Origin of the sequence: Geobacillus sp. LYN3 (genome assembly GCF_003064505.1) — a bacterium.
Taxonomy (GTDB): Bacteria; Bacillota; Bacilli; order Bacillales; family Anoxybacillaceae; genus Parageobacillus_B; species Parageobacillus_B toebii.
Genome location: NZ_QCWL01000001.1, coordinates 2,652,199 through 2,733,947 on the forward strand (window position 1 = coordinate 2,652,199; position 81,749 = coordinate 2,733,947).

At 43.6% G+C, this 81,749-nt stretch carries 75 protein-coding genes, 1 tRNA gene, 1 pseudogene, 1 riboswitch and 3 other annotated features; of the genes and pseudogenes, 6 read left to right on the forward strand and 71 right to left on the reverse strand.

Going from position 1 to position 81,749, the window contains the following annotated elements; genetic code table 11:
• Positions 1 to 206, forward strand: a 206-nt coding sequence (locus tag DCC82_RS18280) for a hypothetical protein (protein WP_049626808.1), incomplete at its 5' end; no start/stop codon positions are given.
• A 93-nt stretch (positions 207 to 299) separates the two neighbouring features.
• Here DCC82_RS18280 and DCC82_RS13930 read toward each other — a convergent pair.
• A complete protein-coding gene (locus DCC82_RS13930) occupies positions 300 to 2,942 on the reverse strand; it encodes a valine--tRNA ligase (protein ID WP_097354816.1) in 2,643 nt (880 codons plus the stop codon).
• A gap of 44 nt (positions 2,943 to 2,986) precedes the next feature.
• Positions 2,987 to 3,225: a binding site (T-box leader), on the reverse strand.
• A gap of 155 nt (positions 3,226 to 3,380) precedes the next feature.
• Here DCC82_RS13930 and DCC82_RS13935 point away from each other — a divergent pair.
• Positions 3,381 to 3,569 (forward strand): hypothetical protein, encoded by a 189-nt coding sequence (locus tag DCC82_RS13935; RefSeq protein WP_015864680.1) that lies wholly within the window; start codon positions 3,381 to 3,383, stop codon positions 3,567 to 3,569.
• On the opposite strand, the gene ysxE is transcribed toward DCC82_RS13935, so the two are convergent.
• From ysxE to hemA, 8 genes are all read right to left on the reverse strand, one after another.
• Complete coding sequence (gene ysxE, locus DCC82_RS13940; RefSeq protein WP_097354965.1) at positions 3,535 to 4,545, reverse strand: spore coat protein YsxE; 1,011 nt, start codon at positions 4,543 to 4,545, stop codon at positions 3,535 to 3,537. The genes DCC82_RS13935 and ysxE overlap by 35 nt on opposite strands.
• 69 nt (positions 4,546 to 4,614) lie before the next feature.
• Positions 4,615 to 5,832, reverse strand: coding sequence for a stage VI sporulation protein D (gene spoVID / locus DCC82_RS13945; protein ID WP_097354817.1), 1,218 nt, complete (start codon positions 5,830 to 5,832; stop codon positions 4,615 to 4,617).
• A 126-nt stretch (positions 5,833 to 5,958) separates the two neighbouring features.
• Positions 5,959 to 7,254: a glutamate-1-semialdehyde 2,1-aminomutase gene (hemL, locus tag DCC82_RS13950; protein WP_081188845.1), complete on the reverse strand. Its 1,296-nt coding sequence runs from the start codon at positions 7,252 to 7,254 to the stop codon at positions 5,959 to 5,961.
• A gap of 18 nt (positions 7,255 to 7,272) precedes the next feature.
• Entirely contained in the window at positions 7,273 to 8,250 is a 978-nt protein-coding gene (gene hemB / locus DCC82_RS13955) for a porphobilinogen synthase (RefSeq protein ID WP_097354818.1), read from the reverse strand.
• Positions 8,231 to 9,031 (reverse strand): uroporphyrinogen-III synthase, encoded by an 801-nt coding sequence (locus tag DCC82_RS13960; RefSeq protein ID WP_097354819.1) that lies wholly within the window; start codon positions 9,029 to 9,031, stop codon positions 8,231 to 8,233. The genes hemB and DCC82_RS13960 overlap by 20 nt, the downstream gene beginning before the upstream one ends.
• Positions 9,028 to 9,963, reverse strand: a complete 936-nt coding sequence (hemC, locus tag DCC82_RS13965; RefSeq protein ID WP_097354820.1) for a hydroxymethylbilane synthase — start codon at positions 9,961 to 9,963, stop codon at positions 9,028 to 9,030. Before hemC ends, DCC82_RS13960 begins: the two co-directional genes overlap by 4 nt.
• Positions 9,964 to 9,977: 14 nt before the next feature.
• Entirely contained in the window at positions 9,978 to 10,811 is an 834-nt protein-coding gene (gene ccsA, locus DCC82_RS13970) for a cytochrome c biogenesis protein (RefSeq protein ID WP_097354821.1), read from the reverse strand.
• Between the two features lie 16 nt (positions 10,812 to 10,827).
• Entirely contained in the window at positions 10,828 to 12,159 is a 1,332-nt protein-coding gene (hemA, locus tag DCC82_RS13975) for a glutamyl-tRNA reductase (protein ID WP_097354822.1), read from the reverse strand.
• A 165-nt stretch (positions 12,160 to 12,324) separates the two neighbouring features.
• On the opposite strand from hemA, the gene DCC82_RS13980 reads away from it, so the two are divergent.
• Positions 12,325 to 12,810: a LiaI-LiaF-like domain-containing protein gene (locus DCC82_RS13980; protein ID WP_015864689.1), complete on the forward strand. Its 486-nt coding sequence runs from the start codon at positions 12,325 to 12,327 to the stop codon at positions 12,808 to 12,810.
• A gap of 46 nt (positions 12,811 to 12,856) precedes the next feature.
• Here the strand turns inward: DCC82_RS13980 and yihA are convergent, their stop codons facing one another.
• From yihA to DCC82_RS14110, 25 genes and pseudogenes are all read right to left on the reverse strand, one after another.
• Positions 12,857 to 13,438: a ribosome biogenesis GTP-binding protein YihA/YsxC gene (yihA, locus tag DCC82_RS13985; RefSeq protein ID WP_097354823.1), complete on the reverse strand. Its 582-nt coding sequence runs from the start codon at positions 13,436 to 13,438 to the stop codon at positions 12,857 to 12,859.
• On the reverse strand, positions 13,435 to 15,771 hold the full coding sequence (lon, locus tag DCC82_RS13990) for an endopeptidase La (protein WP_097354824.1): 2,337 nt from the start codon (positions 15,769 to 15,771) through the stop codon (positions 13,435 to 13,437). The genes yihA and lon overlap by 4 nt, the downstream gene beginning before the upstream one ends.
• A gap of 159 nt (positions 15,772 to 15,930) precedes the next feature.
• On the reverse strand, positions 15,931 to 17,601 hold the full coding sequence (lonB, locus tag DCC82_RS13995) for an ATP-dependent protease LonB (RefSeq protein WP_062677876.1): 1,671 nt from the start codon (positions 17,599 to 17,601) through the stop codon (positions 15,931 to 15,933).
• A gap of 111 nt (positions 17,602 to 17,712) precedes the next feature.
• Positions 17,713 to 18,978, reverse strand: coding sequence for an ATP-dependent protease ATP-binding subunit ClpX (gene clpX, locus DCC82_RS14000; RefSeq protein ID WP_015864693.1), 1,266 nt, complete (start codon positions 18,976 to 18,978; stop codon positions 17,713 to 17,715).
• A 224-nt stretch (positions 18,979 to 19,202) separates the two neighbouring features.
• On the reverse strand, positions 19,203 to 20,489 hold the full coding sequence (gene tig / locus DCC82_RS14005) for a trigger factor (protein ID WP_015864694.1): 1,287 nt from the start codon (positions 20,487 to 20,489) through the stop codon (positions 19,203 to 19,205).
• Positions 20,490 to 20,668: 179 nt separating this feature from the next.
• A complete protein-coding gene (locus tag DCC82_RS14010) occupies positions 20,669 to 21,649 on the reverse strand; it encodes a tetratricopeptide repeat protein (RefSeq protein WP_171698990.1) in 981 nt (326 codons plus the stop codon).
• Positions 21,650 to 21,774: 125 nt separating this feature from the next.
• Complete coding sequence (gene leuD, locus DCC82_RS14015) at positions 21,775 to 22,368, reverse strand: 3-isopropylmalate dehydratase small subunit (protein ID WP_015864696.1); 594 nt, start codon at positions 22,366 to 22,368, stop codon at positions 21,775 to 21,777.
• A gap of 12 nt (positions 22,369 to 22,380) precedes the next feature.
• Positions 22,381 to 23,796: a 3-isopropylmalate dehydratase large subunit gene (gene leuC, locus DCC82_RS14020; RefSeq protein ID WP_097354826.1), complete on the reverse strand. Its 1,416-nt coding sequence runs from the start codon at positions 23,794 to 23,796 to the stop codon at positions 22,381 to 22,383.
• A gap of 19 nt (positions 23,797 to 23,815) precedes the next feature.
• Positions 23,816 to 24,931, reverse strand: coding sequence for a 3-isopropylmalate dehydrogenase (gene leuB, locus DCC82_RS14025; RefSeq protein ID WP_097354827.1), 1,116 nt, complete (start codon positions 24,929 to 24,931; stop codon positions 23,816 to 23,818).
• A gap of 20 nt (positions 24,932 to 24,951) precedes the next feature.
• Positions 24,952 to 26,499 (reverse strand): 2-isopropylmalate synthase, encoded by a 1,548-nt coding sequence (locus DCC82_RS14030; protein ID WP_015864699.1) that lies wholly within the window; start codon positions 26,497 to 26,499, stop codon positions 24,952 to 24,954.
• Positions 26,486 to 27,511 carry a ketol-acid reductoisomerase gene (gene ilvC, locus DCC82_RS14035; protein WP_015864700.1) on the reverse strand — a complete coding sequence of 342 codons (1,026 nt, stop codon included), beginning with the start codon at positions 27,509 to 27,511 and terminating at the stop codon, positions 26,486 to 26,488. Before ilvC ends, DCC82_RS14030 begins: the two co-directional genes overlap by 14 nt.
• 28 nt (positions 27,512 to 27,539) lie before the next feature.
• A complete protein-coding gene (gene ilvN, locus DCC82_RS14040) occupies positions 27,540 to 28,058 on the reverse strand; it encodes an acetolactate synthase small subunit (protein ID WP_187252137.1) in 519 nt (172 codons plus the stop codon).
• Entirely contained in the window at positions 28,037 to 29,770 is a 1,734-nt protein-coding gene (gene ilvB / locus DCC82_RS14045) for an acetolactate synthase large subunit (RefSeq protein ID WP_062753107.1), read from the reverse strand. The genes ilvN and ilvB overlap by 22 nt, the downstream gene beginning before the upstream one ends.
• Before the next feature lie 74 nt (positions 29,771 to 29,844).
• Positions 29,845 to 30,114 (reverse strand) — a binding site (T-box leader).
• A 23-nt stretch (positions 30,115 to 30,137) separates the two neighbouring features.
• On the reverse strand, positions 30,138 to 31,037 hold the full coding sequence (gene ilvE / locus DCC82_RS14055; RefSeq protein WP_015864703.1) for a branched-chain-amino-acid transaminase: 900 nt from the start codon (positions 31,035 to 31,037) through the stop codon (positions 30,138 to 30,140).
• 260 nt (positions 31,038 to 31,297) lie between these two features.
• Positions 31,298 to 31,371 (reverse strand) — tRNA-Arg (locus DCC82_RS14060).
• 474 nt (positions 31,372 to 31,845) lie between these two features.
• Entirely contained in the window at positions 31,846 to 32,355 is a 510-nt protein-coding gene (locus DCC82_RS14065; RefSeq protein WP_062677866.1) for a metallophosphoesterase family protein, read from the reverse strand.
• A 6-nt stretch (positions 32,356 to 32,361) separates the two neighbouring features.
• On the reverse strand, positions 32,362 to 32,967 hold the full coding sequence (locus DCC82_RS14070; RefSeq protein ID WP_081188846.1) for an XTP/dITP diphosphatase: 606 nt from the start codon (positions 32,965 to 32,967) through the stop codon (positions 32,362 to 32,364).
• Positions 32,967 to 33,734, reverse strand: a complete 768-nt coding sequence (rph, locus tag DCC82_RS14075) for a ribonuclease PH (RefSeq protein WP_015864706.1) — start codon at positions 33,732 to 33,734, stop codon at positions 32,967 to 32,969. Before rph ends, DCC82_RS14070 begins: the two co-directional genes overlap by 1 nt.
• Positions 33,735 to 33,859: 125 nt before the next feature.
• Complete coding sequence (locus tag DCC82_RS14080) at positions 33,860 to 34,936, reverse strand: GerMN domain-containing protein (protein WP_015864707.1); 1,077 nt, start codon at positions 34,934 to 34,936, stop codon at positions 33,860 to 33,862.
• A gap of 103 nt (positions 34,937 to 35,039) precedes the next feature.
• Positions 35,040 to 35,834, reverse strand: coding sequence for a glutamate racemase (gene racE / locus DCC82_RS14085; protein ID WP_015864708.1), 795 nt, complete (start codon positions 35,832 to 35,834; stop codon positions 35,040 to 35,042).
• Positions 35,789 to 36,268: pseudogene (locus DCC82_RS18285) on the reverse strand (MarR family winged helix-turn-helix transcriptional regulator). Before DCC82_RS18285 ends, racE begins: the two are co-directional and overlap by 46 nt.
• Positions 36,269 to 36,490: 222 nt before the next feature.
• The gene (locus DCC82_RS14095; RefSeq protein WP_003248783.1) at positions 36,491 to 36,715 is read right to left on the reverse strand and encodes a helix-turn-helix domain-containing protein; all 225 of its coding nucleotides are present in this window, start codon (positions 36,713 to 36,715) and stop codon (positions 36,491 to 36,493) included.
• A gap of 315 nt (positions 36,716 to 37,030) precedes the next feature.
• Positions 37,031 to 37,792 (reverse strand): succinate dehydrogenase iron-sulfur subunit, encoded by a 762-nt coding sequence (gene sdhB, locus DCC82_RS14100; protein WP_097354828.1) that lies wholly within the window; start codon positions 37,790 to 37,792, stop codon positions 37,031 to 37,033.
• Positions 37,793 to 37,795: 3 nt separating this feature from the next.
• Positions 37,796 to 39,553, reverse strand: coding sequence for a succinate dehydrogenase flavoprotein subunit (gene sdhA / locus DCC82_RS14105; protein WP_015864711.1), 1,758 nt, complete (start codon positions 39,551 to 39,553; stop codon positions 37,796 to 37,798).
• A gap of 35 nt (positions 39,554 to 39,588) precedes the next feature.
• A complete protein-coding gene (locus DCC82_RS14110; protein ID WP_097354829.1) occupies positions 39,589 to 40,197 on the reverse strand; it encodes a succinate dehydrogenase cytochrome b558 subunit in 609 nt (202 codons plus the stop codon).
• A 274-nt stretch (positions 40,198 to 40,471) separates the two neighbouring features.
• Between DCC82_RS14110 and DCC82_RS14115 the strand changes: the two genes are divergently transcribed.
• The gene (locus DCC82_RS14115; protein ID WP_015864713.1) at positions 40,472 to 40,927 is read left to right on the forward strand and encodes a YslB family protein; all 456 of its coding nucleotides are present in this window, start codon (positions 40,472 to 40,474) and stop codon (positions 40,925 to 40,927) included.
• A gap of 29 nt (positions 40,928 to 40,956) precedes the next feature.
• Here DCC82_RS14115 and DCC82_RS14120 read toward each other — a convergent pair whose 3' ends face one another.
• The 22 genes from DCC82_RS14120 to zapA all read right to left on the reverse strand — a co-directional run bounded on the left by DCC82_RS14120 (position 40,957) and on the right by zapA (position 64,630).
• Entirely contained in the window at positions 40,957 to 42,180 is a 1,224-nt protein-coding gene (locus tag DCC82_RS14120; protein WP_097354830.1) for an aspartate kinase, read from the reverse strand.
• 111 nt (positions 42,181 to 42,291) lie between these two features.
• Positions 42,292 to 42,472, reverse strand: a riboswitch (Lysine riboswitch).
• A 69-nt stretch (positions 42,473 to 42,541) separates the two neighbouring features.
• Positions 42,542 to 44,314: an excinuclease ABC subunit UvrC gene (gene uvrC, locus DCC82_RS14125; protein ID WP_097354831.1), complete on the reverse strand. Its 1,773-nt coding sequence runs from the start codon at positions 44,312 to 44,314 to the stop codon at positions 42,542 to 42,544.
• Between the two features lie 18 nt (positions 44,315 to 44,332).
• Positions 44,333 to 45,772: a nucleoporin-interacting protein gene (locus DCC82_RS14130; protein WP_097354967.1), complete on the reverse strand. Its 1,440-nt coding sequence runs from the start codon at positions 45,770 to 45,772 to the stop codon at positions 44,333 to 44,335.
• A gap of 77 nt (positions 45,773 to 45,849) precedes the next feature.
• The gene (locus DCC82_RS14135) at positions 45,850 to 46,776 is read right to left on the reverse strand and encodes an FTR1 family iron permease (RefSeq protein WP_015864717.1); all 927 of its coding nucleotides are present in this window, start codon (positions 46,774 to 46,776) and stop codon (positions 45,850 to 45,852) included.
• Positions 46,777 to 46,804: 28 nt separating this feature from the next.
• The gene (locus tag DCC82_RS14140; protein ID WP_015864718.1) at positions 46,805 to 47,563 is read right to left on the reverse strand and encodes a hypothetical protein; all 759 of its coding nucleotides are present in this window, start codon (positions 47,561 to 47,563) and stop codon (positions 46,805 to 46,807) included.
• A gap of 100 nt (positions 47,564 to 47,663) precedes the next feature.
• Positions 47,664 to 48,425 (reverse strand): glycosyltransferase family 2 protein, encoded by a 762-nt coding sequence (locus tag DCC82_RS14145; RefSeq protein WP_062753121.1) that lies wholly within the window; start codon positions 48,423 to 48,425, stop codon positions 47,664 to 47,666.
• Positions 48,385 to 49,884, reverse strand: a complete 1,500-nt coding sequence (locus DCC82_RS14150) for an alkaline phosphatase family protein (protein WP_097354832.1) — start codon at positions 49,882 to 49,884, stop codon at positions 48,385 to 48,387. Before DCC82_RS14150 ends, DCC82_RS14145 begins: the two co-directional genes overlap by 41 nt.
• On the reverse strand, positions 49,881 to 50,825 hold the full coding sequence (locus DCC82_RS14155; protein WP_097354833.1) for a lysylphosphatidylglycerol synthase transmembrane domain-containing protein: 945 nt from the start codon (positions 50,823 to 50,825) through the stop codon (positions 49,881 to 49,883). The genes DCC82_RS14150 and DCC82_RS14155 overlap by 4 nt, the downstream gene beginning before the upstream one ends.
• A complete protein-coding gene (locus DCC82_RS14160; protein ID WP_097354834.1) occupies positions 50,815 to 51,756 on the reverse strand; it encodes an NAD-dependent epimerase/dehydratase family protein in 942 nt (313 codons plus the stop codon). The genes DCC82_RS14155 and DCC82_RS14160 overlap by 11 nt, the downstream gene beginning before the upstream one ends.
• A gap of 107 nt (positions 51,757 to 51,863) precedes the next feature.
• Positions 51,864 to 53,054: a hypothetical protein gene (locus DCC82_RS14165; RefSeq protein WP_062753128.1), complete on the reverse strand. Its 1,191-nt coding sequence runs from the start codon at positions 53,052 to 53,054 to the stop codon at positions 51,864 to 51,866.
• 343 nt (positions 53,055 to 53,397) lie between these two features.
• Positions 53,398 to 53,712 carry a thioredoxin gene (gene trxA, locus DCC82_RS14175; protein WP_015864729.1) on the reverse strand — a complete coding sequence of 105 codons (315 nt, stop codon included), beginning with the start codon at positions 53,710 to 53,712 and terminating at the stop codon, positions 53,398 to 53,400.
• Between the two features lie 171 nt (positions 53,713 to 53,883).
• On the reverse strand, positions 53,884 to 54,861 hold the full coding sequence (locus DCC82_RS14180; RefSeq protein WP_015864730.1) for an electron transfer flavoprotein subunit alpha/FixB family protein: 978 nt from the start codon (positions 54,859 to 54,861) through the stop codon (positions 53,884 to 53,886).
• 25 nt (positions 54,862 to 54,886) lie between these two features.
• Positions 54,887 to 55,660 (reverse strand): electron transfer flavoprotein subunit beta/FixA family protein, encoded by a 774-nt coding sequence (locus DCC82_RS14185; RefSeq protein ID WP_097354835.1) that lies wholly within the window; start codon positions 55,658 to 55,660, stop codon positions 54,887 to 54,889.
• A gap of 64 nt (positions 55,661 to 55,724) precedes the next feature.
• Complete coding sequence (locus DCC82_RS14190; protein WP_097354836.1) at positions 55,725 to 56,498, reverse strand: enoyl-CoA hydratase; 774 nt, start codon at positions 56,496 to 56,498, stop codon at positions 55,725 to 55,727.
• A 34-nt stretch (positions 56,499 to 56,532) separates the two neighbouring features.
• Positions 56,533 to 57,117 (reverse strand): fatty acid metabolism transcriptional regulator FadR, encoded by a 585-nt coding sequence (locus DCC82_RS14195; protein WP_015864733.1) that lies wholly within the window; start codon positions 57,115 to 57,117, stop codon positions 56,533 to 56,535.
• Positions 57,118 to 57,226: 109 nt separating this feature from the next.
• A complete protein-coding gene (locus DCC82_RS14200; RefSeq protein WP_097354837.1) occupies positions 57,227 to 58,900 on the reverse strand; it encodes a long-chain-fatty-acid--CoA ligase in 1,674 nt (557 codons plus the stop codon).
• A gap of 99 nt (positions 58,901 to 58,999) precedes the next feature.
• Positions 59,000 to 59,164 (reverse strand): hypothetical protein, encoded by a 165-nt coding sequence (locus DCC82_RS17710; protein ID WP_167317814.1) that lies wholly within the window; start codon positions 59,162 to 59,164, stop codon positions 59,000 to 59,002.
• A 13-nt stretch (positions 59,165 to 59,177) separates the two neighbouring features.
• Positions 59,178 to 59,585, reverse strand: coding sequence for a DUF350 domain-containing protein (locus DCC82_RS14205; protein WP_015864736.1), 408 nt, complete (start codon positions 59,583 to 59,585; stop codon positions 59,178 to 59,180).
• Between the two features lie 15 nt (positions 59,586 to 59,600).
• Positions 59,601 to 61,955, reverse strand: a complete 2,355-nt coding sequence (locus DCC82_RS14210; RefSeq protein ID WP_015864737.1) for an endonuclease MutS2 — start codon at positions 61,953 to 61,955, stop codon at positions 59,601 to 59,603.
• Positions 61,956 to 62,007: 52 nt separating this feature from the next.
• Positions 62,008 to 63,726: a DNA polymerase/3'-5' exonuclease PolX gene (gene polX / locus DCC82_RS14215; RefSeq protein WP_097354838.1), complete on the reverse strand. Its 1,719-nt coding sequence runs from the start codon at positions 63,724 to 63,726 to the stop codon at positions 62,008 to 62,010.
• Positions 63,727 to 63,822: 96 nt separating this feature from the next.
• Positions 63,823 to 64,362 carry a CvpA family protein gene (locus DCC82_RS14220; protein WP_062677853.1) on the reverse strand — a complete coding sequence of 180 codons (540 nt, stop codon included), beginning with the start codon at positions 64,360 to 64,362 and terminating at the stop codon, positions 63,823 to 63,825.
• Positions 64,363 to 64,366: 4 nt separating this feature from the next.
• Entirely contained in the window at positions 64,367 to 64,630 is a 264-nt protein-coding gene (gene zapA, locus DCC82_RS14225; RefSeq protein ID WP_015864740.1) for a cell division protein ZapA, read from the reverse strand.
• 121 nt (positions 64,631 to 64,751) lie between these two features.
• Here zapA and rnhC point away from each other — a divergent pair, with 121 nt between their 5' ends.
• Entirely contained in the window at positions 64,752 to 65,657 is a 906-nt protein-coding gene (gene rnhC / locus DCC82_RS14230; RefSeq protein ID WP_015864741.1) for a ribonuclease HIII, read from the forward strand.
• 101 nt (positions 65,658 to 65,758) lie between these two features.
• Here rnhC and DCC82_RS14235 read toward each other — a convergent pair whose 3' ends face one another.
• The 15 genes from DCC82_RS14235 to msrA form a co-directional block, all read right to left on the reverse strand.
• A complete protein-coding gene (locus DCC82_RS14235; RefSeq protein ID WP_015864742.1) occupies positions 65,759 to 66,424 on the reverse strand; it encodes a type 1 glutamine amidotransferase domain-containing protein in 666 nt (221 codons plus the stop codon).
• A gap of 109 nt (positions 66,425 to 66,533) precedes the next feature.
• Positions 66,534 to 69,656 carry an MMPL family transporter gene (locus DCC82_RS14240; RefSeq protein ID WP_015864743.1) on the reverse strand — a complete coding sequence of 1,041 codons (3,123 nt, stop codon included), beginning with the start codon at positions 69,654 to 69,656 and terminating at the stop codon, positions 66,534 to 66,536.
• On the reverse strand, positions 69,653 to 70,105 hold the full coding sequence (locus tag DCC82_RS14245; RefSeq protein WP_097354839.1) for a MarR family winged helix-turn-helix transcriptional regulator: 453 nt from the start codon (positions 70,103 to 70,105) through the stop codon (positions 69,653 to 69,655). The genes DCC82_RS14240 and DCC82_RS14245 overlap by 4 nt, the downstream gene beginning before the upstream one ends.
• Positions 70,106 to 70,382: 277 nt before the next feature.
• Positions 70,383 to 70,952, reverse strand: coding sequence for a DUF6036 family nucleotidyltransferase (locus tag DCC82_RS14250; RefSeq protein ID WP_097354840.1), 570 nt, complete (start codon positions 70,950 to 70,952; stop codon positions 70,383 to 70,385).
• Positions 70,939 to 71,175, reverse strand: coding sequence for a hypothetical protein (locus DCC82_RS14255; protein ID WP_233253000.1), 237 nt, complete (start codon positions 71,173 to 71,175; stop codon positions 70,939 to 70,941). Before DCC82_RS14255 ends, DCC82_RS14250 begins: the two co-directional genes overlap by 14 nt.
• Positions 71,176 to 71,325: 150 nt before the next feature.
• Positions 71,326 to 72,273: an ABC transporter permease gene (locus DCC82_RS14260; protein ID WP_097354841.1), complete on the reverse strand. Its 948-nt coding sequence runs from the start codon at positions 72,271 to 72,273 to the stop codon at positions 71,326 to 71,328.
• The gene (locus tag DCC82_RS14265; protein WP_097354842.1) at positions 72,266 to 73,180 is read right to left on the reverse strand and encodes an ABC transporter ATP-binding protein; all 915 of its coding nucleotides are present in this window, start codon (positions 73,178 to 73,180) and stop codon (positions 72,266 to 72,268) included. Before DCC82_RS14265 ends, DCC82_RS14260 begins: the two co-directional genes overlap by 8 nt.
• The gene (locus DCC82_RS14270) at positions 73,177 to 73,881 is read right to left on the reverse strand and encodes an ABC transporter ATP-binding protein (protein ID WP_097354843.1); all 705 of its coding nucleotides are present in this window, start codon (positions 73,879 to 73,881) and stop codon (positions 73,177 to 73,179) included. Before DCC82_RS14270 ends, DCC82_RS14265 begins: the two co-directional genes overlap by 4 nt.
• Entirely contained in the window at positions 73,878 to 74,258 is a 381-nt protein-coding gene (locus tag DCC82_RS14275; protein WP_097354844.1) for a GntR family transcriptional regulator, read from the reverse strand. The genes DCC82_RS14270 and DCC82_RS14275 overlap by 4 nt, the downstream gene beginning before the upstream one ends.
• Positions 74,259 to 74,263: 5 nt before the next feature.
• Positions 74,264 to 75,046 carry a hypothetical protein gene (locus DCC82_RS14280; RefSeq protein ID WP_097354845.1) on the reverse strand — a complete coding sequence of 261 codons (783 nt, stop codon included), beginning with the start codon at positions 75,044 to 75,046 and terminating at the stop codon, positions 74,264 to 74,266.
• A 154-nt stretch (positions 75,047 to 75,200) separates the two neighbouring features.
• Entirely contained in the window at positions 75,201 to 75,584 is a 384-nt protein-coding gene (locus tag DCC82_RS14285) for a hypothetical protein (RefSeq protein WP_158268589.1), read from the reverse strand.
• Between the two features lie 228 nt (positions 75,585 to 75,812).
• A complete protein-coding gene (pheT, locus tag DCC82_RS14290; RefSeq protein WP_097354847.1) occupies positions 75,813 to 78,227 on the reverse strand; it encodes a phenylalanine--tRNA ligase subunit beta in 2,415 nt (804 codons plus the stop codon).
• A 17-nt stretch (positions 78,228 to 78,244) separates the two neighbouring features.
• Positions 78,245 to 79,279 (reverse strand): phenylalanine--tRNA ligase subunit alpha, encoded by a 1,035-nt coding sequence (pheS, locus tag DCC82_RS14295; protein WP_097354848.1) that lies wholly within the window; start codon positions 79,277 to 79,279, stop codon positions 78,245 to 78,247.
• Between the two features lie 142 nt (positions 79,280 to 79,421).
• Positions 79,422 to 79,658: a binding site (T-box leader), on the reverse strand.
• 119 nt (positions 79,659 to 79,777) lie between these two features.
• Positions 79,778 to 80,542, reverse strand: coding sequence for a TrmH family RNA methyltransferase (locus tag DCC82_RS14305; protein ID WP_089098005.1), 765 nt, complete (start codon positions 80,540 to 80,542; stop codon positions 79,778 to 79,780).
• 3 nt (positions 80,543 to 80,545) lie between these two features.
• Positions 80,546 to 81,073 carry a peptide-methionine (S)-S-oxide reductase MsrA gene (gene msrA, locus DCC82_RS14310; protein WP_015864756.1) on the reverse strand — a complete coding sequence of 176 codons (528 nt, stop codon included), beginning with the start codon at positions 81,071 to 81,073 and terminating at the stop codon, positions 80,546 to 80,548.
• 180 nt (positions 81,074 to 81,253) lie between these two features.
• On the opposite strand from msrA, the gene sspI reads away from it, so the two are divergent.
• Positions 81,254 to 81,469, forward strand: a complete 216-nt coding sequence (gene sspI / locus DCC82_RS14315; RefSeq protein WP_015864757.1) for a small acid-soluble spore protein SspI — start codon at positions 81,254 to 81,256, stop codon at positions 81,467 to 81,469.
• Positions 81,470 to 81,749 lie beyond the last annotated feature (280 nt).

Here is an 81,749-nt window from a genome sequence, read left to right on the forward strand (position 1 = left end):
TTCGGCGAAGCGAACCCTTGACCAACCGAACACCGCCAAAGGTAAAATTCGGTCATGGCAAGGGCGGCTTTCTTATTGCCTTCTTTTTTGTCCCCGTCGCCCTTGACGACTCTTCCGCACCTTTGGCGGGTGTTGGTCAAGGGCGAATCCGACCCTCCGCATGCCCCACGATGCTCAATGGGATGATCTGTGTGGAGTTTTCATAGAACTTTTGACGCTACCTAGCATAAGATGATGAGAAAAGACGAATCCAAATGCTTGGATTCGTCTTCATGATAAAAGAAGCGGCGGCGCGTTGTCTATTTTTTTAATTCGGCAAGGCGCGCGCGAACAGCTTCGCGTTTTTCTAAGTAGTCTTTTTCTTTTTTCCGTTCTTCTTCCACCACGTGCGCAGGCGCTTTCGTAAGGAAACCTTCATTGCTTAACTTCTTCTGCACGCGCTCGACTTCTTTGTTGAGTTTTTCAAGTTCTTTTTCGAGCCGTTTGATTTCTTCTTCGATGTTAATGAGCCCTTCAAGCGGCAAGATTAATTCCGCACCAGTAACGACCGCTGTCATCGCTTTTTCCGCAGCTGGGATGTCAGTTGCAATCAACAGTTCGCTCGGATTGCAGAACCGTTCTAAATACACGCGGTTCTTTTCCAATGTCGCTTGAATATGCTCGTCTTTTGCTTTAATGTGCAGCTTGATTGGTTTGCTTAACGGTGTGTTCACTTCGGCGCGAATGTTGCGGACTGCACGGATAATGTCAACAAGAAGACGCATTTCTTCCGCCGCTTCTTTGTTTGACAGTTCAGGGCGCACTTCCGGCCATTTCGCTACCGTAATTGACTCTCCTTCATGTGGAAGGTGCTGCCAAATTTCCTCGGTAATGAACGGCATGAACGGATGAAGCAGGCGCATTGTATTGTCAAGCACATATGCCAATACAGAACGAGTCGTTTTCTTCGCTGCTTCATCATCCCCATAAAGCGGAAGCTTCGCCATTTCAATATACCAATCGCATAAATCATCCCAAATGAAGTTATACAACACGCGGCCGACCTCACCGAATTCATATTTTTCGGCAAGTTTTGTCACCGTTTCAATCGTTTCGTTTAAACGCGTTAAAATCCAATGGTCGGCAACCGTTTTTTCACCGCTTAAATCAAGCTGGTCGTACGTCATTCCGCCCATGTTCATCAGCGCGAAGCGGGATGCATTCCAAATTTTATTGGCAAAATTCCATGTCGCTTCGACTTTTTCCGTACTAAAGCGCAAATCTTGCCCAGGCGAGCTTCCAGTAGCCAAGAAGAAGCGAAGCGAATCGGCGCCGTATTGATCGATGACATCCATCGGGTCAACCCCGTTGCCGAGCGATTTGCTCATTTTTCTTCCTTGCGCGTCACGGACAAGACCATGGATTAATACATCTTTAAACGGTCTTTCCCCGGTAAATTCAAGACCTTGGAAAATCATGCGCGATACCCAGAAGAAAATGATGTCATATCCAGTGACAAGCACATCGGTTGGATAATAGCGTTTGTAATCCGGTGCCTCTGTATCCGGCCAGCCCATCGTTGAAAACGGCCATAGGGCAGAGCTGAACCACGTATCTAGCACATCCGGGTCTTGCTCCCAGTTTTCGATATCAGCCGGAGGTTCATGATCGACATAAATTTCTCCTGTTTCTTTATGGTACCAAGCCGGAATGCGATGCCCCCACCATAATTGACGGGAAATACACCAGTCGCGAATGTTTTCCAACCAATGCAAATACGTTTTTTCGAAGCGTTCCGGAACGAAATGCACTTTTCCTTCCGTTTTTTGCAGCTGAATGGCCGCTTCCGCGAGTGGTTTCATTTTGACGAACCATTGTGTCGACAAATACGGCTCGACAACCGCTCCGCTGCGTTCGCTATGCCCAACTGAATGCACATGTTCTTCGATTTTAAATAGCACTCCTTGTTCTTGCAAATCTTTAACGATTTGCTTGCGGCATTCGAAACGGTCCAACCCTTGATATTGCATCGCGTTTTCATTCATCGTGCCGTCTTCGTTCATAACGAGGATGCGCGGCAAGTTGTGGCGGTTTCCGATTTCAAAGTCATTCGGGTCATGTGCCGGTGTAATTTTCACCGCACCCGATCCGAATTCCATATCGACATACTCATCGGCGATAATCGGAATTTCGCGGCCGACAATCGGCAAAATAACCGTTTTGCCAATGAGATGTTTATAGCGCTCGTCATCTGGGTGAACGGCAACCGCCGTATCGCCGAGCATCGTTTCCGGACGGGTCGTTGCCACTTCGATATACCCGGAGCCGTCGGCAAGCGGATAGCGCATATGATAAAGCGCGCCTTTTACTTCTTTATAAATCACTTCAATATCCGATAACGCCGTTTTTGTTACCGGATCCCAGTTAATAATGTATTCGCCTCGATAAATAAGCCCTTTTCGGTAAAGCGATACGAACACTTCGCGCACCGCTTTCGATAAACCTTCATCTAACGTAAAGCGCTCACGCGTATAATCGAGGCCAAGCCCTAATTTTGCCCATTGCTGGCGAATGTGGCTCGCGTATTCTTCTTTCCATTTCCACGTTTCCTCAAGAAACTTTTCCCGTCCTAAATCATAGCGGGAAAGTCCTTGCTTGCGAAGCTTTTCTTCTACTTTTGCCTGTGTGGCGATTCCGGCATGGTCCATTCCCGGAAGCCATAGAACGTCATAGCCTTGCATCCGCTTCATGCGTGTAATAATATCCTGCAGCGTCGTATCCCACGCATGTCCCAAATGGAGTTTCCCTGTTACGTTTGGCGGCGGGATGACAATCGTAAACGGCTTTTTATCAGGATCGCCCGTTGCTTCAAAAAATTTTCCGTCAAGCCACCATTGATATCGATTGGCTTCTACGGCTTTATGGTCGTATTTCGTAGACATTGTAATATCTTTTTGTTCCATTTTGTTTTCCCTCCTTCTTATCAATAAAAAACTCCTTTCATCCTAAAAAGGACGAAAGGAGACTCTTTCGCGGTACCACCTTTTTTCTTAAGCAAAAAGAATTTGCTTAAGCACTTCATTGCGATAACGGTCTGCGACCGGCTTCCTCTACTAGGCAAACACCGTTCAAAGAAGCAGCTCCAGGGCGACCTTCCAACGATAACCGTCCTAGGAAATCTCGCAGCTACTGATTTCCCTCTCTGAAGGCGTTATTCGTTGTACTCTTCCCTGTCTTCGCTTTTTTATTATTTTTCTGTTTATTATACTACGAAAAACTTGTTTCATCGTCAATCATCTTTGCCAAGTTTTTATTTATTTATTCCATTTCTTCGTTTTTGGTGACAAAAACAATATCCAATCATATTTTAATAGTAACATGCCCGAGGGAGGAAATGCTCGATGAAACGATTTAACTATTATTCATGGCCGCCATGGCTTCGGCAAATTCGTGCCGTTTGTGCGCAAGTGATTATTCCAATCACGATTTTTCAAGCGATTCGCACCATTTTTTTACCCACGACGTTTGATGTCATCTTATTGGCCATTTTTGTGCTTATTGCGGTGGCGTTTCATCTGGAGTGGATTTAGCTTCTTCTGCTTCTTTTCTCTGGACAAGGCGCATGACGACATACTCCATATTTTTCATTGTAAAGTAACGGCGCTGCAGTTTGGAAACATATTCCCGTTCACTTTTTCTGTTTTGCCGCTTCATCTCATACTCATAAATGCAGCGATATAAAAAATGCGGCTGCGCAAGATGGCTGAAAAGAAAGGACCATTCCTCTTCTAACATCGGCAACGTTTTTCCGTATTCTTCCATCCCTTCCACCCATTCATCACCGATCGGCGGAAATGTGCGCATATGATAACGAAGCGCCATGATGACATCGAAAAGCGGAGAGTTCCAACTGGCGCGTTCCCAACTAAAAAAATAACGATTATCATTTTCCATCTCTATATAATGTGAAAGCCGTGCCTTTCCGTGAATCCAGGCAATTCTCCATTTTTTTGTTTCTTTCATTTTTTCATACCATTTCTCTAGCTCCGTTTCCGCAAACCAATACGCTTGCATTGTTTCATGAAAATACGTGCAGCATTGCAGCTGAAACGGAGACATATACCATGCATTTTCGCACTTTTCCACATATGATTGCAAAAAGGCGCGCTGCCTTTCCCATTCTCTTTTTTTATTCTCATAGTAATTTCTTATCTCTTCTTCGTTAATATCTATTTGTTTGAGTGACTTTTGATGTAAATAAGCGAGGTCGCGAAAAAAAGAGCGGACATGTTCTCGTTTTTCTTTTCTCTCATCGGATGAAATCCATGGCATTAAATAATAATGCCGGCCATACGATACAAACGGAAAACCTTGTTTTGACAAGTAAAGAGGAACAGATTGTTTTCCATAAAAAATATACGATTGTTGAATGGCTGCCATTTCCCTGGCGTTCGTTATTTCTTTTAAAGCAAATAGACCAGCGTTCGTATGGATTTTTTTTACTTTCCCGTAATCATCGACGCGAAACGGCTTTAACCCGTATTGCTGTAAAATGGGCGTATACATTTCGATGCGTTCTCTGTTCAATGAAACGACCCCCTCCATAAAAAGAAGTGAGGAATCATGTTTCCCTCACTACGAAGAGCGGCTTCCCGCTAGTGCCGGTATATATAACAATTGCCCTTCATGGATTTCCTCAGGGCTTTCCAATTGGTTGACACGAAGCAGCTGCTGGACGGTTATATCGTACCGATCGGCGATCTTGTCCAACGAATCTCCTTGCTGAACGATGCAAATTTTTACTTTCGTAAATTCCTCTTCTTGATTCTTCGCAAATAGTTTCGTTAAGTACAATGCATTTTCACTCTTTACTTTTTGTTTTTCGTTTTCATCTATTTCTTCTTTCATTTCATCAGCATCTTTTTCTTTCATCGATCCAATCGATACTTTTGCTTCTTGTTGTGGAGCAACGTTTTCTTCTTCTGCTTTCACCGCTTCCTTTTCTTCTAGTTGTGCGGCTGTTTCTTCCGGTGTTTCCAGCTGCGCGGATTTTTCTTCTTTTTCTTCTAGTTTTTCTAGCTGTGCGGATTTTTCTTCTTTTTCTTCTGGTTTTTCTAGCTGTGCAGCTTTTTCTTTCGTTTTTTCTAGCCGCTCGACTGTTTCTTCTAGCTGTTCATTGTTATTTAGCGGCACGGCTGTTTCTTCTTCCTGTTTTGTTTCTTCGCGATGGATAGCCGTCATTTCTTGTGCTTCGTCTTCATTTTGTTCCTGCAGTGCATGGTTGAAAATAGAAGATGTCTCTTCTTCTGATTGTTGCTTTCTTTGTTCTTCCTCGTATACTTCTTTGCGCGCGACAACTTCAAACGGTTCAAACAACAGGTCTTCGTCTTCTTCCTCTACTAACGAAGGTTCATAAGGTTCATCAAGCGGCGCTTCGCTAATTCCGCTGATCGAAATATCCGCTGTCACTAGCAATCTTCCATTTTCATCTAAATCATAATCGAACGATTCTACCGTCACATACACATCTTCTAAATGTTGGATGCGGTTTTTCGGAATCGTAATATCGATTGGAAAACGATGCGATAATTCACTAATGCCATCTTCGCGCGTAGAAATATGCTGAACGAATCGATGGCTTGCAAAATCAAAAGGATCTGCGCTGCTTTCTTCCCCTTCCGCCATCCGATATTCTCCGCTTAATTCTAACGCTCCGCGAATCGTAATATACTGTTCATATTCATCAACCGAAACAATCGGGTCCAGCGAAATAGAGAGAAATTCGGCGACTTCCTGTCCTTTTTTAAACCAGATCGATTCCTCAAGGGAAAACCGCAAATACGATTGCTCCAATCCAAACTCCTCCTTCCGTCCCTTACCAACAAAATTTTCTATGACATTACCCATTGTATGAAGGACGAACGAGCAATATGAATAAAAAAATCGGGCTGCCCATCAAAAGATGGACAACCCTTTCTTTTACTTCCCTTCGCGAATTTTCGCAAACGCGCGCTCTGCAGCGGCGATTGTTTTTTCAATATCTTCATCCGTATGTTCCGTGGACAAAAATAATCCTTCAAATTGCGACGGAGGAAGGAAAATTCCTTGTTCCGCCATTTCGCGATAATATGCCGCGAACATTTCTAAATTCGATGTTTTCGCTTTTTCATAGTTTGTTACTTCTTCATTCGTAAAGAAGAAACCAATCATGGAGCCAGCGCGGTTAATCGTATGCGGGATTTCGTATTTTTCCGCCGCTTCGCGCAATCCTTCTTCCAATCGATCCGCTTTTTTGCGGAATTCATCGTATGTTTCCGGCGTCAGCTGAATCAATGTTTCATATCCGGCCGTCATGGCGAGCGGGTTTCCCGATAAGGTGCCGGCTTGATAAATCGGGCCGCTAGGAGCGACTTTTTCCATAATTTCCGCTTTTCCGCCATACGCTCCGACCGGAAGCCCGCCGCCGATGACTTTTCCAAGACACGTCAAATCCGGTTCAATGCCAAAATAGCCTTGCGCACAATGATAATCGACGCGGAAGCCTGTCATGACTTCATCAAAAATAAGAAGGGCACCATATTGTTTTGTTATATCTCGCAACCCTTGCAAAAATCCTGGAACCGGCGGAACGACACCCATGTTTCCCGCAACCGGCTCGACGATGACAGCGGCGATATCTTCGCCAAACTGTTCAAATGCGTAGCGGACGCTTTCTAAATCATTATAAGGAACAGTAATCGTATTTTGCGCCACCGCTTCCGGAACACCAGGGCTATCCGGCAACCCAAGCGTCGCTACTCCTGAACCGGCTTTGATCAGCAACGAGTCGCCATGGCCGTGATAGCATCCTTCAAATTTAACAATTTTATTGCGTCCAGTGTAGCCGCGTGCCAGCCGAAGCGCGCTCATCGTCGCTTCTGTTCCGGAGTTTACCATGCGAACAATTTCGATGGATGGCACCCGTTCAATCACTAATTTCGCTAACTCGTTTTCAATCAATGTCGGGGCGCCAAAACTCGTGCCGTTTTCCGTTACTTTTTTTAGCGCCTCGACAACGCGAGGATTCGCATGACCTAAAATAAGCGGACCCCATGACAACACATAATCAATATATTCATTGCCGTCGATATCGTAAATTTTCGAACCTTTGCCGCGCGCCATAAAAATTGGCGTCATTTTTACGGATTTAAACGCGCGCACCGGGCTGTTGACACCGCCTGGCAACAGCCGGACCGCTTCCTCATACGCTGCTTTTGAACGTTCATAGCTTCGCACCATTCACGGTTCTCCTTTCTATTCATTTAGCCAGCGAGCCGCATCTTTAGCAAAATACGTCATAATTAAATCGGCGCCTGCCCGCTTCATGCCGGTAAGCATTTCCATGACAATTTCTTTTTCGTTAATCCATCCGTTTTGCGCCGCTGCTTTGACCATCGAATATTCACCGCTGACATTATAGGCGACAAGCGGGAGATGGAAATGGTTTTTAATGTCACGGATAATATCCATATAAGCGAGCGCTGGTTTTACCATTAAAAAGTCAGCGCCTTCACGCACATCCGATTCCGCTTCGCGGAACGCCTCGAGGCGATTGGCCGGATCCATTTGATATGTTTTCCGGTCGCCGAATTGCGGCGCGCTGTCCGCAGCATCACGGAACGGACCGTAAAATGCGGACGCATATTTAATCGCATACGACATAATCGGCACATTCGTAAATCCGGCTTCATCGAGTCCTTGGCGAATCGCAGCAACAAAACCGTCCATCATATTAGAAGGTGCGATAATATCCGCGCCCGCTTTCGCTTGGCTGACGGCTGTTTTTACAAGCAATTCAAGCGACGGATCGTTTAACACTTGCTCGTTTTCGACTACACCGCAATGTCCATGGCTTGTATATTCACATAAACATGTATCCGCAATAACAACGACATCTGGATAATTTGCTTTGATTTGGCGGATCGCCTCCTGAACGATCCCATGCTCACAATATGCTTGTGAGCCGACTTCATCTTTTTCTGCCGGCACACCGAAAATGATTACCGATTTAATGCCTAGTTGGACGACTTCATCCATTTCCTCATTTAAACGGTCAAGAGAAAATTGATAGATCCCTGGCATGGATGGTATTTCCCGTTTTACCCCTTTTTCTTCGACGACAAAAATCGGATAAATAAGATCGTCTACATGAAGATGTGTTTCTCTCACCATCGCTCGTAAATTCGCGGTTTGCCGCAGGCGGCGATGGCGATCAAATTGTAATGTTGCCATTTATTTTTCCCTCCATCGTCCTTTTTGCAAAATATAATTCCATTTCTTTTATCATATCATCAATCGTATACTCGTCTGGACAAATATGCACGGCAAGTCCCGCTTTTTCTGCTGTTTCCTTCGTAATCGGACCGATGCAGGCGATCACGCAGCCGCTAAGTAGTGAAGCGATATCTTCTTTTTCCATCATCCGTATAAAGCTTTGTACGGTAGAGGAACTTGTAAACGTGATCACATCCAGTTTTCTTTCCCGCAACAGATATAACAATTGTTCTTTTCCTGATTCATTCATCAACGTTTCATACACAATAAGGTCCGTTACGTCTGCTCCCATATTGATCAGCGCATCACGCAATACCGGCCTTGCTAAATTTCCTTTCACTAAAAGAACGCGGTCGCGCGGCTTAACAAGCGGTTTTAGCGCCTCGATCATCCCTTCGGCGACAAATTCGCTAGGAATGGCAGCAGGAGAAACGCCATACGTTTTTAAAGCCGCCGCCGTTTTCTTTCCGACTACCGCCACTTTTGGAAGCGGAGTTTCCTTTTTGACAAATGGGAAGAAAAAACGGACACCATTTGCGCTTGTAAAAATGAGCCAATCATAATTGGGAAGCTGGCGCACACATCGTTCAATTTCTTCACGATGGGAAGAAGGAGAAATCGAAATAAGCGGAATTTCAATCGGCGTTGCTCCTGCTTTGCGCAGTTTTTCAGAGAACGCTTTCGCCTGTTCTTTTCCTCTTGTCACAAGCACCGTTTTTCCCGACAACGGACCGTTCACTGTCGATTCATCTCCTCTTTAATACGATCAATTAATGCTTTCGCGCCACGCTCTATTAACATTTTCGCAGCGTTCGTTCCGACTTCTTCCGGATTCGATCCGCTTACCGTTTCTTTATATATCTCTTTTCCGTCTGGAGAAGCAACAAGAGCGGTTAAAACGATATCCTCGCGATCGTCAATATATGCATATCCCGCAATCGGCACTTGACAGCCGCCTTCCATTTGTTGTAAAAACACACGTTCGGCCAAAACAGCCTGCTCGGTGTGAACATCGTTTAATTTTTGCAGCCATTCCCGCAATTCTTCATCATTTTCGCGGCATTCCACCGCCAGTGCTCCTTGTCCAACAGCAGGAAGACATACATCTGTTGATAAATATTCCGTAATGACATCTCTTGCCCAACCCATGCGCACTAATCCGGCCGCCGCAAGAATAATGGCATCGTAATCTTCGTTTTGCAGCTTCGCAAGTCTCGTATCGATATTGCCGCGAATCCATTTGATCTTTAAATCTGGCCGTTTTGCCAGTATTTGTGCAGAACGGCGCAAACTGCTTGTCCCAACGATCGCTCCACTTGGAAGATTCGCAAACGTTTCTTTGTTTTTACTAATCAACACATCATGATGATCCTCACGCGGCGGCACGCAGCCAATGATAAGACCATCAGGCAAGACAGCCGGCATATCTTTCATGCTATGTACTGCCATATCAATTTCGCCGTTTAGCATTGCATGTTCAATTTCTTTTACGAACAATCCTTTGCCACCGACTTTGGATAACGTCACATCAATAATTTTGTCCCCTTTGGTGACAATTTCTTTTACTTCAAATTCAAACGGCGCTCCTAATTGCCGAAGCCGCTCGATGACCCAGTTCGTCTGGGTGAGCGCAAGTTTGCTGCGGCGCGATCCAACGATGATTTTTCGCATCTTTCATTCCTCCACTACGAATACCAAAAATGAAATTTCGATAAACTACCGAATAAGAGAAAGTTTACCAATAAAAATAAAAACGAACCGATATTCCATAGTGCAATCGTTTTTCCTTGCACTTGCTGGACAATGCGCTTGTAAAAGTAAATACTGTACACTGCAAGTACAACAAACGAACCTAACACTTTCACATCATACCAATGAAAATCTTCCACTTTGATATAGGCCCAAATCACTCCAAGAATCAATCCTAGTAACAACATAGGCAATCCAATTAAATTTAAAACATAAGACATAAAATCTAATTTCGTTAAATCAGCCATCCGCCATAACCGTTCTCCCCATTTTTTCCGTTTCAATAAGCTGTATTGCAACATGTACAATACCGAAAAAATAAACGAAAGCGAAAACGCCGCATATGCCAATAATGCCATTGTAATATGAATCATTAGCAATTCAGAAATCAGCTTTTCGGCAACAGCCGGTGACTGATGCTGATTTGGCGCGAACATATGAATCGCCAAAATTAAAAACGCTAGCACGTTCGTAAAAAAGACGATAAAATCAACGCGCATCAACCGGTTAATGATAAGAGATAACGTAATGAGCAACCATGCGTAAAAATAGAGGCCTTCCGACATCGTTAAAATTGGAAAACGCCCTGTCTGTATGATGCGAAACAAGAAAAAAAATGTTTGCAACATCCAAACAATAGAAAGTAACCAGAAAGCGACTTGATTCGCCTTCCGGTTACGTTGGAGAAAATCAGTAAAATATAAAAGTATAGACAATACGTACAAAAGAATAGACAGCTCATATAACCGGGGCATGGTCATCTCTAACATATGCCAAAATCCTCTCTTATGACTGTAGAGACGGCATAGCGGCGCGTTGACCATCCGTTTTTGCTTGCTTTTGTGCTTTCACTTCGTCTTCGATATTAAAAATTTTCATAAACAATTGCAACGCTTCTTCGGCATTTGGTTCAGCTGCCAACTCTTTTGCGCGTAAAATCGGATCGCGCAGCAATTGATTAATAATGCTTTTTGTGTGTTTGTTCAATACTTTCCGGTCACGTTCCGATAAATGCGGCAATTTCCGTTCAATGCTCCGCATTGTCTCCGCTTGAATCGCCAGCGCTTTTTCACGAAGCGCCGCAATAACAGGCACAACGCCGAGCGTATGAAGCCATTGCTGGAAGGCAACAAGCTCTGTTCCGATCATACGTTCAATTTGCTCTGCCGCTTTTTTGCGCTCTTCTAAATTCGCTTGCACGATTCCTTCTAAATCGTCAATATCATATAAAAAGACGCTTTCTAACTCGGCAAGCGCTGGGTCTAAATCTCGCGGAACAGCGATATCGACCATAAATAGCGGGCGTCCTTTCCGCATTTTTTCTACATGAACCATCATTTCTTTCGTGATGATATAATCTTTTGCTCCAGTAGAGCTAATAACAATGTCCGCCTCCAGAAGAGCACAGGATAGCTCACAAAGCGATTTTGCCGTACCTGAAAACTTTTTCGCCAGCTGCTCTGCTTTTTCGAGCGTTCGGTTGACAACGGTTACTTTTCCTACGCCACTTCCATATAAATTTTGCGCCGCCAATTCTCCCATTTTGCCAGCGCCGATAATTAAAACATGTTTCGAAGATAAATCCCCGAAAATCTTTTTCGCTAATTCTACTGCCGCGTAACTTACAGACACGGCGTTTGCGCCGATTTCTGTTTCGGAATGGGCGCGCTTTGCAAATGTGACCGCCTGCTTGAATAACTGATTAAATATTGTACCAATCGTTCCATGTTCTTGAGCAAGAAGATAACTTGATTTTACTTGACCTAAAATTTGTGTTTCTCCTAAAATCATCGAATCTAAACCAGAAGCAACACGGAATAAATGTTCGACCGCTGCCTCATTTTCCATAATGTTTAAATAAGGTGTAAGCGCATCGATTTCCATATGAAACCAATTGGCCAAAAATGATTTTATATAATAACGACCGGTATGCAGCTGATCAACAACTGCATAAACTTCGGTACGATTGCATGTAGAAACAATCACATTTTCTAAAATGCTTTTTTGCTGCTGCAATTGCTTCATTGCATCGACCAATTCCGACTCACTAAACGTGAGTTTTTCACGGATTTCAACAGGGGCCGTTTTATAGTTTACGCCAACAACAACAATATGCACTTCCTTTATACCCCCTTAATCAAGTACATAAATATCTTTTTTTATTATAGCACATATGTCTTTCTATTTTATGAAAAAAGTGTGAACATGCTAGAAAGCATATGATAAACTTTATACAGTATAAGTGTATCATAAAAAAGTTTGTCGAAAAACTGGGAGGAACCGATGAAAAAACAAGCTGCGTTCTCTGGCATTATTCTTGTTGGACTGGGCGTTTACTTTTTTGCCAATCAGCTTCACTCCTCATTTGCCCATCTTTTTCAAGACTGGCCAGCACTGTTAATGATTCTCGGGGCGGCGCTGATCGGCCAGGCGTATTCCGCCCGTGAATACCAACACCTATTTCCAGGCATCATTTTGTTTGGATTCGGACTTCACATTTTACTTGTCCATTGGTTCAAACAATGGCCAAATCATATCGGCGTCTTTTTCTTTATCATTGCGATAGCATTTTTCATTAGCTCCCGAAAAGTAAAAAGCGGCCTTGGCCAAAGCATCTTTTTTTTAGCATTAGCCTTTATTATGCTGTTTTCCGAACATTTTCAGCCGCTGTTTTATATTGTCGAAACAGGCATTGCATCGATTTGGAAGTTTTGGCCGCTTGGGCTAATCCTTGCGGGTATATACATATTATTGGTAAAGAGGAAATAATCCATACAAAAAACACCAGCCTCGTTTCATGCTGGTGTTTTTTCGATTATAGGAATCGTTCTAAAGCTGCCCATGCTTCTTCTTTTCCTTGTCCTGTTTCTGCCGAAAAAAGAATAAGTTTATCATCCTCTATGATGTTCAACGTTTCACGGACAACTTTTAAATGCTTTTGCCATTTTCCCTTCGGAACTTTATCTGCTTTCGTCGCAATGATAATCGTCGGGATTTGATAATGTTTTAAAAACTCATACATCATGACATCATCTTTCGTCGGCGGATGCCGCAAGTCGACGATCAGAACAACTGCGCGCAGCTGTTCTCTTGTCGTAAAATACGTTTCCATCATTTTTCCCCATGCTTCCCGCTCTTTCTTTGAGACCCTCGCAAATCCATATCCCGGCACATCAACAAAATAAAGCGATTCATTAATAAGGTAAAAATTTAATGTTTGCGTTTTTCCTGGTTTCGATGAAGTGCGCGCTAAATTTTTTCGATTAATCATTTTATTAATAAAGGAAGATTTGCCAACATTGGAACGACCGGCGAGTGCAAATTCCGGCAGCGCACCATCTGGATATTGTTCCGGTTTCACCGCACTGACGGCGATTTCTGCTTTTGTCACGTTCATTGTTGATCCCCTGCCAATGCATGTTGTAGTACTTCATCTAAATGGGAAACGAGCACAAATTGTAAATCATTTTTTACCACATCTGGAATATCTTCTAAATCTTTTTCATTGTCCTTTGGTAAAATTACTTTTTTCAAACCGGCGCGATGGGCGCTTAACGTTTTTTCTTTTAATCCGCCAATTGGAAGCACGCGGCCGCGCAATGTAATTTCTCCCGTCATGCCAACAAATCGGTTTACCGGCCGGCCTGTTAGCGCGGAAATGAGCGCAGTCGCAATCGTGATCCCAGCAGATGGTCCGTCTTTTGGCACGGCGCCTTCTGGTACGTGAATATGAATATCGTATTTTTCATGAAATTCAGAGTCAATCCCAAGCTGTTCAGCCCGAGAACGCACGTAACTAAATGCTGCTTGTGCGGATTCTTTCATGACATCGCCTAATTTTCCTGTTAACACAAGCTTCCCTTTTCCCGGTGCAAGCGATACTTCAATGGATAGCGTATCACCGCCAAACGCTGTGTAGGCAAGGCCTGTCGCCACGCCGACTTGATCTTCCAATTCCGCTTGGCCGTAACGGTATTTTCTTTTTCCTAAAAATTCTTCTATATTTTTCTCTGTAATGATGACGCGTTTTTTCTCCTCAGAAACAATGAGACGTGCTGCTTTTCGGCAAATCGCAGCGATCTGCCGCTCCAATTCGCGCACACCTGCTTCTCGTGTATAATAGCGAATAATACTCATCATCGCGTCATCACGTACTTGCAACGATGATTTTTTTAATCCATGCTCTTTTAATTGTTTTGGAAGCAAATGACGTTTAGCGATTTGCAATTTTTCTACTTCCGTATAGCCTGGGATTGTAATCACTTCCATACGATCCAAAAGCGGCTGTGGAATCGTTGCTAAGTTATTTGCTGTCGCAATAAACATCACTTTCGATAAATCATACGGTTCTTCAATATAATGGTCGCTGAACGTATGGTTTTGTTCCGGATCCAACACTTCAAGAAGCGCCGCAGACGGATCGCCGCGAAAATCACTCGACATTTTATCAATTTCATCTAATAAAAATACCGGATTAATCGTTCCTGCTTTTTTCATCCCTTGGATAATTCGTCCAGGCATTGCGCCGACATATGTGCGACGGTGGCCGCGAATTTCTGATTCATCGCGAACACCACCTAACGAAATACGAACAAATCGGCGGTTTAGCGACTTGGCAATTGAACGAGCAAGCGATGTTTTCCCGACTCCAGGAGGTCCTGCTAAACAAAGAATCGGTCCTTTTAATGATTTCGTTAATTGTTGTACAGATAAAAATTCCAGCACCCGTTCTTTTACTTTTTCTAGACCGTAATGATCTTCATTTAATATCGCTTCCGCCCGTTTGATATCATGAATATCTTCTGTTTGCGTTGACCAAGGTAGCGCAATGAGCCAGTCTAAATAGTTGCGAATCACCGCGCTTTCCGCTGAGGTCGCTGGTATTTTTTCATAGCGGTCAAGCTCTTTGAGCGCCGTTTCTTTCACATGACTTGGCATGCCGGCTGCCTCGATTTTTTCTTTTAATGTTTCGACTTCTCCTGCTTTTCCTTCCTTTTCACCAAGTTCTTTTTGAATTGCCTTCATTTGTTCACGCAAGTAGTATTCTTTTTGCGTGCGCTCCATCGATTGCTTGACGCGCATGCTAATCTTTTTCTCGAGCTGCAGCACTTCTTTTTCATTATGCAGGATTTGAATAATTTTATGGATGCGTTCTTTCACATCGATCGTTTCGAGAATGCGCTGTTTTTCCTCTAGTTTAAGCGGCAAATGGGAAGCGATAATATCCGCCATTCGACCCGGCTCATCGATATCTGCAATGGAAGCATAAATATCGGCTGACAATCTTTTTGATAAATTTATGTATTGTTCAAAGTATTCGAGCATCGTCCGTTTCAACGCTTCGTCCTCTAAATCTTTCGTTGTGCGATCTACAAACTTTTCTACTTTTACCATAAAATACGGTTCTTCACTTACTGTCTCTGTAATGATTGCACGCGCGATTCCTTCCACCAGCACGCGAAACGTTCCGTTCGGAAGTTTAAGCAACTGTTTTACGCGCGCAAGTGTCCCCATTTGATATAAATCATCCATATCAGGTTCATCAACGGAAACATCTTTTTGCGATGTCAACAAAATGATGTGATCTTCCACCATTGCTGTTTCAAGCGCTTTTACCGATTTCTCCCGCCCCACATCTAAATGTAAGACCATCGTTGGAAACACAAGCAGCCCCCTTAGTGGCAAAAGAGGAACGACAAGCTCTTTTTTCTTCACCACGAACACCTCCATATCTCACTTCTATTCGTCTATTGTATAGCACCGTAGCACAATTTGTAAAATCACATGATACAGACAAAGGAAACGTTTTTTATATCTTGCTTATGAATTATAATATAAAGAAAAACCGACTTCGACATCCTTTTTTCGTCGAAGTCGTATCGCTTGCTACTACACTGATTTTTTTTCGGAGCGATCGGCAGCGGCTGGAATAGCGCTATCGTGTTGCGCAAAATCTTTTCCAAATACAACTGGAAACACTTCCTCTAAACGTTGGACAGGAATAATCTCGATCCCATCGATCTCTCGTAAAAGGGATTGCATGTTTTCCAACGGAACGATCACTTTTTTCGCCCCAGCCTGTTTCGCCGCTTTTACTTTTGGAAAAATTCCACCCACTGGTTTGACATAACCGTGAATACTAATTTCTCCTGTCATCGCTACCGTACCATCAACCGGTATTTGATAAATCGCTGAATAAATTCCGGTTGCTATCGCAATTCCTGCGGACGGACCATCGATTGGAATGCCTCCTGGGAAATTAATATGAATATCATAACGATCAGCGGGAACTCCCATTGCACGCAATACAGTAATGACATTTTCAATGGAACCTCTTGCCATACTTTTGCGGCGAATAGATTTTTCCCGGCTTCCAATACTTTCTTCTTCAACGATGCCAGTAATATTAATGGTTCCTTTTTCTTTTGTTGGCAAAGCAGTTACTTCAATTTCCAAAAGCGCTCCGGTGTTCGGACCGTATACAGCTAATCCATTCACAAGACCAACCATCGATGCATGAGAGATTTTCTTTTCATATCGCGGCGACAATTGACTTGAGTGGATGACCCATTCAATGTCTTTATCTAAAATCGTTTCACGTTTTTCAGAAATAGCAATTCCCGCAGCAATTTGCATGATATTTACTGCTTCCCGCCCGTTTCTCGCATAAGACGCAAGAATACGAATTCCGCTTTCCGATACTTTTAAACGTATTTTTTCCGCTGCTTTTTTTGCGATGAGCGCAATTTCATCCTGATCGAGTTCACGAAAAAACACTTCTAAACAACGCGAGCGAATAGCCGGAGGAATTTCGTTTGGCGTTCTCGTTGTCGCTCCAACAAGGCGAAAATCTGCAGGAAGCCCATTTTGGAAAATGTCATGGATATGACTCGGAATTTGCGGGTTTTCCTTGCTATAATAAGCACTTTCAAAAAACACTTTACGGTCTTCGAGCACTTTCAGTAATTTATTCATTTGAATCGGATGAAGCTCTCCAATTTCATCAATAAATAAAACTCCACCATGTGCAGTCGTTACCGCGCCTTGCTTTGGCTGCGGAATGCCTGCTTGTCCCATCGCTCCAGCCCCTTGATAAATTGGATCGTGCACAGACCCAATTAACGGATCGGCGATTCCACGTTCATCAAACCGTGCTGTCGTTGCGTCTAATTCAACAAATACCGCATTCTTTTTAAAAGGAGAAAGCGGATTTTTTTTCGCCTCTTCTAAAACTAGACGAGCCGCCGCTGTTTTCCCAACGCCTGGTGGTCCGTAAATAATGACATGCTGAGGGTTCGGACCGCATAACGCCGCTTTTAATGCTTTAATTCCGTCTTCTTGACCGACAATATCTTCAAAACTTTTCGGTCTTACTTTTTCCGCAAGTGGTTCGGTTAACGAAATGGATCGCAATTTCTGAAGCTGTTCCATTTCTTTTCGGGATTCCTTATCGATCGAAACTTTTTGGATCCGTTGGTTTTTAAGCAAATTCCAAAAATAAAGACCAATAATAATCCCGAAAAATAGTTGTATCAATAGTACTGCATTTGCCCAATTCATTCTCTGAAATCCTCCTGCCTTCAAATAGTATGTAGTATGATAGTATCTCCGTGAAAAGGCAGGAATAAACAAAAAAGAAACCGCCTTATGACTAAGGCAGTTTTACAAACATTACGCTGATGTTTTTCTCTCTTGTTCTATCACGGTTCCGTCGTGGCGAATCAGTTTTGGCGGTTTATTGCCACGAACCGTCTCTACGGTAATAATACATTTTTGCACATCTTCACGAGATGGCAGCTCGAACATGACATCGAGCATAATTCCTTCAATAATCGAGCGAAGACCGCGCGCTCCGGTTTTTCGTTCAATTGCTTTTTTCGCAATTTCCCGCAGCGCTTCTTCTTCAAATTCAAGCTCCACCCCATCAAGTTCAAGCATTTTTTGATATTGTTTTACAATCGCATTTTTCGGCTTTGTTAATATATCGACAAGTGCTTGCTCATCAAGCGGCTCCAAAGTCGTAATGACCGGAAGACGACCGACAAACTCTGGGATAAGTCCAAACTTTAATAAATCTTCCGGAAGCACTTTTGACAATAAATTCTTTTCATCTACATCCGACTGCTGAATATCGGCGCCGAACCCGATTACTTTTTTTCCTAAGCGGCGCTTAATAATCGGTTCGAGCCCATCAAACGCACCGCCACAAATAAATAAAATGTTCGTTGTGTCAATTTGGATAAATTCTTGATGTGGATGCTTGCGGCCACCTTGAGGCGGAACGCTGGCAATCGTTCCTTCTAAAATTTTTAATAACGCCTGTTGCACTCCTTCACCAGATACATCGCGCGTAATGGATGGGTTTTCCGATTTGCGGGCGATTTTATCGATTTCATCGATATAAATAATTCCTTTTTCAGCCCGTTCCACATCATAGTCGGCTGCCTGAATAAGCTTGAGCAAAATGTTTTCTACATCTTCACCGACGTATCCAGCTTCCGTAAGCGATGTTGCATCCGCAATCGCAAACGGCACGTTTAAAATGCGGGCTAATGTTTGCGCCAGCAGCGTTTTTCCGCTTCCCGTCGGTCCAATCATTAAAATATTGCTTTTCGATAATTCTACATCATCGATTTTACTGCCAGAATTAATCCGCTTATAATGATTATAAACCGCAACCGCTAACGATTTTTTCGCTTCATCTTGGCCGATGACATATTCATCTAAAATTTCCCGAATTTCTTTTGGTTTTGGAATATCTTTAAATTCAAATTCCTCTTCGTTTCCTAACTCTTCTTCCACGATCTCCGTGCATAGCTCGATGCATTCATCACATATGTATACACCGGGACCAGCAACAAGCTTGCGGACTTGGTCTTGCGTTTTTCCGCAAAACGAACACTTTAACTGTCCTTTTTCATCATTAAATTTAAACATCAACTTCACCCCTTGCCACGAAATCGCACAACTTCATATGTATTTTATTTTCCTCGCAAAACTTCAACGACAAAACGTATGTATTGGTCATTTTATCATAAATGATCTCCGAAAAGCTAATAAAAAAATTGTAATGTGTTAGAAAAATTAGAAAATTTTTTATCACGCTTCATTTTTTGTATGAAAGAACAAGGCACGAACATTCGCGCCTTGCTCTTTATATATTATGCCGCAACTTTGCTATTTTCTACAAGGAAATCGATCGTTTTCCGCCATTTCAAATCTTCTTTTACACCATCAAGATTTCCTAATAGCTCTTTTAGTTTTTCCACTTCTAAATTATATGCTTTCGCCATTTTTTCTAGTTCTTCATTTATTTCTTCTTCTGTTACTTCAATATTTTCTGCCTTTGCAATCGCTTCTATTGTTAAGGCAACACGAACGCGTTTTTCCGCATCTTCTTTCATTTGTTCACGCAATGCTGCTTCATCTTGGCCCGAGAATTGATAATAAAGCTCAAGATTAAGTCCCTGCATTTGCAAACGTTGATCAAATTCACGCAACATGCGGTCTGTTTCGTTTTTCACCATTACTTCTGGAATATCAATTTCCGCGTTTTCTGCCGCTTTTTCAACAACCGCGTCACGAAGTGCTGCTTCCGCTTCATTCTTTTTCATTTCTTCAAGTCTTTTGCGGATTTTGTCTTTTAATTGTTCTAATGTTTCCACTTCATCGTCTACATCTTTTGCGAATTCATCGTCTAATGCTGGAAGGCGTTTTTCTTTTATTTCATGTACTTTTACTTTGAATGTCGCAGGTTTGCCCGCTAATTCTTTTGCATGGTATTCTTCAGGGAATGTCACTTCAATTTCTTTTTCTTCTCCTGCTTGCATGCCGATCAATTGATCTTCAAATCCTGGAATGAATGTGCCTGAACCGATTTCAAGCGAGTAATTTTCCGCTTTTCCGCCTTCAAATGGCTCGCCGTCAACAAAACCTTCGAAATCGATCACTGCTGTATCGCCGTTTTCAACTTTGCCGTCTTCTTTTACAACAAGCTCCGCGTAGTTTTCTTGAAGACGTTTTAATTCGTTTTCCACATCTTCATCTGTGACAGTATCATCCATTTTTTCCACTTCTAATCCTTTATATTGCCCAAGTTTTACTTCTGGTTTTACGGTAACTTTTGCTGTAAAAATAAGGCTTTTTCCTTTTTCCATTTGTTCAATATCGATTTTTGGAACATCTACTGGTTCGATTCCTGCTTCTTCTACTGCTTTTGCATAAGCTTCTGGCAATAAAATATCAAGTGCATCTTGATATAACGCTTCTACTCCAAAGCGTTTTTCAAAAATGACGCGCGGTACTTTTCCTTTGCGGAATCCTGGAATAGCAATGTTTTTCACTACCTTTTTAAACGCCGCATCCAATCCTTCATTTACTTTTTCCGCGTCCACTTCAACAGTAAGAACGCCTTCATTACCTTCAAGCTTTTCCCATTTTACTGACATAATATTCCCTCCACTTAAAAATCATTCATTATAATTTAAGGATGAAGATAATGAAACGATTCCATTTTTCATTATCTTTTTATTATTCTCATATATGTAATAAAAAGTATAAAACATATACGCAATACAACCATTATATTATAACATACAACAATGATGTTTCAATACGAATAAGATGATTAAAAATAGGAAAATTTCTCTACTTCATAAAGCTTTTTGCAAAGAAAATCCATGTTTTCGGCATGAACATGATACATGCGGGCAATTTTCTCTAAAGCCGCTGGTATTCCTTGAAATTGACAGGCAATGAAATGAAGCGCTGCAATCCAATCTTCACATGTAGCCGGTTTTGGAGAAAACGGGTAAAGAATGTACGTATAACGAAGCCAAATATCTACAGCTACTTCATATAAGCTTGGATTTTCGCTTGCTAACGTATTCTCTAACTGCCGTAACACGTGTAATGCAAACGCCGTTTGTGCCTGTTCGTTTAGATTTGCCGGTATTACTTCCATTCTTTCTCCAAACTTTTCGATTGTGACAACATCGGTTACATTTTTTAATGTAAGCAAACGTAAAATCATTGTTTTGGTTATTGGGTTTTTTGATTCGTTCATTAAATATTGTTTTAAAATGGAAAGAACAGGAGCAATATCTTCATTTTCTAACTGCTTGATCACTTTCATATGCTCGGTAATATCGTCCGACTCAAACAGCTGCTGAATGCTATCTTGTTCAGCAAGCGGCAAAGCAGTTTTGCACATTTTTTGATTGAAATGAAGCAGACGCAACAGGTGCTCCCGCATCGAAGGAGAAAGATGGCGGCGGTGCAACGCATCACGTATCACCATTTCTGCTTGCTCATATCGTTGCATTTGCATCAAAATAGATACATACATTTGCAAAAGTTCGATATCGTCTCTATGTTCTTGAAGCAACATGCGTAAACGGCGTTCAGCCTCAAGAAAATCACCTAATTCGCAGTGACAAACGGCAATGCTAAGTGCTACATGGAAACTATTCTCACCAAGCTGTTCTGCTTCATGGAAAAAATGAAGCGCTTCATCGTACCGCTTTGCCTGCAGTGCTTCCATTCCCTCTTCAACAAGGCGTTCCTTGACACGAGGAAACAAAATAATATTTTTATTTTTTCGCTCCATGTTCGCCCGCCCCAATAAAATTTTTACACAAGTGTAACAATTTTTCCTCCAAAATACAAGCAAAATAAGCAGAAAAAAGAAAAAGCCGTTCCAGCATTTTGAGGCGGAAACGGCTTTTTTTCCACTTACGACATTGGGCAATGTTTTTTTTCATACTCTGCAATATACGGTTCATAAACGAACGTTAAATCGATTTCATCCCAACCTTTTAAAAGCAGTTGTTTTCGGTATGGATCAATGTCGAACGTCCGCTCAAATCCGCTATCATCATACACTCGTTGATCTTCTAGAGAAATTGTTAATTCATAATCTGCTTTCGTGCTTTCTCTCAATAAATATTCGACATCTTGCTTAGCTAAACGAATTGGCAATAATCCATTTTTTAGGCAGTTGTTATAAAAAATATCTGCAAATGATGGGGCAATAATCGCTTGAAATCCGTAATCTTGCAGGGCCCATGGGGCATGTTCGCGCGATGATCCACAGCCAAAATTTTCGTTAGCGACAAGAATGGTTGCCCCTTCATTTTCAGGTCGATTTAATTCAAAATCCGGATTTGGTTTTTCTCCATCGATATAGCGCCAGTCGTAAAACAGAAACTTCCCAAACCCCGTACGCTCGATTCTCTTTAAAAACTGTTTTGGAATAATTTGGTCTGTATCGATGTTGGCGCGGTCAATGCCCGCTACTTTCCCTTTATGAACAGTAAATGGCTTCATGCGTTTTCCTCCTTAATGAACCGGTTCTTTCTGCAATTTTCGAACATCGACAAAATGACCATAAATTGCGGCAGCGGCAGCCATCGCTGGACTAACTAAGTGCGTTCTCGCTCCTTTTCCTTGTCGTCCCTCAAAATTTCGATTCGATGTGGAAGCACAGTGTTCTCCTTCCGGTATAATGTCTGGATTCATCCCTAAACATGCGCTGCAGCCGGAATCACGCCATTCGAATCCCGCATCGATAAAAATTTGTGCTAAGCCTTCTTCTTCCGCTTGTTTTTTCACTTGTTGCGATCCAGGGACAACAAGCGCACGCACGCCTTTTGCCACTTTCTTTCCTTTGACAATTTTCGCGGCTTCACGCAAGTCGCTAATACGAGAGTTCGTACAGGAACCGATGAAAACGTGCTGCACTGGAATTTCTGTAATCGGAGTGCCAGGTTCTAATCCCATATATTCCAAAGCGCGTTGTACTGCCTTTTGTTCCGTTTCGCTTGAAAAATCCTCTGGATACGGCACTGTTCCTTCGATCGATGTGCTCATCGATGGGTTCGTCCCCCATGTCACCATTGGTGCAATGGTCGACGCATCTATTTCAATCGTTTTGTCGTATTCTGCGCCTTCATCTGTCGCAAGAGCCCGCCAGCGTTCTACCGCTTTTTCAAACTCTTCTCCCTTCGGCGCATATTTGCGCCCTCGCAAATAAGCAAACGTTGTTTCATCTGGACTTACTAAACCAGCACGTGCGCCTGCTTCAATCGACATGTTGCAAATCGTCATTCTCTCTTCCATCGACATGTTACGAATGACTTCTCCAGTAAATTCGATAATATATCCTGTTCCAACATCAACCCCGTAGCGGCCGATAATGGCCAAAATGACGTCTTTGGCGGTAACTCCTTCCCCTAATTTTCCGTTAATGCGAATTTGCAGCGTTTTTGGTTTATGCTGCCATAACGTTTGTGTCGCAAGCACATGTTCCACTTCGCTCGTTCCAATCCCAAATGCGAGCGCCCCAAACGCTCCATGTGTCGACGTATGGCTGTCTCCACAAACAATCGTTTTTCCTGGTTGCGTTAAACCAAGCTCTGGACCGATCACGTGGACAATCCCTTGTTCTTCACTATGCAAATCAGCTAGCGGAATCGAAAATTCCCGACAGTTTCGTTCCAACGCTGCAATTTGATTTCTTGCTACTTCATCCTCAATCACAAAACGGTTCACTGTTGGAACGTTATGATCCATCGTCGCAAATGTTAAATCAGGGCGGCGCACTTTCCGCCCCTTTTGCCGCAATCCTTCAAACGCTTGCGGAGAGGTGACTTCGTGCACTAAATGTAAGTCGATATAGAGCAAATCTGGTTTTCCATCTTCGCGATATACGACATGATTTTCCCAAATCTTTTCAATAATCGTTTTCGGTTTCACTGCTTTCACCTCTCATTTTTCATGAGTAAACAGTCATAATATGGAAAATTGCTTCATTATCTAAAATCGTCGCTTTAATTTCGTTTACCATTTCATCAGTGGAAACGACTCGTTGTCCTTTTTGTGCAATATCTACTGTTCGCAATCCAGCTGCCAATACTTGCTGAACCGCTTTTTCAATTGCATCTGCCTCTTCCGAAAGCCCAAAGGATAATCGAAGCATCATTGCCGCTGATAAAATCGTTGCAATCGGATTTGCTTTATTTTGACCCGCAATATCAGGCGCAGAACCGTGAATTGGCTCATACAAACTTGGCCCTGATGTCGATAAACTTGCGGATGGCAACATCCCGAGCGAACCGGTCAACATCGAAGCTTCATCACTTAAAATGTCGCCAAACATGTTTTCCGTAACAATGACATCAAATTGTTGCGGAGAGCGAATTAGCTGCATTGCCGCATTATCGACAAGCATATGCTCAAGCGTTACATCAGGAAACTCTTGCGCCACTTCTTCAGCAATTTCCCGCCACATTCTGCTTGATTCGAGCACATTCGCCTTATCAACAGATGTCACTTTTTTCTTCCGTTTACGCGCAAGTTCAAACGCTGCTTTCACAATCCGCTTAATTTCTTCTTTTTTATATAGAAGCGTATCTACTGCTTTTTCTTCTCCGTTTTCTACCATTCGTCCGCTCGGTTTCCCAAAATATAGTCCTCCTGTTAATTCACGAACGATTAACAAATCGACACCTTGAATCACTTCCTTCTTCAGCGGTGACGAATCCATTAAACTGTCGTAAAACTTTACTGGCCGTAAATTGGCAAACAAATTCATCTCTTTACGAATTTGCAATAACCCTTTTTCCGGACGCAAATGTGCAGGGTTTCGATCCCATTTCGGACCACCGACTGCCCCAAGCAATATCGCATCACTTTCATGACAGATGGCAAGCGTTTCATCTGGGAGCGGCGTACCTTTTTGGTCAATCGCCGCTCCACCAATAAGCCCGAATTCGAACTCAAACTGATGTCCAAAACGGGTTTCGATTGTTTTTAGAATTTCAACAGCTCCCCTCGTCACTTCTTTTCCGATTCCATCACCCGGCAATACGGCAATCCGATAACTTCCCATGCTGTTTCCCTCCATTGATTTTATTGCATCGCTACTTTTTGATTCTCAGCACGCATCGTTTCAATCATAAACACGCGGTTGACTGCATTAATATACGCTTTTGCGGATGCTTCCAGCACGTCCTGCGCCGTACCGCGACCGCTAGTTTCTATATCATTGACACGCACTTTCACGAAAACTTGCGCAAGCGCGTCACGACCACCGCTCACGGATTCAATACGGTAATCAAGAAGAGTAACAGATGTCTTAAAGCAACGCTCTAACGTGTTATACAATGCTTCGACGCTTCCCGCTCCCGTTGCCGCTTCTTGAATCTCATTTCCTTGTCCGTCTTTTAAGACGACAACAGCGGTCGGAATTTGGTTTGTGCCATACTGAACTTGAAGCGAGGATAACTGATAAAAATCTTTAAAGTGATCAAATTTTTCTTCAAAAATAAGCGCGACTAAATCATCATCGGTAATGTCTTTTTTCTTATCTGCCAACTCTTTAAATCGAACAAATAATTTATTAACTTCTTCATCTGATAATGTGTATCCAAGCTCTTCAACACGATTGCGCAGCGCATGCCGTCCCGAATGTTTTCCAAGCACCATGGAGTTTGATTGAACACCAACAAGTTCTGGTGAAATAATTTCATACGTTGTTTTTTCTTTTAATACACCATCTTGATGGATTCCTGACTCATGAGCGAAGGCATTTTTGCCAATGACCGCTTTGTTTGGCGGAATAACCACACCTGTCAATTTGCTTACTAAATTGCTCGTTCGCTTAATTTCTTGAAGGTTAAGGCGTGTTTCTGCCTGATAATAATCTTTGCGAATGTAAAGCGCGACAGCAATTTCTTCCAATGCCGCATTTCCCGCGCGTTCGCCGATTCCGTTAATCGTCCCTTCGATTTGTGTTGCGCCATGCTCAATTGCTGCCAGTGAATTTGCAACCGCCATTCCTAAATCGTCATGGCAATGGGCAGAAAGAGAAACTTTTTCAATATTCGGAACATTGTTGCTTAAAAATGTGAAAATATTCCCGTACTCTTTCGGGGTAATATACCCTACTGTATCTGGGATATTAATGACCGTCGCCCCCGCTTTAATCACTTCTGTAATAATCTTGGCCAAAAATGGAAGCTCGCTGCGGCAGGCGTCTTCCGCTGACCATTGGACAATTGGAAAATAGCGTTTCGCATATTTGACCGACTCTACCGCTGTTTCAATGACTTGTTCCGGCGTCATTTGCAATTTATACTTCATATGGATCGGAGATGTGGCGATGAATAAATGGAGACGAGGCTCTGCTCCTCCTTTTAACGCCTCCCATGCGGCGTCAATATCGCTCTGTACCGAGCGAGCAAGCCCGGTAACAGAGCATGTTTTGATCGTTTCGGCAATTTGTTTTACCGCTTGGAAATCTCCTTTCGATGAGGCAGGAAAGCCTGCTTCAATAATATCTACACCGAGCCGTTCAAGCTGGCGGGCAATTTCAAGTTTTTCTTGTAAATTCAAATTGATTCCAGCAGACTGTTCACCGTCGCGCAACGTCGTATCAAAAATATTAATTTTTCGCACTGGAGACCACCACTTCTTTCTGTTTTTCTTTCACAAATGGCATCATGCTGCGCAATTCGCGGCCGACAATCTCAATGAGGTGTTCATTTTCACGGCGGTTGATCGCATTAAACTCCGGACGGTTTGCTTGGTTTTCCAAAATCCAGCCTTTTGCAAATTTTCCTGTTTGAATATCATGAAGAACCTTTTTCATCTCTGCTTTCACCGCGTCATTGATAATGCGCGGTCCAGAAATGAAATCTCCCCATTGCGCCGTATCGGAAATCGAATGACGCATCCAAGAAAGACCGCCTTCATACAGAAGATCAACGATCAGCTTCATTTCATGCAAACATTCGAAATAGGCTACTTCCGGCTGATACCCTGCTTCGACAAGCGTTTCAAATCCTGCTTTAATCAGTGATGTTAATCCTCCGCATAATACAGCTTGTTCGCCGAATAAGTCTGTTTCTGTTTCTTCTTTAAATGTCGTTTCCAGCACTCCCGCTCTTGTCGCACCGATCGCTTTTGCATACGCGAGCGCTGTTTGTTTTGCTTCCCCTGTTACATCTTGATACACTGCAATTAATGCAGGAACGCCAGCTCCTTCTGTATACGTGCGGCGCACTAAATGCCCCGGACCTTTCGGTGCAACTAAAAATACATCGACATGTTCAGGAGGAACAATCTGATTAAAGTGGATATTAAACCCATGGGCAAATACTAATGCGTTTCCTGGCTGAAGCTCTGGTTCGATTTCTTCTTTATATACATTTGGTTGTTTTTCATCTGGAAGAAGAACCATGACGATATCCGCTTGTTTGGTTGCTTCGCGAACACTATATACGGCAAAACCGTCTTTTTCCGCTTGTTCCCATGATTTTCCTTTACGAAGCCCAACAATAACGTTCACGCCGCTGTCGCGAAGGTTTTGTGCATGTGCATGGCCTTGTGAACCGTAACCGATAATTGCCACCGTTTTTGATTGTAAGTATTTTTCATTTGCATCTCCGTTATAGTAAACTTTTGCCATTATCCATCTCTCCTTTTCTCATAGTCTTTTAGATAATGAAAGCAGTTTTATGTGTAGCGGCTGTTTTTTGCAAGCCGCGTGTAAACGCTGTTGTGCCTGTTCTCGCCACTTCTTTAATTCCGTAAGGCCGCAATAACTCAATGAGCGCTTCTACTTTTTCGGATTCGCCTGTTACTTGAATAACAAGACTATCTTTGCTTACATCGACAATCGAAGCGCGGAATGGCTCAATAAGCGTATAGATCTCTTGGCGGAGCGCCGGTGTCACGGATACTTTCACGAGCGCCAGTTCCCGCGCAACAATCGCTTGGTCGGTAATATCATTTACTTTCAGCACATCAATCTGCTTGTTTAACTGTTTAATAATTTGCTCTGCCGTCCGCTCATCTTCAACATTGACGACAAATGTCATTCGGGAAACTCCTTCTACTTCTGTATGTCCTACCGTGATGCTTTCAATGTTATAATGCCGTTTCGTAAATAACCCGGTAATTCGGTTGAGAACGCCTGGACGGTTATTGACTGTCATTGTGATAATTCGCCGCACGGTTTCACCCCCACCATTTCATGTAATCCTTTTCCAGGTGCAACCATTGGATAGACGTTTTCATCCGCTTTTACATGGAAATCAAGTAAAACCGGACCGTCGATCGCAAATGCTTTCTTTAGTACCTCCATCGCTTCCGCCTCCGTTTTTGCCTGGAAGCCTGGAATATTGTATGCTTCTGCTAGTTTTACAAAATCCGGCTGATTTGGAATGAGAGAATGGGAATATCGTTTTTCGTAGAAAAGTTCCTGCCATTGACGAACCATACCAAGCGCTTGGTTATTCACAATAACCACTTTAATCGGCAATTGAAGCTCTTGGATGACAGACAACTCTTGGAATGTCATTTGGAAGCCACCATCACCAACAATGGAAACGACCGCAGCATTTCTATCCGCAAGCTGCGCTCCGATCGCCGCCGGGAGGCCGAATCCCATCGTTCCAAGCCCGCCGGAAGTAACCCAGCGATGCGGTCTATTAAACTTGTAATATTGCGCCGCCCACATTTGATGCTGGCCAACGTCGGTAGTAATAATGGCTTCTCCGTTCGTTAATTCATAAATCATTTCCACCAGCTTTTGCGGCTTAATCGTTTGTTCATCGTCTTCGTAATAAAGAGGAAATTGCCGTTTCCATTCGTTTAACTGGGCAAGCCATGCGCTTGTGTCCGCTGGCTTTCCTTGCTGATGAATTAATTCTTGCAAGGCCGCTTTCGCATCGCTGACAATCGGAATTTTCGTAGGCACATTTTTGCCGATTTCCGCCGGATCAATGTCAATGTGTGCCACCGTTGCCTTTGGTGCAAAGTATTTTAAATTTCCCGTAACACGATCATCGAATCTTGCCCCAATATTAATGAGTAAATCACATTCATATAGCGCCATGTTTGCTGTATACGTACCGTGCATGCCAGCCATTCCTAAAAATAATGGGTGATCGGCTGGAAATCCGCCTAAGCCTAATAACGTATGAACAACTGGAATATTTTGTTGTTCAGCATATTGCCGTAGTTCATTTGAAGCGTTCGCATGTAATACGCCTGCTCCCGCTAAAATGACAGGTCTTTTCGATTGGCTAACCGCTTCTACAAGGCGGCGAATTTGCAAATGGTTTGGGTGAGTGGTCGGTTGATACCCTGGCAAATGAACCTCTTGTTCGTAATCAAATTCTCCTTCCGCTATGGTAATGTCTTTTGGGATATCGATTAATACAGGACCAGGTCTTCCTGTTGTGGCAATATGAAACGCTTCTTTAATAATTTTCGGAAGCTCGCTTATATCACGAACTTGATAATTATGTTTCGTAATTGGCATCGTAATTCCGAGAACATCCGCTTCTTGAAACGCATCTGAACCGATGACGCTCGTTGCAACTTGACCTGTAAATACGACGATCGGCAGCGAATCCATCATTGCATCTGTTAAACCTGTCACAATGTTTGTCGCTCCAGGCCCTGATGTTGCGATCACAACGCCCGGCTTTCCAGAAATACGCGCATATCCTTCTGCGGCATGAATGGCCCCTTGCTCATGCCGCGTTAATACGTGAAACACTCCTGATTGATATAACTTGTCGTAAAGCGGCAACACCGCTCCACCCGGATATCCAAAAATAACTTCTACCTTTTCCGCCTTTAACGCCTCAATTAACATTAGCGCTCCGCTCATTTTCGTTTTTTCGGACGTTTTTTCCTCTACTTTCATCCTTGCCATCATCCATCCTCCCTCGCATTTTTCATCGCTATGAAAAAAACCTTTTCACCCACAATGACCTACTTTGGTTCGGTCAAAGGGGCGAAAAGGTTCACTTTTCGCGGTACCACCCTTCTTCGTGGCCATTACGACCACCTCATGAGCGATTGGCAAATCAGCCAACCGCTCTTTTTAGTAACGAGTGAAGCAATTGTTCTCCACCCGTCCAACCCTACTAGCCATATGACGTTCAGGCTGGCGCTCAGAGGTGAGTTCGTCAAGCGGCAGCATCACCGGTTCCCAGCTCCCCCGGCTCTCTGTGGATGCTGTCCCCGCTGACTACTTATCCTCGTCAACGCTTTCACATATATAAAACTTTCATTGTGCATTATCTAACACTTGCGTTGGTTTGATATACTTTTACTCCTTCAGAAACAACACGGCGTCTAAACTCTTCAAGCAGCCGTTTTGTATGCTTTCCTGGCACGCCTTCACCGATCACGCGTCCATCCACCTTCACCACTGCAATCACTTCAGCAGCTGTTCCAGTTAAAAAAACTTCATCGGCAACATAAACATCGTGGCGCGTAAACGGCTCTTCTTTTACGACATACCCAAGTTCTTGAGCAATTTCGATAATAGCTTGACGCGTAATTCCTTCCAGCGCTCCTACATATCCAGGCGGTGTATATATTACCTCGTCTTTAATAATAAAGACGTTATCTCCCGATCCTTCGGCTACATATCCTTGATCATTTAAAATCAACGCCTCGCTTACGTTAGCGAGATGTGCCTCAATTTTGACAAGAACGTTATTTAAATAGTTGAGTGACTTTACTTTTGGGCTAAGGACATCAGAACGATTTCTTCGAGTGGCAACCGTTACCACTTCAATTCCAGTTTCATATAAATGTTTTGGAAAAAGCGCTAACGGCTCAACAATAATAACAACTTGCGGCTTTTTGCACTTATACGGATCAAGCCCTAAATCGCCGACTCCGCGTGAAACAACAAGACGAATATATGCATCTTGATATTGATTTTTTCGTATCGTTTCAATAACATAATTTGTCATCTCTTCTTTTGTATAAGGAATCGTTAATAAAATCGATTTTGCTGAATTGTAGAGACGATCTATATGCTCTTTTAATCGAAACACGTTGCCGCTATAGACACGAATCCCTTCAAATACGCCATCGCCGTATAAAAAACCATGATCGTATACCGAGATTTTCGCATTTTCTTTTGTCACAAATTCACCGTTTAAAAAAATCCATTGTTCACTCAATTTTGTTCCCCTCTTCCCTGGTAAGTACAGTCTCTCGTTTGTATTGATCATTGCTGTTATTGTTCATGCGTTTGATTTATTTGAAAATTATAATAATCCTAAAACAAAAGAGAGTCAATACTATTTTTTGAATATTTAGATTGATTAAACTATTTGTATCCGCTTACATATTGATAGAATCAATGAATTTTCATGTTAAAAAAATTTTTTCGTTGTCCAATAAAAAACCTCCTTTTCCGTTGTGGAAAAGGAGGTTTTAGCGTCCCAGGAGAGATTCGAACTCCCGACCGACGGCTTAGAAGGCCGCTGCTCTATCCAGCTGAGCTACTGGGACATGTATTTCACACTATTCAATTTCATATTTTCATCCTTGATATCCTGTCTCTTCCTCTACCAGCTGATTCAAGGAAGCTTAGTGCGTCGAGACAACTCGCAGCTGTTTCATGGAAGTATGGCTCGTCGCTGAGCTACTGGGACATGGTAATATTCACGTTATATTTTATTTTCGTTGTCTCTTCCTCTACCAGCTGATTCAAGGAAGCCTAGTGCGTCGAGACAACTCGCAGCTGTTTCATGGAAGTGTGGCTCGTCGCTGAGCTACTGAGACATGTATTTCACACTATATTAATTTCACATTTTCATCCTTGATATCCTGTCTCTTCCTCTACCAGCTGATTCAAGGAAGCTTAGTGCGTCGAGACAACTCGCAGTCGATTCATGGAAGTGTTGCTCGTTTTCCAAAGACAGTCTATATTATAGAAAAGCTTTTCGATAAAGTCAAGATAAAAAAGAGCGAGAAAAATCTCGCTCATAGGGTAAATGTTTTCGTAAGTGATGCCACTTCTTTTCCATCGAGTTCGTAAAATTGAACCGTTGCTTTTCCGTCTTCTATTTGCAATAATGCGTATGTTTTTTCTTTCCGCGCTCTCGGCAACAAAATGCTTCCCGGATTAATAAATAAAATACCGTCGATCATCTCAGCACCAGCGATATGAGAATGACCAAAACATACCACTTTTGCCTCTACTTCTTTCGCACGATAGTAAAGATTCATTAGCGACGTTTTCACATTATAGAGGTGACCGTGAGTAATGAAAAAGCGAACCCCTTCAATTTCTTCGGTTCGTTCATTAGGAAATTGCGTGGTGAAATCACAATTTCCGCGCACTACCAAAAAACGGGCAATTTCTTTTTGATCAAAAGGCAATTCAGAATCTCCGCAATGAATCAGCGCATTTGCTTCATGATGATGACGCGCCACGATTTCTTCTAGTTCATTCGTTAATCCATGGCTATCACTAACAATTAACACTTTCATGTTTCTTTACTCCTTATCGTTAATGATTTCATCCCACTGCTTTTCTAATTTCGCTAACGCTTTTGCTCGATGGCTGATTTGATTTTTCTCTTCTTTGGATAATTCCGCCATCGTTTTTCCTTTTTGCGGAACGTAAAAAATTGGATCATACCCAAATCCGTTTTCACCCTTTGGCACTTCTGTAATGTATCCTTCACACGTTCCCTCAACGACGGTTGTGCGGCGCCCTGGAGCCGCGACAGCAAGCGCGCAATGGAAACGCGCCGTTCGCTTTTCAAAAGGAATTCCTTTCAACTCTTCCAATACTTTGGCAATGTTTTTTTGATCGTTCTTTTCTTCTCCAGCGTATCGGGCGGAATATACACCTGGTCTTCCATCTAAAGCGTCAATCGATAGGCCGGAGTCGTCGGCGATCACGATCGCATGAAAATAATGGGCCATCGCTTCCGCTTTTAATACCGCGTTTTCAGCAAACGTGCTTCCCGTTTCCTCAACATCTGGGCAATTCGGAAAATCTAGAAGCGATTTTACTTCTATTCCTTTTTTTTCAAGGAGTTCTTGAAACTCTCGCGCCTTTCCGATGTTTTTCGTCGCGATAATGACTTGTTTCATCATGTATCCCCACTTTCCTCGCTTCTCTTTATATCAATTTGCATTGCAAGTTCTCCTAACGTTTTCCGTTGAATGTCGATAAGCTGTCGAATCCCTACTTCTGCTGTATCTAGCAATTCATTTAATTGTTCTCGCGAAAATGTCGCTTCTTCTCCTGTTCCTTGAATTTCCACAAAGCGGCCAGCTCCTGTCATCACAATGTTCATATCGACTTCTGCCCGCGCGTCTTCCGCATAGTTTAAATCAAGAATAATTCCGTGTTCTGGATCGATCCCAACAGATGTAGCAGCTAGAAAATCATTCACAGGAAGTTCATCGAGTTTCTTTTCTTCCATCAATTTCGCGAATGCTAACACCATCGCTACATACGCTCCTGTAATCGACGCTGTCCGCGTTCCTCCGTCCGCTTGAATCACATCACAATCAATCCATACTGTCTTCTCGCCTAACTTGTCCAAATTAACGACAGAACGAAGCGCTCTTCCGATAAGACGTTGGATTTCCATTGTTCGCCCTGATAATTTTCCTTTGCTAGATTCCCTCACATTTCGCTGTTCTGTCGCTCTCGGCAGCATCGCATATTCCGCAGTAATCCATCCTTTTCCGCCGCCACGCATAAACGGCGGCACTTTGTCATCGATGCTTGCTGTGCAAATCACTTTCGTATCACCAACTGTAATGAATACCGACCCTTCTGCATGTTTAATAAAATGTTTCTCCATATGTACAGGACGCAGCTGTTTGTTTTCTCTGCCATCTATCCTCATAATAAAAATCCTCCTTTACATAAACAGAAAGAGGTAGCACACCGTCTACCTCTTTTTTATATCATAATATCGCATCAAACTGCTAGCTACTCTGTTGTTGCATTGTCATTTTCGAAAATAATCGCTTAAAAGCTTTCTGTATTCACTTTTTCTGGTCTTGCCACTGGTTCGGATAACGGTTTTCCATCTTCTCTAACAAGATTTGCTTTTCCATTTACCATAATAGAGACACTCTCGATTCCCTTTTGCTCCGTTAGTGAGAGAACAAGCGAATTTAATACATGATCCGAAATGACATTTTTCTTATTGCTGCCGTAAATGGCTTCGTTAAAGTTTAATGTCACTTTTCCATCTTCATATTTTGGTTTTCCAACTAACTGAGTATCTGGCTGAAACTCACTTACAAGACCGCTGCCATAGCTTGGTCCTTTAATTAATTCGTTAACCGCAGCGACAATATCATCTTTTTCTTTATTAGACACGCGGCGCGTTACTGGAACGTAGTACGTATCGTTTCCTTGTTGAGCGACAAAATAAACGGTAACTGGGTGAGTATTTGTAATATCCGCAACACCTTTGGCATCAATATTAATTCCATCAGCGCGGCTGACACCGTCTTGAATAGGTGTTTTATTGACTGGCATGACATCTTGATCATAACCGTTAATGCGAATTTTTACTCTTTTCACATTATCAAACTGTGTCAGCGTCCATGTAATGGCTTGCAAAATTCTCTTTTCATCTTCTGGTTTATAATTTGCAAATTCTGGTGAGAAATCAGCAATAATGGTGCCATCTTTCTCCAGCTTCACTCCTAATACCCTTGTATCTGCTGGCAATACAGCGCGAAACCCGTTTGGCAACAATTCCGAAACAGGGCCATCTTCCACCAAATATTCGAGCACTTGCTTTGCCACAGCATCTGTCTTCGGCAGTTCTACGGTCTGCGGCACGACAAATCCATTTTTATCAATTAAGTAAAGCTCGCGTTTTACTGTTTCGGTTGCTTTTTTCTCGTCTTTTTCTCCCCCTTGTTTTCCAGTTGTTTCTTGTAATGATTGCCCATCTTTTAAATAGCTCACATCCTGTGGCGGGTCAATTTCTTTAACAGCTTCATCCTTTCCAAATAACCCACAACCACTAAGTAATAACAGCGATGTAACAACGGATGCAGCTAGTTTCCACGTTCCTCGATGAAACATGAATTTTCCCTCCTACTCATAGTTTGTACTACTATCTATGTATACGAGCCTTTTTTGAAAATAGAATAAAAAAATCCTTTAGCTTTTACGCTAAAGGATTTTTTTATAATTCAATCGTTTGAACATTTTCAATTGGCTTTCCAAACCATTTGGAAGCAATTTTTTGGAACAGTTCCTTTGATCCTGTCGTAAAGAATAAATGTTCTGCCTCTCGTTGCCCTGTATAAAGAAGATGGCTATGATGCAAAATCGCACTAACTTCACGTGCGGTTTCATCACCGGAACAAATTAGTTTTACGCGTTTTCCCATATATTCTTTAATAAGAGGACTTAACAAAGGATAGTGAGTGCATCCTAAAATAAGGACATCCATATTGCTCGATTTAAACGGTTCAAGCGATTCAGCGACTATCTTTCTCGCTTCCTCTCCTTCGAAGTTTCCGCTCTCTACAAGCGGGACAAACTTTGGACATGCTAAACTTTCTACACGAACTCGATGGTTAATGGATTTTAGCGCCTTTTCATACGCACCGCTTTTTACTGTACCAATTGTACCAATCACACCGATATGCCCGTTTTTCGTCGCTTTTAACGCCGCGCGAGCTCCAGGATGTACCACTCCTAATACCGGAATATCGAGCTGTTCCCGAATTTCGTCTAATACGACAGCTGTTGCCGTATTACAAGCAATAACAAGCATTTTAATATTATACCGCAATAAATAATTCGTCATTTCCCATGTAAATTGACGAATTTCCTCTTTAGGGCGTGGCCCATATGGGCAACGAGCTGTATCCCCAAGATAAACAATCCGTTCTTTTGGTAACTGTCGCATAATTTCTTTTGCAACAGTTAATCCACCAACTCCTGAGTCAATAACACCAATTGCTCTTTCCAATTGATCCGCCTCATTCTTTTTTTCATTTCTTGATGTAGTTTTCGTAAGTATTTTCTAAAAAGACAATTTCTTGATTGGAAAAATTTTGCAACACTTGTACCAAATCATGTTGACGCTTTTTATCACTTCTTCGACCATTCGTTTCCCTTTTTCGAGAAGACGAATGCGTACAACTCGTCAGTCGTGCCGATCTTTTACTCTAGCAACGAGCCTGTATTTTTCCATTCTGTCTACTAAATATGTTGTGCTACATGCCAGATACATTTTGTTCAATAATTCGCCGATCGTCAAGTCCTCTTCTTCCAATAGCTATTTTAGTGTGGCGAATTGCGCGGTGTGATTGGATACTACGCTAAAATTTCACGGTCTCGTTGTTTTAAATTTGCGGCAATATATCGATCTAGCTCTGCAACAGTCTTTTCATCAAAAGACATACAATCTCCTCTACAACGGTGCATTTATTATTTTTAATGTTTTTCTACAAAAATGCAACAAAAAAATACAACTTTTTATTTTATTCGACAATGTTTGATATATTCCATTTTACTCCACTTTGCCACATAATCAATGAGTAAATCGTTTTTATTTTTAAAACTAAATTTCATCTTTAAAATATAACAAACCGGCTACCTTAAAATAAGGTGAGCCGGCATTTCTTATAGTTCAAGTTCTCCCATTCGAAGCAATTCAATAACTGCTTGGGATCGCCCCTTTACCCCAAGTTTTTGCATTGCGTTCGAAATGTGGTTGCGAACCGTTTTTTCACTAATAAACAGTTCTCTGGCAATTTCTTTCGTCGTCTTATCTTGAACTAATAATTCAAATACCTCTCTCTCTCTTTTCGTTAGCAACGGCTTTGGTTGAAATGATTTATCCTTCAAGTATTGTAACCCTCCTTGCTTTCACTAGACCTGAACTACCGGATGGGTATTATTCACCATATAGTATGTGAAAGAAGGGGTTACGGTGACGGAATTTCGCTTATCTAATAGAAAAATAGGTATTTTTCTAAACAATTGCCGTTGCTTGGGACTGTTGGAGCATTTGTCTCATCTCATCGCTCCAAGGAACGCTTTTTGAAAGAAGGTAAACGACTTTTCCCATTGTTCCCATTGATCAATGTAATCAATCTGCTTCATTACATATCCCCCTAATAAAAATCCTCTTCATGAAAGCCATGAAGAGGATTTTCATCATTATACTTCGTCACTTCCGAAGAAGTTGCGGAACATTTGAATCGTCGCTTCACGGTTTAGCGCAGCGATCGAAGTGGTTAACGGAATTCCTTTTGGACAAGATTGCACACAGTTTTGCGAGTTACCACAGTTCGCTAAACCGCCATCACCCATAATCGCTTTCATCCGCTCCGCTTTATGCATCGCGCCTGTTGGATGCGCATTAAATAGACGTACTTGGGAAAGCGGTGCTGGACCGATGAAATTCGATTTGCTGTTGACGTTTGGACATGCCTCTAAACATACACCGCATGTCATACATTTTGAAAGCTCGTATGCCCATTGGCGTTTTCGTTCTGGCATACGCGGACCAGGACCTATGTCATACGTTCCGTCGATTGGGATCCATGCTTTTACTTTTTTCAACGAGTCAAACATACGGCTGCGGTCTACTTGCAAGTCGCGAACTACCGGGAACGTGCGCATTGGTTCCAAACGAATTGGCTGTTCTAATTTATCAATTAATGCTGTGCATGCTTGACGCGGTTTGCCGTTAATAACCATCGAGCAAGCGCCGCATACTTCTTCCAAACAGTTCATTTCCCATACAACTGGGGTTGTTTTTTGCCCTTTCGCGTTAACCGGATTACGGCGAATTTCCATCAGCGCAGAAATGACGTTCATATTCGGACGATATGGAATTTCAAATTCTTCTTCGTATGGCGCAGAATCAGGACGATCTTGACGTGTTATAATGAATCGAACCGTTTTTTTCTCGCTCATCGTTTACTTCACTTCCTCTTTCTTTTTCGTGTAGTCGCGTTTGCGTGGCTTAATCAACGATACATCGACATCTTCGTAGTGGAATGCCGGTCCATCTGGGGTATAGCGTGCCATCGTTGTTTTGAGCCACTCTTCGTCATTGCGCTCTGGAAACTCCGGTTTATAGTGTGCACCACGGCTTTCGTTGCGGTTGTAAGCGCCTAGCGTAATTACCCGCGCTAGTTGAAGCATATTATATAACTGACGAATAAATGTTGCGCCTTGGTTGCTCCATTTCGACGTGTCTGTAACACTGATGTTTTTATAGCGTTCCAACAATTCCTGGATTTTCTCGTCTGTTTTCAACAACTTATCGTTGTAACGAACGATTGTAACGTTCGCTGTCATCCATTCGCCCAACTCTTTATGAAGCACATACGCGTTTTCTGTTCCATCCATGGACAAGATGTTGTTCCAACGCTCTTCTTCTTGCTTCACATAGCGGTCGTACAACGATGATGGCATTGCGTCTGCCGATTTTTCCAAACCGCGAATGTATCGAACCGCATTTGGTCCAGCAACCATGCCGCCGTAAATCGCTGATAATAAGGAGTTAGCTCCTAGACGGTTTGCGCCATGGATCGAGTAATCACATTCGCCAGCGGCAAACAATCCTTTAATGTTTGTCATTTGATCATAATCAACCCATAAGCCGCCCATCGAATAGTGAACAGCTGGGAATACTTTCATCGGCACTTTGCGAGGGTCTTCCCCCATAAATTTCTCATAAATTTCAATAATACCGCCAAGTTTGATATCTAGTTCTTTCGGATCTTTATGAGAAAGATCAAGATATACCATGTTTTCGCCGTTGATGCCGAGCTTCAAGTCAACGCAAACGTGGAAAATTTCTCTTGCTGCGATATCACGAGGTACAAGGTTTCCGTAAGCAGGATATTTTTCTTCAAGGAAATACCAAGGTTTTCCGTCTTTATATGTCCAGACTCTTCCGCCTTCCCCTCGGGCTGACTCACTCATGAGACGCAGTTTATCGTCTCCCGGAATCGCCGTCGGGTGAATTTGGATAAATTCCCCGTTTGCATAGTACGCGCCTTGTTGATAGACGATAGACGCTGCTGAACCTGTGTTGATGATCGAGTTCGTCGATTTTCCAAAAATGACTCCTGGTCCGCCTGTCGCCATAATGACCGCGTCCGCAGGAAACGCTTTAATTTCCATTGTTTTTAAATCTTGCGCAACGATTCCTCGGCAAATTTGTTCATCATCTAAAACAACGCCTAAAAACTCCCATCCTTCATATTTTGTGACAAGTCCAGCCACTTCATGGCGGCGCACTTGTTCATCAAGCGCATATAATATCTGCTGGCCTGTCGTTGCCCCTGCGTATGCAGTACGGTGATGCTGCGTTCCACCGAAGCGGCGGAAATCAAGCAACCCTTCAGGAGTACGGTTGAACATGACTCCCATGCGGTCAAGCATATAAATGATGCTTGGCGCTGCCTCACACATCGCTTTTACCGGAGGCTGGTTCGCTAAAAAGTCACCGCCATATACGGTATCGTCGAAATGTTCCCAAGGAGAATCCCCTTCCCCTTTCGTATTTACCGCACCGTTAATCCCACCTTGTGCACAGACAGAGTGAGACCGCTTAACAGGTACGAGCGAGAACAATTCTACAGGTACGCCTGCTTCCGCGATTTTAATCGTTGCCATTAGACCAGCTAGACCGCCACCAACTACGATGATTTTTCCTTTTTTCATTGCTACTCACTCCCTAAAAGATTGCTAGTTGTAGATTAAGCGAATGCCAAAATAGCACGAATGCCGACGATGGAAAGCGCGACAAAAATAAGCATTGTCACATAGGTGAAAACTTGTTGTGAACGAGGAGATACCGTTAACCCCCAGCTTACGCAGAAGGACCATAAACCATTCGCAAAATGGAACACTGTTGATAAAATTCCGACAATGTAAAATGTCAGCATAGCCGGATTATCGACAATATTCGCCATCATTTCATAGTTTACTTCCGTGCCCAATGCGGCTTGCACTCGAGTTTCATATACATGCCATGTCACAAAAATTAATGTGATGATTCCGGTGATCCGCTGCAAGACAAACATCCAGTTGCGGAAATATCCGTAACTTCCCACATTAAATTTCGCTGTAAAAGCGATGTAAAGCCCATAAATGGCATGGAACAATAGCGGAAGAAAAATGACGAATATTTCTAAAAAATAGCGAAATGGTAAATTCTCCATAAAGGAAGCAGCACGGTTAAACGCTTCCGGACCTTTTGTCGCAAAATGGTTTACGACTAAATGTTGTACTAAAAAGATCCCTACTGGAATGACTCCTAACAGCGAATGGAGCCGACGGTAATAAAATTCGCGATTTCCTGCCATATGTAAACCCCCTTTGAATAATAACGATGAAAAATTAATGCGCTCCCCATCCACAAAAATGAAAAGGTAATGATTCATAGAATGTAATTGCTTCCATTACCATAATCATTGTGTCACATTCATTGTACTCTCACATTGTACAAGCGTCAAGAAAACAAAGTCATAAAATGTTCAAACGTTTGAATATTTAAACAATGTCTGATCATAAGAAAGATAATGCGCGCTCCCCTCCATTTCGCTATAATGTTAGAGTAGATAGAAAGAGGGGAAGCATGTGAAACTACCATCGCTAGAAGAACAATATAAAGCATTAGAAAACATTCCTATTTCCGCATTTGGCTCTGAACTGATTCGGCAAATTCTTCTTCCTGAATTGCTCGGAAAAGAAACAGCAAGCATTTTATACTGGGCTGGTAAAAGCTTGGCGCGCCATTATCCGCTAGAAACGATATCCGATATCATCACGTTTTTTGAAAAAGCTGGATGGGGAACCCTTTCCGTTTTGGAAGAAGGAAAGGACGAGCTTCACGTTGAGTTGACAGGTCCGATCATCGCCGCGCGATTTGCTCTTCACGAAAATTGTACATTTCAGTTGGAAGCAGGATTTCTAGCCCAACAAATTGAGCATCAAAAACGCCGCGTTGCTGAAGCGTTCGAACAACAAAAGAAACGTGCTAATAAAGTGTTAATCACCATTAAATGGGATCGCAAAGATGAAATAAATAGCTAAGAGCCTGCGAATGCAGGCTTTTGCCATTTTTATGAGCGCAGCGCTACGGTTTCTTCGGCAAGCCCGAATGCTTCGTGAAGCGCCTCGACGGCCGAAACCATATATTTTTCGTCAATGACCGTGGAAATTTTAATTTCTGACGTGCTGACCATTTTTATTTCAATGCCTTGATTCGCTAGCGCTTCAAACATTTGCGCAGCTACTCCCGGATTAGAAATCATACCGGAGCCGACAATCGATACTTTTGCTAAACCAGTTTCATATTGCACATTTGCTCCTTTTAACGATTGTAATACTTGGATCGTTTCTTGCAGATCTTCCGTGCGAATCGAAAAAGAAACAGACGTTGTTTCGGAATTCGTCGCGCTTTGAATAATAATATCTACATTGATGCCACGGTTCGCAAGAGCCGTAAAAATGGTCGGCAATGTATATAAACTATTTTCGATTCCATCCACCGTTACTCTCGTTACTTGATCTTCAAATGCGATTCCTCGTACGATTAAATGCTGCTCCATCGAAACTTCCTCCTTTACCATCGTTCCTCTTTCGTTTTCCATGCTCGAACGCACTTCCAGCGGCACTTCGTAGTTTTTCGCAAATTCAACGGCGCGCGGATGCAATACTCCTGCCCCTAAATTGGCTAGCTCAAGCATTTCATCATAGGAAATCTCTTTTAATTTTCTTGCTGTTTTTACATAACGCGGGTCTGTCGTAAACACGCCTGTGACGTCCGTATAAATATCGCATTTATCGGCTTTTAATGCTACCGCCAGCGCTACCGCTGTTGTATCGGAACCTCCGCGGCCGAGCGTGGTGATTTCCCCTGTTTTCGTCACTCCTTGAAACCCCGCAACGATCACAATCGCCCCTTCATCAAGGTGGCGGCGGATTCTCGTCGTATCCATGTTCATAATGCGGGCATTGCCGTGCATTTCTTCCGTCATAATTCCCGCTTGCCATCCTGTTAATGAAACAGCTTTATATCCTTTTTCATGAAGCGCCATTGCCAAAAGCGCGATGCTCACTTGTTCCCCTGTCGAAAGAAGCATATCCATTTCCCGTTTGCTAGGATGATGGGAAATTTGATTCGCTAAGTTGACAAGCTCATCGGTCGTTTTTCCCATTGCCGAAACAACAACAACCACTTCATTTCCCTTTTGGGCTTCCTCAATGACCCGATTCGCCACATGTTGAATTCTTTCGATGGAACCGACAGACGTTCCGCCAAACTTTTGTACAATAATTCCCATTCGTCTCACCCTTTGCCTACAAATGTCGCTTATTTGCTTGCAAATAAAAACAGCAATGAGAGAAATCTCATTGCTGTGCATCACGAAACGAAAAAACGAATTCGCCCCGCACAGTGAGATAGCTCTCCAAGATGAATCCCATCTTGACAGTCCTACATTTCTTAAACGCAGGACCAGCGGAAAAAGCAATGAGACTTTTTCCACTTCGGCGACGCTCCCCTTTCCACACTCATCATCGGAACTCATTTTCCTCCGAATGTGTACTCTTGAAGTTCGCACCTCTATCTTCACTTCGGCGTTTGGAAGTGTATAAATATGAAATTTATTGCAATCATATCAAACTTTCGTATTGTTGACAATATTATTCTCGCAATTTCTTATAAATTTTTTCAGCAACAGAGCGCGGAATGTTTGCTTTTTGCAATTCTTCTACCGTTGCTTCTTTCATGTTTTTAATGGATCCGAAATGCTTTAATAACGCTTTTTTTCGCTTTTCCCCAACGCCGGGGATGTCATCTAACACAGAATGAAACATCGTTTTTCCACGCGTTTGCCGGTGAAAGGCAACCGCAAACCGATGCACTTCGTCTTGGATGCGCTGCAATAAATAAAACTCTTGGCTGTTTCTTTCTAATGGAACAACTTGCGGCGGATCCCCCATAATTAACTCGGATGTGCGATGCTTGTCGTCTTTGGCAAGCCCAGCGAGCGGAATATCAAGCCCTAATTCGTTTTCAAGCACATCCCTTACCGCAGCTAAATGCCCTTTTCCTCCGTCAATAATAATCAAATCGGGAAGCGGGAGGCCTTCTTTGAGCACGCGAGTATAACGTCTTCTTACCACCTCGCGCATCGATTCATAGTCATCCGGTCCCTCTACGGTTTTGACTTTATATTTGCGGTACTCTTTTTTCTCCGGTTTTCCATCGATAAAAACTACCATGGCTGAAACAGGATCCGCGCCATGAATATTGGAATTGTCAAACGCCTCAATGCGATGCGGGGTCGGAATTCCTAATATTTTTCCTAAGTTTTCCACAGCTTTGATCGTTCGTTCTTCATCCCGCACAATTAAGTAAAATTTTTCTTTCAAAGCAATTGCCGCATTTTTGCTTGCTAAATCAACCAGTTCTTTTTTCTTTCCTTTTTTCGGCTGAACAACCTTTACTTCCAGCAGCTGCTCGGCAAGTTCGCCGTCAATGTCAGCAGGCAAAATGACCTCTTTCGGCTTAAAGTGGTTCGCTTTTGTATAAAATTGCCCTAAAAAGGTGAGGAGCTCTTCGTCTGGGTCTTGGTACATCGGAAAGATCGATACATCGCGCTCAATCAGCTTTCCTTGGCGAATGAAAAATACTTGTACGCACATCCATCCTTTGTCATAGGCATAACCAAACACATCGCGATCAACGAAATCGTTGATGATCATCTTCTGTTTTTCCATCGTTGCTTCAATATGGGCAATTTGGTCACGGTATTCTTTTGCCCGTTCAAATTCGAGCGCCTCGGCTGCTTTCATCATCTTTTCCGCAAGTTCCTTTTTTACTTCTTTATACCCGCCGCTTAAAAAGCGGGCGATTTGTTCAACGATTTCTTTATTTTGCTGTTCGGACACAGGATATACGCACGGTGCAAGACATTGTCCCATATGATAATATAAACAAACGCGGTTTGGCATGGTCGAGCATTTGCGCAACGGATAAATGCGGTCTAACAGTTTCTTCGTTTCGTTTGCCGCCTGTACATGCGGATACGGCCCGAAATATTTTCCGCCGTCTTTTTTCACTTTTCGCGTAATGATTAGGCGAGGATGCTTCTCCGCGGTAATTTTTATAAACGGATAGCTTTTGTCATCCTTAAGCATCACGTTATATTTCGGATCATACTTTTTGATCAAGTTCATTTCTAAAATAAGAGCCTCGACGTCCGAAGAAGTGACGATATATTCAAAATCGGCAATTTCGTTGACAAGCCGCAGCGTTTTTCCATCATGTGTGCCGGTAAAATACGAGCGCACGCGGTTTTTCAGCACTTTTGCTTTGCCGACGTATATGACCGTACCGTTTTTATCTTTCATCAAATAACATCCCGGCTGCTCCGGGAGCACGGCTAATTTTTCTTTTAAGTGATCATGCATCATAATCACTCCATCAAATTAATTGATCCATTCGTACAGCGTAATGTTTCCGTACACTGGATCTGCGAGTGTGCTGGAACGATATGTTTTCACTTTCCGCACATTGCGTGAAAGGGAAACCCCTTGCGCTTGAAAGCCTTTGACCACATGATCGGTCATATAAATTTTAACATGTTGATAGTTCTCCTTGTCCTGTAAAAAAAATGAAAAGTGCAGCACGTCCTTGTGCGGAAAGTCCACATCGAGGTATTGCAGCACACGCGTTTCTTCCCATGTATACAGAACGAATCTCTCTTTACTGTTCTGTAAATCATATGCCAATTGATAGGTTGCTGGCAACTGTAATGCTTGTTCGCGCATATGCCATGTTCCCGTTGCGAGTTGTGCGGCTAACACTGCCATCGCTATGCTCCATCGGTACATAGACATATGATTGCGGAGAAAGCAAATCCATCCGTACAACAAAACAAGATGAACAAGCGGGAGAATATGGCGCGGTTTTTCGATATTTTGTGCAAATAACCCCCAAAGAAAATAAACGAATCCAGAAATAAGAAGCCAGCGCGGGAACGTGGACTTCCTTGACTTCCATATCGCTGTCCATACAACCATATACAAAAAAAGCAAGATCACGTTTTGGCTTGCTATCCCTGTCCATAAAATATTATAAAAGAAAAAGTAAATCATTCGCTCCCATAACGGCTGCCCGTCGCTTACCGCCGTTCCCCCCCATTCCTTGAAATGGCCGCTCGTAAATGAAAGAGCCAGTTTGAAAAAGGATTGGAAACTTCCTTCCGTCGCCGCGACCGCAGCAATCCAAATAAATTGAAAAAAGGCAGCGGACGTCAAAAAACAGCCGATTCGAAAGGCACTGCGATGTTTTTTCCAATCTTCGTACCATAAAAACAAAATCGCCACCGCAAATGGAGCATACGACAAACGGATTCCCATTAACAAGCTAAACAAGGCAAGCGGAAGTAGCTGTATCCACCATGCATCTCGCTTTCTTGCCAATTCGATGGACCAAAAATACCACCACAGCACCGCCAGCGCCGCGCCGTCCGACATCGGCTGGCCCGCAATCACCATGATATAGCTTGCCGACTGGAGGAGCGTGCTAATGAACAATGACATGGAAGTCGAGAAATGCTTTTTTAACAGGAGAACGATCGGAATCGTTGCCGAAAACAATGTAACGATATTAAAGACGGATAGCGCTTTCGCCGGATTGTCAACAAATGTACGAATAAACATGCCGCCCAACACGAAATATGGATAGCCCGGAAAATGCGGCTGCATGGCCAATAAATCATAACGGTCTAACGCCAATGCAAAATCGACTTGATCCCATGTTGCCGCATAAGGGCTTGCATAATAGATTTCTACGAAAAACAAACATAATAAAATGACTAAACTGAAATATGACAAAAGTCGATTATTTCCTAGAAAATGCTTCAGCATCTTTCTCCCCTTTTTCTACATGGCACATATTTGGCAAAAAAGACGAAAAAGCACAAGGCTAAGCCTTGTACTTTTTACATTACCTTTTTCGTTTTTGGTTCAAGCGCTTGGACGGTTGTTGATTGCTCCACATTTTTCTTATTTGTGTTGCGGCTTGTAACTAATAAATAAATCACGACAAAATATCCAATATAGGCGATGATTTCTTCAATGGATGGCATGGACGAATAGCCGAAGAGCGCTTTTAAAAACACGCCAACTTCTCCTGAAAAGACAGGTGCGACGCCATGATCGCGGAGATAATGTTCATAATCAATCGGATGTTCTGGAAGCAGCCATGTTAAATCATATACATGCGGCATCACGCTGCCGATGATATTTAAATCCTGGAGCATGGAAATGCCTTGGACTAATAGTCCCGCGGCAATCAATACGATGAACGCTCCGGTTACTTTAAAGAACGTCTTCAGCGGAATGCGCATCGTTCCTTTGAAGAAAAGGTAGCTGACGATCGCCGCAATCGCAATTCCTGTCACTGCTCCCCATCCTTTCATCGCCGCACCGATGTTTCCATGGGTAATCGCGGCAAAGAAAAAGACCGTTTCGACACCTTCACGGAGCACAACTAAAAACGAATGAATAACCATTCCAACGACATTGCCGGTCGTAATAAATTGATCCATCTTTCCTTCGATGCTTTTTTTCATATTGCGGCTATGCTCGGCCATCCAAAAGACCATTTGTGTCAGCAAAATCGCCGAAACAAACATAATGCCGATCTTTAAGTACATTTCGCTTCCCATCGCGGCAAATCCAGTGAGCACGACTTGGAAAAGAATCGCAACCCCAAAGCTCGCTAAAACCGCTAATCCTGCTCCAAGCCAAACGTACTTCGTATATTCTTGATGGTTGACGCGCTTTAAATAAGACGTAATAATTCCGACAATCAACAGCGCCTCGAGCGCCTCGCGAAATGTAATCAACAGCGCTTGAACTTCCATCGCATGTCTCCCCCTTTGTTTCCATCCGTCACGCCCGCTTGCGGCGCCATGAATACACAACAACCCCGGCAATCACCACAATAAGAATTGCAATCGGAATCCAGTTTTTTAATTCAGATAAGTCCGTCCATTCTTTTTTCTCTACTTCTTGCGGCTTTTCCGTTTCACTTTCCGAAAAATGTCCCACCTTCAAACTTTTCAACCCAAATTGCTTTTGTAATGACGTTAAAATCATGTCCTTGCTTTTCTTAAATTGTTCCTTGTTCGCTTTCTTTTCGCCGACGCCAAACAATCCAGGGTTTCCTAACGACTGCAGCGCCTTATCAAATTCATCCCTCAACTGCTTGTCAAGGGCCGCGTCTTTCGCCTGCACGATTGGAGAAAGCGCTTCGTATGTAGCAAATGCCTTCGCTAATAACCGTTTGCTCGTATCATATTGCTCAAAATTTTTCTCGATATTTTCCAACCGGCGTGCAACATTTAAAACAAGAATTTTTTCCATATTTTTTAAAACAGCTTTTTTATCCTTTTTATCAAGCGCCGATAATACTGCTTGCGAAGGCTCCGTTCCCATATGCATATCAATTTCCTCTTTGACCGTTTCGAAAATTTTGCGCGCCTCCGCAAAGTTTGGCGGCTGTTTGTTTAACTTTTCCGACATTTGTTTATAAACTTCTGCTACTTTTTCTTCATTCGGGTCGCCATAGGAGTACGCAAAAGCAGAAATCGGAACACTATTGAGAATGAATATCATCGCTAGAGAAAAAAACAAACAAAATCGCCTCATTATCAATCTCCTCCTACATCATCAATGATAATGATTATCATCTTCTATGTCAATATACTCATGAAAAAACTCCCTTTCCTGTCCGGAAAAAGGAAAGGGACTACGAACATTGTTTTTCAGTTATGCTTGGAAGACGGTGGGCGTCTTCATCAATTACCACTTTTTTTACCGGCCGCCGCATCTCCTTCCAAATCGCTGGAATAACAGCCGTGACATACGCTCGAAATTTAATAAATGACTGTCCCGTTGTCCGCACTTGATAGCGAATCGGCACTTCTTTTACACGAAACCCTTTGCGGACTAAATTTAACGTAATCACTTGCGCGTAGTTATAATCATGGATGATCTCGGCGTGCTCCATCGCTTGCCGGGAAAAGGCGCGCATTCCCGATTGACCGTCATAAATCCATGTTCGAAGAAGAAGCGATTGCAGAAATGTAAAGAAGTAATTGCCAAGACGGCGATGCCATTTCATCCCGCGAATCGTGCCAAGAAAGCGCGAACCCATCGTATAGTCCGCTTCTCCAGCAAAAATCGGAGCAAGCAAATCCGGGATTTGTTCTGCCGGATATTCGTTGTCCGCATCAATCATCACGCCGATATCCGCACCGAGACGGAGACATTCCCGCAATCCTTGACGTACAGCGGCACCAAGCCCGCGGTTTTCCTGCATTTGATAAATGTAATCAGCACCCGCTTCTCTCGCGGCTGCTGCTGTGTTATCGGTCGAACCATCATCAATCACTAATACTTTCACATCCACACAAGGATGAAAATGGCGGGGAATCTTGCGAATGACCTCGCCAATCGATTGTTCCTCATTATACGCTGGTAAAAAGACGATCACTTTTTGCTTCTTCATCCTCTGCTTCCCTCTTTCGAATCGCTTCCGTTAGTACGGGCCCGCGGCTATGGCTAGGATACGGAGTGCCCAGCAAATAAGCAATCGTCGGCGCCACGGACACCAAACTTTTCTTTTCATCGATCCGCTTTCCTTGCTCAATGGCCGGGCCATATAAGAAGAATGGCACAAATCGTTCTCCTTCATCCAAATGCCCGTGTCCTCCGATGCCGTCCGCTTGTCCGTGATCGGCGCAAATGATTAACGTTGCGTTTTTTAATTTTCCTTTCTGTTCGAGCCACTCAACGTACTCCTTGATAAGCGCGTCCGCTTCTTCTATTTTTTGAAGATATTCCTCGTATAATACACCGCGGCTGTGCCCTGTTTGGTCTGTGGCAATTAATTGAACGATGAGCAAATCAGGATCTTGTTCTTCCATAATCCGTTTGGCGCGTTCAATGATGTTACGGTCAGCTACGTCATTATGCATGACCGCTGTTACCGTTTCGACATCATCTCCAAACGAATCGACGAGATGGGCAATGCCAAGCAGCCGTCCCGTTTTCCCTACTTTCCTTAGTGAATCAAAAATGCTTTCTACTTTGATGCCAAGCTTCCATACCATGTTAGAGCGGATGCCGTGTTCAAACGGATAGGTTCCGGTAAACATCGACGTAAAACAAACGACCGTCCGCGCCGGATAGACCGTCTCCATTTGCGCAAACTCCGTCCCATGTTGCCGCAGCCATTTTAAAAATGGCGCATTGGCTTGCTCAAACCGATCTTTCCGCATGCCGTCGATGACAATCACAATGACTTTCTCATTGATTGGCTCTTTTGGAACGCTGGCATTATTGGTGTATGTCGGAATGATTTTTGGCTTCCAGTCAAATAATTGGCTGTGCAAGAGGAAAGAAAACAAAAAAACACCCGCATAATAGAACGCAAAGCCGGCAAGAGAAAGATCGCCTGCCTCCCCTTCCAGCTGTACGTACACATATTGCCAAATCGACAAAAGCAGCAAAAATTTCGGCAGCTGTTCTTGCGCGTTTCCGCTTGTCGAATCACTATTTTTCAGCACTAACTTCCAAAAACGGGTAAAATTCCACCATGATGTCCCAATGCGCAAATGATAGTAAAGCGTTCCCCAAAAAAAGACGGTAAAGAAAAAATATAGACCCAGCGCCAGGCCTAACAGCTTAAGGTCGGCAAACTGCCAAACGATTAAAAACACAACGTATGGAATCCATAAATAATTTCGCAAAAATAACGGATAATCGTACATATAATAGATAACAAAAAGTGGAAGCACCGCGAGAAAACCTAAGAGCCAGTGCTTCATATGCTCGATGGTGCCGAAATCGGCAAGATGGTAGATCGCCATCGTCCCGATAACGAAAATCGGTGTAAACGGTTTTCCCTCGTTCAGCAAATTCCAACATCGCGCCGCTACTTTTTCCAATCTTGAAGCTTCTTTCATCGTTTCTCCCTTCCTTTTTTCCAAGCCGCCCAGACGAACGAAATATCTCTTGGAGACATAAACAGTACGGCAATGCCAACCAAATAAGAAAACGCAAATTTAAACGCATGGGTCATCATCGCAGCCATATACGCGCCGCTCCAGTCCGGTACGATTCTCGTAATTGCAAACGCCATTACCGCTTCATACGTCCCCAGCCCGCCTGGAGCGATTTGAAACACTTGGCCAGAAACAGTAATGCTGTTGACCCACGCGGATTCTAAAAATGTTAACGACATTCCAAGTGTGTTGGTCATCTCATAAATGACAACCGCCTCACACAGCCAGCTAAGCGCAATCATACTCACCATATAGACGCCTCGTCTTCCTCTTAACGCGCTTTTTATCATGTGATAGTGTTTACGAATCCACTTCGCATCCGATTTACGCGACAACAAAACAACGACTGCACAAACACCGATTATTCCGACAACACCAATAACCATTGCGTTTATTGCAGGAAAACGATGGACGTATGCATACATTCCCCATGCGGACAAAAGGCATAAAACAAGCATGTCCAAAAGCCGCATCACCGCCACCGAATGAATGGCTTCATCGACAGAAACGTCCTTTTGTTTTGCTAAAACAGCCACACGGGCAATATCGCCTACTTTGAACGGAGCGATATGATTAATAAGCAAACTGAAAAAGATGCCTTTGGCGTATACAATCAAAGAAATTGGTTTTCCTACGTATGACTTCCATGCCAGCGCCCTTAGCCAAAAAGAAGCGCCGTATATGATCAACATCCATGCCAGCGTGTCCGGTCTTTGAAAAAGCAGGTAGAGCTGCCTAAGAAGCTCTTCTCCATCGAAATAGCGATATGTCAGCCATAGAAAAACAAGAACAAGCCCGGCTCCGGCCAGCCTCACCGCTATCGTTGCGTGCTTACGTTTCATACATCCTTGCCCACGCGACCGTCCGCGCAAGCCCGTCCTCGAACGTTACGCTTGGTTTGTATCCGAACGCCCGCTCGGCTTTCGTAATGTCTGCCCATGTCGCTTTCACATCTCCCTTTCGCTCCGGAGCGTATCTCACCTTCATCGTTGGAAAATGCGTTTTAAGTTCTTGCAGCAATCGCTCCATCGTGATCGGGCGCCCCGATCCTAAATTAAATACATCATTTCCGCTTCGGCGGCCGAGCGCCGCTACCATTCCGTTGACGATGTCGTCCACAAACGTATAGTCTCTTGCTGTCTGCGTTCCGTACACGACAATCTCTTCGTCATGCAACAGATGGCGGATAAACTTGCTGATTGCCATATCCGGACGGCCCCACGGACCGTATACGGTAAAATAGCGAAAAATCGTCACCTGATAGCCGAATAGATGGGCATACGCATGGCAAAACGACTCCGCTCCGTATTTTGCGGCGGCATATGGCGAAACGACTTCTCCCGTTGCCATCTCTTCTTTCAGCGGTACGTTTCCTTGATTGCCGTAGACGGACGAGGAAGAGGCGAATAACACATGCCCGACTCCGGCTTCCCCCGATGCCTTTAACACGTTAATCGTCGCTTTAATATCATAATCGACATAATCAAGCGGCTTAAGAAGCGAATTTGGAACGCCCGGCAGCGCCGCTAAATGATATACACAGTCCGGCTGATAGCGGCGAAACAATTTTTCCGTTTTTTCACCATCTAATAAGTCAATGCGATAAACGGGAAGACTTCCTCCCGTCAACTCACGAAATTGCCGATTTTTTCGTTCCACAGAGTAATAAGGATGAAAATTATCAATGACCGCCACATTGTGCCCAAACGAGAGCAATTTGGCAACAAGATGGCTGCCGATAAACCCGGCTCCCCCTGTAACGAGAATTTTCAATGGATTCACCTCAAAATCGATTAATTCCTACTAGCATATTACCATACAGTTTTGCTTCATAAGAAGGCAAAAAACCTTGCTAAAGAACAAGGTTTTTTGCCTTATCGTTATTTTGCCTTTTCAATAACAGTGTTTAACGTTGCTTCTAATTGAGAAAGAAGTTTTTCTCCCTCTGCTTTATTTTTTGTTTTTGCCGCCTCAAGGTAGCGCTGCGCCTGATCATTCAATGACGCATAAGCTTGATCGCCTAACAGCGTTTTTAAGTCACTTTCCATCATATTAATAAATAAAGCGCCTTCTAACGCAGTAATCACCGATTTATCTTGCCCCCAGCTTTCTTTGCTTTCTTCATATTCATGAAGCGCCACCTTTGCCCAGCCGCGGACAAACGCTTTATTGATCGCTGCCGGATCTAGGGTTTTCACATCTGTTTGCAAATCAAATTGTTTTAAAATGTAGTCCGCTTCTTCTGGCGCATGCTTTTTCATATATGGATATACAGATTGATAAAATGCCCATCCTTCTGCTTGTTCGACTTTCGCTTCTTTTTCATCCTGCTTCGCCGCATTTGCCGCCTTTGAAGCATAGCCGTGCGGAAGCGCTCCTGTCGCTAAATAAAAGGTTTTCATCAACGTTTTATCCACGACTTGCTTTCCTAAGGAGAATGCGAGCAAATCGTCTTTTGCAGCCGCATCTTCAATTTGTGCAAACGCTCCATTAATCGCGTCCGCTAACTTTGTTCCATAAGCGGCGTCACGCTTTTCTACCGTTGGCTGTAAAATCGCGTAAAACTGCTTCGCTTCTTCGATTTCTTCTTTCACCGCTTCTTTATTTGCCCAATTTTCCTCTACTTCAGTAAACTCATGCTTGATTGTCGTATAAAATACTTTTTGCATAAGCTTATCAAAGATTTGTTTGACGACTACTGGATCGAGCGAGCCATCTTTCCCTGCCGCCAGCGCAGTAGTAATATGCTGGTCAATCGTATCTTGAAATTCGGCGTCACGTTTTTGCACAAGCGTCTGTAAATTTTCTTCATATAGTTTTGTTACTTTATCAAAATCAACTTTTTGCCCTTGCTTTGCTTTTTCCAGCTCGGCAATCGCCTGTTTAAACACATCGGCATAGTTTATCTCTTCTTTTTTCTCTGTTTCCGCTGGCTTTTCTTCTTTTTGTTCAGCGGCTGTTTGTTCTTTTTCCTTTGTTTTGGTTGTTGCCGTTTCCTCGCTGTTTGAGCAAGCTCCCATCATTACCGCAAACGCTGTAAAAACAGCAAGCAGCTTCCATTTAACTGACATTATGTATCCCCCCGACACTTCTTTGATAATGATTTTCATTAACACAAATTAATTATAATAGATAATGATTATCAAAGTCAATCATGTTTTTTATAAAAGAAAAGTGCTTGCCGTTGTTTTGGCAAGCTCTGCTATTGTATTATACTTTGATAAATGAAGGGAAAAACTCATTCCCGACAATTTCTCCTTGGATAGACGATGCGGCTTGTTTTCCATGATTTAACAGTAAGTTCAGCTGCCCGGTATGCTTCTTCTAAATGCGGGCAACCGGATAAAATAAAGTATTGGAAATAAAAAGAGATTCAGACAATATATTGCCTGAATCTTTTTGAAGAAAAATGAATTATACGTGTTTTTCCAATAGTTGAACAAGCGCTTCTTTCGGCTGATAGCCGATCGTTTTGTCAACAAGCTCGCCATTTTTGAAAACAAGCAATGTTGGAATGCTCATCACGCCGAACTTAGACGCTGTTTCTGGGTTTTCATCGACGTTTACTTTTACGATTTTTACTTTGTCGCCCATTACTTGATCTACTTCTTCAAGAACCGGCGCAACCATGCGGCAAGGTCCACACCATGGCGCCCAGAAATCGACTAATGTTAGGCCTTCTTTCGTTTCTGCCGCAAATGTTTGATCTGTCGCATTTACAATCGCCATTTTAAATTCCTCCTATTCGCTATGATACTGTAAGCAAAGTATATCACGTAATGGAGTTTAGTGCGAATATTTTGCTTCGTTTCTAATATTCGCTTTCTGGCAGGAATTATGCCTTCGAGCAGACAGCAGAAAACGAGCAAAGCAATTCGCTTTGCCCGTTTCGTAAAAAATTTACGAATGCACTTTTAATTTTTTAAATTCTTCCGTTAACAACGGAACAACTTCGAACAAATCTCCGACAATACCGTAATCAGCGACTTTGAAAATGTTTGCCTCTGGGTCTTTGTTAATCGCTACAATGACTTTCGAGTTCGACATACCAGCTAAATGTTGAATCGCTCCGGAAATCCCGCAGGCGATATAAAGGTCTGGAGTAACGACTTTCCCAGTTTGGCCGATTTGAAGCGAATAATCGCAATATCCCGCATCGCACGCACCGCGTGATGCACCGACAGCACCGCCTAATACTTCGGCAAGCTCTTGCAGCGGCTTAAAGCCTTCCGCGCTTTTCACACCGCGTCCGCCGGCAACAATGACTTTCGCCTCAGATAGGTCGACTCCTTCCGCTGTTTTACGAACGACTTCTTTTACAATTGTACGCAAATCTTTAATGTCGACAGAAACGTTCGATACTTCTCCGGAACGCGATTCATCACGTTCTAACGGTTGAATGTTGTTCGGACGAACAGTGACAAAAATGATGCCGTCTGTAACGATTTTCTTTTCAAACGCTTTTCCAGAGTAAATCGGACGTGTAAAGATAAGGTTGCCCCCAGCTTCTTCCACAGACACCACGTCGGAAACAAGGCCAGAGTTTAATTTGACCGCTAATTTCGGCGATAAGTCTTTTCCTAATGAGGTATGGCCCAATACGATCCCTTCTGGGTTTTCCGCGTCAATCACTGCTTTCAGCGCTTGAGAATAGCCGTCAGATGTATAATTTTTTAAATTTGGATGCTCTACCACAACAACGCGGTCGGCGCCGTGGAAAAATAACTCATTGGCATACGATTGGACGCTTTCCCCGACAAGGACGGATACGACTTCCCCGCCTTGGGCAATCGTTTTTGCCGCTGCGATCGCCTCAAACGAAACGTTTCTTAATGATCCATCACGAACTTCTGCTAACGTCAGTACTTTGCGTGCCATCTTTCAGTCCCCCTATTATGAAAAATTACACCACTTTTGCTTCTGAACGTAAAAGTTGAACAAGCTCTTTTACTTGATCAGCGATTTCACCTTGAAGAATTTTTCCCGCTTCTCTTTTTGGCGGCAAGAATATTTCGATCGTTTTCGTTTTCGCCGCAACATCGTCTTCATCTAAATCCAAGTCATCTAATTCCAATTCATCAAGCGGTTTCTTTTTCGCCTTCATAATGCCTGGAAGCGAAGGATAGCGCGGCTCGTTAAGTCCTTGTTGCGCTGTCACAAGCAGTGGAAGCGACGTTTCGATCACTTCTTCGTCTCCTTCCACATCGCGGACGATCGTTACTTTATCGCCGTCAATATCTAGTTTCGTAATTGTCGTCACATACGGGATTCCCAGCAATTCCGCTACGCGCGGGCCAACTTGTCCCGAACCGCCGTCAATGGCGACATTTCCAGCCAAAATCAAATCAGGGTTTTTGTCTTTTAAATATTCGGCAAGAACTTTCGCCGTTGTGTATTGATCTTGTTCTTCAACATCTTCTTCAATATTAATGAGCACCGCCTTATCGCAGCCCATCGCTAGCGCCGTACGCAATTCTTTTTCCGCATCCTCATTGCCCACCGTCACAACTGTTACTTCACCGCCATGTTTGTCGCGTACTTGAATCGCTTCCTCAATTGCGTATTCATCGTACGGGTTGATAATAAATTCTGCTCCTTCTTCGTTTACTCTGCCATCTGCAATCGTAATTTCTTCTTCTGTATCGAATGTGCGCTTCATTAAGACGAAAATGTTCATGTGAGTCCCTCCTTGTTTTGATTAAACATTACTTCAGTTTTAAAGATTCCGTCAATTAAAAACATTATTTACCATGAAAGATCGGCGGACGCTTTTCAATGAACGCTTGCACTCCTTCTTTCGCGTCTTCTGTTGTGAACATGCTTCCAAACAGCTCCGCTTCCTCACGCACTGCTTCCTGGAATGGTTTTTCTTTAAAAGAATTTAAAAGCTGCAATGTAGCGCGAACCGAAATCGGGCCTTTTTGCGCGATTTTTTTCGCCAGTTTTTTTGCTTCCTCGAGCAATTGCTCTTCTGGAACCACTTTGTTTGCTAATCCCCACTGCACCGCTTCTGCTCCGGTAATCGGCTCGCTCGTCAACATCATCTCAGCCGCTTTGCCGAAGCCGACGTAGCGAGGAAGCCGCTGCGTGCCGGCAAAGCCAGGTATGATGCCAAGCTGCAGCTCTGGCAGGCCGAGTTTGGCGTTTTCGGAAACAATGCGGATATGGCAGCTCATCGCCAGCTCCAGTCCACCGCCTAGCGCTGCGCCATGGATGGCCGCAATCACTGGCTTTGGAAAGCGCTCGATTCGTTCCAACACTTGCTGTCCATTTTGCGACAGCGCTGTCGCTTCATCGCTGGACGCTATAGAAGTAAACTCTTTAATATCCGCTCCTGCGGAGAAAAATCTTCCTTCGCCGTGAAGAAGCACAACACGGACGTTATCATCCGCCTCCAGCTCATCGAGCAAGGCTGAAAGCTCTTTCAACACAGCGGATGAAAGAGCGTTTGCCGGCGGACGAGAAAACGTTACGTCCGCGACAAACTCTTCTTTATGGATACGAAAAAATTCCATCTCCTCTTCTCCCCCTTTAAACAAATATGCTGTCTTACGAAGATGCACAACCCTTTGTTAACAATTCATACACTGGATTTGCTAATGCGACTAGATCATACTTTTGCTCGTTCATTACCCATGTCGTCACTGTTTCGTCAATCGCTCCAAAAATCATTTGCCTTGCAAGCCGAATATCTAAATCACGGCGAAACTCGCCTTTTTCGATTCCTTCTTTTACAATTTCGTCAATAATGCGCAAATATCTTTTTAACACATCGTTAATGCGATGTCGCAATTCTTTGTTCGATTGACGCAATTCCAGTTGAGTAACGATGGCTAAATGATGATCTGCGGCCAGTGATTCAAAATGTTTCTTTACTAATACGTACAATTTCTCTAAAGGACTCGAAATTCCTGCTATCTCTTGTTCAATTTTCTCAATAAAGGAGCCCATTTTTTCCTCAAACACCGATATAAGAATGTCTTCTTTATTTTTAAAATAAAGATAAATCGTGCCGTCCGCGACTCCCGCTTGCTTAGCGATTTTCGATACCTGTGCTTGGTGGTATCCATTTTCAGCAATGACTACCACTGCTGCATCGATAATTTGTTTAAATTTTGGCTTATCTCTCCTCAACAGTCATTCTCCTTTACGAAAACATGAATGAGTAATCATTCATGTTTTCATTTTAAAGACTCCTTGTTTATTTTGTCAAGATAAAGTTTTTCCAAATCTAAACAGGCCCTTATTCTTTTTTCATTTCTTCCTCCAGCAATGCTCTTCGCAAAATTTTCCCAACCGCCGTTTTTGGAAGTTCTTTGCGGAACTCATAAATTCGCGGTACTTTATATGCCGCCAATCGACTTCTCATAAATTGATCCAACTCTTCTTCCGTGCATTGCTCTCCTTGTTTAAGAACGACAAACGCTTTTACCGTTTCTCCACGATATTCATGCGGAACACCAACTACTACTGCTTCTTGCACTTTCGGATGTTCATATAATACTTCTTCCACTTCACGCGGATAAATGTTGTATCCGCTTGCAATAATCATATCTTTTTTCCGGTCGACGATATAGAAATAACCGCGCTCATCCATATAACCAACATCTCCCGTATATAACCATCCGTCACGTAAAACATTCTCCGTTTCATGCGGCTGATTCCAGTATCCTTTCATCACTTGCGGCCCGCGAACAACGAGTTCACCAATTTCGTTCACTTTTGCTTCTTCCCCTGTTTCCAATGATATAATTTTCGCTTCCGTATCTGGCCATGGCACTCCGATGCTTCCTTTTACCCGTTCCCCGTCCCATACAAAATTGCTGTGAGTAACAGGCGATGCTTCCGTCAACCCATATCCTTCAATCAGTTTTCCGCCAGTCAATTTTTCAAATTTTTCCTGAACTTCCACCGGCAATGGTGCTGATCCGCTAATGCATACTTTGATCGATGACAAATCATAGCGCGATAAATTCGGGTGATTTAAAAGCGCAATATACATCGTTGGCGCTCCAGGAAACAACGTTGGTCTTAGTTTTTCAATCGTTTTTAATGTTGTTTCCGCATCAAATTTCGGCAAAAGAATCATTTTATACGCTTGCATAATCGCTAAATTCATGATCGTTGTCATGCCATACACATGGAAAAACGGCAAAATTCCCAAAATCGACTCCGTTCCTTTTCCGCATCGATACATCCAATGAGCGCACATCAACGTATTGGCAATTAAATTTCGGTGCGTAAGCATGGCCGCTTTTGGAACGCCGGTTGTTCCTCCGGTATACTGCAATAACGCGACATCTTCAACAGGGTCGATCTCCACGTTTGGCTCCATTGCGTTCGGACGGGCTATTATTTTGGAAAATAGATGCTGGTCGCTCCGTTCTTCCACTTTGACAATCACTGGCTGCTGCTTCCGCTGCATGAATGGATATAGCCATTTTTTTATCGTTGGCAAATAGTCTTTAATGCTCGTAATAATAAGATGTTTCACTTTTGTATTTGCTTTTACTTTCGCTGCTTTTGGATAAAGCATATCTAATGTGATGAGCACCGTCGCTCCGCTGTCGTTTAGCTGATATTCCAATTCGTGCTCCGTATAAAGCGGATTGGTCTGCACGACAATGCCGCCCGCGAACAGCACACCATAATAGCTGATAACCGCTTGTGGACAGTTTGGCAGCATAATCGACACACGATCCCCTTTTTGCAGTCCGATTTGTTTCAAATAATTTGCCAATGTGAGCGCCTGTTCATAAACTTCACGAAATGTAAGCGTTTTCCCAAAGAAATAAATCGCATCATGCTCGCCAAATTCCGCCGCCGTTTCCCGCAAGTAATCAGGCAATGTTTTATTAGGATAGTCAAGGTGATGCGGAATTTCCGGCGGATAATGAGTAAGCCATGGCTTTTCCATCGTACTCCCCCTTATCAAAAAAATTTCAGATGGTTTATTTTTATTTTATTACACTTTTTTGAATTTTACATCAAAAAAAACGCCCTATCTCATAGGGCGTTAAAAAAACAAATAGATGACGCCGATAAGAACAAAAAACACACATAGTATAAACAATAATTTTGCCAATGTTTCCATCGTTTTGTTTTTCCACGCTAAATAGACGATGCCAATGATCAAAAAAATTCCACATAAAACAAGCAACATTCTTACTAATGTCTCCATCTTTTAACTCCCTTTACCGAATTCCTTCTCCAATAACAAACGATAAGCCGATGGAAATAACCATGGAAATCAGCCCAACCGCCCGATTGTCTTTCGCAATCTCTTCGTCGATATTAAACTTTGGAGTAAGAAACTCATAAATAAAATACGCAACGAGTAGCAAAATAAAGCCATACACTCCCCAGCCGATCATCGCCAGCAGTGATTCATGATGGCGAAGAGCATAGCGAAAAATATTGGCAATACCAAAAATTTTCCCGCCTGTTGCCATCGCCACCGCGACATTTCCTTTTTGAATCTCTTCCCAATTTTTATATTTTGTCACTAGCTCAAATATAGTTAAAAACACGACCATGCATAAAACAGCCACGCTAAAATTGGCGGCAATCTTTACGATTTCGTTTTCCCAAAACGAACTCATCACGTTCTCTCCTCGTCATTTCAGTTCGACAATCGTTACCCCTGTTCCTCCTTCATTTGCTTCACCAAAATGGAAGTTTTTCACAGAGCGATGCTTTTTCAAAAATTCTTGCACCCCTTTGCGAAGCGCTCCTGTCCCTTTTCCGTGAATGATCGAAACGCGAGGATATCCCGCTAAAAGCGCATCATCAATATATTTTTCTAAACGGACTATCGCATCTTCGTACCGTTCCCCGCGCAAGTCAAGCTCCAATCCGACATGATAGTCTTTTCCTTTTACGGTAGCGAGCGGTTTTGTCTCCGTTTTCGGCGCACTGCCGATATATTCTAAATCCCGTTCGTTGATTTTCATCTTTAAAATGCCGAGCTGTACTTGCCACTCATCATCAGAAACCTTTTCCACAAGATATCCTTTTTGATTTAAACTTGTCACTTTTACTTCATCGCCAGGCTGAAAGGCGTGCTGCGTCTGTTTTTTTCTTTCTTTTTTCTTCTTCTCTAATGTTGGAATCGCTTCTTCTAGGCGTTTTTTCGCCTCAATCAGTTCATGCTCTTTAATTTCCGCTTGTTTTTCTTTTTGCATTCGGCGAAGTTCGCGAATAATTCGCTCGGCCTCTTGCTGGGAAGCGCGGACGATGTCGGCTGCTTTCCGTTTCGCTTCTTCTATTATTTCATCGCGTTTTTCATGAAGTTCTTCCCATTTTTGCTCCCAATCGCTGCGGAGTTTTTCCGCTTCCATGCGCGCTTCTTTTGCTTTTTTCTCTTCCTCTTCCGCCCGCTTCTTGCTTTGTTCTAGCGAAGCGATCATATTTTCCACTTTGTTGCTTTCTGCGCTAATATGCGATTTTGCCCGTTCGATAATGCGCTCATCGAGTCCAAGCCGCTTCGATATTTCAAAGGCATTGCTTCGCCCTGGGATGCCAATCAATAACTTATACGTCGGACGAAGCGTTTCGGTGTCAAATTCGACACTTGCATTGATCACGCCGTCACGATTGTATCCGTATGCTTTTAACTCCGGATAATGGGTGGTCGCCACCGTACGTGCTCCGCGCCCGTGCACTTCATCTAAAATGGCGATCGCCAACGCCGCGCCTTCTTGCGGATCGGTTCCCGCACCTAATTCATCGAATAAAACGAGACTTTCATGATCAACGTTGCGTAAAATATCAACGATATTGACCATATGAGAAGAAAATGTGCTTAAACTTTGTTCAATCGATTGCTCATCCCCGATATCCGCATAGACGGAACGGAATACTGCTAATTCAGAACCATCGAGCGCAGGAATAAATAAGCCTGCTTGCGCCATCAATGTCAATAACCCGATCGTTTTTAATGTGACTGTTTTCCCGCCGGTGTTTGGACCGGTAATAACGATCGTTGTATAGTCTTTGCCAAGCTCAATGTCATTCGGAACAACAACGTCCTGGTCAATGAGCGGATGGCGCGCCTGTAATAACCGGATATAGCCGCGATCATTCATCACAGGCTTTGTCGCTTTCAATTTGTTGGCATATTTTGCTTTGGCAAAAATAAAATCGAGCTGTGCCAATATGTCGACATTTTCGAGCAATGCTTCCGCGTGTTCGGCTACAATGCTTGTCAACTCCGTTAAAATCCGCTCAATTTCTCGTTTCTCTTTGACACGCGCTTCTTGGAGCTGGTTATTTAATTCTACCACTGCTTGCGGTTCAATAAACAATGTTGCTCCCGAAGCCGATTGATCATGGACGATGCCGCCGTAAACACCGCGATACTCCTGTTTTACTGGAATGACGTAGCGGTCGTTGCGAATCGTAATAATCGCATCAGATAACATTTTTTGCGCCGACTGCGAACGAATGATATTCTCCAATTTTTCGCGCACCCGCGCCTCAGTTGTTCGAAGCTGCTGGCGGATAGAACGCAACCGTTCGCTCGCATGATCCATCACTTCACCATGATCATCAATACAGCGTTCAATGGCCTGTTGCACTTCCGGAAGCGCAGCAAGTTTTTCCGCATAGCCTGCCAAATGAGGAAACTCTTCTTTCTCTTCATGCAGCGATTCAATAAACTGCTTCAATTGCCGGCTTGCAGAAATGGTGCTCGCAATATCTAAAAGCTCATGCGGACTAAGCGTTCCGCCGATTTTCGCACGCTTGAGGCTTGCGCGGATGTCAAAAATGCCGCCGAGCGGAACGTGCCCGCGCAGACGAAGCGCGGCTACCGCCTCGTCTGTTTCTTCTTGCCAGTTTGTGACCTCGGCAAAATGCGAAGAAGGAAATAGTTTTTCTACCTTTTCTTTTCCTAATGACGAAGATACATGTTCTAATAACTGCTCTTTTACTTTATCAAATTCTAATACGTGAAGCACTCTTGTATGCACGGATGAAAAACCTCCATCTGAAAATTGTCAACCAATTCGATTCCGAATACGTTTACCGATTGCGCTGCAAAAAGCTGCGCAACTCTTCAAGAGACCATGTATTGATCACCGTTTCCTTGCGAATCCATCCTTTTCGTGCGGTTATGACCCCTATTTCCATATGGTCAAGCATGTCCAAATGGTGGGCATCTGTATTAATCGCGATTTTTACTCCAGCATCTTGCGCTTTTTTCAAATAGGAATACGACAAATCGAGACGGTTCGGATTCGCATTTAACTCAAGCGCCGTATTCGTTTCCCGCGCCAATTCGATAAGCATGTCTATATCTACGTCATATCCGTCTCGCTTTCCGATTAACCGCCCTGTCGGATGAGCGATCAAATCAACATGACGATTGCGAAGCGCAGCAGCAAGACGCTTCATAATCACGTCACGCGACTGGGAAAAACTTGAATGAATCGCAGCGATGACAAAGTCAAGTTCTTCGAGAACGCCATCATCGTAATCAAGCGTCCCATCTGGCAAAATATCCATTTCTATTCCAGCCAAAATTGTAAAATCATCATATTTCGCGTTTAACCGTTCAATTTCTTCCCGCTGTCTGCGAAGCCGCTCCACTGTTAAACCGTTTGCGACTTTCAAATACTGTGAATGATCGGTAATCGCCATATAACGGTAGCCTTTTTTCCGGCATGCTTCCGCCATTTCCTCGATCGAGCACGCTCCGTCGCTCCAAGTAGAGTGCATATGCAAATCTCCTTGAATGTGGGAAAGGCAAAGAAGCGAATAGTCGTCGCGATAGCGGTCGACTTCGGTTCCATCTTCCCTTAGTTCCGGCGGAATAAACGGCAACTGGAAATGGGCAAAAAACGCTTGTTCATCAGAAAATGTTTTCACTTCTCCCGTTTTCACATTTTCTACTCCATACTCACTAATTTTTTCACCACGCTCTTTTGCCAGCTGCCGCATGCGGACATTATGTTCTTTCGATCCCGTAAAATGATGGAGCGTCGTGGCGAACTGCTCCGGTGTCACTAAACGAAAATCAACAGCAATTTCATACTCATAGCGAAGCTCTAGGGACACTTTCGTATCACCGTTTGCAATCACATCTGAGACATTCGCTAGCTTCAATAACTGTTCCCGCACAAGATGCGGATCGTTCGTTGCGATAATGAAATCTAAATCTTTCACTGTTTCCTTCATTCGCCGCAAACTGCCGGCACGAGAAAAACGAACGATTCCTTCCATATTTTTAAGCTGATTTTCTATTTCCTCGGCAATCGGCAGCACAAAGGCTAACGGAAGCCGTTCCGGGCGAGAGCCGATTTCTTCAATGGCGGCTAAAAGCTTTTCTTCCGTTTTCTTTCCGAAGCCTGGAAGCTGCTGTACTTTCTGCTCGAGGCAAGCTTCTTTCAATGAAGCAATATCCACAATGCCCAGTTCTTGATATAGCTTTGCGATTTTCTTGCCGCCAAGTCCGGGAAGCCGAAGCAGGGTAAGCAAGCTCTCTGGAATTTCCTGTTTCAATTGTTCAAGAACGCTGGACGTTCCTGTTTCCAAAAATTCATGAATGACGCTTGCCGTCCCCTTTCCGATGCCGGGAATCGCGGTGAAATCGTCTATTTCCGCAATGCTTCGTTCATCAGTTTCCAATGCGCTTGCCGCTTTGCGAAACGCCGCAATTTTAAACGGATTTTCTCCTTTGATTTCCATATATAACGCAATCGTCTCCAGCAGACGAATGACATCTTTTTTATTTCCTTTCATTTTATCCCCACCTATCCGTACAACCCACTACGAAACATAATACAAGTTTTTTATGAAAAAGTACAAAAAAACTTCCCTATGAATATAGAGAAGTTACTATGCCATATAATGAATCCACATTTGCTTCAACATATCAGACAAAAACGGAGTGTGCTTCACAATCACCATTGCCATAAAAGAATGTTGAAGCTTCGTTTGTATGCTTTCAATTGGGATAAGCGCACCAACGTATAAAAGTAAAAATACGATTAAGTACACTTCGATAAATCCCAACGCTCCGCCAGTCCAGCGGTTAATGCTGCGAAGAATCGGCAATTGCGCCACAAAATCAAGCATCGAACCGATGATTTGCAGCACAATTTTCGTTGCGAAGAATAAAATCGCAAATGCGATCGCTCGATAGTATGCTTCATCCAAATGCGTGCTTTCAAACAGCAGTTTGGCCGTCTCCGGGGCGCCGAACGTCGGATACGGAATCCACAGACGCAGCGGCGGCACTAATTTTTCATAATAAAGATAAGCGACGACAAAAGCGATGATAAAGCCGGCCATATGAATAAATTGCAAAATAAATCCCCGTTTTAGACCAATCATAAACCCCATTAAAAGGATAAAGAGCAAAAGAAGATCGACCATTCCGTTACTCATCCTTTTCTTTATGTAGTTTTTGTAAAAGCCGATCATATTCTTCTTTTAATTTTATATAATCATGAACGATGTTAATGGCTGTCAGTACCGCTAGTTTACTAATATCCAATGTCGGATTTTTCTCGCTAATCTCCCGCATTTTATCATCGACAATGGATGCCACTAAACGAATATGGCTTGAGCTTTCTGTGCCAACGATCGTATATTGCTGTCCGTATATATCGACTGTCACCCGCGTTTTTTGTTGCTCCGCCAAATGATTTCCCCCATTCCTCAAAATCCTATTGTTTATCATAACATGAATGCTGATATAATGAAAAGATACGACTACTATGATATGCAAAAGAAAAAACGATAGTGATTAGGAGTGAATGGCCATGGCAAATCACGTCATCACGGCAACAGCGACGATGCTTGAAGAAATGCGGAATCATTACGCTTCCGATATAACCGGACACCTTCCTGCAGGTGCTTTGTTCGTTGCCAAACGGTCCGGCTGCACGATCACCGCTTACCGCACGGGAAAAGTGCTGTTTCAAGGAAAAGAGGCAGAACAAGAAGCGGCAAAATGGATGAAAGAATCGGATCAAAAGGAAGCGCCAGTCCCCCAGCCCCCCTTGGCTGCCGCATCGGCAATCGGCTCCGATGAAGTCGGAACCGGAGATTATTTCGGACCAGTTGTCGTTGCCGCCGCATATGTTGCCAAAGACCAAATGGATGCGATCACAGCAATGGGAATAAAAGATTCGAAACTGTTAACGGATGAAGCCATCCGACGGCTCGCCCCGTCGCTTATGAACATGATCCCGAACCAAACGGTTATACTGTCCAATCCAATGTATAATGATTGGCAACGAAGCGGAATGCCGCAAACGAAAATAAAAGCGTTGCTGCATAATGAAGCGATTGGAAAGCTTGTCAAACAGCTTTCCCCTATAGAACCGGAAGCGATTATTATTGACCAATTTATTGAACGGGACTTATATTTTCGCTACCTCGAAAACGAAACAAATGTCGTCCGCGATCATGTGTATTGCTACCCGAAGGCAGAAACGGTTCATGTTGCAGTGGCCGCTGCTTCGATAATCGCCCGCTACGTATTTTTGCAGGAAATGGAGCGATTAAGCAAAGAAGTGGGCATGACATTGCCAAAAGGAGCGGGAGCGCAAGTCGATCAGGCCGCCGCCAAGCTTATCCAAACGCATGGGCCTGCCATTCTCGAAATGTGCGCGAAGCTTCATTTTGCTAATACCGAAAAAGCAGCGCGGATTGCTAAAAAATAAACATAAAAAGAGGATGGCTCGAAAAGATCGTTATTAACGACCTTTTGAGTCAGCCTCTCTTTGTTCATACATAGACGAGTAAGTTTGGCGCCCGCTGCCGGTTAGCTTCTCTCCTCCAGCGCCTCAACAACCTTTTCCGCCGTGCTTCTGCTTGATTGCGGGTTTTGCCCTGTAATTAAATTGCCGTCACGTACGGAGAAGTCCGTCCATTTTTCACCGTGGACAAAATTGGCGCCTCTTAAGCGCAACGTTGATTCAAGCAAAAACGGCATATATTGGTCTAATTGCACTTCTCTTTCTTCTTCATCTGTAAATGCGGTTACCGTTTTTCCTTTGACAAGCGGTGTTCCGTCTTTATATGTTACATTGACAAGCCCGGACGGACCGTGACACACAGCGCCAATGATTCTTCCATCTTCGGCAAATTGCTGCAGGACGTATTGCAATGTTTCATTATCTGGAAAATCGAACATCGTCCCATGACCGCCAGGAAGGAAAATCGCATCAAATCCAGTTGCATCGTCTTCGCTTAAGCGGGCCGTATTTTTCAACTCTTTTTCAGCTTCTGCCCAAGCTGGATCTTTTTCTTCAATGCTGCGCGGATCAAGCGGCACTTCCCCGCCTTGGATGCTTGCCACTTTCACGTCATATCCTTTTTCTTTAAAGACAAGATATGGAACGGCGAATTCCTCAAGCCAAAGCCCCGTTTTATGATCGTCGGTTATCGTTGTATGGTTGGTAACCACCATCAGCACACGCTTGCTCATTGGTTATTCCTCCTTGTATCGAATTCGTAATTTTATCATAGATTACCTTTCACAAAAGCACCAATAAATATGCTCAAAAAAAAGCGGGCTCCTTGCCAGAGCCCCTCCTTTACTTCATAAACGGCCACCAGTTTGCCTTGCCGAATGTTTTGACCATCACCGGCACGAACAGCGGCAGTACAACAAGCGCGTATAAAATTAATCCAGTCAGCACAATCGTCGCGATTTGCAAGAGCGACAAGACGCCGGACGGATACATTGCCGCAAACGTCCCGCCTAAAATAACAGCGGCCGAAATAATAACCGTTCCCATATTGCGCATCGCCAACAGCATCGCTTCCTGCACCGGTTTGTCACGATATTCGTTGAAGCGGTCCATCAAGAAAATGCTGTAGTCGATGCCAAGCGCGATTAAGATGACAAACGCGAAAAACGATACCGCCCAGTTCAAACCGGCGTAGCCAAGCCCATTGACAAAAATAAGCTCGGTTACCGCCATCGATGTGTAGTACGTCAAAATAAGCGATAAAATTAAATACATCGGCATAATCAACGAACGAAGCAAAACGATTAAAATAAGCGCAATGCCGGCAAGCATCAACACAACGGTGCGGGAGTAGTCATTCGACGAAATCGTGTGCAAATCGGAATAAATGCTCGTCACTCCGCCAACGGCAACTTTTGCATTTTCGAGTTTCGTATCTTTCACCGCACGCTCAACTGCTTGTTTAATATCATCGATTTTGTTCAACGCCGATGTGGAATACGGGTTTTCATCGAAAATCACATCAAACGTCACGACTTTTTTGTCTTTGGACATATACGCATCTTGCGCTTTGGCAAATTCTTTGCTCTCAAGCACTTGTTTCGGCAAATACCAGCCTGTCATTTCTTTGTTTGGCGAAGACGCAAGCTCGGATAAATAGCTTTCTGCGGAACCTAGGCCTTTCGATACTTTCCGAAGACCGTCGGCACTTTGATCAAGCCCTGTAATTAATTGACTCATTTGCCCGTCTAATTGGGAAAATCCTCGCAGCAGCTGTTCTTGCCCAGCGTTCACTTCGCTTAATCCATTCGACAGCTGCGGAAGACGCCCGATTACTTGACGCTGTCCATTTGCTGCTTTATCCATCCCTTTTTGCAGCTCGTCAAGCCCGGCGATCAGTTTGGTCATCCCATCAATCAACGCTTTTTGGCCGCTGATAAGCTGCACAAACGAGCCGTTCGCTTGACGGACTCCAGCGCTTGCCTGTTTGAGTGCGTTATTTAATTGCGTAAAACCTGCAGTCATTTGCTGGGATCGTTGCGCTAATCCCGCTGCAATCATTTTTGTTCGCTGATATTCCGGATCCTGTTGCAGCTCTGGATGTGTTTGCTCTATATGATTCAACGATGCGCTCACCGAGGATAATTGCTCCGATAAGGCGTTCATGCCGTCTTGCAGTTGTTCATACTGGCTGATAAGCGAAGAGAGCCCGGCGCCCGCCTTTTCATATCCTTGCAGCAACTGCTCAGCGCCTCGCTTTAACTTTTTCGCATTATCCTTGATTGTTGCCAATCCTTTTTTGATTTCGCCAGCTCCCATCGAACCGCTGCGAATGCCTTGTTCAATTTGCGCAAGTCCTTTTTGGAGGTCGCTAACACCCATTTTGAGCCGCTTCGTTCCTGATGCAAGCTCTTCCATACCGTTTGTCGCTTGTTTTAATTTTGGCGCGGATGCGGAAAGCTGTTTGCCCGCTTGACTTAGTCCAGAGCTGATTTTCTCAATCCCTTCTTTTCCTTGTCCAAGACCATCTTTTAAGCTTTTCGCTTGCTCGGTGACAAACAATTGTTCAATTGGCTCCCCAGTCGGGCGTGTAACAGAACGCACTTTGTCGATACCATCGATTTTTTCGACTTCACGGCTGATTTTTTCAATAAGGGCAAAATATTCTTGCGAGTTCATCGCTTCATCGTTTTTCATGACGATTTGCGTTGGCATCGCTTCACCAGGATTAAAATTTTTAGCGATAATATTGAACGCTTTAACAGACGCATAGTCGTCACCAATTTCTTCAAGGGAATCAAATGACAAATCCCCATCATACGTTGCCAACACCGGAACGGTAATAACCGCAACGATGCCTAACGCAATGAGCGGTCTGGCAAACGCAAACCGTCCCGCGTCATCCCATAAGCGGCTTTGTTTATGCTCTAAATTTCCTTTCGCCGGCCAAAACAGATTTGGACCAAGCACCGCCATAAAAAACGGCACCAACGTCATCAGCGCAACAAGGAGCACCGCTACCCCAACCGCCACCGCGGCAGCCGATTGATATAACTTAAACGTTGATAATCCAATTGCGGCAAACCCGATCATCACCGCAATTCCGCTGAACAATACCGTTTTTCCAGCGGTGCGGTACGTGGCGACAATCGCATCCGTGCGGTTTTCGTGCTGCGAAAGTTCTTCCTTAAACCGGCTTAACAGCAAAATACAATAGTCCGTTCCGATTCCAAACAGCACGGCAACTAAAAAGATTTGCGTAAACGTAGAGAGCGGAAAATTCACTTGATCCACGAGAAAAGCGACAATCGACTGTGACACTAAATACGTCATCCCAACGGTGATAAGCGGAATGAGTGGCGCGACAAACGAACGGAACACGACAAGCAACACCACTAAAATAAACACAACCGTAATGCCTTCCGTCTTTTTCAACCCTTTCTGCGAGCTGACGACAACGTCTTCGTCAATCATCCAGCCACCCGTGTAATAATGTTCGACAGAAATGTCATCAATCGCTTTGTAAAGCGCCTTGCTTATTTCTTTCGCGCTTCTTCCGTTCCGCTCCAGCTTCACGGACGTTAAAATCGTCGTGCCATCTTTAGAAACAAGTTGATCTTTCAATTCCTTTTCTTTAAACGGGGAGATAATCTCGGTAATTCCGAGTTTCTCTTTTTGCGCTTCCAACTGTTTAACGGCGCGCTCCGCTTCCTTCCAATCGTTGTCCGTCAGCCCGCCTTTGCGGTAAAACACAAGTGCTGTTGACAGTTCGCTTCCTTTGTTCTCCTTCTTTTGCACTTCGTTTAAAATATCCATCGCAAGCGAAGACGAGTAGCCTTTTGGCACGCTAAGCTGCCCTTTCTCGCGGACAAGATCGGCCATGTTCGGCGCCGTCACAATAAGGATGACAGCAACGACAATCCACGCCAACAGCACAAACCATTTTCCTTTGACGATTCCTCTCACGATGCCCCCTCCATCTCTTGCAAAATGCAGGCAAGCTTTTCATACGTTTGAATAAACGTTTCAATTTCTCTCTCCGAAAATTTGGTTATGAACGATTCGACTAATTTATGAATTTTTTCTTCCGTTTCCGTAATCCATTCGTCCCCTCGCTCCGTCAGCGTCAAATAAACAACCCTGCGGTCGTTTTGATCGCGCGTGCGTTGAATCAAGCCTTTTTTGACAAGGCGGTTCGTCATCGCCGTAATCGCGCTTTTGTTTACGCCAAACAAGGACGCAAGCTCGGTTGATGTGCATTTTGCTTTCTTTTTTATGTAGCGAAGCAGGTAATATTGGTCGTTTGTCATATCCTCATCAAGCTCGCACTTCACGAGCGCTGCCGCTTTTTTCATCACGATAAAAGAAACAGACAAATACCGTTCAATGAGATCATCAATGTTTCTCCTCTGCAAGCTATCGCCCCTCTTTTGAAAAATAGTTTAATTATTTAACTATTAAACAATGTAACAATCTCCTAGAAAAAAAGTCAACTGAGAGATTTTCTTTTTCCAAAAAAAAATGATATAAGGAGAAGTTCCATACAAGATTTCATTTCGCAACAAATAAAGCGAAATTTAAAAAACAATATATCGCCATTTTAGACGTCGTGATCTCACAATTGTCCTATCTTTATTCGCATTATTTATCTTATCACCACAGGCATCCGTACTCTTTGCTCATTTCCCGTTTTCACTTGTTATATTGTTGAATCCATTCTTCTAAGTGTACTGCCGTTCCATCCGTCTTTGCCATTTTTCTCATATATTCCAAGTCTAATCGTTCAGCGTGAAGAAAAAGCATTCTTTTTCCCCATTCGCAATCCGAAGTAGATTTCCAATGAACACAAGCTCGCAAGCGATCTAAAATAATATCTTCAATGCCAATCACATATACTTTTAATCCGTCTTTCATTCGCAACTCTATCACTTTATCGTAATCAGCGTCTTCTAGCATATCATTTGGAATTTCAATGCTTATCATCAATTCTTCGTGATACCAATGCCGTCCCGCTGGTGTGAAGCCTAACTGTACAAGCAAATCACCAGCACGTTTTCGATCGCTAACAATAAGATCGATATCAACGGTCGTGTAATCGCTTCTTGTGTATATTTCTACCGCTAATCCTCCCACAATAATTGGACGAATGCGGTAAGGTTCTAGGAGTTTGGTCAAAATGGCCGTCACTTGCACCATTTTTTCAAACGGGGTTTTGGAACGAAGCGTACGAAGTCTTTGTTTTGCTTCCTCAATCGAATTCATAATACCACACCCGCTTGCTCAAGTATTTTACTTTTCCTTCTATTTCTGCCTTTTTCCATCGTTTTCTACATAGGTCATCTAATATTTTAGCTTCGTTTTCATCACGAGCCCGTGTGCGGATATTGCGCTCTTCTCCTTTCGTCCGCAATATGTCCCGCTCCACACCGCTTTTTTTCTCCAAAATCCACTTATTCAATTCAGAAAAATCGACTTCTTTCATCATGCTATCACTCCGAATCACTTATATATAGTTTTATTATACCATGTTCTTCCTACGACAATCGCCATCCAAAAATATAATGAAGGATGTCATCCCTTTAGAAAAAGTGACATCCTTTTTCATTTCATCATTTATTCCACGAATTAAGAAGCATTACGCCGCAATATCCCGTTTTCGAAAAATAAACCATGTAAGTGCGTTAAATATAACAAAATAAACAAGCAGCATCATCATGGAAAATGTCATCGTCATTCCTTCGACAAGCGGCGTTCCATCAATATATTGCGCTAAGTTTGTATTGGCAAATAATAAATATTTTGCCCATTCAAATTTCATGGCAAGAAGCGTCGTAATCTGCGGACCAACAAACAGAGCAAAAGTCGCCAGTCCAATCGCAAGCGAGTGATTGCGAAACACCGCTGATATCATAAACGCAAAGGTCGTCATCATGACAAGATCAACGCAATTGAGTGCGTATACTTGCATCACATAAAGAAGCATGTTTTTCTCAACAACCGTTCCGTTTTGGTACGCTAAATATGGTTCGCGGATGTTTTCGATTCCAAAAACGATCGCGGCGATGACGGACGAGAAAATAAACAGCAATAAAAGCATACAAAGCGCAAACAACAGGGTGGCAATGTATTTCGAAAGCAAAATTTTCGTGCGGCTGGCAGGACGAATGAGAAGCAGCTTGATCGTTCCCCACGAGAATTCACTGGCTACGCTTCCTGCCGCCACAATAATCGTAAACAGTGTGATCAGCGCAATAATGTCTGCGGAATTTACCAAATATCCCCAGAACGTATTAGATGATACAGGTTTTATATTATGCTCTAGGCGATATTTATTAATTTTCAGCTGCTGTTCGAGATGATTTTTATACATTTTCGGCAGCTTGCCCTCAGAAAGCTGGGCTTCCATTTCCTTTATCTCCGAGGCAACCTCCGCCTTCCAATTTTTTGGTTCTTTATATGTCGCTTTTATAATCAACGCTCCCGCCAATGTCGACAAAGCAAGAAGCCCGATCATAAACCATGTGCCAATACGGCGGTAAATTTTCATATTTTCGTTTTGAATTAATGAAAGAATGCTAGGCAATTTCATTCCCTCCCGTCATTTCTAAAAATCTTTCTTCCAACGATTTCGTAAGAACTTGAATGCCATATACTTTGATATTTTCTGACACTAAGGCGGCATTCAAGCTTGGTATTTCCTCATAATCAATGGAAACTTCAATTCCTTGCTTTGCTGGTGTGATGTTCATATGAGGATAGATGTTTTTGATCACGTTTAGCGCTTGCTCCACCGGCTCTACTGTAAGCAGCACCTTTTGAGCTTGTTTGGACAGTTCTTGAACCGATTCAATTCCTACTAATCTTCCATGTTGAATAATCGCAAAGCGGTCGCACATCATTTCCATTTCCGACAGAAGATGGCTTGAAACGATGATCCCCAGCCCTTCTTCTTTCGCCAGCTTGCGCAAATAGTCGCGGATTTCGCGGATACCGGCGGGATCGAGCCCGTTTGTCGGTTCATCCAAAATAAGCAGAGAAGGCCGATGAAGCAATGCCTGCGCTAGTCCTAGCCGCTGCCTCATGCCGAGCGAATATGTCTTCACTTTGTCATGAATTCGTTTTTCCAAACCCACTAGTTTGACAACCTCATCGATTCGTTCTTTTGTTACTCCTTTTGCCATTCGCGCATAGTGCAATAAATTTTGATAACCCGTTAAAAATTTATACATCTCCGGATTTTCGACAATAGCGCCGACATGCTGAATCGCTTTTTCAAAGTCTTTTTGAATACTGATTCCATTAATCAGCACTTCGCCGCTAGTAATTCCCATCAGTCCGACAATCATGCGAATCGTTGTTGTTTTTCCGGCTCCGTTCGGCCCAAGAAATCCAAACACTTCCCCTGGAAATACCTCGAGGGACAAATCATGGATAATCGTTTTCTTGCCAATATCTTTTCTGACATTTTTCAATTGCAAAAGCGGATTCATCGTCGTTCCTCTCCCTTATAAATTTTTTTCAGCCGGTTTACTACACTGTCGCGGCTTGTTTCTCTTAATTCATCGACGCGGACGCATTCTGCCACTTTTCCATCGCGGAGGAAAATGGCATCATCGAGCAATGGTTCGACTTCATCGATTTCATGCGTCGTCATCACAATCGTCTGCCGTTCTAGATCGACAAATGAAATCAGTCCTTTGACAATGGATTCGCGCACCATCGGATCAAGGCCGGACAGCGGTTCATCCATCAATAAAATCGGCGCTTCCCGCGCTAACGTAAAAGCGATTTTCGCGCGGCTGCGTCCACCTTTCGATAATTGTCTTAGCTTTTTATCAGGCTGGATTTCCATGAACTCTAAAATGTCATACGCTTTTTCTGTGCGGAAATCACTAAATTGCGAAGCGTAAAACTCCAGCATATCCTGAACCGTAAAGCTGTCATAATAGACGTCCAATTCCGATAAATACGCGACTTTGCTGCTGATGTTTCTCGTTACTTCCATTCCATCCACTAGCACTTTTCCTTTCGTAGGAAAAACTAATCCGGCAATCAATTTCAAAAAAGTCGATTTGCCGCTGCCGTTTGCGCCAAGGACGCCGATGATTTTTCCTTTTTCTAAACTTATCGATACATCATCTAATGCGATGACATTACCGTATTTTTTTGTGACATGCTCGAATTCAATCATTGTTTCTCTCCATCCTCTCCCCTGCTGAAATCTTTTAGCGAAGCTATAATGTCATTCATCGTAAATCCAAGCTCTGTCATATTCCGTATAAAATCAGCCACAATATCCCGCTTTAGCTGTTCACGCAACCGTTCGATGACTTCCACATTTTCCGTGACAAACGTTCCTTGACCGCGCCGCGTTTCCAAAATCCCCATCCTTTCGAGCTCACTATATGTGCGCTGGATCGTATTCGGGTTTACTCCTGTTTGTACAGCCATCTCCCGCACAGACGGCAATTTATCTCCCGCCTTCCATTCGTTGCGTACAATTTTCTTATTAATTTTTTCCATTATTTGTATATAGATCGGCTTCGTTGTATCAAACTCCTCTGCCACGTCCTTTACACCTCAACTTTTCTGTCAATTAGCCAAATGGAAGCGCAAAATGCAAGAACAGCCATAATACCGTAAAAAACGACTGCTCCTATTGGCATCGTTTCCATCTTTTCGATCATTATCCACCCCTTAGCCGTATTGTACTTGAACACAACCCCAGGCATCGCTATTTTTCCCCATCCCGTTAGCCATTCGTATACGTTTGTTTTCATAAACGACAAAAACAGCCAGCCTAACAGAAAATAAATAAGCGTAACAATCAGCCCCGATAGTTTTGCAATCATTTGTTTACCAATACGGTAAATCGCCCAACAAAGCAAAAACCAAACCGCCATATGGATAGATAGCAGCGCAATATACAGAACCGCTAGCGCACCGCTTTCGATAAAAAGTTCATCATTCCATATTTTTTCATAAAAATACCTCTCTTTTACTCCAAGAGAAGCAATATAAGTAAATAATGCCGAAACAAACAGAGAAATAAGCATGCTGGCAAACGCGATCAGCAGTTTGGCGCTTACCAACCGAAATGCCGGCTGCGGGGTGTGAAGCCATAAATGAAGCCGCTTCGCTTCTGTTTGTAAGCTGAGAGCCATAAACATCAACATATAAAATGCATGCAGGCATGTGACAACCAATGATGGAACGAACATCGCTATCGGCTCATCGTATTTCAGAGCCAATAAATATGCAACTATATTAACGGCGATCACGATTCCAACCGTAGTTATGATCCACAGTTTCGAGATGCGCCATTCTTTTTTAAATAAGCCAAGCCACGGACTCATTTTTCCCCCTCCAGTAACAGTGAATTAGTGTTCTAGTTAAATAGTACACTAGTTCAAAATGAAATGTCAACCAATTTTTTACAGCAACAAGCCCCATTTTCGCCTCTTCATTCGTAATACCATACCCGTCTGTTCGAGTATAAAACAAAAAACACTACCAGATATGTGGAAACACCATCAACGACAGCCATCCCACGACGGATAGCCCCACTATCGTCCACGCAGCGAGGCGGGAACGAAGACGTGTTCCGAGCCAAAACACAATAATCCCCACTAACATGATGAAAGTGGGAAAACTGAAAAGCGACGCGTGAAAATAAAAAATATCGAAACAAACAACCGTAACTAACGTCAAAACAATAAACGGCTTGTTCCCACGAAGCCGCGGAAACGCACGCGCCATAGCCTCTTGAACGAAAAATAGCGTGATGCTCCAAATAAACAGGAACGGCCACCCGATGAAAGAAAAAGTACGAAACGGAATATAGAAAAGGAGATCACCGCTTTCCTCTACATTGCCAAAAAGAAAACTTGCCAAAAAAATATATCCGTAAAGAAGGCCCGCGGCGCTAAGGAATTGCCATAAATATGGTCTAGGTCTGGATTTGCCAATAAAATAGGACATTTTCTTTCCTCTTCCTCTATGCTATTCCCATAAGCGATCATAACAAAACAATAAGGTATATTTTCTTCGCTGCCGCATGAAACTCCTCTCTTTGCAAAAAATCCCCCGCCTTATGTTTCCGCATAAGACGAGGGATTCTATTTATCCGCGCAATGTCGCGCCGAATTGCTGTTCCACCGCTTGGATCACTTTTTCATGAACGGCGGTTACTTCTTCGTCCGTTAATGTGCGTTCCGGATCGTAGTAACGGAGCGAGAAGGCGATCGATTTTTTGCCGTCTGGGAGTCGGTCGCCTTTGTATACGTCGAAAATGGACACTTCTTTTAATAGTTCGCCGCCCGCTTCGATAATCGCTTTTTGCAGCTCGCCGGCGACGACGTTTTCATCGACGACAAGGGCGATGTCGCGGGTGATCGACGGGAAGCGCGGAATCGGCGAGTAGCGGATGTCCTCGACTTCCGCGTTTAACAAGTCGGTCAAGGCAAGTTCAAAGACATATGTTTCTTTTAAATCATATTCTTTTTGCACGACCGGATGGAGCTGGCCGACAAAGCCGATCGTCTTGCCATCTAGCAAAATATGAGCGGTGCGCCCCGGATGCATATGCTCGCGTTTCGCTTGTTTATATTCAATGCGGTTCGTTAAGCCTAGCAACTCAAACAATCCGTCTAAAACGCCCTTGACTACATAGAAATCAACCGCTTTTTTCTCACCTTGCCATAAGTGGGCGTGCCATACGCCTGTTAAGACTCCGGCAAGACGCTCTTTTTCACTTGGCAGTTCATTCTCGCCATTTGCAAGATACACCGCGCCTGTTTCATAGACGGCGACGTTTTCGACTTGGCGCGCGCGGTTATAGCTCGCTACTTCCAACAGATGAGGCAGCAAGCTTTGACGAAGGACGCTTCGTTCTTCGCTCATCGGCAGCGCCAAGCGGATCGGTTCCGCCGTTTCTAACGCGAACATCGTCGCTTTTTCCTCGCTTGTAAGAGAATACGTAATCGCTTGGAAAAGGCCGACGTCTTCTAAGTAACGGCGCACTTGCCGGCGTTTTGCTTGATACGGCGTCAGTTTGCCCGGCTTCGCTTCCGCGACCGGCAATGTTGCCGGCAATCGGTCATAGCCATATAATCTCGCTACTTCTTCAATAATATCTTCTTCAATCGTAATGTCACGGCGGCGTGATGGAACGGTAATCGTAAATGTTCCGTTATCTTCAGTAAACGCAAATTGCAAGTTTGTTAAAATCGTGGCAACTTCGTCTTTGGTAATCGCCGTGCCGAGCACGCGGTTAATGCGGTCTAGCGTAATGGTAATCGTCACTTCTCGTTCTTGTAACGTATTGGCTTCGACAATGCCGCCAACGACTTCGCCGCCAGCGTATTTCGCCATTAACGAAGCCGCACGGTCTAGCGCCTCTTTCGTCCGCGCCGGATCAATGCCTTTTTCAAAGCGCGTGCTTGCTTCACTGCGCAAGCCATGATCTTTCGATGCTTTGCGAATGACGGCGCTGGTGAAGTAAGCCGATTCGATAAACACGGTCGTCGTGTCGTTTCTTACTTCGGAGTTGGCTCCCCCCATGACGCCAGCAAGCGCGACGGGTTCCTTTCCGTTCGTAATGACAAGATGATCCTCCGTCAACGTTCTTTCCGTATCATCTAATGTCACGATCGTTTCGCCTGCTTTCGCGCGGCGCACAACAATCTCTTTCGAACCAAGGCGGTCATAGTCAAACGCATGAAGCGGCTGGCCGTATTCAAGCAAAATATAGTTCGTAATATCGACAACGTTGTTATGCGGACGAATTCCTGCCGCCATTAAGCGCGTCTGCATCCAAAGCGGCGACGGGCCGATTTTTACGTTTTTCACTACGCGCCCTGCGTATAACGGATTATCTTCCGGCGCGTCGACGCGCACAGAAATATAATCATGAACATTCTCGTCATTTTCTTGAAGCTCAATGGCTGGCAGCTTCACGTCGCGGCCTAAAATCGCCGCCACTTCATACGCAACGCCAATCATACTTAAGCAATCGGCGCGGTTTGGCGTAAGTCCAAGCTCTAATACTTCATCATCTAGATTTAATAATTCCAACGCGTCAGCGCCGACCGGAGCATCGCTCGGAAAGACGAAAATGCCATCGGCGTATTCTTTTGGCACGAGTTTTGACTCGATGCCTAGTTCTTGTAAAGAACAAATCATTCCGTTTGATTCTTCGCCGCGCAGTTTCGCCCGCTTAATTTTCAAATTGCCCGGCAAAACAGCACCGACTTTCGCAACCGCCACTTTTTGGCCTTTCGCGACGTTCGGGGCGCCGCAAATAATTTGCACCGGCTCGTCCTCTCCGATATCAACAAGACATTTTCTTAACTTATCGGCGTTTGGATGTTGTTCGCATTCAAGCACATGCCCGACGACAACCCCTTTTGCTCCTTTATTTAATACTTCTACACTTTCAACTTCGATGCCGCTTTTTGTAATGCGGTCGGCTAGTTCTTTTGCCGTGATTCCCGTAAGATCCACGTATTCTTGCAGCCATTTATAAGAAACAAACATCGGTCAAACCTCCCTTTTTACACGCGATGGAATTGTTGTAAGAAACGAATGTCGTTTTGATAGAAATGACGGATGTCATCAATGCCGTATTTGAGCATCGCGATGCGTTCCGGACCCATGCCGAACGCGAAGCCCGTATACTTTTTCGAATCGAATCCAGCCATTTCCAATACGTTTGGATGTACCATGCCCGCGCCTAAAATTTCAATCCATCCCGTCCCTTTACATACGCTGCAGCCATGACCACCGCAATGGAAGCAGGAAACGTCCACTTCGACCGACGGCTCGGTAAACGGGAAAAAGCTTGGGCGGAAACGAATATCGCGGTCTTCGCCAAACATTTTGCGGGCAAACTCGCGCAGCGTTCCTTTCAGGTCGCTCATGCGAATGTTTTCGTCGACAACAAGTCCTTCGATTTGCGTAAATTGATGCGAGTGAGTCGCGTCGTCGTTGTCGCGGCGGTACACTTTTCCCGGGCAGATGATTTTCACCGGACCGCGCCCTTTATGTTTTTCCATCGTGCGCGCTTGCACCGGCGACGTATGGGTGCGAAGCAAAATTTCTTCGGTAATGTAGAACGAATCTTGCATATCGCGCGCCGGATGGCCTTTTGGCAAATTCAACGCTTCAAAATTGTAATAGTCTTTCTCAACTTCCGGTCCTTCGGCAATCGTATAGCCCATGCCGATGAATAAGTCTTCGATTTCTTCAATGACGCGCGTAAGCGGATGATGATTGCCTCTTTTGACCGGGCGGCCTGGAAGTGTGACATCAATCGCTTCCGCTGCTAATTTTTTCTCGACTTCCTCTTGCTCGAGCTTTGCCTGTTTTGCTTCTAACGCGCTTTGGATCGCCTGCCGCACTTCATTGGCAAGCGCGCCTATTACCGGACGCTCTTCCGGCGATAATGCCCCCATGCCGCGGAGCACTTCGGTAATCGGGCCTTTTTTGCCAAGATAAGCGACACGCACCTCATTGAGTGCTTTCAAGTCATTCGCTTGTTCAATTTTTTCGAGCGCTTCCTGTTGAAGCTGCTGCAACCGTTCTTTCATGAAAAATTCCTCCTTTTCTTCAATCAAATAAACGAAATGCTTCTTCTACTGCCCATGCTTGATGTTCATGAAACAATACTTTCGGAATATCTTCACGTGAAATCCACACTAGTATGTTCCATAAAAAAACTCGCCCCTTAAAATAAGGGACGAGTGCACTCGCGGTACCACCCTTGTTAACAGCGCAAAAACGCGCTGTTCGCTTCATTGCGATAACGGCATAGGCCGGAACACCTTTACATTCCGCAGGCGCGGAATGGTCCAAGTGTCAACTCCAGAGGTGAATTCACTTGCTTCTACCATAAAAACGCTCCCAGTCTACGGCGTTTTCTCCCTGGATGGCGAGTGGCAAGCTACTCTTCTCTTTCATCGTTGTTTTCTATATTTCCCTATTTTTATATTATCTTTATATCCCATATGTTCAGATAAATAATGCTGTATTATATTATAAGCAAACGGCGAACATCGCGCAACACACACAATCTATATGAAAACAGCCTATGCTTTTGCGTCTTGTAAATGATAAAGCAAAATCCCGGCAGCGACGGCAACATTTAACGACTCGGCCTGTCCATAAATCGGAATGTATAAATTTTTCGTCGTCATTTGCAGCAATTTCTTATGAACCCCGCTTCCTTCATTGCCGACAAGCAAGGCAAACGGACGCGCCGGTTTGATATGACGATAATCTTCCCCATTTTCCAGCGCTGTTCCGTAAATCGCGACATTTTTTTCGCACAGACGCTCGATCCATTCACGGAGATTTCCGCGAATAATCGGCAGATGAAAAAGCGAACCTTGGGTAGCGCGGATGACTTTCGGATTATACAAGTCAGCGCATCCTTCGCCAAGAATAACGGCATCGATTCCAGCCGCATCGGCGGTGCGGATCATTGTGCCGATGTTGCCCGGGTCTTGTACGGCGTCAATCAGAAGCACATTCGCCTGCGTCCAGTCTATATCGCCATAGGAAAACTGTTCGCATACGGCCGCGATTCCTTGCGGCGTTTCCGTATCACTGATCGCTTTCATCACTTCTTCCGTCACGATCGTTACAGGAAGGTGGCCCGCATTCCAGCTTGGCGGAATCTCCTTTTTTTCGTCAACAATCAGTTCAACAAGAGGCGCATGGCTCTTTAGCGCTTCTTCGACTAAATGAAAACCTTCAATTAGAAATAACCCCATTTTTTCCCGGCCTTTTTTCGTGAGCAGTTTTTTCCATTCTTTCACTTGCGGATTTTTGGTGGACTGGATTCGTTTCAACGTTCACTTCCCCTTTACGCCCCAATGCTTGGCAATAAACTCATCGCGTCCTGATGCGGCGCGGTCTTCTTTATAATGCTTTGGGTTTTTCTTATGGTAGTTTTGGTGATATTCCTCGGCCGGATAAAACTTTGTTGCCGGCAAAATTTTCGTGACGATCGGCTTGGAAAACTTCCCGCTTTCCTCAAGCGCCCGTTTTGATGCTTCCGCTTTTTGCCGCTGCTCTTCATTATGGTAAAAGATCGCTGTCCGATATTGCGGGCCGCGGTCATGAAACTGTCCGCCGTCATCGGTCGGATCAATTTGGCACCAATACAGTTCAAGCAATCGTTCGTATGGAAAAACGTTCGGATCAAATGTAATCTGCACCGCTTCGTAATGCCCTGTCGTTCCCGTTTTCACTTGTTCATATGTCGGGTTTTCGACATGTCCGCCCGTATAGCCGGAAACAATGCCGTATATTCCATCGAGTTCTTCAAATGGAGTGACCATGCACCAAAAACAGCCTCCGGCAAATGTTGCTTTTTCCATGTTTCTCTCTCCTCCATGTAAAATCGTATTTTTCATTATAGCAAAAATTACAGCGATCAAACACCAAACAAAACAAATCAAATCAACAAACAATTTGTTTTCATTTTTGCATTTCTCATACATATTCAGAAAAATTCCCGTTAAAAATAAGCTTGTACTATATATAGAGGGGTGAATGGAATGGATTTAAACTTGCGCCATGCAGTTATACAAAATATCGCCAATAACACGAAGGAGCAATTGGAAGATACGATTGTTGATGCGATTCAGCGTGGAGAGGAAAAATATTTGCCGGGGCTCGGCGTCCTCTTTGAAGAGATTTGGAAACATTCGAGCGAGCAGCAAAAAGAGGAAATGCTTACAACACTGGAACAAGCAGTCAAACAACATGCATAAAAGGGAAGTTTTTTCGCTTCCCTTTCCTCCTTCACCGCTATCATTCGAATCCGTTTATAATCCGCAATCCATACGCCATCCCTAACTCAGACACAAACGATAACTTTTCATCATATGTATCCGCATTCCATACATTCACAGAAACCAATTTCTCTTCCCCCTAAGTTTGTTATGCTAATATATGTTTTTTCATTCCCGCATCTCTATCTTTCACGAGAACATCCGCCGGAAGCCCACTGCTTTAGCTGTGGAGGAAGGCGGGGTTTATATTTTTAGTATA

Coding starts and splice junctions, on each gene's coding strand:
- DCC82_RS14080 (WP_015864707.1), bottom strand. CDS start 34,936: ATGTTTCATCGAGGAACGTGGAAACTAGCTGCATCCGTTGTTACATCG.
- DCC82_RS14140 (WP_015864718.1), bottom strand. CDS start 47,563: ATGAGGCGATTTTGTTTGTTTTTTTCTCTAGCGATGATATTCATTCTC.
- DCC82_RS14200 (WP_097354837.1), bottom strand. CDS start 58,900: ATGGAAAAGCCATGGCTTACTCATTATCCGCCGGAAATTCCGCATCAC.
- DCC82_RS14185 (WP_097354835.1), bottom strand. CDS start 55,660: ATGAACATTTTCGTCTTAATGAAGCGCACATTCGATACAGAAGAAGAA.
- msrA (WP_015864756.1), bottom strand. CDS start 81,073: ATGGAAAAAGCAACATTTGCCGGAGGCTGTTTTTGGTGCATGGTCACT.
- rph (WP_015864706.1), bottom strand. CDS start 33,734: ATGAGGATAGATGGCAGAGAAAACAAACAGCTGCGTCCTGTACATATG.
- hemC (WP_097354820.1), bottom strand. CDS start 9,963: ATGCGAAAAATCATCGTTGGATCGCGCCGCAGCAAACTTGCGCTCACC.
- ysxE (WP_097354965.1), bottom strand. CDS start 4,545: ATGTATACGCCCATTTTACAGCAATACGGGTTAAAGCCGTTTCGCGTC.
- DCC82_RS14265 (WP_097354842.1), bottom strand. CDS start 73,180: ATGAATCCGCTTTTGCAATTGAAAAATGTCAGAAAAGATATTGGCAAG.
- DCC82_RS14165 (WP_062753128.1), bottom strand. CDS start 53,054: ATGTCAGTTAAATGGAAGCTGCTTGCTGTTTTTACAGCGTTTGCGGTA.
- DCC82_RS14270 (WP_097354843.1), bottom strand. CDS start 73,881: ATGATTGAATTCGAGCATGTCACAAAAAAATACGGTAATGTCATCGCA.
- DCC82_RS13935 (WP_015864680.1), top strand. CDS start 3,381: ATGAAACGATTTAACTATTATTCATGGCCGCCATGGCTTCGGCAAATT.
- uvrC (WP_097354831.1), bottom strand. CDS start 44,314: ATGCATGATCACTTAAAAGAAAAATTAGCCGTGCTCCCGGAGCAGCCG.
- pheS (WP_097354848.1), bottom strand. CDS start 79,279: ATGAAAGAACGGTTGCAGCAGCTTCAACAGGAAGCGCTCGAAAAAATT.
- ilvB (WP_062753107.1), bottom strand. CDS start 29,770: ATGGCAAGGATGAAAGTAGAGGAAAAAACGTCCGAAAAAACGAAAATG.
- DCC82_RS14220 (WP_062677853.1), bottom strand. CDS start 64,362: ATGGTCGATCTTCTTTTGCTCTTTATCCTTTTAATGGGGTTTATGATT.
- hemB (WP_097354818.1), bottom strand. CDS start 8,250: ATGGCAACATTACAATTTGATCGCCATCGCCGCCTGCGGCAAACCGCG.
- leuB (WP_097354827.1), bottom strand. CDS start 24,931: ATGGGAAGTTATCGGATTGCCGTATTGCCGGGTGATGGAATCGGAAAA.
- sspI (WP_015864757.1), top strand. CDS start 81,254: ATGGATTTAAACTTGCGCCATGCAGTTATACAAAATATCGCCAATAAC.
- polX (WP_097354838.1), bottom strand. CDS start 63,726: ATGAAAGGAAATAAAAAAGATGTCATTCGTCTGCTGGAGACGATTGCG.
- leuD (WP_015864696.1), bottom strand. CDS start 22,368: ATGAAGCCATTTACTGTTCATAAAGGGAAAGTAGCGGGCATTGACCGC.
- ccsA (WP_097354821.1), bottom strand. CDS start 10,811: ATGTTAGAGATGACCATGCCCCGGTTATATGAGCTGTCTATTCTTTTG.
- DCC82_RS17710 (WP_167317814.1), bottom strand. CDS start 59,164: ATGGAGACATTAGTAAGAATGTTGCTTGTTTTATGTGGAATTTTTTTG.
- DCC82_RS14110 (WP_097354829.1), bottom strand. CDS start 40,197: ATGGCAGGAAATCGCGAATTTTATTACCGTCGGCTCCATTCGCTGTTA.
- DCC82_RS14010 (WP_171698990.1), bottom strand. CDS start 21,649: ATGGAGCGAAAAAATAAAAATATTATTTTGTTTCCTCGTGTCAAGGAA.
- yihA (WP_097354823.1), bottom strand. CDS start 13,438: ATGAACGTGACAAAAGCAGAAATCGCCGTCAGTGCGGTGAAACCGGAA.
- DCC82_RS14280 (WP_097354845.1), bottom strand. CDS start 75,046: ATGAGTCCGTGGCTTGGCTTATTTAAAAAAGAATGGCGCATCTCGAAA.
- DCC82_RS14120 (WP_097354830.1), bottom strand. CDS start 42,180: ATGGGAATTATTGTACAAAAGTTTGGCGGAACGTCTGTCGGTTCCATC.
- DCC82_RS14235 (WP_015864742.1), bottom strand. CDS start 66,424: ATGAGCAAGCGTGTGCTGATGGTGGTTACCAACCATACAACGATAACC.
- DCC82_RS14155 (WP_097354833.1), bottom strand. CDS start 50,825: ATGAAACGTAAGCACGCAACGATAGCGGTGAGGCTGGCCGGAGCCGGG.
- DCC82_RS14180 (WP_015864730.1), bottom strand. CDS start 54,861: ATGGCACGCAAAGTACTGACGTTAGCAGAAGTTCGTGATGGATCATTA.
- trxA (WP_015864729.1), bottom strand. CDS start 53,712: ATGGCGATTGTAAATGCGACAGATCAAACATTTGCGGCAGAAACGAAA.
- DCC82_RS14150 (WP_097354832.1), bottom strand. CDS start 49,884: ATGAAAGAAGCTTCAAGATTGGAAAAAGTAGCGGCGCGATGTTGGAAT.
- DCC82_RS14065 (WP_062677866.1), bottom strand. CDS start 32,355: ATGAAAGTGTTAATTGTTAGTGATAGCCATGGATTAACGAATGAACTA.
- DCC82_RS14205 (WP_015864736.1), bottom strand. CDS start 59,585: ATGAGTTCGTTTTGGGAAAACGAAATCGTAAAGATTGCCGCCAATTTT.
- pheT (WP_097354847.1), bottom strand. CDS start 78,227: ATGTTTGTTTCTTATAAATGGCTGCAAGAATACGTGGATCTTACGGGA.
- DCC82_RS14190 (WP_097354836.1), bottom strand. CDS start 56,498: ATGGAATTTTTTCGTATCCATAAAGAAGAGTTTGTCGCGGACGTAACG.
- DCC82_RS14145 (WP_062753121.1), bottom strand. CDS start 48,425: ATGAAGAAGCAAAAAGTGATCGTCTTTTTACCAGCGTATAATGAGGAA.
- sdhA (WP_015864711.1), bottom strand. CDS start 39,553: ATGAAAAAAGGAAAAATCATCGTAGTTGGTGGCGGTCTAGCTGGTCTA.
- tig (WP_015864694.1), bottom strand. CDS start 20,489: ATGTCAGTAAAATGGGAAAAGCTTGAAGGTAATGAAGGCGTTCTTACT.
- rnhC (WP_015864741.1), top strand. CDS start 64,752: ATGGCAAATCACGTCATCACGGCAACAGCGACGATGCTTGAAGAAATG.
- DCC82_RS14250 (WP_097354840.1), bottom strand. CDS start 70,952: ATGAATTCGATTGAGGAAGCAAAACAAAGACTTCGTACGCTTCGTTCC.
- DCC82_RS14070 (WP_081188846.1), bottom strand. CDS start 32,967: ATGAAACAAGTCATTATCGCGACGAAAAACATCGGAAAGGCGCGAGAG.
- DCC82_RS13980 (WP_015864689.1), top strand. CDS start 12,325: ATGAAAAAACAAGCTGCGTTCTCTGGCATTATTCTTGTTGGACTGGGC.
- lonB (WP_062677876.1), bottom strand. CDS start 17,601: ATGAATTGGGCAAATGCAGTACTATTGATACAACTATTTTTCGGGATT.
- DCC82_RS14135 (WP_015864717.1), bottom strand. CDS start 46,776: ATGGAAGTTCAAGCGCTGTTGATTACATTTCGCGAGGCGCTCGAGGCG.
- DCC82_RS13930 (WP_097354816.1), bottom strand. CDS start 2,942: ATGGAACAAAAAGATATTACAATGTCTACGAAATACGACCATAAAGCC.
- sdhB (WP_097354828.1), bottom strand. CDS start 37,792: ATGAGCGAGAAAAAAACGGTTCGATTCATTATAACACGTCAAGATCGT.
- ilvC (WP_015864700.1), bottom strand. CDS start 27,511: ATGGCAAAAGTTTACTATAACGGAGATGCAAATGAAAAATACTTACAA.
- lon (WP_097354824.1), bottom strand. CDS start 15,771: ATGGAGGTGTTCGTGGTGAAGAAAAAAGAGCTTGTCGTTCCTCTTTTG.
- clpX (WP_015864693.1), bottom strand. CDS start 18,978: ATGTTTAAATTTAATGATGAAAAAGGACAGTTAAAGTGTTCGTTTTGC.
- DCC82_RS14255 (WP_233253000.1), bottom strand. CDS start 71,175: ATGATGAAAGAAGTCGATTTTTCTGAATTGAATAAGTGGATTTTGGAG.